The sequence below is a fragment of the Burkholderia stagnalis genome (assembly GCF_039848545.1).
Classification (GTDB): domain Bacteria; phylum Pseudomonadota; class Gammaproteobacteria; order Burkholderiales; family Burkholderiaceae; genus Burkholderia; species Burkholderia stagnalis.
This window is the reverse complement of record NZ_CP156686.1, coordinates 230,685-344,315: the sequence shown is the minus strand read 5'-3', so window position 1 is coordinate 344,315 and position 113,631 is coordinate 230,685. Positions and strand designations below refer to the sequence as shown.

101 protein-coding genes and 2 pseudogenes (2 of these 103 running past the window's edge) are annotated in these 113,631 nt (G+C 68.0%); 37 read left to right on the top strand and 66 right to left on the bottom strand.

Features of this window, described 5'->3' with window-relative positions:
* The 7 genes from ABFO07_RS18365 to ABFO07_RS18335 all read right to left on the bottom strand — a co-directional run.
* Nucleotides 1-376, bottom strand: partial view of an ABC transporter substrate-binding protein gene (locus tag ABFO07_RS18365; RefSeq protein ID WP_059801679.1) — the 5' end (the start) only. Its footprint begins 554 nt before the window's first position; the window shows 376 of its 930 coding nt (coding positions 1-376); it begins with the start codon at nt 374-376; the stop codon falls past the left edge of the window.
* Nucleotides 377-464: 88 nt separating this feature from the next.
* The gene (locus tag ABFO07_RS18360; protein ID WP_347469381.1) at nt 465-1,508 is read right to left on the bottom strand and encodes an ABC transporter permease; all 1,044 of its coding nucleotides are present in this window, start codon (nt 1,506-1,508) and stop codon (nt 465-467) included.
* 29 nt (nt 1,509-1,537) lie between these two features.
* A complete protein-coding gene (locus ABFO07_RS18355) occupies nt 1,538-3,097 on the bottom strand; it encodes a sugar ABC transporter ATP-binding protein (RefSeq protein WP_059986052.1) in 1,560 nt (519 codons plus the stop codon).
* 32 nt (nt 3,098-3,129) lie between these two features.
* On the bottom strand, nt 3,130-3,906 hold the full coding sequence (locus tag ABFO07_RS18350; RefSeq protein WP_060013989.1) for an SDR family oxidoreductase: 777 nt from the start codon (nt 3,904-3,906) through the stop codon (nt 3,130-3,132).
* A gap of 43 nt (nt 3,907-3,949) precedes the next feature.
* Entirely contained in the window at nt 3,950-5,227 is a 1,278-nt protein-coding gene (locus ABFO07_RS18345) for an L-fuconate dehydratase (RefSeq protein WP_060013988.1), read from the bottom strand.
* A 23-nt stretch (nt 5,228-5,250) separates the two neighbouring features.
* The gene (locus tag ABFO07_RS18340) at nt 5,251-6,093 is read right to left on the bottom strand and encodes a fumarylacetoacetate hydrolase family protein (RefSeq protein WP_124490885.1); all 843 of its coding nucleotides are present in this window, start codon (nt 6,091-6,093) and stop codon (nt 5,251-5,253) included.
* Between the two features lie 40 nt (nt 6,094-6,133).
* On the bottom strand, nt 6,134-6,904 hold the full coding sequence (locus ABFO07_RS18335) for an SDR family oxidoreductase (RefSeq protein ID WP_059884783.1): 771 nt from the start codon (nt 6,902-6,904) through the stop codon (nt 6,134-6,136).
* Nucleotides 6,905-7,442: 538 nt separating this feature from the next.
* On the opposite strand from ABFO07_RS18335, the gene ABFO07_RS18330 reads away from it, so the two are divergent.
* Both ABFO07_RS18330 and ABFO07_RS18325 read left to right on the top strand, forming a co-directional pair.
* Nucleotides 7,443-7,733 (top strand): DUF3331 domain-containing protein, encoded by a 291-nt coding sequence (locus ABFO07_RS18330; RefSeq protein ID WP_059562354.1) that lies wholly within the window; start codon nt 7,443-7,445, stop codon nt 7,731-7,733.
* A 326-nt stretch (nt 7,734-8,059) separates the two neighbouring features.
* The gene (locus ABFO07_RS18325) at nt 8,060-8,365 is read left to right on the top strand and encodes a DUF4148 domain-containing protein (RefSeq protein ID WP_059562350.1); all 306 of its coding nucleotides are present in this window, start codon (nt 8,060-8,062) and stop codon (nt 8,363-8,365) included.
* 159 nt (nt 8,366-8,524) lie between these two features.
* Here the strand turns inward: ABFO07_RS18325 and ABFO07_RS18320 are convergent, their stop codons facing one another.
* The 12 genes from ABFO07_RS18320 to ABFO07_RS18265 all read right to left on the bottom strand — a co-directional run bounded on the left by ABFO07_RS18320 (nt 8,525) and on the right by ABFO07_RS18265 (nt 18,403).
* The gene (locus ABFO07_RS18320) at nt 8,525-9,715 is read right to left on the bottom strand and encodes a TauD/TfdA family dioxygenase (protein ID WP_347469380.1); all 1,191 of its coding nucleotides are present in this window, start codon (nt 9,713-9,715) and stop codon (nt 8,525-8,527) included.
* Between the two features lie 13 nt (nt 9,716-9,728).
* Complete coding sequence (locus tag ABFO07_RS18315; RefSeq protein ID WP_347469379.1) at nt 9,729-10,664, bottom strand: alpha/beta hydrolase; 936 nt, start codon at nt 10,662-10,664, stop codon at nt 9,729-9,731.
* Between the two features lie 15 nt (nt 10,665-10,679).
* On the bottom strand, nt 10,680-11,168 hold the full coding sequence (locus tag ABFO07_RS18310) for a thioesterase family protein (RefSeq protein WP_059562341.1): 489 nt from the start codon (nt 11,166-11,168) through the stop codon (nt 10,680-10,682).
* Between the two features lie 3 nt (nt 11,169-11,171).
* Nucleotides 11,172-12,137, bottom strand: coding sequence for an L-carnitine dehydrogenase (locus tag ABFO07_RS18305; protein ID WP_059884675.1), 966 nt, complete (start codon nt 12,135-12,137; stop codon nt 11,172-11,174).
* Between the two features lie 87 nt (nt 12,138-12,224).
* On the bottom strand, nt 12,225-13,154 hold the full coding sequence (locus ABFO07_RS18300; protein ID WP_059562334.1) for a 3-keto-5-aminohexanoate cleavage protein: 930 nt from the start codon (nt 13,152-13,154) through the stop codon (nt 12,225-12,227).
* 70 nt (nt 13,155-13,224) lie between these two features.
* Nucleotides 13,225-14,178, bottom strand: a complete 954-nt coding sequence (locus tag ABFO07_RS18295; RefSeq protein ID WP_124490888.1) for a choline ABC transporter substrate-binding protein — start codon at nt 14,176-14,178, stop codon at nt 13,225-13,227.
* A 297-nt stretch (nt 14,179-14,475) separates the two neighbouring features.
* A complete protein-coding gene (locus ABFO07_RS18290; RefSeq protein ID WP_376697936.1) occupies nt 14,476-14,916 on the bottom strand; it encodes a c-type cytochrome in 441 nt (146 codons plus the stop codon).
* Nucleotides 14,917-14,996: 80 nt separating this feature from the next.
* Nucleotides 14,997-15,497 carry a c-type cytochrome gene (locus ABFO07_RS18285; RefSeq protein ID WP_347469378.1) on the bottom strand — a complete coding sequence of 167 codons (501 nt, stop codon included), beginning with the start codon at nt 15,495-15,497 and terminating at the stop codon, nt 14,997-14,999.
* The gene (locus ABFO07_RS18280) at nt 15,494-16,024 is read right to left on the bottom strand and encodes a methylamine dehydrogenase light chain (protein ID WP_059986036.1); all 531 of its coding nucleotides are present in this window, start codon (nt 16,022-16,024) and stop codon (nt 15,494-15,496) included. The genes ABFO07_RS18285 and ABFO07_RS18280 overlap by 4 nt, the downstream gene beginning before the upstream one ends.
* A 36-nt stretch (nt 16,025-16,060) precedes the next feature.
* Complete coding sequence (gene mauD / locus ABFO07_RS18275; RefSeq protein WP_347469661.1) at nt 16,061-16,687, bottom strand: methylamine dehydrogenase accessory protein MauD; 627 nt, start codon at nt 16,685-16,687, stop codon at nt 16,061-16,063.
* Nucleotides 16,684-17,238 carry a MauE/DoxX family redox-associated membrane protein gene (locus ABFO07_RS18270; RefSeq protein WP_347469377.1) on the bottom strand — a complete coding sequence of 185 codons (555 nt, stop codon included), beginning with the start codon at nt 17,236-17,238 and terminating at the stop codon, nt 16,684-16,686. Before ABFO07_RS18270 ends, mauD begins: the two co-directional genes overlap by 4 nt.
* Nucleotides 17,239-17,245: 7 nt before the next feature.
* Nucleotides 17,246-18,403, bottom strand: coding sequence for an amine dehydrogenase large subunit (locus tag ABFO07_RS18265; protein WP_347469376.1), 1,158 nt, complete (start codon nt 18,401-18,403; stop codon nt 17,246-17,248).
* A 220-nt stretch (nt 18,404-18,623) separates the two neighbouring features.
* Between ABFO07_RS18265 and ABFO07_RS18260 the strand changes: the two genes are divergently transcribed.
* The 5 genes from ABFO07_RS18260 (at nt 18,624) to ABFO07_RS18240 (ending at nt 24,714) form a co-directional block, all read left to right on the top strand.
* Nucleotides 18,624-19,586, top strand: a complete 963-nt coding sequence (locus ABFO07_RS18260) for a helix-turn-helix domain-containing protein (protein WP_059907535.1) — start codon at nt 18,624-18,626, stop codon at nt 19,584-19,586.
* Nucleotides 19,587-19,673: 87 nt separating this feature from the next.
* A complete protein-coding gene (locus ABFO07_RS18255; protein WP_059801703.1) occupies nt 19,674-20,618 on the top strand; it encodes a GlxA family transcriptional regulator in 945 nt (314 codons plus the stop codon).
* A gap of 519 nt (nt 20,619-21,137) precedes the next feature.
* Nucleotides 21,138-22,853, top strand: coding sequence for a peptidase (locus ABFO07_RS18250; RefSeq protein ID WP_322234318.1), 1,716 nt, complete (start codon nt 21,138-21,140; stop codon nt 22,851-22,853).
* A gap of 78 nt (nt 22,854-22,931) precedes the next feature.
* On the top strand, nt 22,932-24,179 hold the full coding sequence (locus ABFO07_RS18245; RefSeq protein ID WP_322234321.1) for a M28 family metallopeptidase: 1,248 nt from the start codon (nt 22,932-22,934) through the stop codon (nt 24,177-24,179).
* A 172-nt stretch (nt 24,180-24,351) separates the two neighbouring features.
* Nucleotides 24,352-24,714 carry a YbjQ family protein gene (locus tag ABFO07_RS18240; RefSeq protein ID WP_059562319.1) on the top strand — a complete coding sequence of 121 codons (363 nt, stop codon included), beginning with the start codon at nt 24,352-24,354 and terminating at the stop codon, nt 24,712-24,714.
* Nucleotides 24,715-24,735: 21 nt separating this feature from the next.
* On the opposite strand, the gene ABFO07_RS18235 is transcribed toward ABFO07_RS18240, so the two are convergent.
* From ABFO07_RS18235 to ABFO07_RS18215, 5 genes are all read right to left on the bottom strand, one after another.
* Nucleotides 24,736-25,422 carry a PepSY-associated TM helix domain-containing protein gene (locus ABFO07_RS18235; protein ID WP_409071635.1) on the bottom strand — a complete coding sequence of 229 codons (687 nt, stop codon included), beginning with the start codon at nt 25,420-25,422 and terminating at the stop codon, nt 24,736-24,738.
* A complete protein-coding gene (locus tag ABFO07_RS18230) occupies nt 25,419-26,102 on the bottom strand; it encodes a Fe2+-dependent dioxygenase (protein WP_059907533.1) in 684 nt (227 codons plus the stop codon). Before ABFO07_RS18230 ends, ABFO07_RS18235 begins: the two co-directional genes overlap by 4 nt.
* A 32-nt stretch (nt 26,103-26,134) precedes the next feature.
* The gene (locus ABFO07_RS18225; RefSeq protein ID WP_322234325.1) at nt 26,135-28,327 is read right to left on the bottom strand and encodes a TonB-dependent receptor; all 2,193 of its coding nucleotides are present in this window, start codon (nt 28,325-28,327) and stop codon (nt 26,135-26,137) included.
* A gap of 464 nt (nt 28,328-28,791) precedes the next feature.
* The gene (locus ABFO07_RS18220; RefSeq protein WP_059958876.1) at nt 28,792-30,042 is read right to left on the bottom strand and encodes an MFS transporter; all 1,251 of its coding nucleotides are present in this window, start codon (nt 30,040-30,042) and stop codon (nt 28,792-28,794) included.
* Nucleotides 30,043-30,191: 149 nt separating this feature from the next.
* A complete protein-coding gene (locus ABFO07_RS18215; protein WP_059986024.1) occupies nt 30,192-31,058 on the bottom strand; it encodes a LysR substrate-binding domain-containing protein in 867 nt (288 codons plus the stop codon).
* A gap of 134 nt (nt 31,059-31,192) precedes the next feature.
* Here ABFO07_RS18215 and ABFO07_RS18210 point away from each other — a divergent pair, with 134 nt between their 5' ends.
* Nucleotides 31,193-31,825, top strand: a complete 633-nt coding sequence (locus tag ABFO07_RS18210) for an FMN-dependent NADH-azoreductase (RefSeq protein WP_322234330.1) — start codon at nt 31,193-31,195, stop codon at nt 31,823-31,825.
* Nucleotides 31,826-31,850: 25 nt separating this feature from the next.
* Here ABFO07_RS18210 and ABFO07_RS18205 read toward each other — a convergent pair whose 3' ends face one another.
* Nucleotides 31,851-32,678 carry an alpha/beta hydrolase gene (locus ABFO07_RS18205; RefSeq protein WP_322234333.1) on the bottom strand — a complete coding sequence of 276 codons (828 nt, stop codon included), beginning with the start codon at nt 32,676-32,678 and terminating at the stop codon, nt 31,851-31,853.
* A 390-nt stretch (nt 32,679-33,068) separates the two neighbouring features.
* Between ABFO07_RS18205 and ABFO07_RS18200 the strand changes: the two genes are divergently transcribed.
* Complete coding sequence (locus tag ABFO07_RS18200) at nt 33,069-34,058, top strand: helix-turn-helix transcriptional regulator (RefSeq protein ID WP_060148666.1); 990 nt, start codon at nt 33,069-33,071, stop codon at nt 34,056-34,058.
* Here ABFO07_RS18200 and ABFO07_RS18195 read toward each other — a convergent pair.
* Nucleotides 34,043-34,275: pseudogene (locus tag ABFO07_RS18195) on the bottom strand (cytosine permease); the annotation flags it as partial. The gene ABFO07_RS18200 and the pseudogene ABFO07_RS18195 overlap by 16 nt on opposite strands.
* A gap of 115 nt (nt 34,276-34,390) precedes the next feature.
* On the opposite strand from ABFO07_RS18195, the gene ABFO07_RS18190 reads away from it, so the two are divergent.
* Complete coding sequence (locus tag ABFO07_RS18190) at nt 34,391-35,338, top strand: GlxA family transcriptional regulator (RefSeq protein ID WP_059986015.1); 948 nt, start codon at nt 34,391-34,393, stop codon at nt 35,336-35,338.
* An 88-nt stretch (nt 35,339-35,426) separates the two neighbouring features.
* Here the strand turns inward: ABFO07_RS18190 and ABFO07_RS18185 are convergent, their stop codons facing one another.
* From ABFO07_RS18185 to betC, 6 genes are all read right to left on the bottom strand, one after another.
* Entirely contained in the window at nt 35,427-35,909 is a 483-nt protein-coding gene (locus ABFO07_RS18185) for a YybH family protein (RefSeq protein WP_059907528.1), read from the bottom strand.
* Nucleotides 35,910-36,035: 126 nt separating this feature from the next.
* Nucleotides 36,036-36,890 (bottom strand): DJ-1/PfpI family protein, encoded by an 855-nt coding sequence (locus tag ABFO07_RS18180; protein WP_059986012.1) that lies wholly within the window; start codon nt 36,888-36,890, stop codon nt 36,036-36,038.
* Nucleotides 36,891-37,046: 156 nt separating this feature from the next.
* A complete protein-coding gene (locus ABFO07_RS18175) occupies nt 37,047-37,793 on the bottom strand; it encodes an SDR family oxidoreductase (RefSeq protein WP_060148669.1) in 747 nt (248 codons plus the stop codon).
* A gap of 316 nt (nt 37,794-38,109) precedes the next feature.
* Nucleotides 38,110-39,249, bottom strand: coding sequence for a porin (locus ABFO07_RS18170; RefSeq protein WP_059801721.1), 1,140 nt, complete (start codon nt 39,247-39,249; stop codon nt 38,110-38,112).
* A gap of 245 nt (nt 39,250-39,494) precedes the next feature.
* Nucleotides 39,495-40,451: a choline ABC transporter substrate-binding protein gene (choX, locus tag ABFO07_RS18165; RefSeq protein ID WP_347469375.1), complete on the bottom strand. Its 957-nt coding sequence runs from the start codon at nt 40,449-40,451 to the stop codon at nt 39,495-39,497.
* 25 nt (nt 40,452-40,476) lie between these two features.
* A complete protein-coding gene (betC, locus tag ABFO07_RS18160; protein WP_059801723.1) occupies nt 40,477-42,018 on the bottom strand; it encodes a choline-sulfatase in 1,542 nt (513 codons plus the stop codon).
* 205 nt (nt 42,019-42,223) lie between these two features.
* On the opposite strand from betC, the gene ABFO07_RS18155 reads away from it, so the two are divergent.
* Both ABFO07_RS18155 and purU read left to right on the top strand, forming a co-directional pair.
* A complete protein-coding gene (locus ABFO07_RS18155; RefSeq protein ID WP_175038319.1) occupies nt 42,224-43,156 on the top strand; it encodes a choline sulfate utilization transcriptional regulator in 933 nt (310 codons plus the stop codon).
* 135 nt (nt 43,157-43,291) lie between these two features.
* Nucleotides 43,292-44,161, top strand: coding sequence for a formyltetrahydrofolate deformylase (purU, locus tag ABFO07_RS18150; RefSeq protein ID WP_059562288.1), 870 nt, complete (start codon nt 43,292-43,294; stop codon nt 44,159-44,161).
* Nucleotides 44,162-44,536: 375 nt separating this feature from the next.
* On the opposite strand, the gene ABFO07_RS18145 is transcribed toward purU, so the two are convergent.
* Nucleotides 44,537-45,859 carry an MFS transporter gene (locus ABFO07_RS18145; protein ID WP_059921658.1) on the bottom strand — a complete coding sequence of 441 codons (1,323 nt, stop codon included), beginning with the start codon at nt 45,857-45,859 and terminating at the stop codon, nt 44,537-44,539.
* 280 nt (nt 45,860-46,139) lie between these two features.
* Here ABFO07_RS18145 and ABFO07_RS18140 point away from each other — a divergent pair, with 280 nt between their 5' ends.
* From ABFO07_RS18140 to ABFO07_RS18120, 5 genes are all read left to right on the top strand, one after another.
* Nucleotides 46,140-46,883 carry an IclR family transcriptional regulator gene (locus ABFO07_RS18140; protein ID WP_059801728.1) on the top strand — a complete coding sequence of 248 codons (744 nt, stop codon included), beginning with the start codon at nt 46,140-46,142 and terminating at the stop codon, nt 46,881-46,883.
* A 192-nt stretch (nt 46,884-47,075) separates the two neighbouring features.
* On the top strand, nt 47,076-48,128 hold the full coding sequence (locus ABFO07_RS18135) for a cyclase family protein (protein ID WP_059884638.1): 1,053 nt from the start codon (nt 47,076-47,078) through the stop codon (nt 48,126-48,128).
* A 47-nt stretch (nt 48,129-48,175) separates the two neighbouring features.
* A complete protein-coding gene (locus ABFO07_RS18130; RefSeq protein ID WP_059801732.1) occupies nt 48,176-48,877 on the top strand; it encodes an SDR family oxidoreductase in 702 nt (233 codons plus the stop codon).
* A gap of 2 nt (nt 48,878-48,879) precedes the next feature.
* Nucleotides 48,880-49,890 carry a 3-hydroxyacyl-CoA dehydrogenase gene (locus ABFO07_RS18125; protein WP_347469374.1) on the top strand — a complete coding sequence of 337 codons (1,011 nt, stop codon included), beginning with the start codon at nt 48,880-48,882 and terminating at the stop codon, nt 49,888-49,890.
* 73 nt (nt 49,891-49,963) lie between these two features.
* Complete coding sequence (locus ABFO07_RS18120) at nt 49,964-51,292, top strand: short-chain fatty acid transporter (protein WP_059884637.1); 1,329 nt, start codon at nt 49,964-49,966, stop codon at nt 51,290-51,292.
* An 82-nt stretch (nt 51,293-51,374) separates the two neighbouring features.
* On the opposite strand, the gene ABFO07_RS18115 is transcribed toward ABFO07_RS18120, so the two are convergent.
* Genes ABFO07_RS18115 through ABFO07_RS18090 form a run of 6 tightly spaced genes read right to left on the bottom strand, consistent with a single transcriptional unit; the run spans nt 51,375 to nt 57,528 of the window.
* Entirely contained in the window at nt 51,375-52,031 is a 657-nt protein-coding gene (locus ABFO07_RS18115; protein WP_347469373.1) for a nucleoside/nucleotide kinase family protein, read from the bottom strand.
* On the bottom strand, nt 52,028-52,921 hold the full coding sequence (locus ABFO07_RS18110) for a sugar phosphate isomerase/epimerase family protein (RefSeq protein ID WP_060148672.1): 894 nt from the start codon (nt 52,919-52,921) through the stop codon (nt 52,028-52,030). The genes ABFO07_RS18115 and ABFO07_RS18110 overlap by 4 nt, the downstream gene beginning before the upstream one ends.
* Nucleotides 52,918-53,976, bottom strand: a complete 1,059-nt coding sequence (locus ABFO07_RS18105; RefSeq protein WP_059801740.1) for an ABC transporter permease — start codon at nt 53,974-53,976, stop codon at nt 52,918-52,920. The genes ABFO07_RS18110 and ABFO07_RS18105 overlap by 4 nt, the downstream gene beginning before the upstream one ends.
* Entirely contained in the window at nt 53,973-54,977 is a 1,005-nt protein-coding gene (locus ABFO07_RS18100) for an ABC transporter permease (RefSeq protein ID WP_060351834.1), read from the bottom strand. The genes ABFO07_RS18105 and ABFO07_RS18100 overlap by 4 nt, the downstream gene beginning before the upstream one ends.
* 1 nt (nt 54,978) lies before the next feature.
* Complete coding sequence (locus tag ABFO07_RS18095) at nt 54,979-56,481, bottom strand: sugar ABC transporter ATP-binding protein (RefSeq protein ID WP_060351817.1); 1,503 nt, start codon at nt 56,479-56,481, stop codon at nt 54,979-54,981.
* Between the two features lie 54 nt (nt 56,482-56,535).
* Entirely contained in the window at nt 56,536-57,528 is a 993-nt protein-coding gene (locus ABFO07_RS18090; RefSeq protein WP_430733070.1) for a substrate-binding domain-containing protein, read from the bottom strand.
* 209 nt (nt 57,529-57,737) lie between these two features.
* Here ABFO07_RS18090 and ABFO07_RS18085 point away from each other — a divergent pair, with 209 nt between their 5' ends.
* Nucleotides 57,738-58,811: a LacI family DNA-binding transcriptional regulator gene (locus tag ABFO07_RS18085; RefSeq protein ID WP_059921662.1), complete on the top strand. Its 1,074-nt coding sequence runs from the start codon at nt 57,738-57,740 to the stop codon at nt 58,809-58,811.
* 113 nt (nt 58,812-58,924) lie between these two features.
* On the opposite strand, the gene ABFO07_RS18080 is transcribed toward ABFO07_RS18085, so the two are convergent.
* From ABFO07_RS18080 to ABFO07_RS18030, 11 genes are all read right to left on the bottom strand, one after another.
* Entirely contained in the window at nt 58,925-60,580 is a 1,656-nt protein-coding gene (locus ABFO07_RS18080) for an APC family permease (protein ID WP_059801747.1), read from the bottom strand.
* Nucleotides 60,581-60,747: 167 nt separating this feature from the next.
* On the bottom strand, nt 60,748-61,611 hold the full coding sequence (locus ABFO07_RS18075; protein ID WP_059801749.1) for a glycine betaine ABC transporter substrate-binding protein: 864 nt from the start codon (nt 61,609-61,611) through the stop codon (nt 60,748-60,750).
* 120 nt (nt 61,612-61,731) lie between these two features.
* Nucleotides 61,732-62,883: a hybrid-cluster NAD(P)-dependent oxidoreductase gene (locus ABFO07_RS18070; RefSeq protein ID WP_059801751.1), complete on the bottom strand. Its 1,152-nt coding sequence runs from the start codon at nt 62,881-62,883 to the stop codon at nt 61,732-61,734.
* A 113-nt stretch (nt 62,884-62,996) separates the two neighbouring features.
* Nucleotides 62,997-64,238, bottom strand: coding sequence for an aromatic ring-hydroxylating oxygenase subunit alpha (locus ABFO07_RS18065; RefSeq protein ID WP_059562276.1), 1,242 nt, complete (start codon nt 64,236-64,238; stop codon nt 62,997-62,999).
* A 53-nt stretch (nt 64,239-64,291) separates the two neighbouring features.
* A complete protein-coding gene (locus tag ABFO07_RS18060; RefSeq protein WP_059907518.1) occupies nt 64,292-65,077 on the bottom strand; it encodes a drug:proton antiporter in 786 nt (261 codons plus the stop codon).
* Nucleotides 65,074-66,243 (bottom strand): electron transfer flavoprotein subunit alpha/FixB family protein, encoded by a 1,170-nt coding sequence (locus ABFO07_RS18055; protein ID WP_124490897.1) that lies wholly within the window; start codon nt 66,241-66,243, stop codon nt 65,074-65,076. Before ABFO07_RS18055 ends, ABFO07_RS18060 begins: the two co-directional genes overlap by 4 nt.
* Nucleotides 66,244-66,251: 8 nt before the next feature.
* The gene (locus tag ABFO07_RS18050; protein ID WP_060028130.1) at nt 66,252-68,177 is read right to left on the bottom strand and encodes a (Fe-S)-binding protein; all 1,926 of its coding nucleotides are present in this window, start codon (nt 68,175-68,177) and stop codon (nt 66,252-66,254) included.
* Nucleotides 68,178-68,181: 4 nt separating this feature from the next.
* Nucleotides 68,182-70,245, bottom strand: coding sequence for an NADH:flavin oxidoreductase (locus ABFO07_RS18045; protein ID WP_059801757.1), 2,064 nt, complete (start codon nt 70,243-70,245; stop codon nt 68,182-68,184).
* A 60-nt stretch (nt 70,246-70,305) separates the two neighbouring features.
* Nucleotides 70,306-70,839, bottom strand: coding sequence for a DUF5943 domain-containing protein (locus ABFO07_RS18040; protein WP_059562263.1), 534 nt, complete (start codon nt 70,837-70,839; stop codon nt 70,306-70,308).
* A 141-nt stretch (nt 70,840-70,980) separates the two neighbouring features.
* On the bottom strand, nt 70,981-71,952 hold the full coding sequence (locus ABFO07_RS18035; RefSeq protein ID WP_059562261.1) for a dipeptidase: 972 nt from the start codon (nt 71,950-71,952) through the stop codon (nt 70,981-70,983).
* Nucleotides 71,953-71,985: 33 nt separating this feature from the next.
* Entirely contained in the window at nt 71,986-73,260 is a 1,275-nt protein-coding gene (locus ABFO07_RS18030) for a serine hydroxymethyltransferase (protein WP_059562259.1), read from the bottom strand.
* A gap of 446 nt (nt 73,261-73,706) precedes the next feature.
* Here ABFO07_RS18030 and ABFO07_RS18025 point away from each other — a divergent pair, with 446 nt between their 5' ends.
* Entirely contained in the window at nt 73,707-74,729 is a 1,023-nt protein-coding gene (locus ABFO07_RS18025; protein WP_059562256.1) for a GlxA family transcriptional regulator, read from the top strand.
* Between the two features lie 63 nt (nt 74,730-74,792).
* Here ABFO07_RS18025 and ABFO07_RS18020 read toward each other — a convergent pair whose 3' ends face one another.
* Nucleotides 74,793-76,205: a discoidin domain-containing protein gene (locus tag ABFO07_RS18020; RefSeq protein WP_059562253.1), complete on the bottom strand. Its 1,413-nt coding sequence runs from the start codon at nt 76,203-76,205 to the stop codon at nt 74,793-74,795.
* Between the two features lie 272 nt (nt 76,206-76,477).
* On the opposite strand from ABFO07_RS18020, the gene ABFO07_RS18015 reads away from it, so the two are divergent.
* The 3 genes from ABFO07_RS18015 (at nt 76,478) to ABFO07_RS18005 (ending at nt 80,031) form a co-directional block, all read left to right on the top strand.
* Nucleotides 76,478-77,902: a PLP-dependent aminotransferase family protein gene (locus ABFO07_RS18015; RefSeq protein WP_060148677.1), complete on the top strand. Its 1,425-nt coding sequence runs from the start codon at nt 76,478-76,480 to the stop codon at nt 77,900-77,902.
* A gap of 181 nt (nt 77,903-78,083) precedes the next feature.
* Complete coding sequence (locus ABFO07_RS18010; RefSeq protein ID WP_059801766.1) at nt 78,084-79,106, top strand: class I fructose-bisphosphate aldolase; 1,023 nt, start codon at nt 78,084-78,086, stop codon at nt 79,104-79,106.
* A gap of 55 nt (nt 79,107-79,161) precedes the next feature.
* The gene (locus tag ABFO07_RS18005) at nt 79,162-80,031 is read left to right on the top strand and encodes a hypothetical protein (RefSeq protein WP_347469372.1); all 870 of its coding nucleotides are present in this window, start codon (nt 79,162-79,164) and stop codon (nt 80,029-80,031) included.
* Between the two features lie 93 nt (nt 80,032-80,124).
* Here the strand turns inward: ABFO07_RS18005 and fdhA are convergent, their stop codons facing one another.
* The 8 genes from fdhA to ABFO07_RS17965 all read right to left on the bottom strand — a co-directional run bounded on the left by fdhA (nt 80,125) and on the right by ABFO07_RS17965 (nt 89,867).
* The gene (gene fdhA / locus ABFO07_RS18000) at nt 80,125-81,321 is read right to left on the bottom strand and encodes a formaldehyde dehydrogenase, glutathione-independent (RefSeq protein WP_059562241.1); all 1,197 of its coding nucleotides are present in this window, start codon (nt 81,319-81,321) and stop codon (nt 80,125-80,127) included.
* A 178-nt stretch (nt 81,322-81,499) separates the two neighbouring features.
* On the bottom strand, nt 81,500-82,690 hold the full coding sequence (locus ABFO07_RS17995; protein ID WP_347469371.1) for an efflux RND transporter periplasmic adaptor subunit: 1,191 nt from the start codon (nt 82,688-82,690) through the stop codon (nt 81,500-81,502).
* Entirely contained in the window at nt 82,690-84,477 is a 1,788-nt protein-coding gene (locus tag ABFO07_RS17990; protein ID WP_347469370.1) for an efflux transporter outer membrane subunit, read from the bottom strand. The genes ABFO07_RS17995 and ABFO07_RS17990 overlap by 1 nt, the downstream gene beginning before the upstream one ends.
* A gap of 20 nt (nt 84,478-84,497) precedes the next feature.
* Nucleotides 84,498-85,427: a glycosyltransferase family 2 protein gene (locus ABFO07_RS17985; protein ID WP_347469369.1), complete on the bottom strand. Its 930-nt coding sequence runs from the start codon at nt 85,425-85,427 to the stop codon at nt 84,498-84,500.
* 18 nt (nt 85,428-85,445) lie between these two features.
* Nucleotides 85,446-87,035 (bottom strand): DHA2 family efflux MFS transporter permease subunit, encoded by a 1,590-nt coding sequence (locus ABFO07_RS17980; protein WP_059884614.1) that lies wholly within the window; start codon nt 87,033-87,035, stop codon nt 85,446-85,448.
* Entirely contained in the window at nt 87,032-88,321 is a 1,290-nt protein-coding gene (locus tag ABFO07_RS17975; RefSeq protein WP_347469368.1) for a glycosyltransferase, read from the bottom strand. The genes ABFO07_RS17980 and ABFO07_RS17975 overlap by 4 nt, the downstream gene beginning before the upstream one ends.
* A gap of 17 nt (nt 88,322-88,338) precedes the next feature.
* On the bottom strand, nt 88,339-88,908 hold the full coding sequence (locus ABFO07_RS17970) for a methyltransferase family protein (protein WP_059801776.1): 570 nt from the start codon (nt 88,906-88,908) through the stop codon (nt 88,339-88,341).
* Nucleotides 88,909-88,964: 56 nt separating this feature from the next.
* On the bottom strand, nt 88,965-89,867 hold the full coding sequence (locus ABFO07_RS17965; RefSeq protein ID WP_059884611.1) for an alpha/beta fold hydrolase: 903 nt from the start codon (nt 89,865-89,867) through the stop codon (nt 88,965-88,967).
* A 734-nt stretch (nt 89,868-90,601) separates the two neighbouring features.
* On the opposite strand from ABFO07_RS17965, the gene betI reads away from it, so the two are divergent.
* The 3 genes from betI to betA are packed head-to-tail and all read left to right on the top strand — an operon-like array spanning nt 90,602 to nt 94,411.
* The gene (betI, locus tag ABFO07_RS17960; protein ID WP_059562192.1) at nt 90,602-91,186 is read left to right on the top strand and encodes a transcriptional regulator BetI; all 585 of its coding nucleotides are present in this window, start codon (nt 90,602-90,604) and stop codon (nt 91,184-91,186) included.
* A gap of 32 nt (nt 91,187-91,218) precedes the next feature.
* Nucleotides 91,219-92,688 carry a betaine-aldehyde dehydrogenase gene (betB, locus tag ABFO07_RS17955; protein WP_347469367.1) on the top strand — a complete coding sequence of 490 codons (1,470 nt, stop codon included), beginning with the start codon at nt 91,219-91,221 and terminating at the stop codon, nt 92,686-92,688.
* Between the two features lie 22 nt (nt 92,689-92,710).
* On the top strand, nt 92,711-94,411 hold the full coding sequence (gene betA / locus ABFO07_RS17950; RefSeq protein WP_059958804.1) for a choline dehydrogenase: 1,701 nt from the start codon (nt 92,711-92,713) through the stop codon (nt 94,409-94,411).
* Between the two features lie 155 nt (nt 94,412-94,566).
* Here the strand turns inward: betA and ABFO07_RS17945 are convergent, their stop codons facing one another.
* Entirely contained in the window at nt 94,567-95,835 is a 1,269-nt protein-coding gene (locus ABFO07_RS17945) for an IS256 family transposase (protein ID WP_347469366.1), read from the bottom strand.
* Between the two features lie 387 nt (nt 95,836-96,222).
* Here ABFO07_RS17945 and ABFO07_RS17940 point away from each other — a divergent pair, with 387 nt between their 5' ends.
* The 3 genes from ABFO07_RS17940 (at nt 96,223) to ABFO07_RS17930 (ending at nt 99,513) form a co-directional block, all read left to right on the top strand.
* Nucleotides 96,223-97,182 carry an ABC transporter ATP-binding protein gene (locus ABFO07_RS17940; RefSeq protein WP_059562178.1) on the top strand — a complete coding sequence of 320 codons (960 nt, stop codon included), beginning with the start codon at nt 96,223-96,225 and terminating at the stop codon, nt 97,180-97,182.
* Nucleotides 97,179-97,940, top strand: coding sequence for an ABC transporter permease (locus ABFO07_RS17935; protein ID WP_059562175.1), 762 nt, complete (start codon nt 97,179-97,181; stop codon nt 97,938-97,940). The genes ABFO07_RS17940 and ABFO07_RS17935 overlap by 4 nt, the downstream gene beginning before the upstream one ends.
* A 145-nt stretch (nt 97,941-98,085) precedes the next feature.
* Nucleotides 98,086-99,513, top strand: a complete 1,428-nt coding sequence (locus ABFO07_RS17930) for an MFS transporter (RefSeq protein ID WP_059562172.1) — start codon at nt 98,086-98,088, stop codon at nt 99,511-99,513.
* A 112-nt stretch (nt 99,514-99,625) separates the two neighbouring features.
* Here ABFO07_RS17930 and ABFO07_RS17925 read toward each other — a convergent pair whose 3' ends face one another.
* A complete protein-coding gene (locus tag ABFO07_RS17925; protein ID WP_059801535.1) occupies nt 99,626-101,161 on the bottom strand; it encodes a methyl-accepting chemotaxis protein in 1,536 nt (511 codons plus the stop codon).
* Nucleotides 101,162-101,432: 271 nt separating this feature from the next.
* On the opposite strand from ABFO07_RS17925, the gene ABFO07_RS17920 reads away from it, so the two are divergent.
* Nucleotides 101,433-101,867: a YciI family protein gene (locus tag ABFO07_RS17920; RefSeq protein ID WP_059992670.1), complete on the top strand. Its 435-nt coding sequence runs from the start codon at nt 101,433-101,435 to the stop codon at nt 101,865-101,867.
* A 41-nt stretch (nt 101,868-101,908) separates the two neighbouring features.
* Here ABFO07_RS17920 and ABFO07_RS17915 read toward each other — a convergent pair whose 3' ends face one another.
* Together ABFO07_RS17915 and ABFO07_RS17910 are read right to left on the bottom strand one after the other, a co-directional pair.
* Nucleotides 101,909-102,601 (bottom strand): hypothetical protein, encoded by a 693-nt coding sequence (locus tag ABFO07_RS17915; RefSeq protein ID WP_059801538.1) that lies wholly within the window; start codon nt 102,599-102,601, stop codon nt 101,909-101,911.
* Nucleotides 102,602-102,779: 178 nt separating this feature from the next.
* Entirely contained in the window at nt 102,780-103,688 is a 909-nt protein-coding gene (locus ABFO07_RS17910) for a LysR family transcriptional regulator (protein ID WP_059801540.1), read from the bottom strand.
* Between the two features lie 141 nt (nt 103,689-103,829).
* On the opposite strand from ABFO07_RS17910, the gene metE reads away from it, so the two are divergent.
* From metE to ABFO07_RS17890, 4 genes and pseudogenes are all read left to right on the top strand, one after another.
* Nucleotides 103,830-106,124 (top strand): 5-methyltetrahydropteroyltriglutamate--homocysteine S-methyltransferase, encoded by a 2,295-nt coding sequence (gene metE / locus ABFO07_RS17905; protein ID WP_124491266.1) that lies wholly within the window; start codon nt 103,830-103,832, stop codon nt 106,122-106,124.
* Between the two features lie 108 nt (nt 106,125-106,232).
* Nucleotides 106,233-107,054, top strand: coding sequence for a DinB family protein (locus tag ABFO07_RS17900; RefSeq protein ID WP_347469365.1), 822 nt, complete (start codon nt 106,233-106,235; stop codon nt 107,052-107,054).
* A pseudogene (locus ABFO07_RS17895) lies at nt 107,051-107,257 on the top strand (alpha/beta fold hydrolase); the annotation flags it as partial. The gene ABFO07_RS17900 and the pseudogene ABFO07_RS17895, both read left to right, overlap by 4 nt.
* 137 nt (nt 107,258-107,394) lie before the next feature.
* Entirely contained in the window at nt 107,395-108,306 is a 912-nt protein-coding gene (locus ABFO07_RS17890) for an alpha/beta hydrolase (protein WP_059986543.1), read from the top strand.
* Between the two features lie 91 nt (nt 108,307-108,397).
* Here ABFO07_RS17890 and ABFO07_RS17885 read toward each other — a convergent pair whose 3' ends face one another.
* Together ABFO07_RS17885 and ABFO07_RS17880 are read right to left on the bottom strand one after the other, a co-directional pair.
* Nucleotides 108,398-108,628, bottom strand: coding sequence for a hypothetical protein (locus ABFO07_RS17885; protein ID WP_059801546.1), 231 nt, complete (start codon nt 108,626-108,628; stop codon nt 108,398-108,400).
* A gap of 191 nt (nt 108,629-108,819) precedes the next feature.
* Nucleotides 108,820-109,725: a hypothetical protein gene (locus ABFO07_RS17880; protein WP_059562145.1), complete on the bottom strand. Its 906-nt coding sequence runs from the start codon at nt 109,723-109,725 to the stop codon at nt 108,820-108,822.
* Nucleotides 109,726-109,804: 79 nt separating this feature from the next.
* On the opposite strand from ABFO07_RS17880, the gene ABFO07_RS17875 reads away from it, so the two are divergent.
* The 4 genes from ABFO07_RS17875 to ABFO07_RS17860 all read left to right on the top strand — a co-directional run bounded on the left by ABFO07_RS17875 (nt 109,805) and on the right by ABFO07_RS17860 (nt 112,203).
* On the top strand, nt 109,805-110,143 hold the full coding sequence (locus tag ABFO07_RS17875; RefSeq protein ID WP_059884769.1) for a helix-turn-helix domain-containing protein: 339 nt from the start codon (nt 109,805-109,807) through the stop codon (nt 110,141-110,143).
* Between the two features lie 414 nt (nt 110,144-110,557).
* Complete coding sequence (locus ABFO07_RS17870) at nt 110,558-110,761, top strand: hypothetical protein (RefSeq protein ID WP_059884596.1); 204 nt, start codon at nt 110,558-110,560, stop codon at nt 110,759-110,761.
* Nucleotides 110,762-110,819: 58 nt separating this feature from the next.
* Nucleotides 110,820-111,221: an OsmC family protein gene (locus ABFO07_RS17865; protein ID WP_059884594.1), complete on the top strand. Its 402-nt coding sequence runs from the start codon at nt 110,820-110,822 to the stop codon at nt 111,219-111,221.
* Nucleotides 111,222-111,282: 61 nt separating this feature from the next.
* On the top strand, nt 111,283-112,203 hold the full coding sequence (locus tag ABFO07_RS17860; protein WP_347469364.1) for a pirin family protein: 921 nt from the start codon (nt 111,283-111,285) through the stop codon (nt 112,201-112,203).
* A gap of 12 nt (nt 112,204-112,215) precedes the next feature.
* Here ABFO07_RS17860 and pbpC read toward each other — a convergent pair whose 3' ends face one another.
* A protein-coding gene (pbpC, locus tag ABFO07_RS17855; protein ID WP_347469363.1) for a penicillin-binding protein 1C crosses the window boundary here: on the bottom strand, nt 112,216-113,631 show its 3' portion. Its footprint extends 1,005 nt past the window's final position; only the last 1,416 of its 2,421 coding nucleotides appear in the window; its start codon lies off the right edge, out of view; the stop codon is at nt 112,216-112,218.

Below are 113,631 nucleotides of genomic sequence, written 5' to 3'. Positions count from 1 at the left end.
CCGCGGTCGTCACCGGGATATCGCTGTCGACGCCGGAGTCGAACGCGACCACCGGGATCTTCTCCGCCTGCGCCTTCTTCAGGAGCGGCAGCGCGGCCTTGCTGTCGAGCGCCGCGAAGCCGAGCGCGGCCGGCTTCTTCGCGATCGCCGCCGACAGCATGTCGATCTGCTTGTCGATCATCGCCTCGGTTTCCGGGCCTTCGAACGTGACCTTCACGCGATAGTCCTTCGCCGCCTGCAGCGCGCCCGATTTCACGGCCTGCCAGAACTGGTGCTGGAAGCCCTTCGACACCAGTGGGATATAGGCCTCCTGCGCGTGCGCGCCGAATGCGAGCGACAAGCCGAATGCGATGCCGAGCAACCTGTTCCTGATCACTTCGTGTCTCCTTGTTGTATCGACCGAGATCGACCGAGGCGCCCGCCCCACCGGCGGCGGACCGGAAAAAACCCTTCTGCACGCCGCTTCAGCGGCGGCGCCGGCGCAGGATGTCCAAATACACGGCGAGGATGATGATCACGCCGGTCACGACCGTCTGCCATTCCTGCGCGACCGACATGATGCGCAGGCCGTTGGTCAGCACGCTCATGATGAACGCGCCGATGATGGTGCCGAGAATGCTGCCGGCGCCGCCCGACAGCGACGTGCCGCCGATCACCACCGCCGCGATCGCGTCGAGCTCGTAGCCCTGCCCGAGCGCGGGCTGCGCGGAGTTCAGGCGCGACGCGATCAGCAGGCCCGCGATCCCGCACACGGTGCCGCTGAACGTATAGACGCCGATCTTCCACGCATCGACGTTCACGCCCGACAGCCGCAGCGCTTCCTCGTTGCTGCCGAGCGCAAACGTGTAGCGGCCGAAGATCGTCCGGTTCAGCACGACCGACGCGCCGATCGCGACGAGGAACAGGATCAGCACCGCATTCGGAATCGGCAGCGCCGGGATCAGGCTGCCGACCAGCGAATCCTGCGCGATCGCGGTGAAGCCCGGCGTGTCGTTGAAGTAGATCGGGCGCGTGCCCGAGATCACCAGCGACAGCCCTTTGAGCAGCATCATCATGCCGAGCGTCGCGATGAACGGCGGCACCTTCATCTTCGCGATCACGACGCCCGACACGCAGCCGGACAGCGCGCCGAAGCCGAGCGCGGCCGCGATGCCGGCCGGCAGCGGCAGGCCCCACTTCGTCAGCACGACGCCCGCCATCACCGCGCAGAACGTCATCAGCGTGCCGACCGACAAGTCGATGCCCGACGTGATGATCACGTACGTGCACGCAACCGCGAGCACGCCGTTGACGGCGGTCGCCTGCAGGATGCTGACGAGGTTGTCGACGTCGACAAAGTTCGGCGACGCGACGCTGAAGAACGCGAGCAGCAGCAGCAGGCTCGCGAACGCCAGCAGCTTCTGCCGCGCGGCCGGCTTGAAGAAGCGCGCGCGCAGGCCGGATGCGCCGGCCGGCGTGTCGCCGGCAGCCAGCTGCGTGGACGAGGCGGGATGCGTGTCGTGGGGCATGGTGGTCGATGGGCGTCGGAGTCGGGGCATCAGCGCGCAACGGACGATTCGCGCCGGGTGGCGAGCTGCATGATCGTTTCCTGGGTGGCCTCGGCCGCGCTCAGTTCGCCGGTGACGCGGCCTTCGCACATCACGAGGATGCGGTGGCTCATGCGCAGCACTTCGGGCAGCTCGGACGAGATCATAACGATCGCCTTGCCGGCGGCCGCGAGCGCGTCGAGCAGCGTGTAGATCTCGCTCTTCGCGCCGACGTCGATGCCGCGGGTCGGCTCGTCGAAGAACAGGATGTCGCAGTCGCGCAGCAGCCACTTCGCGATCACGATCTTCTGCTGGTTGCCGCCCGACAGCAGCCGCGCGGGCTGCGCGACCGACGGCGTGCGGATCGCGAGCCGGCGCACGTACGCCTGCGCGGTGTCGCGCATCGCGCGCGCGTCGAGCAGCCCGCCGCGGCGCGCGAAGCGGCGCAGGCTCGACAGCGCGATGTTGTTCTGCACGTCCATGCCGAGCGCCAGCCCGAAATGCTTGCGGTCCTCGGACAGATAGCCGATGCCGTGCGCGACCGCGTCGGCCGGCGTGCGGATCGTCACCGTCGCGCCATGCACGCGGATCTCGCCCGCGTCGAGCGGATCGGCGCCGAAGATCGCGCGCGCGACCTCGGTGCGGCCCGCGCCCATCAGCCCGGCGAAACCGAGGATCTCGCCGCGCCGCAGCGTGAAGCCGACATCGCGGATCGCGCGGCCGCGCGACAGGCCGCGCACGTCGAGCACGACGTCGTTGGCCGACGTGTCGGGCGGCGTGCGGCGCTGCGTGTCGAGCGCGCGGCCGACCATCATCGTGATGATCGATTCCATCGACGTGCCGGCCATCGGCACGGTCGCGACGGTCTTGCCGTCGCGCATCACCGTCACGCGGTCGGCGATGCGCCGCAGCTCGTCCATCTTGTGCGAGATATAGACGATGCCGACGCCGTGCGCGCGCAGGTCGCCGATGATGCGAAACAGTTCGGCGATCTCGGCGTCGTTCAGCGCGGCGGTCGGCTCGTCCATGATCAGCACGCGCGAGTCGAACGACAGCGCCTTCGCGATCTCCACCATCTGCTGGCGCGCGACCGTCAGCCGCCCGACCGGCGTGCGCGGGTCGAGGTCGAGCCGCATCCGCGCGAAGATCGCGGCCGCGTCGCGGTTCAGGCGCGCTTCGTCGATGAATACGCCGAGCCGGCCGCGCGGCTCGCGGCCGATGAAGATGTTCTGCGCGACGCTCAGGTGATTCATCAGGTTCAGTTCCTGATGAATGATGCCGATGCCAAGCGCCTGCGCCGCGCGCGGGTCGGCGACCTCCACCGCGCGGCCGTCCAGCAGGATCTCGCCGCCATCCTTCCGGTACACGCCGGCAAGGATCTTCATCAGCGTCGACTTGCCCGCGCCGTTCTCGCCCATCAGCGCATGCACCTCGCCCGCAAGCAGGTCGAAGCGGCAATCGTCGAGCGCCTGCACGCCGGGGAAGCGCTTGCTGACGCCGCGCAGCGCGATCAGCGGCGCGTGCGCGGGTGTGTCGTGCGTCACGCGCAGCGGGTTCGGGTCGGGTTGCATGGGGTGAGGTCCGGTGTCGGGCATCGCGCGCGTCAGCCGAGCGCGCGGTCGAGATGCGTATAGCCGCCGTCGACGAACAGCCATTGCCCGGTCGTGTGCGACGCGCGCACGGACAGCAGGAACACGGCGGTATCGGCGATCTCCTCGGCGGTCGTGAAGCGCCTGCCGAGCGGAATCTTGCCGGCGATCCCGGCCAGCTTCGCGTCGGGATCGTCGAAGCCGGCGATCCAGTCACGGTACAGCGGCGTCATCACTTCGGCCGGAACCACCGCGTTCACGCGTACGCCGTCGTCGCGCAGCGCGACCGCCCATTCGCGGGTCAGCGCGAGCTGCGCGCCCTTCGCCGCGCCATAGCCGCTCGTGTTGCCCTGCCCGGTCACGGCTGTCTTCGACGACACGTTGACGATCGCGCCGCGCGCCGCCTTCAGGTGCGGCACGCAGTAGTGCGCCATCACGTAGTAGTGGATCAGGTTGCGCTCCAGCGACGCGACGAACGCGTCGCGCCCCGCATCGAGGCCGACGCCGTCGTTGACGCCCGCGTTGTTCACGAGGCCGTCGAGCCGGCCGAAGCGCGCGACTGTCTGCGCGACCGCGTCGCGGCACTGCGCGTCGTCGCGCAGTTCGACCGGAAAAAACGCGGCGTGCGACTGCCGCTGCAACAGCGCTTGCCAAAACGCATCGTCCGGCGCATCGCGCGCGACGATCACGGGAATCGCGCCTTCGCCGGCGAGCCGCATCGAGATCGCGGCGCCGATGCCCGACGCCCCGCCGGTCACGATCACGACCTTCTGTTGCAGTTCCAGGTCCACGTTGCGTCTCCGTCGTTGTCTTTGTCGTTTCGCTTGCGCCGCGTCAGCCGCGGAAGCGATACCGCTCCAGCGATTCGCGCTTCATCTCGATCGAGAAGCCGGGCGCGTCCGGCGGCAGATAGGCCGCGCCGCGCACCACGCACGGCGTGACGAAATGCTCGTGCAGATGATCGACGTACTCGGTCACGCGCCCTTCCTTCGTGCCGGATATGCACACGTAGTCGATCATCGACAGGTGCTGCACGTATTCGCACAGCCCGACGCCGCCCGCATGCGGGCACACCGGCAGCCCGTATTTCGCGGCCAGCAGCATCACGCCGAGAATCTCGTTGACGCCGCCGAGCCGGCACGCGTCGATCTGCACGACGTCGATCGCGCCGCGCGCGATGAACTGCTTGAACATCACGCGGTTCTGGCACATCTCGCCGGTCGCGACCTGCACGGGCGCGATCGCGTCGCGGATCTTGCGATGGCCCTCGATGTCGTCGGGGCTCGTCGGCTCCTCGATGAACCACGGCCGCGCGAACGCGAGCTCGCGCACCCAGTCGATCGCCTCGTCCACTTCCCACACCTGGTTCGCGTCGATCATCAGCTTGCGGTCGGGGCCGATCACCTCGCGCGCGATCGTCACGCGGCGGATGTCGTCCTCGAGGTTCGCGCCGACCTTCAGCTTCACATGGTCGAACCCCGCATCGACCGCTTGCTGGCACAGGCGGCGCAACTTGTCGTCGCTGTAGCCGAGCCAGCCCGCCGACGTCGTGTAGCACGGGTAGCCGTCCCGCTCGAGCGTCGCGATGCGCTCGGCCTTGCCCGGCGCCTGGCGCCGCAGGATCGCGAGCGCGTCGTCCTCGGTCAGGCAGTCGCGCAGGTAGCGGAAGTCGATCGCCCGCACCAGCTCCTCCGGCGACAGCCCCGCGACGAGCCGCCACAGCGGCTGGCCTTCCGCCTTCGCCCACAGATCCCACACCGCGTTGACCACCGCGCCGGTCGCGAGATGGATCGCGCCCTTGTCGGGCCCGATCCAGCGCAGTTGGCTGTCCGACGTCATGTGCCGCCAGAAGCGCCCCATGTCCGCGCGGATCCAGTCGAGGTCCAGCCCGACGACGAGATGCCGCATCGCGTCGATCGCCGCGCAGCAGATCTCGTTGCCGCGCCCGATCGTGAACGTGAGCCCGTGGCCCGCGAGGCCGTCGCGATCGGTGTCGAGCACCACGTAGGCGGCCGAGTAGTCGGGGTCCGGGTTCATCGCGTCGGAGCCGTCGAGCTGGCGCGAGGTCGGAAAGCGCACGTCGACGACGCGCATCGATCGAATGATAGGCATGACGAACCGTCCGATAAAGGAAATCAGCCCTGCACGGTGCGCTGGCGCTGCTCGCCGAGCCCCGTGATGCCGAGCGACATCACCTGCCCGGCGCGCAGGTAGACGGGCGGCTTCTGCCCGAGGCCGACGCCCGGCGGCGTGCCGGTCGAGATCACGTCGCCCGGCTGCAGGCTCATGAAGCGGCTCAGGTAGCTGACGAGGAACGGCACGCGGAAGATCATCGTCGCGGTCGTGCCGTCCTGATAGCGGCGGCCGTCGACGTCGAGCCACAGCCGCAGCGCGTGCGGATCGGGCACCTCGTCGGCCGTCACGAGCCACGGCCCGAGCGGGCCGAACGTGTCGCAGCCCTTGCCCTTGTCCCACGTGCCGCCGCGCTCGAGCTGGTACGCGCGCTCCGACACGTCGTTCACCACGCAGTAGCCCGCGACATGCGACAGCGCGTCGGCCTCGTCGATGTAGCGGCCGCCCCGGCCGATCACGACGCCGAGCTCGACTTCCCAGTCGGTCTTCTCCGCGCCGCGCGGAATCTCGACGTCGTCGTTCGGCCCGGCGATTGCGCTCGTCCATTTGCCGAACACGACCGGCTCCTTCGGCACTTCCATGCCGGATTCGGCTGCGTGGTCGGAGTAGTTGAGCCCGATGCAGATGAACTTGCCGACCCCGCCGACACACGCGCCAAGGCGCGGCGCGCCGTCGACGCGCGGCAGCGTCGCCGGGTCGATGCCGGCGACGCGCGCGAGCGACGCGGGCGCGAGCGCATCGCCGGCGATGTCGTCGATCACGCCGGACAGGTCGCGGATGTGGCCCTGCGCATCGAGCAGGCCGGGTTTTTCGTGGTGTTTCTCGCCGTATCTCAGCAGTTTCATGGGAGCGGGGCGTGTTGGAGAGGAGAAGGGGGACACCCGGTCAGTTCGACCAGCCGCCGTCGATCAGGTGGATCGCGCCGGTCGTGAACGACGCTTCGTCGGAGGCCAGGTACAGCGCGAGCGCGGCCACCTCGTCGGCGCTGCCGATGCGGCCCATCGGCTGGCGCGCGACGAACGCCTGGCGCACGGTGTCGGCCGGCACCTGCCGCACGCGCGCCTGCTCCGCGATGCGCGCCGCCAGCGACGGCGACTCGATCGTGCCCGGGCAGATCGCGTTGCAGCGGATGCGCTGCTCGACGAAATCGGCGGCCACCGCCTTCGTCAGCCCGATCACCGCCGCCTTGGTCGCGCCGTACGCGCAGCGGTTCGGCACGCCCTTCACGCTCGACGCGGCCGACGCCATGTTGACGATCGACCCGCCGCCGGCCGCGATCATCGCGGGCAGCAGCGCGCGGATCAGCCGGACCATCGACGTCACGTTCAATTGCCACGAGAACGTCCACGCGTCGTCGTCGCAGTCGAGGATCGTGCCGTGGTGCACGTAGCCCGCGCAGTTGAACAGCACGTCGAACGCGGGCTCGGCCGCCGCCAGCGCCGCGATGTCGTGCGCGCTCGTCACGTCGAGCCGGCGCGTCGCCAGCGTGCCGCCCGGCGCGACGGTCTCCGTCTCGGCCGCGAGCCGCGCGAGCGCCGCGTCGTCGATATCTGTCGCCAGCACCTGTGCGCCTTCGCGCACGAACCGCAGCGCGGTCGCGCGGCCGATGCCCTGCCCCGCCGCCGTGACCAGCGCACGCTTGCCCTGCAATCTCATCAGCACCGCTCCTGTGGAGGCCGGCTTGACACCGGCTAATTGGCACAAAGGACTAAAGGTCCAATCAATCATAGGCAGCGCCCCGGGATTTGTCACGGAAATGAGATTCAGTGTTTTCCCGGCCGTCAACCTGACAGAACCGCCATCTTCGCGTCAGCGTGCCAACCGGTCGGCCGCGCGATCATGTGCATGCCGGGTCGCGCCCCCAACACGGCGCCACGCGACTCCGCCCGCCGATGCAGGTCGCGGGCACTCCGTCCCGCGCGGCGCTGCACCGTGCCTGAGCGAGCAGGCGCGGCGGCGCACCCGGCTTCCCGCCCCGGACGCCCGTCCGGGGCGCTTTTGCCGCTGGATTGCCAAGAAAATAAGCCTGGATTGTTTCTAAATCGGCAAAAGGTAATTTGAGCGAAGCAGGATGTTTTTTCCCGTCACAGACGCTTACATTTAGCGCTCCACCACCGGAAACCGCTACGGAATCGACTTCGCGCAGTTGCAACCACTGCCCAGGCCGATATCGCACGCGCTTTAGGAACGGCCAATGAAGTCCTCCAAATCCTTGCCTGTGCTCGATCCTGCCGACGTCCACGTCGAAATCCTCGAACGTTCCGATACGCTGCTCGTCGTCCGCTGGGTCGAACCGGGCCGCTGTCACTACGGCGAACAGCGCTGGCGCCGCCGCTTCGCGCAGCGCACGGGCACCTGCGCGCTGTCGCGCCAGGTGATCCAGCGCGGCGACGAGGTGTTCCGCCCCGCCGAGCGCCCGGCCCCCGCGAACGCCGCCGCGATGATCTCCGCCGCCGAAGTGCTCGCGCTGGCCGGCGGCAAGTAAGCCGTCGCCACGGCGGCGCTGCCGTGGGAAACGTCGGAAGCCGCGACGGGCGTGCGTTTCCTCGAGCCGGAGCCGCGCCCCCCGGGCCGGGCCGCGCGGCACCGCGGCGGCGACGCCCGATGTCTGGTGAAGATTTGTCGCACTTATTTACAACATGCGCAATGAAAGCCCGTTGAAAGACTGTTGAGGGCGCTTATTTTTGCAACCGGGTAAATGATCTTTAGCGGAAATCGGCGTTTACCCTGTACATCTCCGTGACTAAGATTTAGCCAATCGCTTAAGACAAGGCGTCGAGAGCGAAGCCCAATAAAACATCGGAGGTCACCATGAAATCGCTCGTTTATGCAGTCGTTGCCGCTACCGCCCTGTCCGCTTCGTTCGGCGCGTTCGCGCAAAGCACCGTGAGCCGCGCGCAAGTGCGCGACGAGCTGGTCCAGCTCGAGAAGGCCGGCTACAAGCCGAGCGAGTCGAGCCCGTACTATCCGCAAGACATCCAGGCTGCCGAAGCGCGCGTGCATGGTGCCGACAGCAGCGGCTACGGCGCGCAAGCCGCGCCGGTCGTCCGCGCAGGCAGCCCGGCTGCCGCCGCGACCACGTCGAACCCGCGCGACTCGATCTTCTTCGGTCAGTAAGCGCATCGCCGAGGCCCAGCGCCTCGCGCGACAGCAGTCAGGACGAGCCCGTCGGACGGGCTCGTCCTTTTTTGTGAACGGCATACCTCCGCCGCCCCGCAAGGGACGGCTTCGCCCGGGCGCTGCGCGTCCGGGCGCTTTTTCGCCGATGCGAACCGGTCATGCGGGCGCAGCCGTGCGCGACAGCACCCGCCAGCGCGACAACAGCTCGTCGCGATCGACGTAACAGCCCTGCAAGTGCCGACGCCCGGTGGACGGATCGAACTCGGTGCGCGCGTGCAGCACGCGCCGGTTGTCGAACGCCCACATGTCGCCGGCGCGCAGCCGCCGCTGCACGCGAAACCGCGGTTCGCGCGCGAGCGCGAGAAAGCGCCGGTACGCACGATAGATCGCCGGCATCGACGCGGCCGGCGCGTCGAGCGGCCCGCGCAGGAAATTCGCGTGGCGCACCTCGATCACGTCGCCGCGCGCATTCAGCCCGATCACCGGCGCGGCGCAGCGATAGTCGCTGGCCGCGCTCTTGTTCCAGAACTCGAACGGCGTCGTCGCGAGCTGCGCGAAATCGTCCGGGGATTCGGCGCGCAACGCATCGGCGAGCGCAAAGCCGTCGATGAAGATGCTGTCGCCGCCCGTCGCGTCGTTCGCGAGGCAGTGCAGGAACTGCACGCCGGGCTGCAGTTCGCGGGTCGGCAAGTCGGTGTGCGGCGGCAGGTTGATGGACGTGTACGCATTGCTGTCCGGGCGCGGCTTCGACTCGACGTCGAACAGCACGCCGAAATTGCTCTCGCGGATCAGCCCGACCCGGCGCGCGACGCCGTCCACTCGCCCGCGCTCCGGCGGCACCCCTTCGACCAGCGTCAACCCGGTGCGGCGCAGCGCGGCGAGCCACGCGAGCAGCGCCGCGTCGTCGTGCATCACGTCGCGCCATGCGAACACCGCGAGCGCCTCGGGATCGTCGCCGCGCCACACGTAATGGCCATGCGCGGCGTGGCGCTCCGCGCGCGACATGTCGTCGTACGCGTGCGCGCGCAGCCAGCCGGGCGACCACGCGCTGCGGTGGCCGTCGCGCCATTCGACCTGGAGCGCGCCGTCGCGATCCACCTGCACACTGCGCACCGCGAGCGCGGCGGGCGCGTCGACGATCTCGAACACCTGCTCGCGCGTCTGCGCATGCACGCAGCGCGCGCACGGACAGGTGTCGCGCAGCCAGTCGAAGTGAAACGGCGAACGGCGGCCGTCGCTCCACGTCACGTCCAGCACGCCGTCGCCGGCCGTCGCGGCCGCGATCGTCACGTCGGTGGAAAACGTCCGCCAGTCCTCGATACGCAATTGCCCTGCTGCAGCCTGCATCGTTGCCTCCCGTTCACGAACGCTGCGCGCCCGGCGCGCGCAGGAACTCACTGACGATCCGGTGCATCCGCGCCGCCTGCGGGCTCGTGTCGAGCGCGCGCCAGCAGCCGTGCACCAGCCCCTCACCCATCCAGTGATGCGCCGCGCCGCCGGCCGCGCGAATCCGCGCGACGTAGGCCCGCGCATCGTCGCGCAGCGGATCGTGCTCCGCGCCGATCGCGAGCACCGGCGGCAAGCCGTCGAAGCGTGCTGCATCGAGCGGCGCGGGCGCCCGCGGCGGCCGGTCGCCCCAGTACAGCGCGCGATAGCGATAGACATCGTCGAGCGTCAGCATCGGCGCGTGCGCTTCGGTATCGCGCGCCGGCGCCTGCGGCTCGAAGCCGAGCATCGGATAGACGAGCGCGATGCCGTCGATGCCGCCCTCGCCCGCATCGCGCAGCGCGGTTGCGACGGCCGCCGCGAGCATCCCGCCCGCGCTGTCGCCCGCCAGCGTCAGCGGCCGTGCGCACGGCCCGAACGGCAGCCGCGCCGCGAGCGCGGCGCGCGTCGCGGCCATGCAGTCGTCGAGCGCGGCGGGCGCCGGATGCTCGGGCGCCAGCCGGTAATCGACCGCGATCACCTCGAGCCCCGTATCGGCCGCGAGACGCGCGGTAATCAGCGCATGGCTGTCGAGCGAACCGACGACGAAGCCGCCGCCATGGAAGAACAGCACCGTGCCGCATGGCGCGGCATGCGCGGGCCGGTAACGGCGCAGCGCGATCACGCGGCCGTCCGGCGCGCGCAGCGCGGCATCCTGCTGCACGATGCCCGGCGGCAATCCTGCGGGCGTCCATGCAGCCGCGAAACGGTCGTAGATGCGGCGCTGTTCCGCCGGCGCGCGCACCGCCGCGTCGGCCGGATACCACGCGCCGACCGCCGCGACGAACGCCGCGATTTCCGGTTCGAGCATCGTTCGCGCGCCGCGCTACCGGCGTGACGGCAAACCGATCACGCGCCCCGCGTAGGCGGGCGGCGCCGCGTCGCGCTGCAGCGCATGCAGCGCGGCAACCCGTTCGGCGACGTCCGCATCGAACGGCGCCGATTTCGGCCCGTCGCGCGTATCGACGTGCAGCAGCATCTGCTCGCTCGCCGATACCGCGCCGTCGTGCCCGTCGGCGAACAGTTCGAGATACAGGTGCAGGCGCTTCGCGTCGTGCGCGAGCACGCGCGCATCGACGCGCACGCGCGTGCCCTCCTTGATCTCGTGCAGATAGTTGACGTGCGCCTCGAGCGTATAGACCGAGCGCCCCCGCTCGCGGCGCGCCGCGTCGTCGAGGCCGATGCGATCCAGCAGCGCATCGGTCGCGAAGCTGAAGATCAGCAGGTAGAACGCATCGCGCAAATGCCCGTTGTAGTCGACCCATTCGGGCCGCACGACGTCGCGGTATATCGTCAGCGGCGTATCGCCTGTCATCGCTCAATCCTCGAATTGCATGCCATGCCGCGCCTTCACCGCGGCGATCGCGCGCTGCACCTCGATGATGCACTCGTCGCGGTAGCGTTCGAGTTCCTTGATGCTGCGCGCGCCCCGTTGCTCGGCCGTGCCGTCGACGACGCGATCGATCAGTGCATCGGTCAGCTTCGGCGCGACGAGCTTCGTCCACGGCAGTTCGAGCGCGGGGCCGAACTGCCGCATGAAGTGTCGCATGCCCGCATCGCCGCCCGCGAGCGTGTAGGTCAGGAAGGTGCCCATGAACGACCAGCGGATGCCCGCGCCGAAGCGGATCGCATCGTCGATCTCGCCGGTCGTCGCGACGCCCTCGTCGACGAGGTGCAGCGCCTCGCGCCACAGCGCCTCGAGCAGCCGGTCCGCGATGAAGCCCGGCACTTCCTTGCGCACGTGCAGCGGCCGCATGCCGAGCCCGCGATAGATCCGCATCGCCGCTTCCACCGCTTCGGGCGCGGTTTGCGCGCCGCCGAGCACCTCGACGAGCGGCAGCAGGTACACCGGATTGAACGGATGGCCTACCACGCAGCGCTCGGGGTGCACCGCGCGTGCGTAGAAATCCGTCGGCAAGAGGCCCGACGTCGACGATGCGATGATCGCGTCCGGCTTTGCCGCGCGGCTGATCTGCTCGTGCAGCTCGAGCTTCAGCGCTTCGCGCTCGGGCGCGCTTTCCTGGATGAAATCGGCGTCGGCGACGCATTCGTCGATCGTCGCGACGAAGCGCAGCCGCGCGGGGTCGGCGCCCGGCGCAAGGCCGACGCGCTCCAGCGCGGGCCACGCGTTCGCGACGTTCGCGCGCAGTTGCTGTTCCGCGCCGAGCGCGGGATCCCAAACGACCACGTCGAGACCGTGGGCCAGCGCGCGGGCAACCCAGCCGCTGCCGATCACGCCGGTGCCGATCGCGGCGAACGTCTTGATGTCGGTAATCACTGCCATGACAAACGCATCCTTCAAATCGGGGAAATCGGGTGGCAACCGTGCGCGCACGGCCGCCTCGATGCACTGCGATGCCGCTTCAGCGCTTCACGCGAACTCGGCCACCGCGCGGCGTTCGAGCAGCCGCTCGCCGCGCGCCGGCAGGCCGAGCTTGCGGCGCCCTTCGGCGGGCGTCAGCACGCGGCCGCCGAGGCGCTCGACGATTTCGCGCGCGCGCTCGACCAGCGTGCCGTTCGACGCGGGCACGCCGCGGTCGAGCCACAGGTTGTCCTCGAGGCCGACCCGCACGTGGCCGCCGAGCAGCATCGCCTGCGCGACCATCGGCATCTGCATCCGGCCGATGCCGAAGCCGGCCCAGTGCGCGCCCGGCGGCAGGTTGTCGACCATCGCCTTCATCGTGCCGGTGTCGGCCGGCGCGCCCCACGGAATGCCGAGGCACAGCTGGAACAGCGGCGGATCGTCGAGCAGGCCTTCCTTCAGCAATTGCTTCGCGAACCACAGGTGCCCGGTGTCGAAGATCTCCAGCTCGGGCTTCACGCCGAGCGCCTGGATGCGCTTCGCGCCGGCGCGCAGCTGCGCGGGCGTCGACACGTAGATGTAGTCGCCGTCGCCGAAATTCAGCGTGCCGCAGTCGAGCGTGCAGATCTCCGGCAGCAGTTCCTCGACGTGCGCGAGCCGCGTGAGCCCGCCGACCAGATCGGTGCCCTTGCCGAAGCGCATCGGGTCCTCGCCGGGGCCGATCTCGAGATCGCCGCCCATGCCGGCCGTCAGGTTGATGATCACGTCGACGTCGGCCGAGCGGATCCGGTCGACCACCTCGCGATACAGGTTCGGGTCGCGGCTGCCGCGCCCCGTCTGCGGATCGCGCACGTGGCAGTGCGCGACCGTCGCGCCCGCCTTCGCCGCCTCGATCGCGGCGGCCGCGATCTCCTTCGGCGTCACCGGAATCGCCGGGTGCTTGCCGACCGTATCGCCCGCGCCGGTCACGGCGCAGGTCACGATGACTTCGTGGTTCATGCTGGTTGCCTCGTTGGTTTCGGGTTGCTTCTTGGATCGTCGGCGCGCGCCATGACGGCGCGCGGGGCCGTCACAGGCCGAGATAGGCCTTCACCGCCGGCAGGCCGTCCTTGCCGTCGTACGTCTTCACGCCCGCGAGCCACGGATCGAGCACTTGCGGGTTCTTCTTCAGGTACGCCTTCGCTGCTTCGGCCGGCTTGGTCTTGTTCATCACCGACTGCATCAGCTGGTTCTCGAGCTGCGTCGAGAAGCGCAGGTTCGTCACGAGCTTGCCGGCGTTCGGGCAGCGCGCGATGAAGTCGGGCGCGGTCAGCGTGTAGACGCGCGCCTCGCCGTAGTTCGGCCCGAACGCCGCGTCGCCGCCGGACAGGTAGTTCATGCTGATCTGGATGTTCATCGGATGCGGCTCCCACCCGAGAAACACGACCCACTTCTTGTCGCGGATCGCGCGTTCCACGGTGACGAGCATCCCGGCCTCGCTCGACTCGACGAGCTTGAAGCCGCCGAGCCCGTACTGGTTCGTGTCGATCATCTTCTGGATCGTCGCGTTCGCGCTGCTGCCCGGCTCGATCCCGTAGATCTTGCCGTCGAGCTCCGCGCGGTGCTTCGCGATGTCCTCGAAGGTCTTCAGGCCCGCCTGGTATGCGTAGCTCGGCACCGCGAGGGTCGCCTTCGCGCCGGACAGGTTCGGCGGCTCGACGACGTTGATCGACTTGCTGTCGAGGAACGGCTGCAGCTGCTTCTGCTGCACGGGCCACCAGTAGCCGAGCGACACGTCGAGCTGCTTGCTCTTGAGCCCCGCGAACGAGATCGGCACCGACGCGATCGTCGTGGTCGGCTTGTAGCCGAGCGCCTCGAACACCGTCGACGCCATCGCGGTGGTCGACGTGATGTCGGTCCAGCCGATGTCCGCGAAACGCACGATGCGGCAGCTTGCCGGATCCGCATCGGCGAGCGCCGCCGTCGACCACGCACCCGCCGCCAGCATGGCCGCGCCCAGCGCGGCGATCGTTCTCGACTTCATGGTTTCCTCCCGGTTCGACTCAGTGAGCAGCGGGTGTGCGGGATGCGTCCCGGCCTGCATCGTGGACTCAAAAGTAACGAGCCATATTCGCGCAAAGGCGACCGCCGGCGACATTTTCTTGACTGGATGCGACTATGCGGAAAAACCACTAGGTCGCGTAGAGGCCTTGTCAGGCGGGCTTTTCAGATGGATTCAGGAGGATGGACGCTTGTCCCGGTGCGTCGCCGGGGCACATCTGAAGGGGGATCGATGGGGCGCAGTCGACGCGCCCGATGGACAAGGTGCCCCCAACGAGGGTCAGTAGCGATCCGCGACGCCGTGGATCCCGCGTGCCTGCAGCGCGCGCACCAGGCCGGCGCGCACCGTCGCGACGTCGGAGAGCGCCGGGCGGCGGCGCGCGGCGACTTCGGCGGCCGTATATGGCCGGAAATCGCGCGGCAGCGCATCGCGGTTCATCGTCGTGAGAATCCAGTTGAGCACGTCGGCAAGCGCCTGGTCCGACAACGCCGAGTTCGACGCGCCGGGCACCCGCATCACGTAGTCGCGGCCTTCCGGCAGATGCGTGAAGTAGCCGAGCGAGTTCGACAACGGCGGCACCTTGCCCGCAATGCCGCCACCCGTCGCCGTGTGGCAGCCCATGCAGTTGAGCACCCAGTGCTGCCGCGCGAGCGCCGCATCGGCGCTGCCTTCCGCTCGCGCCGGCGACGGCACGGCGCAGATCGCGGCCCATGTCAGCACCAGCGCGGCGGCCCGTCGGCGCGCTGCTGCGGCGCGCGGCCGATGCGCGCAATCGCGCGCATGACACACGCGATCGGCATTCACAGCCCGAGCCCCTTCGTGACGACCGCGCGCTGCGCATGCACGGCCGCGCCGTCCGTCGCCTGCGGGCGCGCCGCGCGGATCTCGTCGGCCGTAAACGGCTTTGCCGCGCCATGCTTCGCGTTCAGGTCGAACACGACGTAGTTCAGCACTTGCGCGAGATCCTCGTCGCTCGTGCCCGCGAACGACGGCATCTTGAAGTTGTAGGTCTTGTCGCGCACCTTGATCTCGCCGAACATGCCGCTCAGCAGCGTCGCCACGAGCTGCGCGCGCCCCTGCGCGAGCGTCGCGTACTTGCCCGGATACTCGGTGAGCGGCGGCGCGAGCCCGTCCTGGCCGCGGCCGCCCGCCTGATGGCACACCGCGCATTGCGCGTCGAACAGGCCCTTGCCGGCGGCGTAACGCGCGCCCTGCTGTGCGTGGCCGATACCCGGCATCGTCAACGATGCGGCCGCCGCCACGCAGGCGGCCAGAACCTTTCCAGCGTGCTTCCCTTTCATTGCTTCGCCGCTCCAAGAAGAACCGAAACCGAACAGTGGTAATTCGCGTTGCCGTTCGCCATGCACCAGTTGATGTCGTTGTTGAGCGACAGCTTGTACAGCGGCTTCTCGCGTTCGTTGCGATTGCAGAAGCACTTGCCGCACGACGTCTTGCCGCAGCAATCGTTGTACGACACGATGTAGTCCGTGCCGTCGTGCGGATTGCGGCAGGTGCCGATCCACGTGATCGGCGACGGCGTCGTGCCGGGCGGGCAGCTGCTCGACGTGCCGCCGCAGCAGCTGCACAGCCAGCCGTCGATCGCGCAGTATTTCCAGTAGTCGCAGCTCATCGGATCGTCGCCGGCCCCGGCCGCGGCCGATGCCCCCGATGCGGCATCGGCCGCATACGCGGTGCGGTCGACGGGCAACAGCGGCAGCAGCGACGTGCCGAGCAAGACCTTGCCGAGCGTCGCCATCGCGCTGCGCCGCGAGCTGCGTTGCGCGACGCTGCGCGCCGAGCGCTCGAACCATGAATCAAACACACCCATGTCGTTGTTCTCCACTGAGATTGAAAGAGGCGCGCGTCACACGTGCTGCGCGTGGCCATCGTGGCGAGCGCTGCCGTGCACGAACGCCTGGAGCGACTCGACGCCGCGCTCCTTCGCCTCGAACAGGCTTTCGAGGTGCTCGCGCGTGTTGACGAGGCCCTTTGCGCGCACCGCGCCGGTTTCGTCGAGCAGCACCGCATACGGCAGCTTGCCGATCTGGTACGCGAGGCCGAGCTCCTGCGACAGCAGGTACGGGAAGCGGCCGAGGTCGTGCTTGCGCGCGAAGCGGGTGTGCTCGTCGAGCTCGCCGTCGCTCGCGAGCACGATGTTCACGGGCGTCGCTTCGCTCGCCTGCAGCGACGGCAGCAGCGGCAGCAGCTTCTTGCAGACCGGGCACGTCGGCGACAGGAAGAACAGCAGCGTGGCCTTGCCCGACGCGTCGATGCCGCCGACCTTCACCGGCGTGCCGCGTATGTCGGCCAGCTCGAACACCGGCGCGATCGACCCGACCGCCGGGCCCTTGTCGATCATCAGCGCGCCGGCCGGCATGATGCGTTCGTACAGGATGCCGACCTGGCGAACCATCGCGAAACAGATCGCGCCGAGCGCGAGCACGGCGATCCACAGCAAGGCGGTAGAAACGGTGAGAGCGGTTTGCATCAGGAATTCCTCAGGTGGGAAAGGCGCGGCACGTTGGCCAGCAGCACGTCGGCGGTGAGCAGCGTGCAGACGATCAGCAGCACGGCGAAGAACAGCGTCAGGTAGTCGAACCACACGACCGCGCGGGCGGCCGGCTCGGCGAACGCGGTCGCGGCCAGCGCCGCGAGCAGCAGCGCGCGCGCGACGTGGAACCCGCCGATGCCGCGCGGCGCGTCCGGCCGCATCGCGGCAAAACCCGAGCAGCCGCAATCGATGTCGGTATGGCCGCGCAGGATGTTGATCGCGAGCGCGGCGGCGAACGCGAGCAGCAGCGCGACCAGCACGCCCGCGCCGATCGTGCGCGTATCGGGAAACAGCAGCGCCGCGGCGCCGAACGCTTCGGCGAGCGGCAGCGCGAACGCCGCGGGCGCGGTCAGCGCGTCGGGCAGCAGGCGGTAGCCGCCGAGCGCGTCGCGGAACGCGGCAGGCCGCCGCATCTTGGCGGCCGCGCCGAGCAGCACGACGATGGCCATGCCGGCCTGCGCGCCCGTGGCGAGTACAGGATCGATCGTCATCACGGCCTCACGGGTTGACGAGCAGCGACGACGTGCTGCCGACCTGCTTCTCGACGTGCAGCAGCCTGCCCGTCAGCGCATCCATCACGACCAGGTCGGACGTCGGCGTCAGCCCGTAGAACAGCGGCTTGTCGTCCGCGCTGACCTGGATCGACAGGAGCGGATCGATTTTCTGCTGCGCGAGATCCCAGCGCGCGACGCGCTGCTTCGTCTGCAGGTCGACCACCCAAACTTGCGTACCGGGTTCCTTGTGCGAGCCCTCCCCGCCCTTGTGCATCGCCACGTAATAGCGGTGCAGCTTCGCGTTCACGGCCGTCTGCTGCATGCCGCCCGGGCGCCAGCCCTCGGCGCGCTCGGCGTCCGTCAGCAGCGACCACGGCCCGCCGAACACGGCCTTGTCACCGCGGAAATCGGCGCTGCGCACGCTCCCGCCGAACGTCGTGAACAGATAGCCGCCCTGGTACGGCGACGCGTTGACGAAGGCCGGATCGCGATCCACGTCGATGAACGCGTCCGACATCGTGCGCTTCGCTTCGCGGCCCTTCGCATCGAGCATGACGGTGAGCGCCTTGCCGCTTTCGCACAGCGACGTGAAGCGGTCGTTCGCCGACGGATACGCGAGCACGCACGCGGCCATGTCGATCTCCGGCAGCACCTTGCGCGTCGCCACGTCGATCACCGTCATCGACGCGGCCGGCGTGATGTTCGCGACATACAGCCGCCTGCCGTCCGCGCTGAACGCCGTGTTGTACGGCGACGGCACGTGCTGCGCATGCTTCGGCGGAATCGCGATCTCGCCCGTGTGAGCAAGCGTCGTGTTGTCGGTGAGCTCGACCACATCGGTGCGCGTGCCGTGCGAGCCGCGCGAGAAATAGGTCGTCGCCACGTAGCTCGTCCGGTGATCGGGCGAGATCGCCAGGCCCGGGCCGAACCCGCCGTCGATCTGGCCGAGCAGCTTCTTCGCGTCGGCGTCGTACACGTGGATGCGCCCGTCGGTCATCGACGGCATCGACATGTCGACGATGAACACCTCGTGCGGATGCCACGGCGGCATCTTCTTCACGACCAGCTCTTCCGGCTTCTCGATTGCGTGCGCGGCGCCGCTCCAGGCCGCCGCGCATGACAGCGCCGCCGCGATCACAGCGGTGCGTCGCCTTGTCTTCATGTCGCCTCCAGTAGGGATTCACGTTGTGTGCGGCGACTGTAGATCGACAAAAAATTCGGCCAGCACCGAGACCGGCAACGCGTTCGTGCCGATTCGGGATATTGGCAATCCTGCTGAAAGGGACACCGCGCCGAGCCGCCCGGATTAACCCTCGCCCACCTTGCGCCGACCGTGCGGCCGGTTTACGCTTGCGCGGTCTGATCGAGGCGCCGGAGGCTCTGTGTTCGTGCATCACCAGTCATTCGACGACGCGGACCAGCACGCCAACGCGCTGCGGGGCTGGGAGCAGCGCTACGACCAGATCGGCTCGGGCGCGTATCGCAGCGTGGTCAAGCAGGTCGCGCTGGATGGCGTCCAGCTGTTCCAGGAAGCCGCGAACGTTCGCGTGCACCAGCGCGGGCACCTGCCGCCCGGGCAAACCGTGTTCGGCATCCCGCTCACCGGCGCGGGCGCCTTCGCGTTCGGCGGCGCGCGCATCGAGCACGGCGCGATCGTGATGACGCGCGGCGGCACGCCGTTCGAACTGCATTGCCCCGGCGACATGTCGCTGATCTGCGTCGTCGTCGATGCCGAGCTCGCACTGCACATCTCCGACGCGGCCAGCGTCAAGCTCGACGACCGCCTGTTCCGGCACGGCGTCGTCGGCATGCCGAATGCCGCCTGCGTGCGGGCCGGCCTGCAGATCGCGACGCTGCTCGAACGCGTGCTCGCGTCGCCCGCCGCCTTCGACGCCCCGCACACGCAGCAGGCGCTGCGCGGCGAGGTGGGCGACGTGCTCGCCGAACTGCTCGCCTACCGGGTGCCCGCGCCGGCGAACCGGCTCACGCACGCATGCCGCGCCGACATCGTGCGCCGCGTGCACGACTACGTGATCGATCATCCCGAGGAGCCCGTCGACATCCAGCGCCTGTGCGCGCAACTGCGCGTCAGCCGGCGCACGATGCAGAACAGCTTCCAGTCCGTCGTGCAGACCGGCCCGTTGAGCTACATGCGCTCGCTGCGCCTGGCGCAGGTCAGGCGGCTGCTGCTCGACCGGCGGCAGGCCGACCTGCCGATCAGCGACGCGGCCGCGCAATGGGGCTTCATCCATCTCGGCCATTTCGCGAACGCATACAAGGCACAGTTCGGCGAGCTGCCGTCGGCGACCGCGCGCCGCGCGGCGCATCACGCCAAAACCCGCTGAGGCCGCGGCAAAACCCGTCATAATCCGCAGCGGGCTGCCCGGCCCTCGCGCCGCCCGACGTTCATGGCCACCCCGCTCCCCACTCCGATGCCCGAGGATTTCCATTTCCTGCTGATGCCCGGCTTCTCCGCACTCGGCTTCATGTCCGCGGTGGAGCCGCTGCGCGTGGCAAACCGCTTTCGCAGCGAGCTGTACCGCTGGCACGTGCTCAGCGCGGACGGCGCGCCGGTGGCCGCGAGCAACGGCATCCCGGTCGCCGCGCAGGCCGCGTACGCGGACGTCGAGCGCGTCGGCACGGTGTTCGTCGTCGCGGGCTTCGACCCGCTCGTCTGCTATACGCGCGCGCTCGCCGACTGGCTGCGGCGCCAGAACCGGCACGGCGCGACGCTCGGCGGCATCGACACCGGCAGCTTCGTGCTCGCCGAAGCCGGGCTGTTCGACCCGTCGCACCCGCTCACGCTGCATTGGGAGGCGCTCGCCGCGTTCCGCGAGCGCTATCCGGACCTGAAGGCCACCCAGGAACTGTTCGAGATCGGCGAGCGGCGCATCACCTGCGCGGGCGGCACCGCGTCGATCGACATGATGCTCGACCTGATCGGGCGGCGGCACGGCGCGGATCTCGCGGCCGCGATCTCCGAGCAGTTCGTCGTCAGCCGGATCCGCCAGCGTTCCGACAGCCAGCGGCTCGAAATCGCCGCGCGCTACGGCGTGCACAACCGCAAGCTGATCCAGGTGATCGGCACGATGCAGCGCCACATGGAGAACCCGCTCGGCCCCGACGCGCTCGCCGGCGAAGTCGCGATCACGCGCCGCCAGCTCGAGCGCCTGTTCAGCGCGACGCTGAACGACACGCCGACGCGCTTCTACCTGAACCTGCGGCTCGACCGCGCGCGCGAACTGCTGCAGCAGACCGACATGAGCATCACGTCGGTGTGCGTCGCGTGCGGCTTCGAGTCGCCGTCGCATTTTTCGCGCACCTATCGTGCGCGTTTCGGCACGAGCCCGCGCAGCGATCGCCGCGTGCTGCGCTGATGCGCTGATGCGCTCGCGCAAACCATCAGGCTTGCGCACAAAATCGCGGAATATTGCGTATTCCGGCAACAACCGCCGCTGCTCGCTGAACAATTCCGCCAATTACTCGACGAATCGAAGCAGCCTTCGAAAATAAATTGCAATTTCGTCGAAAATGTTCTGTAACATATCCCAAAATTAGATAGGCAGCCTAAGTAGACGAGAATCCGGGCCGACATGCGTCGAGCCCGCCTGCTGCCGATTGGTCATTGATCCGAGGGGTATGACATGACGATGTTCGATACGCCGTCGCCGCACCCGCCTGCCGTCCGCTTCTCCCCGTCTTCCGCCACCCGGCGGCGCGCCTTCGCGCCATCGCCGGGCTGTTTCATTTCGACCTGACGTTTAGGGTTCCTGAGTCTCACGCAGCACCTCAATGCGCACTGACGCGCCGGCTTGCGCAAGCCGGCGCGCGGGCCATGTCGTACCTGCGTTCCGCGAGGGCGCGGGCTTCCCCAACCGTTGAAGAAAGGATCTCGTATGCAGACATCACGCAAGGCATTGCCGTTGGCATTGAGCATCGCACTGGGTTTCGGCATCGCATGCGGCGCGGCGGCGGCCGATCACAAGAACGGCGACCCGCAGGCGTCGAGCCTGCGCGAAAGCCTGACGCGCGGCGTCGCGCCGCCGGCCGCGAAGTCGGATTCGGCCACCGGCCAGTATCGTTCGGACGGCGTCGCGGTCACGCTGTACAACCCGGCCTACCACACCAAGCAGGCCGCCGCGACGCCGGCCGACACCGCGCGCGGCTTCGTCACGTCGCAGGCCACGCAGCTCGGGCTCGACGCGGCCGCGCTCGCGAGCCTGGTGGTCGCGTCGGAGCGCAAGGATCCCGACTTCACCGTCGTGCGCTTCGAGCAGCGGGCGGGCGGCCTGCCGGTGTACGGCAGCGAGATCGCGGTGACGGTCGCGAAGGGCGGCCGCATCCTGTACGTCGCCAGCAACACGATCGGCGGCGCCGTCGTGAAGGCCCGCAAGACGCAGGCCGTCGACCAGCAGCAGGCGCTCGACCGCGCACGCGCGTATCTCGGCGTGAGCGGCTTCACGAATATCGACGCGAAGCTCGTCGCATTCGTCGATGCCGCCGGCACGCATACCGCGTGGAAGGTGCGCGGCCGGCCGCAGGGCGGCCCGAAGGGCGACTGGGAGCTGCTGATCGACGCGGACAGCGGCGAAGTGCTGCGCGCCGAGGACAAGGCGTTCTACGCGACCGACGGCACGGGCTACGTGTTCCGTCCGGATCCGCTGTCGCCGACGAAAAGCAGCTACGGCAGCACCGGCTACAAGGACAACAGCGATGCGGATTCCACGCAGCTGAGCGCCGCGCGCGTGCGCGTGACGCTGAAGGATCTCGCGCTGTCGGGGTCGAGCTACCGGCTGTCGGGCCCGTACGCGGTGTGCACCGACTTCGACGCGCCGAACGACAACGCGTGCCCGGTGCAGTCGACGCCGACCTTCGAGTTCACGCGGAAGAACCTGTACTTCGAGGCGGTCAACGCGTACTACCACATCGACACGTTCCTGCGCTACGTGAACCAGACGCTCGGCATCAAGGCGACGCCGTACCAGTACGCGGGCGGCGTGCAGTACGACCCGCACGGCGAATCCGGCGCCGACAACTCGTCGTATTCGTCGGGTAGCGGCAGGCTGACGTTCGGCCAGGGCGGCGTCGACGATGCGGAAGACGCCGATGTGGTGATCCACGAGCTCGGCCACGGCATCCACGACTGGGTGACGAACGGCGGGCTGTCGCAGCAGGAAGGGCTCTCGGAAGGCACCGGCGACTACCTCGCCGCGGCCTACAGCCGCGACTTCAACCAGTGGAGCCCGTCGGACGCGCAGTACAACTGGGTCTTCAACTGGGACGGCCACAACGAGTTCTGGGGCGGGCGCGTGACCAACTGGAACGTCGGCCGCACCTATGCGCAGGCACGCGGCGCCGAGATCCACACGGCCGGCCAGTATTGGGCCTCGTGCAACCTGGTCGCGCGCGACGCGATCGGCGGCGCCGCAATGGACAAGGCGTTCCTGAAGGGGCTGTCGATGACCAACGGCTCGACCAACCAGAAGGCGGCCGCGCAGGCCGTGATCACCGCCGCGTCCACGCTCGGCTACAGCGCCGCGCAAATCACCGCGATCGGCGATGCGTACAACAAGAGCTGCACGTATGGCGTCACGGTTCCGAAGAAGTCGTAATCCCGCAGCAGGCCGGGCCGATCGCACACCCTGCGAGCCGCCCTCTTTTTCGACATCACTACCCTGATGAGATCGAACATGCCTAGTCTGAAACTCAAACACCTGAGCGCCGCGCTATGCGGCACGCTGGTCGCCGCCGCCGCTCACGCGGCACCCGTCTGGATCACGCTCGGCGACAGCGCGCTGCGTCAACTGCAGCGCGTCGACGCCGGCGTGACCGCCGCGTACAGCACCACGGTCGTGGCCGGCAAGACCGACAGCGGCGTAGCGCGCCGCGAAACCGTCCATGTCGTGCAGATCGACGACGCCTCGCTGGGCGAGCTCGCGGCCGCCGTCCACCGCACGCGCGGCCACGGCCCGGGCTTCGTCGTGCACGACTCGTACGACGAGGCGCGCCAGGCGCTGCAGCCGCTGCCGGCCGCGCTGGCCAAGCAGGCCGCCGCCGAGTACCAGGTCGCGAACGTGTCGCAGATCAGCACGTGGATCCAACAACTGCAGGCCAGTAACATCGTCGGCACGATCACGTCGCTGTCCGGCTTCACGAACCGCTACTACACGACGTCGCACGGCGTGGCCGCGTCGGACTGGCTCGCGCTGCAATGGAAGCAGCTGGCGAACGGGCGCGCCGACGTCACCGTCGAACAGTTCGCGCACGCGAGCTGGCCGCAGAAATCGGTGATCCTGACGATCAAGGGCAGCGATGCGTCGGCGGGCACGGTCGTGCTCGGCGGGCATCTCGACTCGACCGTCGGCCGCACGACGGAGAATACCCGCGCGCCCGGCGCGGACGACGACGCGTCCGGCATCGCGAGTCTCACCGAGGCGCTGCGCGTGCTGCTCGCGAACAACTACAAGCCGAAGCGGACCATCAAGTTCATCGGCTACGCGGCCGAGGAAGCCGGCCTGCTCGGCTCGAAGGCGATCGCGAAACAGTTTCGCGCGCAGAACGCGAACGTGGTCGGCGTGCTGCAGCTCGACATGACGAACTACAAGGGCGACGCGAAGGACATCTACCTGATCACCGACTACACGAACGCCGCGCAAAACACCTACCTTTCGAACCTGGCGAGAACCTATCTGCCGGAACTGACGGTCGGCACGTCGCAATGCGGCTACGCGTGCTCGGATCATGCGTCGTGGAACGCGCAGGGCTATCCGGCGTCGCTCCCGTTCGAGGCGGACCAGAACGACAGTCCGTACATCCATACCGTGAACGACACGCTGGCGAACTCGGATCGCCAGGCCAACCACGCGCTGAAGTTCGGCAAGCTGGCGCTTGCGTACGCGGTCGACCTCGGCAACGGCGGCACGACGGCGAAGCCGTGACGGCGCGCCGCTGAGCCGGTTGCCGCCGGCATGCGATACAACGGGCGCGAAGCCAGGTTTGCGCCCGTTTGTACTCGTGTGCGCTCATTTGCGCTCACTTGCATGTCGACGGCGGCATCGGTGCGGCTAAAATCGTCGCTCGATCCTTTCGCGCCACGCGGCGCTATCCGACATGCAAGACACTTCCCGCTCCCTCGACGACCTCACGCCCGACCGCGTGACGACCGCATTCGACCTGCCCGGCCACACGACGGTGCGCGCGCTCGGCGTCGCGCAAGGCATCGTCGTGCGCTCGCGCTCGATCGTCGGCTCGTTCGGCGCGGCGCTGCAGACGCTGTTCGGCGGCAACATCACGCTCTACACGTCGCTGTGCGAAAAAGCCCGCCAGCAGGCGTTCGACAAGATGCTCGCGGACGCGCGCAAGCTCGGCGCGAATGCGGTCGTCGCGATGCGCTACGACTCGACGGAAATCGGCACGGGGGTGACGGAAGTCATCTGCTACGGCACCGCGGTGCGGGTCGGGCACGATCGCTGAGCGTGCAGGCGCCCGCCGCTGTCACGACGCGAGCACGGTGTACACCGTCGCCGCGATCGAGCCGATCACGAGCACCGCGCCGATCGTGCGGCGCTTGTTGAGCCCGGTCCACAGCAGCACGCCCGTCAGCGACAGCAGCACCAGCGCGCCGGCGAGCGTGTCGACCAGCAGCACCCAGCCGATGCTCATGCCGACGCCCTTGTGCAGGTTCGTCAGCCACGCGAGCGCGGAATTGTCGGTCCGCTTCAGCGCGACATGGTCGCCGCCGACCCAGTAGTCGACCGCCACGCTTTCGGCCGGCGACGCGAACGTCATCTGCCAGTGTTCGGGCTGCACGGTCTCGCGGTCGCCCCACGCGACCGGATGCTCGGGTTCCTTCTGCACGCGGCCCATCCGGGCGGGCAGCCGGAGATCAGGCTGTGCGCGCAACCATTCGGCGAGCGCGCGCGGCGACTCGGGCGCGGGCTGCGGCACGCGCAGCCGGAGCGTCGACACCCGCGGCGCGCCGGTCGCGATGCGCAGCGGCTCCGCGCGATGATTCAGCACGAAGCCCGTGACGCCGAACAGCAAGCCGAGCGCGGCGCCCCACAGGCCGACCCAGCCGTGCACCTTGCGCAGCCACTTGATGAAGGTGCCGCGCCGCGCGCGCGAGCCGGCTTGCGCGCGCGATGCGTCCGCGCCGGTTTCGATCAGATCGGCCACGCTCACGTTTCACTCCAGAGTCGCAAAAGATTGTGGTAGCAGCCGACGAGGCTGCGGCGCGCCTGCGCATCGGCGTCGCTCGCGTTGAGCCGCTGGATCGCGGTATCCATGTCGAACAGCAGCGCGCGCTGCGCGTCGCTGCGCACGAGGCTCTGCACCCAGAAGAAGCTCGCGACGCGCACGCCGCGCGTCACCGGCGTGACCTGGTGCAGGCTCGTCGCCGGGTAGACGACCATGTCGCCCGCCGGCAGCTTCACCTGCTGCACGCCGTATGCGTCCTCGATCACGAGTTCGCCGCCGTCGTACGCGTCGGGCTCGGACAGGAACAGCGTGCAGGACACGTCGGTGCGCAGCTTCACGCCGTTCGGCAGCACCCGCACCGCGCCGTCCACGTGGCTGCCGAACGTCATCCCGCCTTCGTAGCGGTTGAACAGCGGCGGGTAGACCTGGTTCGGCAGCGCGGCGCTGATGAACAGCGGATGGCGCTCGAGCGCCGCGAGGATCACGTCGCCGAGCTCGCGCGCGAGCGGCGAATGCTCGGCGATCTGCTGGTTGCGCTTGACCGGCGCGCCCGAATAGCCGGCCGTCGCGCGGCCGTCGACCCACGCGTCGCCCGCGCCGTCGAGCCGCGCACGTAGCGTCCGCACCTGCTCGTGCGTCAATACGTTCGGAATGTGTACAAGCATCGTGCCTGCCCTTTCGTGATGTCGCGCGCCGCTCAGAACCGGTAGTCGGCGGTGGCGAGGAACGTGCGGCCGATGCCCGGCACCGCGCGGCCGCCGTCCGACTGGATCAGCGCGTCATAGTAGTGCTTGTTGGTCGCGTTCAGCAGGTTCAGCCGCACGTCCCACTGCTTCGCGTGATAGGCGGCCGTCGCGTCCCAGCGCGTGTAGCCGCCCACCTGCACGTAGTTGGTGTTCGCCGCGTAGCGCCCCGACATGTAGGTCGGGCCGCCGCCGATCTCCCAGTGCGGCGTGAACGCATAGGTCGTCCACAGCGTGAACGTGTTGCGCGGCGTGTTCGCGGGCGTCTTGCCCTGCGTGCCGTCGCGCGCCTGCAGGATCGTGCCGTCCATGTACGTATAGCTGCCGTACACGAGCCACTTGTCCGTGATGCGGCCCGACACGCCGGCCTGGAAGCCGCGCACGCGGATGTCGCCCTCGAGCAGGTATTCGCCCGTCGAGGTCTGCGTGCGCGCGTTGCTCTTCTCCTGCTGGAACAGCGCCGACGTGACCGACAGGTTGCCGTTCAGCAGGTCCCACTTGCTGCCCACTTCGAACGACTTCGAATGCTCGGGCGCGAGGTTCTGCGTGTTGTTCGTCACCGTCAGCGATTCGAGCGACGGGTTGAACGACGTGCCGTACGAGAAGTAGTACGACTGCCAGTCCGCCGGCTGGTAGATCAGGCCGGCACGCACGCTCGTGAAGAAGTTCGTCTGCGCCGCGTAGCCCGGCGCGCTGACCGTGTTGCCGATGTGCGCCTGGAAGCGATCCCAGCGCAGGCCGCCGACGACCTTCCATTCCTTGCCGATCGACACGGTGTCGTTCACGTAGCCGGCCAGCGTCGTCGCGCCCGATTCGGCGTGGTTGCCGGCCGTCTGCTTCGCGTTCGACGTCGACGACAGGTACGCGGGATCGATCAGCGACACGATCGGCAGGTTGCTGCGCGTGTATGCCTGGTTCGTGTAGCTGTCGTGGCCGAACTCGACGCCCGCGACGATGTCGTGCTTCACGCTGCCCGCGTCGAAGTGGTACTGCACCATCGTGTCGTTGTAGATCGCGTGGTTCTGGATCACGCGGTCGTGGCTCACGAGCTTCACGTACAGCGCGGACGGCGGCAGCGACGTGTAGTTGCCGTTCGCGAGCGCCGTGCTCGACGCGAGCGGCCCGGTCAATACCGAGCCGGGCGCGGTTTCGCGGGCGTCCGTCATCGAGTGCGAGAACTGCGTGCGGTTGCTGATCTTCAGCGAATCGTTGATCTTGTGGTCGATGCGCGCGGTGACGGTTTGCAGGTCCTGGATCGTGCGGTCGTCGGTCAGCCCGTAGAACGTGTGCTTCGACACCGGCGCCGGATGCCCGTTGAGCGCGAGCACGCCATAGTCGGGCATGTCGTAGTTGTGCTGGATCAGCGCGGACAGCGTCACTTCGGTCGGCGTGCCGATGCCGAAGCGCAGCTCCGGCGCGACGCCGTAGTCCTTGTTCTTCATCACGTCGCGCGTCGAGCCGAGCGACTGGCCGAACGCGTTGATCCGGAACGCGGACGTCGCGCCGAGCGGCCGGTTCAGGTCGACGCTCGTGCGATAGCGGTCGTCGGTGCCGAGCGTGGTCGACACTTCGGCCGACGGCTTCAGGTTCGCCTTCTTCGTCACCTGGTTGATCACGCCGCCCGTCGAGCCGCGCCCGAACAGCATCGACGACGGGCCGTACAGCACTTCGACCGCATCGAGGTCGAACGTGTCGCGGTAGTACTGGTTGCGGTCGCGGAAGCCGTCGAGATAGATGTCGTTCTGCGCGGTGAAGCCGCGCAGGTTGATGTTGTTGCCGATCTGCCCGCCTTCCGCGCCGCCGATCGTGATGCCCGGCGCGTTGCGCAGCACGTCCTGGAACGACGTGAGCCCCTGCGACTCCATCAGCGACTTGTTGATCACCGTGACCGACTGCGGGATGTCGCGCAGCGCGGTGGGCGTCTTCGCGCCGACGCTCGCGCGATCGGCCTGGAAATCCTGCGTCACGGCCTGCCCCGACACCGCGATCGTCGGCAGCGTATCCGGCGCGGCGGCGGCGGCCGCGGCGGCATCGGCACGCGCGGCTGACGACGACGATGCGGGCACGCCCTGCGCGAGCGCAGGCGAAGCAAAAGGCACGACAAAGGCCAGCGCGAGCGCACTCGCGAGCGGAGTCCTGTTCAACATGGGGTTCCAATCCGGAAAAGCGGCCCGGGCACGCGCGCGCTGTGGCGGGTTGCCGGCATGGGCCCGATGGCTGGCTGGCCGCCGGCGATCAGGCACGGCTGGCGGCGTCGAGCTGGCTACGGTTGACGATGAATCGACGCATCGATTCGTGAAATGAGAATCGCTATCATTCCATGTATTTCTTTACGTTTCAATTGGTGACAGCACAGCCGGCCATTAGAAAGACATTTCAGAAAATTACAGAAAGCACGATGTAATTATTTGAATAGATTCTGTAATTTCATATGTGAATTCATCGGATCAATGACTCGTCAAAGCCTTTTCCGGCAAGGGTTTTGTGGAAACATCCGATGAATATCCATCGGATGCAATTAATCAGACAATAAAGCTGCGGCCAATAATCAGACGATTATTGGCCGCATTGAATTGAAAAGAAATCGCATTGCCTCGAAAGGCATTTGAAATTATCGATCACGCTCCAGCGACGTCATGTTCGTGAGCTGCGGAAACAGCCGCATCCACGCGAGCGCGACGAGAATCGTCGCCGCGCCGCCGACGACGATCGCCCCCGGCGCGCCCCACCACGCGGCCGTTACGCCCGACTCGAATTCGCCGAGCTGGTTCGACGTGCCGATGAACAGCGCGTTGACCGCGCTCACGCGCCCGAGCATCTCGCCCGGCGTGCGCAGTTGCACGAGCGACAGCCGCACGACGACGCTGATCACGTCCGACGCGCCGAGCACCACGAGCGCGACGAGCGACAGCATGAAGTGCCGCGACAGGCCGAACACGATCGTCGCGATGCCGAACGCGATCACGCCGCCGAACATCGCGCGCCCGGGACGGCCGCGCAGCGGAAAGCGCGCGAGCCACAGCGTGCCCGCGAGCGCGCCGAACGCCGGCGCCGCGCGCAGCGCGCCGAGCCCCCATGGCCCGACCTGCAGGATGTCGCGTGCATAGATCGGCAGCAGCGCGGTCGCGCCGCCGAACAGCACCGCGAACAGGTCGAGCGACAGCGCGCCGAGTATCGCGGGCTCGCGCCGGATGAACGCGATGCCGGAGAACACCGAGCGCAGCGTGACCGGTTCGCGCGCGGGCGGCGCGCTGCGCAGCGGGATCGTGCCGCTCATCAGCGCGGCCAGCGCGAACGCCGCGACGCTGGCGCCAAACGCGACAGGCGCGCCGAGCCCGTACAGCAAGCCGCCGCACGCGGGGCCGAGGATCTGCGCGGCCTGGTTCGCGGAAGTCGACAGCGCGGTCGCGCGCGGCAGGTCGCCGCGCGGCACGACCGCCGGCAGCAGCGACGACACCGATGGCGATTCGAACGCACGCGCGGTGCCGACGATCATCGCGAGCGCGTAGACGCCCGGCGCGGTCAGCCAGCCGCTTGCGCTGCCGAGCAGGAACGCGCCGGCCACGCAGGCCTCGACCGTCTGGCAGAGCATCGCGATGCGCCGCCGGTCGTAGCGATCGGCCACCTGGCCGACCACCAGCGTCAGCGCGAACATCGGCACGAACTGCGCGAGGCCGACGAGCCCCAGCGCGAACGCGCTGTGCGTGAGCGCATACACGTGCCAGCCGATCGCGACCGACAGGATCTGGAACCCGAGCGACGACATCACGCGGGTGCCCCAGAAGCGCTGGAACGGAACGTGGCGAAACAGATTCGGCGGGGGCTCGGCCGGGCTGCCGGCGTCGGGTAACGGACGGGTCATCGGGGTGTGGGCGGCGGCGCGAACATCGGGCGGGGTGAAGGAGCCCGGCGCGCGGCAGCGTCGTCGCGCGGCCGGGTCGCGGTCAAGCGGCGATGATAGGACAAATGCGGGATATCGGCCGGCAGCGCGCGCGCCCCGACCGGCTGCGTTCAGCCGCCGAGCGGCCGCTGGTCGAACGCGTCGCGAATCGCCTGCGCGAGCTCACGCACCGCCGCCGCGCCGGCATCGTGCATCAGCACGTACTCGATGGGCGGCAGCGGCGGCAGGCCGTCGGCCGGCGTCAATTCCCGCAGGCCGTCGTCGATCGCGCTGCGCGGCAGCGGCGTCACCGCGAGGCCTGCGCGCGCCGCCGCCTTCACGCCCGCGACGCTCGGGCTCACGCACGCGATGCGCGACGCGACCTCGGCGCGGGCCAGCGCCGTCAACGCCGCCGCGCGGAACGGGCACGGCTCGGGAATGCACGCGAGCGGCAGCGCACCGTCCGGCACCGGCTCATGCCGCGCGAACGCCCACGCGAGCGGCTCGCCGCCGAGGCTCAGGCCGCGGTCGTCGTGCTCGCAGCGGCTGCCGATCACCAGATCGAAGCGGCCCGCGTCGAACGCGTCGACCAGGTTCCCCGGCACGTCGACGACGAGTTCGAGCGCCAGCCCGCGATGGCGCGCGCCGAAACGCCGCAGGATGTCCGGCAGCCAGCCGCACGCGAAATCGTCCGACGCGCCGATGCGCAACGGCCCCGCCGCGTCGACGCCCGGGCCGCCCAGGCACGCGCGGGCCTCGTCGCTGAGGTTCAGCATCGCGCGCGCATAGCCGAGCAGCAGCGTGCCCTGCTCGGTCAGCGACACGGTGCGCGTATTGCGCATCAGCAGCGCGCAGCCGGTCTGCTCCTCGAGCCGCGCGACCTGCGCGCTGACCGCCGACTGGCTCAGGTGCAGCCGGCGCCCCGCGCCGGTGAAACTGCGCGCGTCCGCAACCGCGACGAACGTATGGAGCAATGCGGTATCGAGGGGTCCGCTCATTCATCACCAAATCGGGTAAGTGAAACGAATTAATATCATTTCCGGATAATACGCCGACCCACTACCCTTGTGCCTGTCGACGCGCGCCCCCGCTCGCGCCGCACCCTCTCCCTCTTGTGACAGGAATTGCCGACATGGCCCGACTGCTCTATATCGAAAGCTCGCCGCGCAAGCGCGATTCGGCTTCCATCGACATCTGCCGCGCGTTTCTCGATGCGTACCGCGACGCCCATCCCGCCGATACCGTCGACACGCTCGACGTGTGGAATCTCGACCTGCCCGAATTCGACGGCGACGTGCTGGCCGCCAAGTACGCCGGGCTCGCCGGCACCGCGCTGACGCCGGCCCAGGCGGCGGCGTGGGCGCGCATCGACGCGCTGGCGGCGCGCTTTCATGCGGCCGACAAGCTGCTGTTCGGCATCCCGCTGTGGAATTTCGGCGTGCCGTACAAGCTCAAGCACCTGATCGACGTGATCTCGCAGAAGGACGTGCTGTTCACGTTCGACGGCACGGGTTTCGCGGGCAAGCTCGCCGGCAGGAAGGCGGCCGTCGTCTATGCGCGCGGGCTCGACTACGCGTCGCCGGGATCGTTCACGCCGGCGCGCGAATACGACCTGCAGCGGCCGTATGTCGAGATGTGGCTGAAATTCGTCGGCGTGACCGATGTGCAGGACATCGTGGTCGAGAAGACGCTGTTCGGCGACGACGGGCACGCGGGCCGCGTCGATGCGCTGGAACGCGCGCGTGCGCTGGCGCGCGCGTTCTGACGCGCACGCGACGGCCCGCCCGCGATCACCGGCCCATGATCGCGGACACCGCCTGCAACAGGCGCCCGTCGACGCGCGCGAGATCCTCGAGCACCGAGAAGTGCGTGCAATCCGCCACATGGATCAGTTCGACCGTCTCGCCCGCCGCGGTGCACGCGGCCGCATAGTCGTCGGAATGACGCACGAGCTCGGGCAGCTCCGCGCCGCCGACCGCGACGACGGTCGGCGCGCCCTTGCCGACATGCCGCAGCGGGCTGAACGCATCGATCTCCGCCGCCGACAGCTTCAGCTTGTCGTCGAGCCACGACAGGGAGATCGGCTCCAGATCGACGAGCGCGCTGATCGGCAGCGCGGCCGTCACGGCCCGATGGGCGCGGTACTGCGCCGTCAGGTGGCCGCCCGCCGAATGGCCGCTCAGCACCAGCGGCCGGCCTGCGGTGCGAACGCCGTCGGGGCCGTCCGCCAGATGGTCGAGCAGCCGGCCGATCTCGCCGACGATCTGCGTCATCGACGCGTCAGGCGCCAGCGTGTACTCGGCCAGCACGACGTCGAACCCATGCGCGAGCGGCCCGCTCGCGATGAACGCAAAGTCTTCCTTCGCACAGTTCTGCCAGTAGCCACCGTGGATGAAGACGAACGTCGGCGCATCCTGCTTGCCGCATGAGAAGTGGTCGTAGCGCTCGCGCGGACGCTCGCCGTAGCGCAGGTCGCGCCGGCACGACGCGCTGGCGTAAAGCGCGGCGCCGCGCGCCTGGAAATCCGCGAGTACCGCGGGAAAATCGGCAGCGGCCGCGACGTTGTTGTATGCGGCGTCGAGTGTCGTGCGGTCCATGCCGCGATAGAGCGTAGTCATGTTCAAGTCCTGTCGATAGGTGTTCATATCCAACGGCCGGAACGCGAGCCACCGCGAACCGGGTTCGTGTCAGTCTCGCCTGCGCCGGCCGCGCTGTCGGCCGCCGCCCGGTTGATCTCGCCGAACGCGTGGAACGTCGCCGTCCGGGCCGTTCGGCCTCACGAACCGCCCGTCGTCGATGCACACCGTATAATTTCCGCCCAGTGAGGGTTTCACGGCTCCGACTCGCTCCGTTCAGCGTTCGACAGGCGTCCATGATTCCCGGAGTGCGCGCGCGCGGCTATCGTTGCGACGCCATCCGCATCGAAAACGCGCCATTTTTCGACGGCGCATCCGCCCCCGCTTCCACCAGGAGGGACGACCATGAACGACTTGCTTTCCCGATCCGGCATGCGATCGCTGCCCTTCCCGCCGCTGCTGTCCGCAAGCGACCTGCCCCGCAGCGCGATGCTGTTCGAGACCGACGACCTGGAGCATGCCCGCCAGGAAGTCAGCCGGATCTACCGCCCGTATCGTTTCACGGCCGCACCGCGCCGCGCGATGCCGGCCACCATGTTCAATCTCGGCGGCGACGGCGTCGCGCTCTCATGGTTCGCGTACGGCACGGAGATCGCCATCCGCCCCGAGGTCCTCGGCCATTTCGTGCTGGTGCTCACCACGCTCGCCGGGCATTCGGACATCCGCAGCGGCAACGTGGCGCACGCAGGCGGCCAAGGCTCGACGGTGCTCGTCGCATCGAACGAGCAATCGACATTCCGCTACAGCGAGGACAACGTGCAGATGGGCGTGCGCATCGACGCCCGCCGCATCGCCGAACTGTGGCGCCGCCTGTCCGGGCGCGAGCCGCCGCACGCGCTGCCGTCGTGCACGCTGCTCGACGCGCGCAGCCGCGAACGCTGGCTCGCGTCGGTGCAGACGCTGCGGCTGCTGCTGCATCCCGATACGCCGCCCGCGCTGAGAGCGATGCAGCTGCCGCTCGCGGAAGAATTGCTGATCATGAACCTGATCGGCGAACGGCTCGACGACACCGGCACGGCCACCGTCGCCCCCGCCTGCGTGAAGCGCGCCGTCGCGTTCATCGACGCGCACGCGGGGCAGCCGCTGACGCTCTCCGAGATCGCGGCCGCCGCGCACTGCAGCGTGCGCACGCTGCAGCGCGCGTTCCATCAATGGCGCGACATCGGCACGATGCGCTACCTGAAGGACGTGCGTCTGCAGCGCGTGAGAACGGCACTGCAGGAAGCGGACGCCAGCGCATCGATCACCGAGATCGCGACGCGCTGGGGCTTCGTCCATCTCGGCCAGTTCGCGGCCGACTATCGAAAGGCGTTCGGCGAGCGGCCGTCCGACACGCGCGCGAAGCGTCATGCATCCGCGTGACGTGCAATATCGGCGCTCGCGTGCATGCGCCGGCACGCGCCATTGCGCGACGCCAGCCAGCAATACAGCGGTGACGTCGGCAGCAGCCCGATGATCCACGGCAGATCGGCGCCGCCGAGATACTTCGGCACCGGCCCGCGTACATCGGCGTGTTCGTGAAAGAGAGCTGTACCGCGATGCCGATCGCGCAGGCGATCAGCGCCTGAGGATCGAAACGGCAGACTGTCGGCGACCGCTCATAGCGCGACATTTCAGCGCAGTGGCCAAACGGCTCAATTCGAGGTTTTTCCGTAAAATGCGCCTTTATCGGAGCTTCAGATAACGCGTTCGTCATGCATCGAATTGGACTCTTCGTCTGCCATGGGCACGATGTTCTTGATCTCGGTGGACCACTTTCGGCCTTCAACCAAGTGGCGACAGCCGCTGGCCATACCCCCTATGAGCTTCATGTCATTTCGCATGCTGGAGGCCCGGTTCTCGGCAATACAGGCCTTCCGATCGAGACGAAGCCGATCGGGAGGCGCACGTTCGACACCGTTGTTTTCGTGGGCGGCGATATCGATCCGATGCAGGCATCGGAGAACATTGCCGCTGCCAGGAAACTGAGCGCCAAAGCCTTGCGGGTGGCAAGCGTGTGTACCGGGGCATTCCTGCTTGCGGAAACCGGCTTGCTGGACGGCCGCAAGGCAACGACGCACTGGCGATACGCGGCTCAATTGCAGTCGCGCTTCCCGCTCACCAAGGTCGAGGGCGATAGCATCTACATAGCGGACGGCCGCATTTGGACGTCGGCGGGCATCGCCTCCGGAATCGACCTGGCGCTCGCCATGATTGAAAGAGACATGGGCCCCGAAATTGCGCGTGCTGTCTCCAGGCTTCTGGTCGTTCCGTATCGTCGACCAGGCGGTCAATCGCAATTCTCTGCGATGTCGCAAATGGAGCCGGAATCGGATCGTATCCGCATCGCGCTGAATTTTGCGAGGGAACATCTGGCCGAAGCGCTACCGGTCGAACGGCTCGCCGATGCGGCGAGTTTAAGTCCGCGACAATTTGGACGAGCATTTCGTCGAGAAACCGGTGAAACGCCCGCGAAGGCGGTTGAGCGTTTGCGAGTCGAAGCTGCGCGGCTGCGCCTGCAGGACGGCAGCGAACCCATCGAACAGATTGCGCTGGCCGTGGGATTCACGGATCCGGAGCGGATGCGGCGGGCGTTCGTCAAATTGCACGGACACCCGCCGCAATCGATCCGGCGCCAGAGCAGATTGAACGGCAAGCGCTGATCGACAGACGCCCCCTCCCCCTTGGTCCGCGTCTGCCTAACGGCTTACCGGCGCTTTCGTTACGTGATTATCGACGTCTGATCGGGCCTCAACGGCCGTCAGATTTTGGTGACGCGTAATCATTCCACATGTCTCGATGCAGCTTCCAGGCACCGCCCTGCTTCAGGAAGACAAGGATCTGCTTGCCGCGGTATTTGAGCTTTCCATCGTGGTCACGGATTTCCGCATCCGAAACCTCCGTCACGGTGTGATCATCACCGTAGAACTCGTAATTGCTGAACGACACGGTATTGGGCGCTGCTCCGGCATATCCGTTGGTGAAGTACGCGGCGATCGCGCCGCGCCCCGTCACTTTGTCACCGCCGGGCGGCAAGAGTGTGCCGTCGTTGGTATAGAGGCGGCCTATCGCCTCGTAGTCCCCTCGCCCAAAGGCATCTGCCCATCGCGCGTTCTCGGCTTTGATGGCCGCGCCGAACTGGTGCTCCAAACCGCCGGCAGTTGCCGGCGCCGCAACGGCGAAAAGGGAAACGCAGACTGCAAGCGCAGCCGTACGAAAACGGATCTGTTGCATCGTATGACTTCCGATCGTGACTTGAATTGAAGAGGGCTGCACGGTTGTGCAGGTGGGACATGCAACGTCAGGCGGGGCCCTGGTCATGGCCTGCGCGTGGCCTCGCCGACATTGCCTGCAAGCTTTTCAGCGAACGCCCGGGATTCGTGCGAGACCTCTGGATGCGCCGGGCAATTCTTTGTCGACCATCGCGATGACCTCTGCACGCGCATCTCTGGGATGCCCGGAATGGAACGGCGGAGCGGGATCGTATTCGATCGCGAGTTGTGTGAATTCCGCGGCCTGTTGGCCGCGCAGCTTCGCCGCGACGCGAAGTGCGAAGTCGATGCCCGCCGTCACGCCACCGCCGCTCATGAACCGGCCGTGGTCGTCTTCCACGAAGCGATCCGGAACGGCGATGGCGCCATATTCGGACAGCTTGTTGACGAACGCCCAATGACAGGCGCTTCGCTTGCCTTTGAGAACGCCCGTTGCGGCGAGCACGAGCGATCCGTTGCAAACCGACGTAATGTGTTTGGCGCTTTCAGCCAGACGCCGGATTTGAGCCTGATACGCCGGGCGCATCGGCACCGACAGATCGGAGCCGCCGGGAACCAGGATCAGGTCGGTTTTCTCAATATCGGCCAACCGTTCGGTCTTGCCATAGACGACCCCGAATTCGAGCGTCACGTTGCCCCCGTCGAGGCTCGCGTAGCGAACGTTCGTATTCGGTAGCCGGTGAAAAATCTCGCTGGGGCCAGCGAAATCGAGCAGCGTGCCGCCATCGTAATTCACGATCAGGATATTGAGGGGATCGCTCGGAGCCAGTTCCGCCTTGCCGTCTGCCTGCGCAAAAACGGGTGCGGCGCGGCCAAGCAAGGCTCCGCCGCCCATGACGGCGCCGAGCGTGGCGACGCTTCCAAACTTGAGAACATCGCGGCGGGAACGGCCTGCTTTGGTGAGTTTCTCGCCAGTGGCGTTGTTTTGGCTATGGTCGGTCAAGTTAATCTCTCCTTGCACTTGGGCCCCTCTGCAAGCGCAACCAGATTGGCCAGATGGAAAACACCACGCCGAACAGCGTGGCGGACATGAGATCGAGATGTGGATGAGCCGGGATGACGTGCAGGGCTCTGGAATCGGGAATCGGGAATCGCAGGCTTAAAGCTGCGAGGCGCCGCCATCGACGATCAGTTCGGTGCCGACGACGTAGGAGGATTCGTCGCTGGCGAGATAGAGTGCCGCGTAGGCAACGTCCTCGGCCTTGCCCATGTAGCCCACCGGAATGGCTTCGGCGAACTCGGCCTTACGGTCGCGAACCCATTCGTCGGGCATGCCCCACTTGGTGATCAGGGGCGTGTTCATCGCACCGGGCGCGATCGCGTTGAAGCGGATTTTCCGGCCGAGAAACTCGTAGGACCAGCTACGGGCCAGCGAACGCACGGCGGCCTTCGCGGCCGCAGTCAACGAGATGCCATGCTTGCCGGTCTGCGCGACGAACGATGTATTGAGAATGACCGAGGCGCCCTCCCGCAAGTCCGGCAGCACCGCCTGAAGCGTGAACACCACGCCCTTGACGTTGACGTCCATGATCTCGTTATAGAGTTCGTCGTCGATGTCGTCGACTGCGGACGGGAAAGCCCAGCCGGCGTTGGCGAATAAGACATCCAGGCCGCCGAACTTCTCCTTGACCTGCGCGGCGATCGCTCGCATGTCCTTGATCGAACGTACGTCGCCCTTGAGAACGAGCGCATTCTCGCCAAGCTCGGCCTTCACACGCTCGAACACGGCGTCATCGCGACCGGTGACCATCACTCGGGCGCCTTCTGCAATGAACAGCCTGGCGGTTGCGAGACCGATGCCGCTGGTGCCACCCGTGATCAAAACTGACTTGTTCTTGAGCCTCATCTTCCATTCCTTTCCAGGTCGTGATTGATCAGGCCGAACGTTCGGAACGCAATCGCGTTCGTGAACTGCTCCCTGCCCGATCTTCCACGCGAAGTATGGAACTCGAAGCGAATGGCTAAAAGGTCGTATATCCCTCGAAAAGCGCCAACTAACCCGAACGAGTGACTAACGCGCCTCGGCCTTGAGTGGCCGCATCGCACAAGCGGGGCGGACAGCGACATCCACGGAGTTCTTCGAACAAGCAAAAAAAAAGCGCGAACCTAGGTTCGCGCCAAAGAGAGACCTCGCTGAAGATGGAGTGCCGCGTCCCGCCCCCTCAGAACGAGTGCCGCATGCCGATCCGCACGTCGGCCTGGGTCTGCGTGGTGGACGGCGTGAAGCTGTAGCCGATCACCGCATCGACGCCCTTCGACGCGCGCAGGTAATCGCCGGAGATGTAGACGTCGGTGCGCTTCGACAGCAGGTAATGGAGGCCTGCGGTGCCCATGTTCCAGTGGTGGCCTTCGAAGCGCGTGTGCTGGTAGCCCGCGATCAGGCTGAGCGCCGGCGTGAACTGGTACAGGCCGCCGCCTTCGTACGACTGCATGTGCGACGAGTTGCCGAAGCCCTTGATCGTCGTGTACGAGTAGTTCGCGTCCAGCGTCAGCTTGCCGATCGTATAGCTCGTGCCGACGCCGAACGTGCCCTGGCTGTCGACGTTCATCGGCGTGTTCGCGAACAGGTCGGTGCGCGCGCCGGTCGCCGGATCGACAGTGACGGTCTGCTGGCCGAGGAACGTGTGCGTGCCGATCATCGCGTACGGGTCGAACGCGTAGATGCCGTGCGGGTTGTTCAGGCGCGTGTACGCGGCGCCGATCGAGAAGTCGCCCTTCGTGAAGCTCGCGCCCGCGCTCCATGCGCTGTCGCGGTGGAAGTTGCCCGCGACGTTGCCGAACGAGTACATCGCGCCGAACTTGAAGCCGTTCAGATCGTTCGACAGGAACTTCACCGAGTTCGGCAGGCGGTCGCCGTTGAAGCGGTCGAAGTCGCCCTGGTGGATCGCGTAGCCGCTGCCCCAGGCCGAGATGTTGTAGATCGACACCAGTTCGTTCGTGATGTCGAGCTGGTTACCGAACGACAGCGTGCCCCAGTCGTTCTGCAGTCCGACGTAGGCCTGGCGGCCGAATTCGGCGCCGCCGAAGTTCAGCGCGCCGGTGCCGAGGCGGAAGCCGCTTTCGAGCACGAACACCGCCTTCAGCCCGCCGCCCAGATCCTCGGTGCCCTTCAGGCCGAACCGGTTGCCATACGCGACGCCGTCGTCGAACTTGAACACGTGCGCGCCGCCCGTGTTGTTCACCCATGTCACGCCCGCATCGAGAATCCCGTACAGCGTCACGCTGCTCTGCGCGTGACCGATGGCGGGAACGCACGCCGCGCATGCAAGCGCGGCTGCCACGGCAAATTTCGATTGCTTCATCGTCGACCACCCTCCCTGACCCGTTTGATGGAAAGAATCGCCGGCTGCACGCGCAGCGTCGCGCGCCGGCCGATTCGTATTCAGTACACCCGATGGCCTCGGTATTTCACTTTTCGCAATAGCGCAGCCATTGCCGAAAAATACAAACCCATATTTCGGCTCACCCGTCTGAACGCGACATCGAATGGTCGCGATGCGACGGGTCGGGAAAACACGGATGGGTGGCGACGGCGGAGGCCTGCGCGTCAGCGGCCGTCGAGCGCGGCCCGCACGGCCGGCAGCCCCGGCGCGCCGTCGGCCGTCGTCACGCCGTCGAGCCAGCCGGCGACGAGCGCCGGATCGGCCTTCAGCACGCGTTGCGCAGCCAGCGCGGGCGGGGTCTTGTGGTCGAGCATGTCGGCGATCATCCGGTTCTCGATGCCGACCGTGAACGTCATCTGCCGGAACAGCCGCACAAGGTTCGCGCACTGGCCGGCGAAGCCCGCGCGGGCGACCGTGTTGACCGTCGCGCCGCCGTAGTCGGGCCCGAAGTACGCGTCGCCGCCGGACAGGTAGGTCAGCCGGAACTTCGTGTTCATCAGATGCGGCTCCCACGCGAGAAAAACCACCCAGCGCCGGTCGCGCACCGCGCGCTCGACCTGGGTCAGCATCCCCGTCTCGCTCGATTCGACGAGCGACCAGTTCGCCGGGCCGAGCGCATGATCGGCCAGCAGCCGCTTGATGTTCTGGTTCGCCGGCGCGCCGGGCTCGATCCCGTAGATCCTGCCGCCGAAGCGGTCGGCAAAGCGTTCGAGGTCCGCGAACGACCGCACGCCCGCGGCCGCGACGTAGTCGGGCACCGCGAGCGTGAACTTGGCGCCGCTCAGGTTCGCGTGCAGCACGTCGATCGACCGCTCGTCGACGAACGGCTTCATCAGCGGCCCCTGCGCGGGCATCCAGTTGCCGAGGAACACGTCGACCTGCCCTTTCTTGAGCCCCTGGTAGGTGATCGGCACCGACAGGTTCGACACGTCCTGCCGGTAGCCGAGCGCCTTCAGCACGACGCCTGCCATCGCGTTGGTCGCGTCGATGTCGGTCCAGCCCGGCCCCGCCATCCGCACGTCGCGGCACGTCTGCGGTTCCGCCGCGTGCGCCGCCGTGATGCAGAAGGCGGCGCACGCGGCGCCGATGAGGCTTGCTGCTGCATTGCCCGCTCGTTTCATCGTTTGCTCCATCGTCAGGGTAGGTTCAGGCCGGGCGCGGCACGCGCGGAAAGCGCGCCATCGCCTCGAGCGCGTCGAGTTCGAGGTGATTGCGCATGTAGCGCTGGCTCGCGTCGGCAAACGGCTGCCAGTCCCACGCGTGGATGCGCCCGCGCGTGGTCGCCGCGAAATGAAAGCGCCGCCGCCGCTGGCTCGCGAGCACGTCCTGATGCAGCGCGGGCAGGTTCCAGCGCTGCGCTGCTTCCGCGCGGAACGCGGCGAGCACGCCGGCCGCGTGCGGCGCATCGGCGAGGTTCTCCAGCTCGCGCGGGTCGTCTCTCAGGTTGTAGAGCTGGTCGGGGTCGGCCGGGCAATGCACGTATTTCCAGTCGCCGCGGCGGATCATCACGATCGGCGCGATCGCGCCCTCGGCCAGGTATTCGCCAAACGCGACGTCGTGCGCGGGCGCACCGCGCAAGTGCGGCACGAGGCTCGCGCCGTCGACCGGATCGGGCCAGCCGCCGGCCGGCGTGCCGCCGGCAAGCTCGACGAGCGTCGGCAGCAGGTCGACGTGCGACACGGGCCCCGCCACGCGCGCCGCGTCGAAGCGGCCCGGCGCATGGACGATCAGCGGCACGCGGCAGCCGCCTTCGAAGAACGTCATCTTGTACCAGAGGCCGCGTTCGCCGAGCATGTCGCCGTGGTCCGACGTGACGATCACGATCGTGTCGTCCGCGAAGCCGCTTTCCTCGAGTGCCGCGAGCACGCGGCCGAACTGCGCGTCGACGTAGGAGGTCGCACCGTAGTACGCATGGCGCGCATTGCGAACCTGCGCGTCGGTCGGCGGCGTGCGGTCGGTTTCGCAGACGGCGCGCAGCCGCCGCGAATGCGGATCGCTGCTGCCGAGCCCGGCGGGCACGGCCGGCATGTCGATTTCGTCGTGGCGGTACAAGTCCCAGTATTCGCGCGAGATCGCGTACGGATCGTGCGGATGCGTGAGCGACACGACCATGCAGAACGGCCGCGCATCCAGCCCCGCCGCCCGCGCGCGCGCGAGGTCGAACAGCTTCTGCCGCGCGGCGAACGCGACCTCGTCGTCGAAGTCGAGCTGATTGGTGCGCACGCACGGGCCGGCGTCGAGCACCGAACTCATGTTGTGATACCAGCTCGGCCGCTCCGCTGGGCGCGCCCAGTCGGGCACCCAGCCGAAATCGGCCGGATAGATGTCGGTCGTCAGCCGCTCCTCGAAGCCGTGCAGCTGGTCGGGGCCGCAGAAATGCATCTTGCCGGACAGCACCGTGCGGTAGCCGGCCGCGCGCAGGTAGTGCGCGAAGGTCAGCGTTTGCGCCGGCAATTCGGCGGCGTTATCGTAGGCGCCGATCGCCGACGGCAGCTTGCCCGTCATCAGCGAGAAGCGCGACGGCGCGCACAGCGGGCTCGCGCAATACGCGGCATCGAACACGACGCCTTGCGCGGCGAGCCGGTCGAGCGTCGGCGTGCGCGCGATGCGGTTGCCGTAGGCGGGCAGCGCGAACGGCGTGAGCTGGTCGGCCATCAGGATCAGGATGTGGGGTGTCGGGTTCGTCATCGGCGGTCGGGAAAGAAAACGGGTCGCGTCGGGATCGCGCGCGACGCTTCGGCAGCCACTTGTCTGCTGAAACGGCGACGCTCGGCCGATATCGCGCGGAAGCCCGCGAAACCTCGCTAGAATCGCCGGACGCCCCGCGTGCCGCGTCGCGCGCACGGTTGCACTATTGCCCGCCGTATCCCGCCCGGGAAGGCGTTCGGCCCTTATGGGCCCATTAGAGAGGCTTATGTCGAAACCCGATTCGCTCCCGTCGATGCAGGCGCTGCGCGCGTTCGAATCGGCCGCGCGGCTCGCGAGCTTCACGGCCGCCGCGCGCGAGCTCGGCTCGACGCAGCCGGCCGTCAGCCAGCAGGTGTTCCAGCTCGAGGCGGAGCTCGGCGTGCCGCTGTTCGAGCGCAGCCCGCGCGGCGTGACGCTGACCGACGACGGCAAGCGCCTGTACGAAGCGGTGCGCGCGAGCCTCGACACGCTGCGCGCCGCCACCGCCGCGCTGCGCGCGCGGCGCGAGCACGGCACGCTCACGCTCGTCACCGACGTCGGCTTCGCGACCTACTGGCTGATGCCGCGCCTCGCGGGCCTGAAGCGCGTGATGCCGGGCGTCGACGTGCGGGTCGTCACGTCGCAGGATGTCGACGTGCAGCGCGACCAGGCGGACATCGCGATCCTGTTCGGCGACGGCCACTGGCCGTCATGCACGGCCGCGCGGCTGTTTCCCGAGACAGTCGCGCCGGTCTGCTCGCCGGCGTTCCGGGCCGCGCATCCGCAGGTCGCGCAGCCGCGCGACCTCGCCGGGCTGCCGCTGCTGCACGTGCAGCCGACGCGTCCGGAGCGCTGGCTCTCGTGGCGCGGCTGGTTCGACGCGCACGGGCTCGCCGCGCCGGCCGCCGCGCACGGCGTGACCTTCAACAGCTATGCGCTGGTGATCCACGCGGCACTGCTCGGCGAAGGCGTCGCGCTCGGCTGGACGCCGCTCGTCGACGAACTGCTCGCGTCCGGCCAGCTCGTGACGCTCGTCGATGCGCCGGTCGTCACGTCGCGCGGCTATTTCCTCGTACGGCCGCCGGCGCGGCCCGAGCCGGACGCGGTGCCGGTGTTCCGGCGCTGGCTGCTGGACGCGTGCGCCGCCCGCTCCGGGTAAACCACCCCGGGCGCACTGACGCGCCGATACCAGCCACACGGCGGGTAAGTTCTATCCGCTCCGAATCTGGCCTGATTTACTTCAGCATCGTGCTTTGCCGCTCACGGCAAGACGTTTATCGACCAGAGGAGCCCCATGAGCGACGCCCAACGCCCCGAACAATTCGTCCTGACGCTGTCGTGCCCGAGCGCGGCCGGCCAGGTCGCCGCCGTCGTCGGCTTTCTCGACCGGCATCGCTGCTACGTCGACGCGCTGAACGTGTTCGACGACGACCTGAGCAACCGCTTCTTCGTGCGCTGCGTGTTCCACCCGACCGACGAAACGCTGCACATCGATGCGCTGCGGCACGAATTCGCGCCGATCGCCGCCGGCTTCGACATGCAGTGGGCGATCCACGACGTCAACGCGCGGCCGAAGGTGCTGATCATGGTGTCGAAGCTCGAGCACTGCCTTGCCGACCTGCTGTTCCGCTGGCGGATGGGCGAGCTGAAGATGGACATCGTCGGCATCGTGTCGAACCATCCGGATTTCGAACCGCTCGCCGCACAGCACGGGCTGCCGTTCCGTCACTTCCCGATCACCGCGGAAACCAAGGCGCAGCAGGAAGCGCAGTGGCTCGACGTGTTCGAGACGAGCGGCGCCGAGCTCGTGATTCTCGCGCGCTACATGCAGGTGTTGTCGAAGGAAACGAGCGCGAAGCTCGCGAACCGCGCGATCAACATCCACCATTCGTTCCTGCCCGGCTTCAAGGGCGCGAAGCCGTACCACCAGGCGCACGCGCGCGGCGTGAAGCTGATCGGCGCAACCGCGCACTTCGTCACCGACGATCTCGACGAAGGCCCGATCATCGAGCAGGTGGTCGAGCGCGTCGATCACGCGCATCGCCCGGAACAGCTGCTCGCGGCCGGGCGTGACGTCGAGTGCATCACGCTCGCGCGCGCGGTGAAGGCGTTCATCGAGCGGCGCGTGTTCCTGAACGGGGATCGGACGGTGGTGTTTCCGTAAGCGGCCGGTTCAAGCATGCGGCCCGGTGCGCCCGAAGCCGTTCCAGCCGACCAGGGCCTGTTCACGCTGATAACGGGCTTGCGCTGGCCCCCGGAAGGGCCGATCGCAAGGAATGCGACGGAGCGAATACTCGACGTATTCGCGAGGCGCATGACGCAGCGATCGGCCCTTCTGGGGGCCAGCCCCACGAATGACTTTTTCAAATCAGCGGAACGTGCCTTTCCGCCCGCATTGCCGCGTCGTTCGTCGTTGCAATAGCAACGGCTATTGCGCCTCCTCTCTCCTTGCCCTGCGGGCGGAAAGGCACGTTCGCAAGCCCGTTATCAGCGTGAACAGGCCACTAGAGCGCACCCGAATTTCAAGCGCGCTTCGGGATCAGGTCTGCGCCGTCACCGCGCGCGGCTCGCTCGTCGCGCCTTCGCACTGAATGCGCGAGACCAGCATCAGCGCGCATGCCAGCGTAATGAGCACATGCACGATGCCCAGTGCGACCACCGACAGAATGCTGCCGGTGGCGCTCAGGAGGAACTGGCCGAGAATCGGCGTCGTGCCCGCGAACACCATGCCGCAGATCTGGTACGCGAGCGAGATGCCCGTGTAGCGCACCTGCGCCGGGAAGGCCTTCGCGAGCATGCCGGCCATTGCCGCGTAATACAGCGAGTGCGGAATCGACGCGAGCGCCATGCCGAACATCGCCAATTTGGTCGAGCCCGTGGCGATCAGCGTGAACATGATCGGCAGGGCCACGATCTCGGGCACGAGCATGTAGACGACCGCCTTCCTGAGATCGAGCTTCGTGGCGAGCACGGCGCCGAACGGCTGCACGATCAACTGCACCACGATCGCGAACGTGATCACGCCGAGGAATTGCGTGCGGTCGAAGCCGATCGACGTCACCGCCCACGAAAGCGCGAACGTCGTCTTGAAGTAGGTCGCCGAGAGCGCGATCACGCAGGCGCCCACGCCAATTGCGACCAGCGCCTTGTGGTGGCGCAGCACTTCGCCGATCGGCAGCTTCACGACCTTGTTCTCCGCCTGCAGCGCCTTCATGGCCGGCGACTCGTCCACGCTCATGCGAATGAACATGCCCACTGCCACCAGCAGCGCCGACATCAGGAACGGCACACGCCATCCCCACGTCATGAACTGGTGGTCCGGCAGCGTCGAGACGGCGAGAAACGCCACGGTCGCGAGCAGATTGCCGGCGGGCGAACCTTGCTGCGCGAACGCCGAATAGAAAATCTCCTTGCCCTTGGGCGCATGCTCCGACGAGAGCACCACCGCGCCGCCCCACTCCCCGCCCATCGCGATGCCCTGCAGCAGGCGCAGGAAAACGAGCAGCACCGGCGCGATCACGCCCGCCTGGCCGTAAGTGGGCAACAGGCCCATCGCCGTGGTGCAGAAGCCCATCAGCATCAGCGTGATGATGAGCGTTTTCTTGCGGCCCACCTTGTCTCCCAGGTGGCCGAACACGATGCCGCCGATCGGGCGCGCGAGGAAGCCGACCCAGAACGACGCGAACGACGCGAGCACGCCGACCGCAGGCGAGGTCGTGGGGAAAAACAACTTGCCGAGCACGAGCGCCGCCGCCGTGCTGTACGCGTAAAAGTCGTACCACTCGATCGTTGTGCCAACGAACGAGGCGATGCCGGCCTTGCGGGCCTGGCGATGCTGGGTGTCGAGCGTGGAAGCTTCCAAGGTATGTCTCCGGATATCGATTTCGACCGCCTTGCTTCTCATGAGAAACAGGCCCCTTCGGCACATGCAGACGGCCGCGCAAATTGTTCATTCTTAGAACATCATTTCTCTTATCGAACAATCGCCGAAGCGTGCGAAATATGCGGCGCTCGCTTTACGGCGTCAATCAAGGGACAACCCGAAGTCGCGTCGAACCCGGTCAACGCGGCCGCGCGTGCGACGCCGGTGTTTACCCGTAAGCGTATTGCCAAATTTCTATCGATATGGCGATAATGTTCTCATGGATGTGAAAACTGCAGTGCGCGTCTTCGACGTGATCAACCTCTTTGCCGAAGTCCGGCAACCGATGATCTACAGCGAGATAGCGCGTCGAACCGAGATTCCGCTGTCGAGCTGCCACGCGCTGTTGCAGACGATGGTGGCCAAGGGCTACCTGTACGCGCCGGGCGTGAAGGCGGGCTATTACCCCACGCAGCGCCTGCTGCACGTCGCGCGCGACATCTGCAGCGAAGACCCGCTGACGCTGATGTTCCAGCCGCTGCTTTCCGCGCTGCGCGATGCGACCGGCGAGACGACGGCCCTCGCCACGCTGGCAGGCAACCGCGTCGTCTATCTCGACGTCGTGGAGTCGCGCCAGAAGATCCGCTACAGCGACGAGCCGGGCGGCTTCATGTCCGTCGCGAGCGCGGCCGGCAAGGCGCTGCTCGGCGCGCTGGCGCCCGCGGCGCGACGCAAGCTGCTCGACAGCTGCGAACCGCTGGCGGTCGCGCCGGGCGGCTCGTTCGTGGACCGCGCAACGTTCGAGCGCGACATCGAACAGGGCGTGGCCGACGGCTGGCATCGCTCGACGGGCGAAAGCGTCGAAGACGTGGCCGGCCTCGCGCGCGGGTTCCTGATTCATGGCGAGGCATTCGCGCTCGTCATCGGCGCGCCCAAGGCGCGTCTCCTGAAGCACGAGCAGCATGCCGTGAAGGCGCTGCTCGAGGTGTATGCGCAAATCCCGCCCTCGCTGCTGGCCGCCTGACGGCTCGCGCGCAACGTCCGGCGGGGCACGAAGCGAATCGGCCCGGCAGGCAGCGGCATAACGGAACGGTCACGGAACGGATCGCCGGCGTGACGCATCGCCGGGCCGGAGGCGGAGGCGGAGGCGGAGGCGGAGGCGGAGGCGGAGGCGGAGGCGGAGGCGGAGGCGGAGGCGGAGGCGGAGGAAGACAGCATGCGTTGGAAGAACCGGCCGAAAGGCTCGAACTGGGGCGACTTCGGTCCCGACGATCAGTTGGGCCGCCCCAACCTCATCGGCGCGGAGCAGGTGCTCAAGGGTGCGCGCGAAATTCGTGCGGGCCTGAGCTTCACGCTGTCGCTGCCGCTCGACTTTCCCGGCGGGAACACGCTCAACGCGCGCCGCCATCCGCCCGTGCTGCGCCCCACGTTCCGCGATGACCTCCCCTACGTGAACTTCCCGTTCGCGCGCAGCGAGCCGAGCGCCACCGATGTGGTCAGCGACGACCAGGTGCTGCTCTCGCTGCAATATTCGACGCAATGGGATGCGCTCGCGCACGTGGGTGCGCGCTTCGACGCCGACGGCGACGGTGTGGCCGAAAGCGTCTATTACAACGGCTATCGCGCGAACCAGGACATTGTCGGTCCGATGGAATACCGCGCGGAAACCGGCTTCGCGCCGCAAGCCTGCGGCGGCGCGCACAGCCGCGCGGACGTGCTCGGCATCGAGAACCTGGCGGTGAAAGGCATGCAGGGACGCGGCGTGCTGGTCGATTTCGCCGCGCATTTCGGGCGCGAATGCCGCACGGTCGGCTACGACGACCTCATGACGGTGATGCAGGCGGACAACGTCGAGGTCGAGCGCGGCGACATGCTCGTACTGCGCACCGGCTTCGCCGAAATGGTGCTGGAAATGAATCGCCAGCCGGACGAGGCCGTGCTGGCGAGCCATTGCAGCGCGCTCGACGGCCGCGATGAGCGCCTCCTGCAGTGGATCACCGACACGGGCATTGCCGCACTCGCCGCGGACAACTACGCGGTCGAGCGCTACCCGGCGCGCGAACCCGCCACGCCGGGCGAACATCCGCTGCTGCCGCTGCATCATCACTGCCTCTTCAAGCTGGGCCTGCCGCTTGGCGAGCTGTGGTACCTGCGTGACCTCGCCGCATGGCTGCGCGAGCACAAGCGTTCGCGCTTCATGCTCACCGCGCCGCCGCTGCGGCTGCCGGGTGCGATGGGCTCGCCCGTCACGCCGGTCGCCACCGTCTGAGTTCAGTCCGCATTCCTGCGCCGCGCAATCAACATCGGGTTCCCGACATGGCTAAAGAACGAGTCTTGATCACCGGCGGCGCCGCCGGCATTGGCGCCGCGTGTGCCGCGCGCTGCGAGGCGGACGGATACGAAGCGGTGGTGATCGACCGCGTGGGCGACGGCATCGTCGCCGACCTGTCCGACACGCAGGCAACGGCGGCCGCGCTCGAGCGTGCGCTCGCGGGCGGCCCGATCACGCGCCTCGTCAACAACGTGGGCGTCGTGCTCCCTGCCGACGCCGAGCACCAGACGCTCGACGAGCTCGAGCGCGCGTGGGCGCTCAACGTGCGTTGCGCGCAGCAGTGCATGCAAGCGCTTCTGCCCGGCATGAAGGCCGCCGGTTTTGGGCGCATCGTCAACATGTCTTCGCGCGCCGCGCTCGGCAAGGAGCTGCGCACCGCGTACTCGGCCACGAAGGCGGCGCTCATCGGCATGACGCGCGTCTGGGCACTGGAGCTCGGCGGATTCGGCGTGACCGCGAACGCCATCGGCCCGGGCCCCATCCGCACCGAGCTCTTCGACCGCGCCAACCCGCCCGGCGCGGCGCGCACCCGGGCCATCATCGACGCGGTGCCCGTCAAGCGCGTGGGCACGCCCGATGACGTCGCGCACGCGGCCTCGTATCTGCTCGACGCGCGCAGCGGCTTCGTCACGGGTCAGGTGCTGTACGTATGCGGCGGTATGACGGTCGGCGTCGCGGGAGTCTGACGATGCAGGCCATCGACCACCTGGAAGCGGACTCACGCAGCAAGCAAGCCGGGCCGCAGCCCGCGAGCCGGCGTGCGGGCATTGTCGGCGCGGGCAGCATCGGCGTGGCGTTCGCCGTCGTGTTCGCGCGCGCGGGCTGGCGCGTGCGCCTGTTCGATCCCGACGAAGCGCGGCGCGCCGCGGCGCCCGCCGAGATCGCGTTGCGTCTGGCCGATCTCGCGCATTTCGCGCTGATCGACGAAAGCGCGATGCAAATCGCCGAGCGCGTCGACGTGGTCGATACGCTCGAAGCCGCCGCGGCCGATGCCGATCTGGTACAGGAATGCGCGCCCGAGCGCGCCGAGCTCAAGCGAGGTCTCTTCGCGCAACTCGACCGTGCCGCGCCCCCGCACGCGATTCTCGCGAGCGCGTCGTCGTTTCTGTCGGCATCGGAGTTCGTCGATGCAGCCTTGCCGGGCCACGCGCGCTGCCTCGTCGCGCATCCGGGCAATCCGCCCTATCTGGTGCCCGTGATCGAGATCGTGCCCGCCCCCTTCACCTCCGCGGACGCCACCGCGCGCGCCGTCGCGCTCTACGGCGAAGCGGGCCTCATGCCCGTACAGGTGAACAAGGAAGTGGCCGGCTTCATCTTCAACCGCCTGCAAGGCGCGGTGCTGCGCGAAGCGTATTGCCTGGTGCGCGACAACGTGGCATCGGTCGACGATATCGACACGGTGATGCGCGAAGGACTCGCGCCGCGCTGGTCGGTGATCGGACCGTTCGAGACCGTCGACCTGAACACGCGCGGCGGCATCGCCTCGCATGCGCAGAAGATGGGACCGTCCTACGAACGCATGGGCGCCGAGCGCGGCCAGCATGATCCGTGGACGCCCGAGCTCGTCGCGCGGGTGGCGGCCGCGCGCCGTGCGGCGCTGCCGCTCGATCAATGGGACGCGCGCGTGACGTGGCGCGACCGCCAGCTCATGCATCTCGCGCGGCACCGCAAGTTCGCCGCGCCCGCTGACGACGACTGACTCGCGTATTCGCGGCCCGCTCCTTGCACGACGTGCCGCCCCATAACGATTACGATTCGACGGAGACGACACCATGCAAAGAATTACCGCATTCTTCACCGAGTTGATGCGCCGGTACTTGCCCGATCCGTTCGTCTTCGCGATCGGCCTCACGTTGCTCACGATGGCGCTGGCCGTGGTCGTGCAGGGCCAGGCCGTGACCGCGCTCGCCACGAGCTGGGGCAAGGGCTTCTGGGCGCTGCTCGCCTTCACGACGCAGATGGCCGTGATTCTCGCGATGGGCTACGTGCTCGCCACCGCGCCGCTCACCGACCGCTTTCTGGATCGCCTCGTCTCGCAGGTGAACTCGCCGCGCATGGCCATCGTCGCCGCGACGCTGGTGGGCGGCATCGGCAGCTGGCTGAACTGGGGCTTCGGGCTCGTGGTGGGCGGCATCGTCGCGCGCAAGCTCGCGTTGCGCGTGAAGGGCGTGCACTACCCGCTCATCATCGCGTCGGCGTACAGCGGTTTCACGCTCTATGGGCTCGGCCTTTCCGCCAGCATCCCCGTGCTGATTTCGACGAAGGGGCATCCGCTCGAAGCGCAGATGGGCGTCATACCGCTGTCCGAGACGATCTTCTCGCCCGCCATGCTCGTGACGAGCCTCGTGACCATCATCACGCTGCCGATCCTGAACGCGTGGCTGCATCCCGGTGCCGGGCAGCCGGTGAAGGAGATCGACCGCGCGCTCGAAGCCGCGCCCAAATCCGCCCTGCCCGTGCTCGATCTCGACGAAAGCGGCACGCTCGCCGCCCGCCTGAACAACAGCCGCCTGCTGAGCTATGCAATCGGCGCAATCGGCATGGGCTACGTCGCGTTGCACTTCGTGCGGGGCGGCTCGATCGACCTGAACCTCATCAACTTCTTCATCCTGTTCCTCGGCATCCTGCTGCTCGGCACGCCGATCCGCTATGTCGAGAAGCTCAACGAGGGCATCCGCACGATCAGCGGCATCATCCTGCAGTATCCGTTCTATGCCGGCATCATGGCGATCATGGCGTCGTCGGGGCTCGTCGATACCTTGTCCGCGGCCTTCGTCAAGGTCGCGACGCCCGCCACGCTGCCGTTCTGGGGCTTGATCAGCTCGTTCGTCATCAACTTCTTCGCCCCCTCGGGCGGCGGCCACTGGGTCATCCAGGGGCCGTTCATGATCGAAGCGGCGAAGACAATCGGCGCATCCGTCGGCCACACCTCCACCGCCGTGATGCTCGGCAACGCATGGAACGATCTGGTGCAGCCGTTCTGGATCCTGCCGGCGCTTGCGCTTTCCAGGCTCAAGCTCAGGGACATCATGGGCTATACGGTGATCATGATGTTCTGGATCGGCATCGTCTATTCGGTGGCGATCCTCGCCTGGGGCTGAGACGAGCGTTCTCGAAACCGAGGTGCGCCCTCGTCTGCCGGAGCATCTTCAGGCGCACCGAGCAACATGCTCGACCCGGCCTCTACCCCGCATCCCGCACGACGAAATCCGCAGGTGCGCGCCGCGACAACACCAGATCGACGTTGATGAGATCGTTCCCGTCGAGCTTCGCGCGCACGCCGGCCTCGTCCATCCCGAGTTCGCGCCACCGCGCAGCGAGACGCGCGGCGAGCACCGGGCGTGGTACATCGAGCATCACGGTCACGTCGAAGCAGCGCCGCGGCGCGGCCCATGCGGGATCGTCGAACAGCAGGTAGTTGCCCTCGACCAGCACGAGCCGAACCGAAGCGGCAATGATCTCGGCGCCCGCCCGCGCGATTTCCAGCGAACGGTCGAAGACGGGCACCGCGACAGGCTTGCCGTCGTCCGCGCGCAGCCTGTCGAGCATCGCCGCAAGGCCGTCGACGTCGAACGTATGCGGCGCGCCCTTGCGCGCGCGATGGCCGCGCGCGCCCAGCACCCGGTCGTCGTAATGAAAGCCGTCCATGCCAAGCACGGCCGCCGTCTGCGGTTCGCCCCGGTTGAGTTCGTCGCAAAGCCGTCGTGCGAACGTGCTCTTGCCTGCGCCGGGCGGGCCGGCGATCGCGACGATCCTGCGTGCCGCGTTCCGCTCGCCGCGCAGATGATCGGCGAGGCCGGCGAGATCGACGGACAGTTCGACGCGCGTCGCGCCGCTCATGGCAGGCGGCTCCGTTCCGCCTGCTTCAGCGCTTCCTGCGCGGACTTGAGCTGCACGCGCGTGTACATCAGCGCGTGGGACGCGAGGTCGCGGCTGTCTTCCCACAGGTTGCGCCAGATCGCGAGGATGCCTTCGAGCGGCTGCCCGACCACGCGCGACGAGAAGCTCTCGAACGTGATCGGCCCTTGGTAGCCGCTGAACACCAGCGCGCGAAACACTTCCGTGAAATCGATGCTGCCCGAGCCGAGATAGCCGCGATGGGAATCGCCGATGTGGAAGTAGCCGAGATGGTCGCCCGTAGCGCGAATCGCCGACGTCACGTCGGATTCCTCGATGTTCATGTGATACGTGTCGAGATGCACCTTCACGTTCGGCATGTCGATCCGCGTGCACAGCTCGACGCCTTGCGACGCGGTGTTCAGCACGTTCGATTCGTACCGGTTGACCACTTCGAGCCCGAGCGTGATCCCGCTCGCGGCGGCCGTTTCCGCGACCTGCCCCAGGATGTCCACGGACATCGCGACGCCGGCGGCCGTGGTCGGCTCCGCATACTTCCGGAATGCCGAATACAGGATCCCGCACACGTGCGTCGCGCCGCAATCGCGCGCGACGCGCAGCGCGGCCTCCAGCTTGCGCTTGCCGCGCGCCGCCTTCGCCGCGTCGCCGCTCGCGATGTCGGACTCGGCGTCGAGCCCGAGCGAAAAGGTGATCCCGATGCCGTGCTTCTCCAGTTCCCGCCGCGTGAAGCCGGCGTCGATCGACTCCGGGTCGAGCGCCGCCACCTCGATGAAATCGAAGCCCGTCTCGGCCGTGTTCGCGATCGCCCGCGCGCATTCGTCGTGGCTCCACCCTGCTTCCCACACCAGTGCGTGTACGCCAAGCTTGTTCATTCACCCTCCTTTTGACGATGGCGTCCCGGGCCGCTGAACGCGGCGCCCGCCGCGCGCGCACGAACCAGGGACTGGAAAACGCCGCGCGCCCATATCCAGCGCACGAGCATCACGGCCAGCAGGAACGCCCCCCACAGCGCGGTGGCGAGGTGCTGGCTGGCGCCGAGCAGATTGAGGCCGGACGCGATCACCTGCAGGATCACGAGCGCAATCACGACGGGCGCGACGCGCCCGAAGCCGCCGAACGGGTCGACGCGCCCCAGGAAGCACGCGAGCACGGAGATCAGCAGGAACGCCTCGCCGTGACCGACGCGCACCGAATTGAAGCGCGCGAGCATCACGACGCCGGCCACGCCGCACATCAGGCCCGACAGCATGTAGATGCGCGTGATCGCGCGCGCCGTCGCGATGCCCGAATAGCGCGTCGCCTCGACGTTCGAGCCGATCATCCGCGTGACGAAGCCGAGCCGCGAGTGCGTCATCACCACGTGCCAGAGCAGCGCGCAGCCCGCGAAGATCCACAACGGCACCGGAATGCCGAGCCACAGCCCGTTGCCCATCGCGCGCACGACCGGCGGAAATCCCGACAGGTCGCCGCCGCGCGTCAGGAACTCGCCGAGCCCGCGCAGGAAGATCATCGCCGACAGCGACACCAGGATCGGGCTCGCGCCCGTGTGCGCGATGATCGCGCCGATCAGCCAGCCGGCCGCCGCGCCCGTGGCGAGCGCGGCGGCGACGCCCGCCAGCACCACGCCGGCGCCCGCGTCGGCGCCGCCGTGCGACTGGATCACCCAGGCCATCGCCAGCCCGGCGATGTTCGCGGTGAAGGTCACCGCGAGATTGAAGCCGCCGGAGATCAGCGGCATCAGCATCGCGAGCGTGAAGAGGCCGAGCTCCGGCAACTGGAACGCGATCGACACGAAGGTGCTGCCGGACAGGAACCGGTCCGACGCCGCGCTCATCGCGACGACGACGACGGCCAGGAAGCCGAGCAGGCCGGCGACGTCGGCCTGGACGAGCGGCGCGCGGACGCGCGGCGGCGTGACGTTGTTCATGAGGACACCTCGTTGCGTGACGATGCGAAGCGCGCGCCGACGAGCCGCGCAACCCCGTCGCTCGACAGCGTGATGGCGACGAGGATCACCGCGCCGACGATCATCTTGAACGCGTAAGGGGAAATGCCGAGCAGGTTCAGCCCGTTCGCGGTGATCGACACCAGCAGGATGCCGAGCACCGTGCCCAGCACCGTGCCGCGTCCGCCGCCGAGCCGCGCGCCGCCGAGCACGACCGCGGCGAGCACGTCGAGCTCGCGGCCGACCAGCGCGTTGGGCACGACCTCCTGCACCGTGTGCGCCTGCATCAGCCCGGCGATGCCGGCCATCATCCCGAGCCAGCCGAACGCGAGGTAATGCATCGCGGCGAGATCGATGCCGACGCGACGCGCGGCCTCCGGGTTGTCGCCCATCGCGTAGAGCTGGCGGCCGATCGTCGTGCGCCGCAGCAGGAACCACGTCGCGACCACCGCCGCGAACATCACCGCGACGGGCAGCGCGAGATCGGCGACGCCGCCCGGCGATGCGATCCGCAGCAGCGACACGCGCGCCGTCCACCAGTCCGGCAGGTCGTAGATCGACACGCCGCCCGTCACGAACATCAGCCCGCCGAAAAAGAGGTTGAAGGTCGCGATCGTCGCGACGATCGACACGATGCGGAACCGGTAGATGATCGTCGCGTTGAGCGCGCCGAGCAGCACGCCGAACGCCACCGAAAGCGCGAAGCCGAGCGCCCAGCTGCCGCCGCCCAGCCGCATCACGCTCAGCGCGGTCAGGTACTGCACCACCGATGCGCCGACCGCGAACGAAATGTCGATGCCGCCCGCGATCAGCACGATCAGCAACCCGACCGCGAAGATGATGTTGACCGCGCTCTGGTTCAGCAGGTCGAACAGGTTGGACAGCGTCAGGAACGTCGACGTCGAGAGTCCGAGGCCGACGGCCATCATCGCGATAACGGCGATCAGCACCGCCTCAACCGTCCCGATGCCGGTTTTGCGCAGGTCAGGCATGGACGTCTCGCTCGATCTGTTCGATGGGCGTGCCGCGCGGCACGTACTCGGCGACGATGCGTCCCGCCCGCATGTGCAGGATCCGGTCCGCGTTGAAATAGACTTCGGGGATCTCGTCGGAAATCAGCAGGATCGCCATCCCCGTTTCGGCGAGCCGGTGGATGATCGCGAAGATGCCGGCGCGCGCGCCCACGTCGACGCCGACCGTCGGCGAATCCAGGATCAGCAGCTTCGGGCGCGTCGCGAGCCATTTCGCGAGCACAATGCGCTGCTGGTTCCCGCCCGACAGCGTCGACACCGCGTCGCCGGGCCGGCCGATCTTCACCGCGAGGCGGTCGATCCAGTCGCGAATCAGCGCATCGCGCTTGCGCGACGCAATCAGCCGCGTGGCGCCGAGCAGATCGTCGAGTACCGCGATCACCGCGTTGTCGCCGATCGACTGCGCCTGCACGAGGCCGAGTTGCAGACGGTCCTCCGACACGTATGCGATGCCGGCGCGGATCGCCTCGCGATTCGAGCGGATCGACAGCCGTCGCCCGTCAACGCGGATCTCGCCGGCATGCGGGCGCGTGATGCCGAACAGCGACAGCGCGAGCTCGGTGCGCCCGGCGCCCAGCCGCCCCGTCACGCCGACGATTTCACCGCGCCTCACGCGCAGCGACACCGCGTCGTATTCGCCGCGCCGGCACAGGCGGTCGACGCGCAGCACGTCCGGCGCGGCGGACAGATCGGTCGAGCGCACCGCGTAATCGAACGTGCGGCCCGTCATCAATTCGGTGAGCCGGGTCTGCGTCATCCCTTCGGTCGGATACGTGCCGACGTGGCGGCCATCGCGCATCACGGTCACGCGGCTGCACACGTCGAGCACCTCGGCCAGCCGATGGCTGACGAACACGACCGCGATGCCGTCCGACGACAGCCGGCGCACGATCGCGAGCAGCGCGTCCGTCTCCGCGTGGCTCAGCGACGCGGTCGGCTCGTCCATGAACACCACGCGCGCATCGGCGACGAGCGCGCGCGCGATCGCGACCACCTGCCGCTGCGCGATCGACAGCGCGCGCACCGGGCGGCCGAGGTCCAGCGCGACGCCGAGCCGCTCGAGAATCCGGCGCGCCGCCGCGTTCATCTTCCCGTAGTCGACGAGGCGCGGCCACGCGCCGAGGTTGCGCTCGAACGCGATGTTCTCGGCGACGGTCATTTCCGGGAACAGCGCGAGGTCCTGCCAGATCACCTGGATGCCGAGCGCGCGCGCACGGGCCGGATCGAGCTGCGCGACGGGCCGGCCGTCGAACCGCAGCACCGCGCCCGGCTCGGGCTGGTAGACGCCGCTGACGATCTTGATCAGCGTGCTCTTGCCACAGCCGTTTTCGCCGGCGAGGCACAGCACCTCGCCGGGCATCACGTCGAACTTCACCTGCTGCAGCGCGCGCACGCCGCCGAACGTCTTCGACACGTTGTCGAGCTCGAGCAGTGCGGGCGAAGGGGCTGGAATCATGGCGATGCGTCTCCGGTGCGATCGGGATCAACAGGGAAGCCGGGCGCGCGCCGCTCAGAGCCCCTGCTTCGCGAGTGCGTCGACCGTCTTCTCGTTGAGATCGACGAGCTGGTTGACGATCAGGTTGTGCCCGTCCGGATGCACGACGCCGAGGCCCGGGATCGCCGTGCCGTCCTTGATCGGCTGCCCCTTCGCGACCATCGTGCCGAGCGTGACGAACACTTCGCCGGCCTGTTCGGGGTTCCACATGTAGCCGCCCGTCAGCACGCCGTCGCGCACGAGCCGGCGGCCCTGGCCCGGCGAGAACGGGCCGAGCACGACGAGCTTGCCCTTCGCCTGCCGCTCCGCGACCGCGCGCGCCGCGCCGATCGGGCCCTGGCTGCCGAACGCGAGGATCGCCTTCAGGTTCGGATGCGCGCGCATCAGGTCGAGCGCCGTCTTGCGCGACGCGTCGACATCCTCGGCGACGCCGTAGCGGTCGCCCACCAGCTTCATGTCCGGATGGTTGGCCTTCAGATACGCGATCGCCGCATCGGCCCACGCGTTGTGCAGCGGCACCGTCAGCGAGCCGACGAACACCGCGTATTCGCCCTTGCCGCCGACCGCGCTCGCCAGCTTCTTCGCATACGCTTCGCCGAAGCCCTGCGCGGACGCCAGCTCGAAATTCCAGTCCGCGTTCTTCTGCTTCGGCGATTCGTGCGTGATGACCTTGATGCCCGCCGCGCGCGCGCGTTGCAGCACGGGCTCGAGCACCTCGGCGTCGTTCGGCACCACGCCGATCACGTCGACGTGCTGCGCGATCAGGTCCTCGATCGCGCGCACCTGCAGCGCCGGATCGGCGCTCGTCGGCCCGACCATGAACGCCTTCACGCCGAGCTGCTCGGCGCGCTTCTTGATGCCCGCATCCATCGCGTTGAACCACGGAATCCCGCCGATCTTCACGACGACTCCGATCACGGGCTTGTCGGGCGACGCCCACGCCAGGCTGCTTGCCAGCACGCACGCGACCACGCCCGCGCACATCGTTCGCACGAAGTTGATTGACATGTCTCCTCCATTGGATGGCGACCGCCTTCGCCGGACCCGGCATGACAGCGGTTTCGGCCGTTGCTGAATCCATTCAGCAGCAACGTTCGCGTATGCTGAATCCATTTAGCGTCGACGTGAAGCACAGGAAAACCCTGATAATGGAATCCGTGGCCGATCGACTACCGTCGGCATCAGACAAAATCAGTACACGAGGGGAGCAGAGGCAGATGGCCCGCACGAACACCGGACGCAAGTCCACGATTTACGACATCGCGAAGGCGACCGGCTCGTCGACGTCCGCGGTGAGCATGGTGCTGAACGGCACGTGGGAGCGATACCGGATCAAGGAGGAAACCGCGCGGCGCATTCTCGACAGCGCGCAGGCGCTCGGCTACCAGGTCAACCTGAGTGCACGCGGGCTGCGGCTGTCGCGCTCGGGGCTGGCCGGCATGATCATCCCCCACTACCGCAACCGCTTTTTCGCGGGACTCGCGGAAACGTTCGAAGACGAAGCGCGGCGCCGCGGCCTGTGCCCGATCGTCGTCGGCACGCAGCGCGATCCGGCCGTCGAGCTGCACGTCACGCAGACGCTGCTGTCGCAGCGGGTCGAATGGCTGTTCGTCACCGGCGTGCGCAACCCGACGCCGCTCAACGCACTGTGCGCGGAGGCTGGCGTGCCGTCGATCAACCTCGACCTGCCCGGCGAAGGCGCGCCGTCGGTCGTGTCGGACAACCGCGGCGGCGCGCGTGCGCTGACCGACGTGCTGCTCGACAAGATGCTCGCGCGCGGCGATGCGCCGGACGAATTGATCCTGCTCGGCGGCTTCGCCGGCGAATACGCGACGGACATGCGGATCGCCGGATTTCGCGACGCGTTCGAGGCGCGGCGGCTGAAGCAGCCGTCGCCGCATGCGATCGAATGTTGCGGCTACGGCCCGACGGCCGCGCGGCAGGCGCTCGCGCGGCGCTACGAGACGCTCGGCCGGCTCCCGGCCGGCATGCTGATCAACTCGCTGACCGTGCTGGAAGGGCTCGTCCAGTTCGCGTCGGAATTGCCGTGGGACATCTGGCAGCGCGCGGCGGTCGGGTGCTTCGACTGGGACCCGTTCGCCGCACGCCTGCCGTTCGACGTGACGATGCTGCGTCAGGACGTACAGCGGATGATCGCGGAAGCGTTCGCGCTGCTCGACGCGGGCACTGCGGGTGATACGGCGGGCCATCAGGTCGTGATGGTGCCGACGCGCTTCATGCGCACGCTCGGCGACGATGCGCGGACGGCGGATGACGAGGGCGCGAGCTGAACGATGCGGCGTGGCATTGTTGTGCACGGCAAGCAGGTGTTCGCCGATTCGTCGCGCCGGGCCCGTGTGCGGTTTCCGGGTCCGGCGCGAGAATCGCTACGCCTGCCGCGCGCTTACTTCACCCACGCAAGGTAATACGACAGCCAGATCGTCAGCGCGGCCCCGACCAGCGCCGCATACGGCGCGAGATTGAGCCACACGCTGCGCTTCGGCACCTCGAGCTCCATGTCGTGCTGCATCTGCTCGGGGAAGCGGCCGCGATCCTGCCAGTAGTGGCGGTAGAGGAACACCGGCACGATCAGCAGCATCGCGATCAGCCCGTTGCGCAGCGTGCCCTCGCCCTGCAGGTTCGCGCCCGCGCCGACGTACACGAGGTTCGCGTAGCCGCACAGCGAGCCGGCGACGAGAAGCCACGTCGGGCAGCGGAACGGCCGCTCCCAGTTGCCGCGGTCCATCCGGTGAATCCAGCCGGACTGCAGGTTCAGGAATACGAACAACATGTAGCAGACGTTCGAGATCGACAGCACCGTCATGTAGTCCGACATCATCAGCAGCACGAGGTTGAAGCCGAGATCGGTCCACATCGCGCGCGTGGGCGAGCCGTGCTCGTTCACGTGCGACAGGTACTTCGGCAGCCAGCCGTCCACCGACGCCTGGTACAGCGTGCGCGACGAGCCCATCATCGACGTCATCACGATCAGCAGGATCGACAGCATCAGCATCACGACGACCGCGTTCGCGACCCACGCGCCGCCGCCGACGATCTTCGCCATCGCGGCCGCCACGCCGGTGCCGTCGCCGATCGCCGGATCGAGCATCGCCTGCGTGCCGAGCGCGCCCTGGAACGCCATCGGCACGAGCGTCATCACGACCAGGCACAGCGCGCCCGACCAGAAGATCGCCTTCGCGGTGTCGCGGCGCGGATCGCGGAATTCGCGCGTGTAGCAGACGGCCGTTTCGAAACCGTACGACGCCCAGCCCGCCATGAACATCGCGCCGAGCGCCATCACGACGCCCTGCCCGTTCCACGAGCCGAACGTGGTCGCGCTCAGGTTGCCTTGCGCGTCATGGCCGAGCGGCAGCAACGGCAGCAGGTTCGACATCGGCACGTCGCCGGTCACGAACGGCACGATGCCGACGATCAGGAGCGGCGTGAGCGACGCGATGCCGAGAATGCGCTGCGTGCGCGCGGCCTTCGACGCACCGCTGTGCTGCAGCTTGAACGTGATGAGAAGCAGGATCGTCGCGATGATGAACGTCGCGTTGATCCGCAGGGACAGGCCCGGCTTGATGAAGCTCAGGTCTGCTATCTTGAGCTGCCAGTGCAGCACCGCCGCATCGGCGGGAAAGAGGCTCGTCAGCGCATAGCTCGCCGCGAGACCGCACCCGAGTGCGAGCATCGGCGACCACGCGAGCCAGTTGCACCACACGGATACCGGGGCAATCAGTTTGCTGTAGCGCACCCAGCCGATCGCGCCGTACACCGACGCACCGCCCGATTTATGGGGAAACAGCCCGGAAATTTCCGCATAAGTCGCGCTTTGGATCAGCCCCATCGTGATCGCGGCGATCCAGATCGCCCACGCAGGCTGGCCGATCGTCGCGCATACGCCGCCGATCGTGAACAGCACGCCTGCCGGCACGCCGCTCGTTACCCAGAATGCGTCCTTCCACGTCAGGCCACGATGCAGCGTGTGGCCTGTCGAATCATGTGAGATGGTTGCCTCAACACCACTGGTGCTATTCGCACGCAGTCCTGCCTGACTCATCCAAATCCTCCTGTGATGACTCCGCACAAGTGGCGCAGTGTAACAACTTTTGCGCGTTTTTGCAGAATCGGAAAAATAATTCCGGGATGTGACGCCGGTTCCGCTTAAATGATTCGGAATCCTGCTCGTCACTCCCGGATATCGTTTTTATGATTTCGTGAGACGAATTACTGCGCGCCTTCCGTCCATGCATTCACGCGGTCCGCATGGGCTGCGATCCACGCATCGGCGGCGGCGTCCGGCTTCGATCCGTTCTGGATCGCCAGCATCACGCTGTCGATCTCGCCCGGCTTCCACTGGAATTTCTTCAGGAATGCGACCACCGGCTTCGCCTTCGTTTCGAGGCCAGGATTCGCGACGCTGTCGACGTGCTCCGCACCGCCGAACACCTTCTTCGGATCCTCGAGGAAGCGCAGCTTCCACTTCGCGAACATCCAGTGCGGCGCCCAGCCCGTGACGATCACCGGCTTGCTCGCATTGACCGAACGCGCCAGTTCCGCCGTCATCGCGCTGCCCGAGCTCGGCATCAGCGAGTAGCCGAGGCCGTAGTTCTTGATTGCCTCGTCGGTCTTGCGCATCACGCCGGCACCGGCGTCGATCCCGACGATGCGGCCGCCGAAGTCGGCCTTCTCGGCGTTCAGGTCGTCGATGCTCTTCGCCTTCACGTAGGCCGGCACGATCAGGCCGATCTTTGCGTCGTTGAAGTTCGCGCCGAGATCGACCACCTTGGTCTTGTACTGATCCCAGTACGAGCCGTGCGTGACCGGCAGCCATGCGGACAACGTCGCGTCGAGGTCGCCGCGCGCGACGCCCTGCCACATCACGCCGGCCGCGACCGGCACGAGCTGCACCTGGTAGCCGAGCTTCTTCTCGATGATGCGCGCGGCGACGTTCGACGTCGCGACGCTGTCGTCCCAGCCTTCGACATAACCGATCTTCAGCGTGGGCTTCGTGTCGGCGAGCGCCGATGCGCTCAACGCCACCATTGCCGACAGCGCGCCGGTCCACAGCAGTTTTCCGAACAACTTCATGGTCGATCTCCTTTGAATCGGGCGCGAATGCCCCCATGCCTCTCTAGGTTCTTCAACCACAATTCCGCGGTATCGTTGTTTTCCGACGCGCGCTTGCCCAGCCGCGACGTCGGCGGCTACTTACTTGTCGATCACGAGATCCGAGAGCGGCTTGCTGCAGCAGAGCAGCACCATCCCCTGGTCGATCTCGCGCTGGCGAATCCCGCCGTTGTGCTTCATCTCGACCTGCCCGGACACGAGCTTCACCTTGCAGGTGCCGCACATGCCCTGCGTGCACGACGCGGGCAACCGCACGCCCGACTGGCGTGCCGCGTCCAGCACGTGCTGCTCGGAGCCGCACGCGATCTCGCGGTTGCTCTTCGCGAAGCTGACGGTGAACTGCGTCGTCGCCGCGCCGCCGTCGCCGTTCGTGGCGGGTGCAAGATCGGCGGCCAGCTCGGCGCTCGCCGTCTCGGCAAGCGTCTCGAACGAGAAGCTCTCCTCGTGATACTGCTTGCGGTCGAACCCGGCTTCGTCGAGCAGGTCGCGCACGGCCTTCATGTAGGGCGCCGGGCCGCACGTGAAGATCTCGCGCTCCATGAAATCCGGCGCGATCAGCTTCAGCAGCGGCAGCGTCAGGAAGCCCGTGACGCCCGGCCAGTTGGTGCGCGCGCCGACGCGCTCGACGACGAACGACGCACGGAAGTTCGTGTGGTTCGACGCGATCAGGTCGAGTTCGCGCGCGAAGATGATGTCGTCCGGCGTGCGTGCGCTGTGCACGAACACGATGTCGCGATCCTCGGCGAGATCGTGATGCGCGCGGCTCATCGACATCAGCGGCGTGACGCCCGAGCCCGCGGAAAGAAACAGGTACTTGCGCGCCGGATGCCGCGCGCAGGTGAACTCGCCGGCCGGGCCGAGCACGCGGATCGGCGCGCCCGGCTGCAGGTTGTCGTGCAGCCAGTTCGACACCTTGCCGCCCGGCACGCGCTTGACCGTGATCGAGATCGTGTGCGGCCGCGCGGGCGACGACGAAATCGTGTAGCAGCGGTTGATCGTCTCGCCGTCGATGTCGAGCTCGAGCGTGATGAACTGCCCCGGCTCGAACGAGAACGCACGGCCCTGCGGCGAACGGAAGAAGAAGCTCTTCACGTCGTGCGTTTCCTGCCGCACGTGGCAGCACACCAGCGTTTCCTCGACGTCGCTCGTCCAGCGCTCGGGGAGCGCGTTCCAGAACGCCGGGCGCGTCACCCGGCTGTCGGCCGGCTCGAAATTCGCCGCATCTCGCATCATGTCAGCCTCCGCCGGGCCGCCCCAAGGAGGCTGACCGCCCCCTCGGGGGGCAGTGAACGCAGTGAGCGTGGGGGTTGTTTCATCAGTGACTCCGCTTGTTCGCCTGCTATGTGCTATTCGCCGGTGTGCTCGGCGAGCCGGCCGATGTACCAGGCCGAGAACTTTTCGACGAGACCTTCCGTGTACGGCGAGTACGGGCCCGGCTCGTACGCGCTGCTGTTCGCGCCGCGCTGCGAGAACTCGACGAGCGCGCGGTCCTGGTCGTTGGTCGCGTTCCACACGGCCGTGAGGTTCTTCACGTCGTAGTCGATGCCTTCCTTCGCATCCTTGTGCACGAGCCACTTGGTGCGCACGAGCGTCTTGCCGGCCGACAGCGGGATCACCGAGAACGTCACGATGTGGTCGCTCATGAAGTGATGCCACGAGTTCGGCTGGGTCCAGAAGGACAGGCCGCCGAGGTCCGCCTGGCGGAATTCGCCGAGCAGCTTCTTCGACGCGACCTTCGCGTCGAGCGTCTGCGATTCGCCGCTGCGGTCGAGCGGCAGGCGCTGCGTGCGGAAGCCCGTCACGTCGGCCAGCTTCTCGATCTCGACCGACGGCAGGCCCATCTCGGCCCATTCCTTGCCGCGCCGCACGCAGGTTTCCGCGAACGCGTCCATGCCCTCGGCGTTGGCCTCTGAGCGTTGGTAGCCGAAACCGTATTCGTACAGCGAGATCGTCAGCTCAGGATGGTTCGCGACGCAGTGGTAGCACTCGCGATTGTTCTCCATCGTCAGCTTCCAGTTGCCTTCCTCGATGATGTCGATCTGCGCGGCGATCTTCGTGTTCGGCAGGTCGTGCGGCAGCAGGTACGGCTCCATCGCCGCGCGCAGCTGCGCGAAGTCGGCCGGCGGCTCGTCCGCGAGGCAGATGAAGATCAGGCCCGCGAGGTTCTGCACGTGCACCGATTTCAGGCTGTGCTTGCAGCGGTCGAACTGCTCGCCCATGTGCTCGGCGAACATCAGCTGGCCCGTCAGGTTGTAGGTCCAGCTGTGGTACGGGCACACGATGTTGCCGACCGAGCCTTTGTCCTCGTTGCACAGCCGCGCGCCGCGGTGGCGGCACACGTTGTGGAACGCACGGATCTCCATGTCGTCGTCGCGCACGATCAGGATCGAGTCGTTCCCCAGTTGCACCGTCAGGTAGTCGCCCGGCTCGGGCACGTCGGGCTCGACCGCCACCTGGATCCAGTGCTGTCGGAAAATCGCCTCCATGTCGAGCGCGAAAATGTCCTCGCTCGTGTAGAACGGCGCTTCCAGGCTGTAACCTTCCTTCCGCCGCTCGATCATTGCACGAATGTCTGCCGATACTTTCATCGTTTGCTCCGGATTCCTTGCATCCCAGTGTGGTTGCCGACAGGCATCAAAAATCAGTAGTCGATGAGCTGATGCTCGCGCAAATACGCGAGGATCACTTGTGCTTTTTCGACCGAACTCCCTTCATTTACGACGTTCCCGCCCCGGCTTTCGGTGGTCGTCGCCGACAGCATCCGGGCATGCCCGGAGCGCTTTTCGGCGGCGGCCAGCTTGACCGGTTTGCGCTCGATCGCGCCGACCGTCCAGGCGCCCGCTTCGGTGTCCCGGCCGGGCGACACGCGCACCGGACGCACCGTGCCGGCCTTCAGCCGCGCATACGCATAGCGCGGCTGCGCATTGGCGAGCGGATGCACGGCGACCACCGCCGGCAGCGCCGCATCGACACGCCGGCGCAGCCCTTTCGGCAAAAATTGCCGGACGGACGCGCGGCCCGCGTCGATCGTCACGTCGACGGCCGAGCCGACCAGCGGATAGCCGAGCGCCGCGGCGACCTGATACGGCAGCATTCCGGTGTCGTACGCGCCCTCGGCGCGCGTGCCGGTCAGCACGAGGTCGTAGCCTTCGACGCGCGCGGCGAGCGCGCGCGCGGCATCGTCGCCGTCGCGGCAGGTCAGCACCTCGACCTCGCGTGCGCCGAGCGCCAGGTATTCGGCGAGCGCCGGGGTCAGCGGGTCGCCCGCGTGGATCACGTCGAGCTGCGAGTGATGGCGCTCGGCCAGCGCGCGGCCGATCTCGAGCGCGGCCGCGTCGTTGCGGCTGTAGCGCGGCACGCCGCTGACCGGATGCCGGCCGACCGACACCAGCACCGCGATGCGTTTCAACAGTCGGGGGGCATTCATGCGGCGACTCCTTCCGGTACGTGGTTGCCGACGGCTGCCGGCGATTGCCCGCGCGCCGCGCGCGCGGCCTGCACCTGCTCGATCAGCGCGGCGATCGTCGCCTGCGCGTCGCCCACCACGGTCAGGTTCGCGCGCTTCGCGATCGGCGCGCTGCCGTCGAGGTTCACCGCGATCACGTGGCGACAGTCCTTGATGCCCTGCAGGTGCTGCACCGCGCCCGAGATGCCGAACGCGATGTAGACGCTCGCCTCGACCGTCTTGCCGGTCGCGCCGACCTGCTTGTCGCGCGTGAAATGGCCGTTGTCGACCGCCACGCGGCTCGCGCCGATCGCCGCGCCGAACGCGCCGGCGAGCTGCTCGAACGCGCCGATGTCGGTCACGCCGTTGCCGGCCGACACGATGAAATCGGCTTCCTCGAGCGCGACCCGCGCGGCGTCGAGTTCCTCGAGGCCGAGATCGCGACACGACGCGCCCGCGCCGGACGCCGGGCGGATGAAATCGCCGGCCAGGCGCTCGCCCGCGCCGACGAACGGCAGCTTCGCGTCCACCGCGTTCGGCGCGAGCAGGATCACGTCCGGCAGCGCGCGGGCCGCGAATGCGCGCCGCGCCTGTGCATAGGCGCCGACGTGTTTGGCGTCGATCTCGACGACGTTCGTCGCGACGCTCGCCCCGGCCGCCGCCGCGTAGCGCCGGCCGAGATCGCCGTCGCCCGTCGCGTTGTCGGGCACGAACACGTGCTTCGGCGCAAGCGCGGCGACACATGCCTGCAAGGCCTGCAATTCGCTTTCGGGCGCGAACGTGCGGCGATCGAAGCCGGCGAGTTCCACCAGCTTGTCGACGCCGAGTTCGGCCACGTCGTCCTTCAGTTCGCCGAACGCCAGCAGCGCGACTTCCGTCTGAGCGTCGGCGAGCAGCGCGGCGGCGGCCACCGCCTGGCGCGCATGATCGTCGAGCGCGCCGCGTTCGCTGTGCGCCACCACCAGCAGCACGTGCTTCGGCTCCTGCACCGCGCGGCGCGGCTTCGCGGCGGCTGCCGCGTGGCCGTGCGCGGACCAGTGCGCGGCGCTCGCGTCGGCGCTACCTTCCTCGCCCAGCGTGATGCGCTTCAGGCCCGCCGCCGTGATGATGAACGGCCGGCGCGGATCGATTCGTTTGATCGTATTCATCGATTCACTCACTCCAGCGACGCAGCGACGAGTTCGGCCACGTCGAGCACGTCGGGGCGCGGGCCCACGACGCCTTCGAGCATTGCCGTGCAGTTCGGGCAGCCGACCGCGACCACGTCCGCGCCGATCGCGCGCGCGTCGGCGATGCGGATGTCGGGAATGCGCTGCTTGCCGGGGATGTCGGTCAGCGGCGCGCCGCCTCCGCCGCCGCAGCAGCGGCCGCGCATCCCGTTGCGTTCCATCTCGACCACCTGGATGCCGATCGCCTTCAGCAGCTTGCGCGGCGATTCCGTCTCGCCGTTGTAGCGGCCGAGGTAGCACGGGTCGTGATACGTGGTGCGCTTCTCGCGCAGCGCTTCGACGGCCTTCGGCGCGATCTTGCCGCGCTCGGCGAGTTCGGCGAGATACGTCGTGTGATGCTTGACCGTCACGCGCAGGCCGAGCGCGCGGTATTCGTTGCGCAGGCTGTGCATCACGTGCGGATCGGCGGTCACGATCTGCTTGTACGACAGCGTGGACAGCGTGCCGATCAGGCGCTTCGCGAGCTCCCGGAACGTCGCCTCGTCGCCGAGACGGCGCGCGACGTCGCCCGTATCCGTCTCGTCGCCGCCGAGCACCGCATAGTCGACGCCTGCCTTGTTCAGCACCTTCACGAACGCGCGCAGCGTGCGCTGGTAGCGCATGTCGAACGCGCCTTCGCCCGCGACGAACAGCACGTCGACCGGCTTGCCCGGCTGTGCGACCGGCGCGTTCAGGTCCACCGACCAGTCGTAGCGCGCGGCCGTGTCGTAGCCGCCCATCGTGCCCGTCTCGCGCAGGTTCGCGAGCACTTCCGCGCCCTTGCCGGGCACCGTGCCGTGCACGAGCGTCTGGTTGCGGCGCATGTCGACGATCGCATCGACGTGCTCGATCAGCATCGGGCACTCCTGCACGCACGCGCGGCAGGTCGTGCACGACCACAGCGTCTGCGCTTCGATCAGGCCCGACACGATCGGGCCGTTCGGCTCGCCGCGATGCTGGCCGACCGCGATGCCCGGCGTCGGGCTGCCTGCGTAGGCCGCGTCGCTGCCGCCCGCCATGCCGACCACGAGATCCTGGATCAGCTTCTTCGGGTTCAGCGGCTGGCCGGATGCGAACGCCGGGCACGCGGCTTCGCACTTGCCGCACTGCACGCACGCGTCGAAGCTCAGCAGCTGGTTCCAGCGGAATTCCACGGGCTTCGCGACGCCGTATTCCTGCTGCTCGATGTCGGGCAGCTTCAGCGCGGTCGGCGGCGTGGCGGTGCCGTTGCCGGTGAACGATTCGCGGGTCGCCGCGAAACGCTCCTGGCGCGGATGGAACGCGAGATGCAGCAGGCCCGCGATCGCGTGCTTCATCGGGCCGCCCTTCGCGGCACCGAACGTCATCGCGAACGCGCCGACGCCGATCAGCACCGCGCAGAGCACCGCGAACGCGCCGGACATCGCGCCGGCCGGCACCAGCGTGTACAGCGTGAGGCCGAGCGCGAACGCGCCGAGCAGCCAGGGCAGCGTATTCCACGGGCCTTTCGACAGCCGCGCCGGCACGTTGCGCGCATGGCGGCGGCGCCACACGAACACCGCGCCGACCAGCATCGCGAGCGCCGCAAGGAAGATCAGCTTGTCGAGCCACGGCGAGTAGATCGCGAGGCCGTAGTTGACGAACACCAGCGCCAGCGCGGCGATCGCGCCGCCGGCGGTGGCGACGTGCGTCTTCGCGATGTACGGGTCGCGCGCGACCACGTGGTGCAGGTCGACGAAATAGCGCTTCGGGATCGCGAACAAGTTCGCGACGCCGAACGCGCCGGGCGCGGTGGCGCGGCCGAGACGCCAGTACGACGCGCGCTTCGCGACCGCGAACGCGAGCCCGGCCACCGACAGCCACAGCAATGCGGTAATGAGGAAGGACGGATTCATGGCGTCAGAAATCCTTCACGAGACGCAGCGAGTCGTAGATCGCGCCGTGGACGTTGTGCATCGAGATGCAGTCGCCGACACGGAACAGCAGGAAGCGGCCGTTGCCGAGTTCTTCCGACAGGCACGGCTGCGGCTCGGCCGCGAACAGCGTGTGCGGATCGATCTGGCCGCGGTTCAGCGATTCCGGCTTCAGCTTCCAGTACAGCTCGTCGTTCGGCGACGAACCGTTCTCGATCACCACCTGGTCGACGGCGCGCTCCTCCAGTTCCTCCGTGTACTCGTTGCGCAGCACGGCGATCTTCTTGCCGTCTTCTTCATAGACGCGATCGAGCATCGTGTTCGGCGTGGGGATCACGCCGAACGCATACAGGCGGCGATAGAAGATCGGGAAGGTCGTGCCGCCGCAATCGTCGGCCACCTTCACGTCGGGCGTGACGACCTCGACCTTCGAGCCGCGGCTCGCCATGAAGTCGGCCACGCCCGCGCCCGCATGAGTGCTCACGCCGTCGAACAGCAGCACGTTCTGCTTCGGTTCGACCTTGCCGGTCAGGATGTCCCACGAGCTGACGGCCAGGCCCTCGGCCACGCCCCAGCCCGGCACCTGCCAGGTGAAGCTCGAGCCGCCCGTCGCGAGCACGACGATGTCCGGCTTCTCGGCCATGATCATCTTCTCGTCGGCGGCCACGCCGAGGCGGCGGTCGACGCCCAGGCGCTTGGTTTCCATGTCGAACCAGCGGATGATCCCCGACATCTGCTCGCGCTGCGGCGCCTTCGCGGCGATCATCACCTGCCCGCCCACTTCCGCGTTCTTCTCGAACAGCACGACGTCGTGGCCGCGCAGCTTCGCGACGCGCGCCGCCTCGAGGCCCGCCGGGCCGGCGCCCACCACCACCACCTTGCGCTTCGGGCCGCGCGACTTCTCGATGATGTGCGGCATCGTCGCTTCGCGCGAGGTGGCTGCGTTCTGGATGCAGAGCACGTCGAGGCCGTTGTACTGGCGGTCGATGCAGTAGTTCGCGCCGACGCACTGCTTGATTTCGTCCTCGCGGCCGTCGCGGATCTTGATCACCATGTGCGGATCGGCGATCTGCGCGCGCGTCATGCCGACCAGGTCGATCATGCCGGTGGCGAGCAGGCGCTCGGCCTGGCCCGCATCGCGGATGCTCTGCGCGTGCATCACCGGAATCTTCACGACCGACTTGATGCCGGCCGCGAGGTGCACGAACGGCTCTGGCGGCAGCGCCATCGGCGGCATGCAGTTGGCGATCGTGTTGTGCGTATCCCCGCCGGAACCGACCACGCTCAGGTAGTCGATCAGGCCCGTCTCCGACATCGCCTGCGCGATTTCCTTCAGCGCTTCGTGATCGAGGCCGTCCTCGTGGAATTCGTCGCCGCACATGCGCAGGCCGACGCAGAAATCCTTGCCGACCGCCTCGCGCACCGCCGTCAGCACCTCGATGCCGAAGCGCAGGCGGTTCTCGAGGCTGCCGCCCCATTCGTCGGTGCGATGGTTCGAGCGCTTGCTCCAGAACTGGTCGATCAGGTGCTGGTGCGCCGCCGAGATCTCGATGCCGTCCATGCCGGCAGCCTTCACGCGCTTCGCGGCCGCCGCGAAATCGCCGATGATGCGGCGGATTTCCTCGATCTCGATGATCTTCGCGTTGCCGCGGTGCACCGGCTCGCGCACGCCCGACGGCGACATCAGGTGCGGCCAGTGCTCGCCATGGAACGACGAGCGGCGGCCCATGTGCGTCGCCTGGATCATGATCTTCGCGCCGTGCTTGTGCATCGTGTCGGCCAGGCGCGTGAGCGGGTCGATGATCCTGTCGTTCGACAGGTTCACCGATTTCCACCAGCCCTGCGGGCTGTCGATCGACACGGGGCTCGACCCGCCGCAGATCGCGAGGCCGACGCCACCCTTCGCCTTCTCTTCGTAGTAGCGGATGTAGCGGTCGCCCGGCAGGCCGCCCGGCTCGGCATACACCTCGGCGTGCGCGGTGCTGACGATCCGGTTGCGCAGCGTCAGCTGGTTCAGCTGCATGGGTTTGAACAGGTGGGGATAACGCATCGCAGGCGACCTCTGGCGTTCGTGTGTCTCGTGTTGCGGGTGTTGTTTTGTGTCAGTGCATCAGTGCGTGAGCGGCGACACTTCGAAGACGCAGTGGTCGTGGTGCTCCGCCGCACACTGCACTTCCTTCGAGTACGCGCGCGGTGCGCCCTTGCCTTCCGGCGTCGTGTCGTTCACCCAGTCCATCGCGCCGGCGAACCAGCCCGCGAACATGTAGCAGAGCTTGCCTTCCTTGCCGGGCTGCTGGAGCACGAACGACGAGTGGCGCAGCTCGATCTTCGCGCGCGCGCTCGCCGGGTCGGCCTCGATGATCGAGAACAGGCCCCAGCCGCGCTGCGACAGGCGCTTCAGGTAGTGCTCGAACACGGCCATGCCGGTCAGGCCGTGCAGCTTCGCTTCCTTGTCGCACCAGTGGTACGCGGACTTGTAGCCGGCCTTGTAGAGAATCTCGGCGTAGGCTTCGACACCGAGCGCTTCCTCGACGGCGACATGGTTGTTCGTGAAGAAGTGGCGCGGCACGTACAGCATCGGCAGCGCGTCGGTGGTCCAGACGCCGGTATCGGGATCGACGTTGATCGGCAGTTGCGGTTGCATCGTGGTGACTCCGTGAGGAAAAAAGGCCGCGCGGCTCAGTGCGCAGGCGCGACATCGTCCGCGTGCCCGCGCGGCTTGCGCGGGCACGTCCCGATTTTTCTAATGTTGAATCGCGGGCGGCGGTTCGGTTCGCTGCGGCGCTTACGCGCCCCACACGTCCTTGAACACGCGCACCCAGTTCTCGCCCATGATCTTGCGGATGCGCGACTCCTTCCAGCCGTGGCGTTCCATCGCCGCGGTCAGGTTCGGGAATTCGCCGATCGTGCGGATGCCGTCCGGGTTGATCACCTTGCCGAAGTTGGTCAGCTGGCGATAGCGGCCCTTGTCGTGCGTCAGCATGTCGAAGAATTCCTTCGCGAAATCCTGCGTGAAATCCGTGCCGATGCCGACCGCGTCCTCGCCGATCAGGTTCACGACGTAGTCGATCGCCTCGATGTAGTCGTCGATCGTCGCTTCGATCCCGCGCTTCAGGAACGGCGCGAACATCGTCACGCCGACGAAGCCGCCCGCATCGGCGATCTCCTTCAGCTGCGCGTCGCTCTTGTTGCGCGGATGCTCCTTCAGGCCCGACGGCAGGCAGTGCGAATAGCACACCGGCTTCTTCGAGAACGCGATCGCTTCCGACGACGTGTTGCCGCCCACATGCGACAGGTCGACCATGATGCCGACGCGGTTCATCTCGGTGATCACTTCGCGGCCGAAATCCGACAGCCCGCCGTCACGCTCGTAGCAGCCGGTGCCGACCAGGTTCTGCGTGTTGTAGCAGAGCTGCACGACGCGCACGCCCATGTCGGCGAACGCCTCGATGTAGCCGAGGTTGTCCTCGAACGCATGCGCGTTCTGGAAGCCGAGGATGATCCCCGTCTTGCCTTCCTTCTTCGCGCGGAAGATGTCGTCCGTCGTGCGCACCAGCGTCAGCAGCTCGCCGTTGTCGCGGATCTTCTTCTTCATCACGCCGATGTTGTCGACGGTCTTCGTGAAGTTTTCCCATACCGACACCGTGCAGTTCGCGGCCGTGATGCCGCCCTTGCGCATGTCTTCGAACACCGGCTTCTCGAACTTCGAGATGTTCAGCCCGTCGATGATGATGCTGTCCTGATGCAGCGTGCTCATATCTGCCTCTTGCTCCAGTCGTGTCGGTGTCGATCAGTAAATCGGGAAGCGCTCGCAGAGCGCGAAGATCTCGCGGCGCACGCGCTGTTCGGTCGCGTGGTCGCCTTCCGGGTTCGCGCGCAGCGCGTCGAACACCTCGAGGATCAGGCGGCCGATCTCGCGGAATTCGGCCACGCCGAAGCCGCGCGTCGTGCCGGCCGGCGTGCCGAGGCGGATGCCCGACGTGACGGTGGGCTTCTCGGTGTCGAACGGGATGCCGTTCTTGTTGCAGGTGATGCCCGCGCGCTCCAGCGCCTGCTCGACCGGCGCGCCCTTCAGGCCCTTCGGGCGCAGGTCGACGAGCAGCAGGTGGTTGTCGGTGCCGCCCGTGACGAGGTCGACGCCGCCCGCCTTCAGCACTTCGCCGAGCGCCTGCGCGTTCGCGAGCACGTTGTCGATGTAGGTCTTGAAGTCCGCATGCAGCACTTCGCCGAACGCCACCGCCTTGCCGGCGATCACGTGCATCAGCGGGCCGCCCTGCAGGCCGGGGAACACGGCCGAGTTGATCTTCTTCGCGATCTCCTCGTCGTTGGTCAGCACGAAGCCGCCGCGCGGGCCGCGCAGCGTCTTGTGCGTGGTCGACGTGACGACGTGCGCGTGCTCGACCGGGTTCGCGTGGCGGCCCGCGGCGATCACGCCGGCGATGTGCGCCATGTCGACCATCAGCTTCGCGCCGACGCTGTCGGCGATCGCGCGGAAGCGCGCGAAATCGAGCGCGCGCGGATAGGCGGAGAAGCCGGCGATGATCAGGTTCGGCTTGTGTTCGTGGGCGAGCGCCTCGACCTGGTCGTAGTCGATCCGCATCGTGTCGCGGTTCACGCCGTACTGCACCGCGTTGAACCACTTGCCCGACAGCGCGGGCTTCGCGCCGTGCGTCAGGTGGCCGCCCGCGTCGAGCGACATGCCGAGCACCGTGTCGCCCGGCTTGGCCAGCGCGAGCATCACCGAGCCGTTCGCCTGCGCACCCGAGTGCGGCTGCACGTTCGCATAGCCGGCGTTGAAGATCTGCTTCACGCGCTCGATCGCGAGCGCCTCGACTTCATCGGCGAATTCGCAGCCGCCGTAGTAGCGCTTGCCCGGATACCCTTCCGCGTACTTGTTGGTCAGCACCGAGCCCTGCGCCTCGAGCACGGCGCGCGACACGATGTTTTCCGACGCGATCAGCTCGACCTGCGACTGCTGTCGCTCGAGTTCCTTCAGGATGGCGCTGCGGACCGGCGCGTCGCGCTCGGCGAGGGGCTGCGAGAAGAAAGACTGGGTGTTCGACATAGAGCATCCGTGACGAAGAATTGTGGGGCTGCGATCAACGCGTAAGGCCCGCCGCGCCTGGGTTTCCAGCATGTCCATGGCATGGCTGCCGACGGCTCTATTCTTGTCGTTCGGATTTTCGGTCGATTGATGAATTTAGACGCGTTCTTTGCCTTTTCCGCCATTCGCGTCCGTTTTATACAAGTGACCGATCGTGCTTTTTCGGATCGCCAAGCAACGTCGCCGCAGCGCGCCACTGCCGCGCAGGCACTGCCACGGTGCCGCCGCCGCCCGCGGCGGGTGCAGCCGATCACGGATACGGTGCAGTGCAGCATGGGCGCTCGGCCCAGACAACGTATGGAGCTAGGGTTTAGCCGTATGGCACGCTTGTTGCACTCGCTCACACAATACCGCAGCCCGGTCCGTGCCTCGGGCCGAAAGCTATTAGTAGATTAGGAACGCTCCCCATGTCGCCCGACCGCACAGCGTCGCTGTCCCACTTCGCGTTCATGCCGTTGCCCAACTTCACGATGATTGCATTCACGAATGCGATCGAGGTGCTTCGGATGGCGAATTACCTGAGCGGCCAGCCGCTCTACCGCTGGTCGGTGATCAGCCCGGACGGTGGCCCGGTGACGGCGAGCAACGGCCTGACGGTCGACACGGGCCCCGCGGAATGCGCGGGGCAGCCGGACATCGTGTTCGTCTGCGGCGGCGTCGACGTGCAGCGCGCGACGACGGCCGACCACCTGTCGACGCTGCGCCGCTTCGCGCGCGGGGGCATTCCGCTCGGCAGCCTGTGCACGGGCACCTATGCGCTCGCGAAGTCGGGCCTGCTCGCGGGCTACGCGTGCGCGATCCACTGGGAGAACATGTCCGCGCTGAAGGAGGAGTTTCCGGACACGCGCTTCCTGAAGGAACTGTTCGTGATCGATCGCGACCGCATCACGTGCACGGGCGGCGTCGCGCCGCTCGACATGATGCTGAACCTGATCGCGGCGCGCGTCGGCACCGCACGCGTCACGCAGATCGCCGAGCAGTTCATCGTCGAGCACGTGCGCGACACGAGCGCGCAGCAGCGCATGCCGCTCGTCGCGCGGCTCGGGTCCGCGAACAAGTCGCTGTTCGAAGTGATCTCGCTGATGGAGAACAACATCGAGGAGCCGCTGTCGCGCGAGGAGCTCGCGCGGCTCGCGAACATGTCGCAGCGGCAGCTGCAGCGGCTGTTCCGCGAGCACCTCGGGATGACGCCGACGCATTACTACCTGACGCTGCGGCTGCGCCGCGCGCGCGAGCTGCTGCTGCAGACGGACATGTCGATCATGCACATCACGATGGCGTGCGGGTTCCAGTCCGCATGCCACTTCAGCAAGAGCTACCGCGACGCGTTCGGTGTCGCGCCGACGCGGGAACGGCGCAAGCAGGTGGCGCCGCTCGCGCAGGGGCCCGGCGGCGCGTCGGTCCCGACGCTCGCGATGATGCATGCGTGAGCCCTGCCTCGCGTGACATAAAAAAGCGACCCTCGGGTCGCTTTTTTCATTGCGGGTCGATGCTCACGAACCCCACACCTGCATTTCGTCGAGCGAGTAGCCCCACGGCGTCGCGCGCTTCGTGCCGAGCATCCGCACGTAGCGGCCGCGGCCGTTGAGATTGTTCAGCGCGACGTGGCCGTACGACACGCCGTTGTTCGTCGAGTAGATCGTCGTCCAGTTCGCGTTGTCGTTCGACGTCTGGATCTGGTAGACGAGCGCGCCCGCGTCCCAGTAGAGATCGACGCCGGTGATGGTCTTCACGGCCCCGAGATCCACGGAGATCCATTGCGGATCGACGCCCGTCCCCTCCGGCGAATCCCAGCGCGTGCTGGTGGTATTGCCGTCGAAGGCCTTGTCCGGCGTCAGCGACGCGTTGTAGCTGGCCGACGCGGCAGCGGGGCGCCCTTGCGACAGCAGCCCGGTCTGGCTGGCGGACGGGCCGCCGTAGTAGCTCGCGCCGAGCTTGGCCTTCGTGGTGTCGGCGTTCACGCCGAACTGCGACAGGCTCCAGCGCTGGCCGGTCGTCACGTCGCCGACGTAGAGCTGGTAACCGCCCGCGGTGGTCGACGAGAAGAACAGATAGTTCGTGCCGTTCACCGGTGCCGGGTCGGAGTTGTTGCTGATGCAGTCGTTGAGCGCGAGCTGGTTCGGCGTCGATGCCGGATCGGCGGTCTTCGCATAGATCTGGTCGAGCTGGCTGGTGTCCTTCCAGCGCGCGTAGAACACCATGCCGTCTGCGCGCACGATCGGGTAGTAGGTCTGCAGCCCGGCAGGATGATCGAACGTGGCCGTCGCGCCGGTGGCGATCGTGCGCTTCATCAGGCCCATGTTCGCGCCGGTGCCGGTCGCGTAGTACACGGCGCTCGCGTCCGGCGCGAGAAACGGCATCGAGTATTCGGCGCCGGCCGGCGCGTTCGTCAGGCTCACGACCGACGTGAACACCGGGCCCGCGCTCGTGTACGACAGCGTCGCCTGCTTGACGTCGCCGTTCTGCTTGAACACGAGCGTCTTGCCGTCCGGGCTGAACTTCGGATCTTCGTTGCGGGTTGCGCCCGTGCTGTTCGTCAGGTTGACCGGCGCGTTGTTGGTGCCGAGCTGGACCATGAACACGTTCCACGCGTTGTTGCGGATGCCCATGAACGCGAGCCACTTGCCGTCGGGGCTGATCACGCCGTTCATCGGGTCGGTGATGCCCCACGTGCTCTTGCTCAGCTGCGTCAGCGTGCGCGCCGAGAAGTCGTAAAGGAACAGCTGGCTCGTGCCGTCGCCATACGTGACGTAGCTGTGATAGACGAGCTTGCCGGTCAGCGCCGCCGGAAACGATGCATTGGACTGCGCTGGGGGATTGCTGATGCAGGCCGCTTGCGCAGCGCCGCCGAACAGGTTGAGGGTGATGCCGGCCACAAGGCCCGCGACGAGGGTCTTCGATTTCACGCTGGGGGGTTCCTGGATTGATGGGAGACGCCGGCGGACAAGATCCCGCACACATGCGCAGGACTACGGATCAGCCGCCGGGCAGCGTCGATCCGTATCGATAGGACGTCGGTTGAAAAAAAGCTGGCGAGAGAATGCCCGCAAACCGCGCGCATTAAAAGGATCAGAGCGCGCAAAAAACAAGCGGATCAGAAATTGAGGACGGGATGGCGCGTGACCTGTCGCGTGCTACTCTTTTCCCAGCGAGTCACGGATCGGCCGGGGACACAAGCATGAAGCGTTACGCGGCGCTGGCGAAGACGATCGCGGATTCTATCCGGCGCGGCGATTTAGTGCCAGGTGCACGCATCCCGACCATTCGCGCCGCGAGCCATGCGTACCACGTGAGCCCGACCACCGTGTTCCGTGCGTACTACCTGCTCGAGAGCGAGGGCTTGATCGTCGCGCGGCCGCGCTCCGGTTATTTCGTGTCCGATCTCGGCGGCAAGCGGCTGCGCTCGAACCACGGCCCGCCGCGAAAAACCGCCGCCGCGCGAAACGCCAGCCCGGACGATGCGCTGCGCAGGCTCGTGGATTCCATCAAGCACGAGGACATCGTTCCGCTGGGCTCGGCATTCGCGAGCTATTCGCTGTTCCCGATGAACAGCCTGTGGCGATGCGTAACGTCGGCGGCGCGCAACATGGATCGCACCAAGCTGCTGTCGGGGTTCCCGCCTGGAGACGAAGGGCTGCGCCGCCAGATCGCGCTGCGTTACCTGATCGCGGGCGCGGCGTTGCCGATGGACGAGATCGTGATCACGACCGGCGCGCTGGAAGCGCTGATGCTGAGCCTCGAAGCGCTGACGCACCCGGGCGAAGTGGTCGCGATCGAACGCCCCGCATTCCATGCGGTATTGCAGGCGGTGGAGCGCCTGCATCTGAAGGCCGTCGAAATCCCGGTCGATCCGCGCACCGGGCTCGATCTCGATGCACTCGCGAGCGCGCTCGACACGCATCCGATCCGCGCATGCTGGCTCATGACGTCGTTCCACAACCCGACCGGCGCGACGCTCTCCGACGAGCGCAAGCGCGCGCTGATCGCCCTGCTCGCTGCCCACGAGGTGCCGCTGATCGAGGACGACGTGTTCGGCGAGCTGTACTTCGGCTCGGTGCCGGTGCGTCCGGCGAAGCTGTACGACGATAGCGGGCTCGTGCTGCATTGCGGCTCGTTCTCGAAATGCCTCGCGCCGGGCTTCCGGATCGGCTGGGTCGCGGCCGGGCGCTACGTGCAGCAGATCCGGCACGCGAAATGCGTCGCCGCGCCCGCGGCCGACGTACCCGCGCAACTGGCCATCTCGAACTACCTGCAGGACGGCGGATACGACCGCTTCCTGCGCAAGCTGCGGCGCAATCTTGCCGCGCACCAGGCGCAGATGCTGGCCGCCGTGCGTGCATATTTTCCACAAGGCACGGAAGTCATTGCACCGCGCGGCGGCTATTTCCTGTGGATCGAACTGCCGCCGCGCGTCGATGCGCTGCGCCTGTTCGGCGCCGCGATGGAGAACGGCATCAGCGTCGCGCCCGGGCCGATCTTTTCGGCCTCCGGCGGATTCCGCCGCTACGTGCGCCTCAACTACGGCCGGCCGTGGACGCCCGCCGTCGAACACGCGATGCAGACCCTCGGCGCGCTGGCCGCGCGGCAACGGCATACCCACTAGCCCAGGCACGGAAGATGCCCCCATTCACGTGCCGATCATGCGCGGCACGCGCCTTGCGTTCTCGCCCGTGCGCGACAAAGAATGAAGATCGGAGAGCAGGCGGATGTGACGCGAGCAATCAAGCGAGCAATAAAACGGGCGGCATGCACGGCCGCATGGCGGGTTTCAACGGAGGAATCCCATGAGCACCGAGAGCGCACTCCAGGCGACGATCCAGGCACTCGTTCAGGATGGCAAAGGGCTGCTGGCGGCCGACGAAAGCGGGCCGACCATCGCGAAGCGCTTCAAGACGATCGCGGTCGAATCGACTGAAGAGAACCGCCGCGCATGGCGCAGCCTGTTGCTGTCGACGCCGGGCCTCGGCGAATTCGTCAGCGGCGTGATCCTGTATGAAGAGACGCTCGGGCAATCCGCGGACGACGGCACGCCGTTGCCCGAACTCGCCGCACGCCAGCAGATCGTGCCCGGCATCAAGGTCGATGCGGGCAAGATTCCGCTCGCGCTCGCGCCCGGCGACGAAATCACGCAAGGGCTCGACGGGCTCGCGGCGCGCCTCGACGGCTACCGGCGGCAAGGCGCGCGGTTCGCGAAATGGCGCGCGGTGTACAACGTGTCCGCCACGCTGCCCGGCCGCGCGGCGATCGAGGCGAACGCCGAAGCGCTCGCGCGCTATGCGGCGATCTGCCAGGAAGCCGGCGTCGTGCCGATCGTCGAACCGGAAGTGCTGATGGACGGCGATCATTCGCTCGCACGCTGCGCGCAAGTGACCGACGCCGTGCTGCATGCGGTGTTCGACGCGCTGCATCGGCACAGCGTCGTGCTGGCGCACATGCTGCTCAAGCCGAGCATGGTCGTCGCGGGCAGCACGCACGCGACGCAGCCGGCCCCCGCCGAAGTCGCCGCGGCGACGGTGCGCCTGTTGCGCAGCGTCGTGCCGGCCGAAGTCCCCGGCATCTTCTTCCTGTCCGGCGGGCAGACGCCCGAAGAAGCGACGGCCCATCTCGACGCGATGAATCGCATCGCCGGGCGGCCGTGGCTGCTGAGCTTTTCGTATGGACGCGCGCTGCAGGAGCCGCCGCTGGCCGCGTGGAAGGGACAGGCGGCCAACGTCCGCGCCGCGCAGGATGCGCTGCTGCTGCGTGCACGCCTGAACGGCGCGGCCTGTCGCGGCCAGTACGACGCGGCGATGGAGCGTGCCGCCTGAACGGAGCCGGGCGGATGTCGCCCGGTCGATCGAACATGTCCGGCCTTGTCGAATCATGCAAGTCCTGCCCAACCGGAAAATCGTCGCACGCGACACGCTGACAGGTGTACTGAGCGCGCATGCGCGGTCGCGGCACATCGCGTGCTGCCGCTGCACGCAATGCGGATTCATCGCGTTCCGCGCGCTCGAGCATTGCCCCGCGTGCGGGCGGTGGAACTGGCCGTTCGAGCCGCTGGCCGAGCAGCCGCGGCGTGCGCTTGCCGGCCACCCCATGCGGCCGGTCGATGCATGGGACGCGCGCGTTGCCCGCTTCTTCCACCATGTCGCCGTCAACCAGCCGCGCGCATCGACCGCGCCGATGCTGAGCCTCGTGACGCTCTTCCTGCTGTTCGGCGGCTACGTCGGGCTCGACAGGATGTGCAGGCTCGACCCCGTCTGCCGGACGCAGGACGTATCCGAGGCGCCGGCAATCGCCGGCGACTTGCATGCGCAGGCGGAGCTTGCCGCCCAGTCGGCCGATTTGCCGGTGCTGCCGCCGCCCGTCTATCCGTTTCACGCGACCGACCCGCCTCGTGTCGCGGCCGGCGCAGGCAGCGGACCGGGCGCGGAGGATCGGCTCGCGGGCCGCCCGAAGCAGGACGCACCCCCCGTGCGTGCGCCCACACCCGTGCGCACGCAGAATGCGATCGCCGCACGCGCGCCGGTCAATACGCTTGCCGCGCGCCCATGCGCGCTCCGTAACGAATCCGGTTGCGCGCGAATGCGCGCCGCCGCGCTGCGCACCGCGGAACCGCGCGACAGGCGCGATACGGCTCCGGCGCGTCATGCGCAGAAGACGATACGCCGCGTGAGCGCGCACCCCGAGCCCGCGCGGCGATCCGGATCGCACCGTATCGAACTCGCCCGGCTCTATCGCGGGCACTGAGCGCGCGATTCCCGCACGCACGAATGCATGAATACACGAAGGGCCGGGGCGTATGACCGCCCCGGCCCTCCGATTGCCGCACCGCCGGCCGCGTTACGCCGCCAGCATGCCGTGCGGGTCGATGACGAATTTGCGCGGCGCGCCGCCGTCGAACTTCTTGTAGCCGTCCGGCGCCTGGTCGAGCGAGATCACCGTCACGTTGACGATCTTCGCGATCGGCAGCCGGTCGAACAGGATCGCCTGCATCAGGTTGCGGTTGTACTTCAGCACCGGCGTCTGGCCCGTGAAGAACGAATGCGACTTCGCCCAGCCGAGGCCGAAGCGGATGCTCAGGCTGCCGTGCTGCGCGGCCTTGTCCTTCGCGCCCGGATCATCCGTCACGTACAGGCCCGGGATGCCGATCGCGCCGGCCGGCCGCGTGATTTCCATCAGCGAGTTCAGCACCGTCGCGGGCGCTTCTTCCGCATGCCCGGACGAGCCATGGCCGTGCGCCTCGAAGCCGACGCAGTCGACCGCGCAATCGATCTCGGGCGTGCCGAGGATCTGCGCGATCTGCTCGCCGAGCGTCGCGTCCTTCGACAGGTCGACCGTCTCGAAGCCCATCGCCCTCGCGTGCGCGAGGCGCTCCGCGTTCATGTCGCCGACGATCGTGACCGCCGCGCCGAGCAGGCGCGCCGAGGCGGCCGCCGCCATCCCGACCGGGCCCGCGCCCGCGATGTACACCGTCGAGCCGGGCTTCACCCCCGCGCTCACCGCGCCGTGATAGCCGGTCGGCAAGATGTCCGACAGGCAGGTGAGATCGCGGATCTTCGCCAATGCCTGATCGCGGTCGGGGAACTTCAGCAGGTTGAAGTCCGCGTACGGCACCAGCACGTACTCGGCCTGCCCGCCGATCCAGCCGCCCATGTCGACGTAGCCGTACGCGCCGCCCGCGCGAGACGGGTTCACGTTCAGGCACACGCCCGTCTGCTGCTCCTTGCACATCGGGCAGCGGCCACACGCGACGTTGAACGGCACCGACACGATGTCGCCGAGCTTCAGCGTCTCGACGTCGCGGCCGACCTCGACCACCTCGCCGGTGATCTCGTGGCCGAGCACGAGGCCGACGGGCGCGGTCGTGCGGCCGCGCACCATGTGCTGGTCGGAACCGCAGATGTTCGTGCTGACCACTTTCAGGATCACGCCGTGGCCGATCGCGCGGCCGCTCGGATCGACCATCTTCGGATAATCGATCTTCTGCACCTCGACCTGGCCCGGCCCAAGATAGACGACACCTCGATTGCTGCTCATCGTATTGTCTCCATGTCTCGTTGGATGGCGCTGCGGCCCGCCGGCGGATGAGGCGAGCAGGCAGCGCGCTGTTCGAGAGTAGTCCGGGACGTGGGGGGGCCGATGTGCTAAACGCGACATGGGTTTGATCCGGGCCGACATGGGCGGCCGGCAGGCGGGAAGCGGGAGGCGCGGCCGTTCACCCGCCCTGATTGTCACGAATCACCGCCGCAGCAGCCGCTTCCGCCTCGCTCGCGACCCCGTCATGCACGCGCGTGCTTTGCACCGGCGTCGGCGGCTCGCCGTCGAGCGCATGCCCGCCGCGCTCGTGCGTATCCACCGCCACCCGCATCGACAGCCCGACGCGCAGCGGATGCGCGGCAAGGTCCGCCGGCTCGATCGCGATCACGACCGGCACGCGCTGCACGACCTTGATCCAGTTGCCCGCCGCGTTCTGCGACGGCAGCATCGAGAACGCGCTGCCGGTGCCCGCCGAGAAGCCCTGCACGCGGCCGCGATAGACGACGCGCGTGCCGTAGAGATCCGACACGATCTCGACCGGCTGGCCGACGCGCATGTGCCGGATCTGCCCTTCCTTGAAGTTCGCCTCGATCCACAGCTGCTTCAACTGCACGATCGACATCAGCGGCACGCCCGGCCCGACCTGCTGGCCGACCTGCACCGCGCGCTGGCCGACCGTGCCGTCGACCGGCGCGACGATCGTCGTGCGCTTCAGGTTGCGGTACGCGAGCTTGAACTGCGCGGCCGCCTGCACGACGGCCGGGCTCTCGTCGACCGGCAGCTTGCCACCGAGCGCGCGCGCGGCATCGAGCTGCGCCTGCGCGGCCGCGAGATTCGCCTGCGCGCCGGCCGCCGCCGCACGCGCGCGCGCGAGTTCCTCCGGCGCGACGATCTCGACCGACGCGCCGGAGCGCGCCGCGAGCGCGCGCTGCGCGAGCGACAGGTCCGCGCGCCGCGCGTTCACCGCTTCGACGTACATCGTGTTCGAGATCTTCGCGTTCGCGACCTGCCGCACGGCCTGCTCGAGTTGCGCCTTCGCCTGCGCGAACGCGACCGACGCCTCCGCGTCGTCGAGCCGCACGAGCGTCTGCCCCGCGCGCACCGTGTGCGTGTCGCCCACCAGCACGTCGGTGACGGTGCCCGGCACCTGCGCGGCCACCTGCACGATGCTGCCGGCCACGTACGCGTCGTCGGTGTCCTCGTAGTAGCGGTCGCTGATCAGCCAGTACGCGAGCCACGCGAGCGCGGCCAGCAGCACGACCGCGAAGAACACGGTGAAGCGCTTGCGGCGCGTCGCGCGGCGCGCATCGCCTGCCGGATCGTTCAGCGCCGCCGGCTGCGCGGCAGTATGAAGGTTGTCGTGGTGCATCAGTCGCTTTGCGTAACGATCAGACGATCGTGCTGGAAGACGGGTTTCGCCGCCGGCGTCGGGCTCGCCGATGCCGCGCGCGCGAGAACAGGCGTACCGCGAGGCGCCGCGCCGGGGTCGGTCACGCCGACCATCGACGCACGCGCCGCGTCGTCGCGCCGTGCGGGTGCAGGTGCGACACTCGCCGCACCGGTAGCCGGTGGCCCGGCAACGCGCTCCGGGCGCGCGTCGTTCGACGTACCCGCCGCCGCAGCCCGGCTCGCGGCCGCAGCGGTCGCAGCACCGCGCCTCGCCGCCCCGCTGCGCGCCTGATGCACGGCCGGCGCCTGCGCCACCGTTGCGCCTGCGTCGAACCCGCCGCCCAGCGCGCCGATCAGCGCGACGCGCAGCGTGCGCTGCCGGCCCAGCGTCCCGATCAGTTGCGCACGCTCGTCGATCAGCGTGAGATCCGCGACGTCGACGTCCTTCTGCATCAGCACCCCGCGCCGGTGCCGGTCGGCCGCGATCTGCACGATCTTCTGCGCGGCGTTCACCGCGTCCTGCTGTTGCGCGACGAGCGTCTGCGCGGTCTGCAGCGACGTGACGAGCTGCGCGACCTGCCCGAGCGCGTCGTCGACGGCCTTGTTGTACAGGCCGATCGCAACGTCCGCCTGCGCGACGTCCGCGCCGAGCTTCGCCTTCAGCCGCCCGCGATCGAAGATCGGCAGCGACACCGCCGGGCCGACCGAGCCCGCGAGCGCGTCGCGCTTGAACAGCGACGCGGGCGCCAGCGCGAACACGCCGCCGAGCGCGACGAGGTTCACGTCCGGATAGAACTCCGCGCGCGTCGCGTCGGCGCTCGCATACGCGGCCTCGACGCGCAGCCGCGCGGCGACGATGTCGGGCCGGCGGCCGAGCAGGTCGGCCGGCAGCCGCGCGGGCAGCGGCGCATCGCCGAGCTTGCCGACGCGCGGGCGCTGCAGCGCGAGGCCGCGCTCGGGGCCGCGCCCCGACAGCACGCCGAGCTGCAGCTGCGCGAGCTTGATCTGCTCGTCGTTCAGCGCGATCTGCGCGAGCAGGCGGCTGCGCTTGATCGACGCGTCGCTCGCGTCGTACGCGTTGTCGAGGCCGCGCGCGGTGCGCTCGCGCAGCACCGTCGTCACCCGCTCGCTCACCTTCTGCTTCTGCTGCAGCAGGTCGCGCGCCGCATACGCCTCGTCGAGCCGGCAGTACACGGTGACGATCGCCGTCGACAGCGTGAGCCGCACCTGCTCGGCCTCGACGCGCGCGGCATCGCGCAGCGACATCAGGCTCTTCGTCGCGGCCTTGTTCCTGCCCCACAGGTCGAGCTGGTAAGTGAGCCCGACGAACACCGACGACGGCGACACGACCGGATCGCCGAAGATCTGCACCGGCACCTTGTAGCCGCCCACCGACACGTCGGCGATGTCGCCCGGCTGCGGCATGCGCGCGCGGCTGACCGTCGCGCCGGCGGTGCCGGTCAGCCCGGTCAGCGAATCGAACTGCTGCAGCTGCGCCTGCGCGATCCGCAGCCGCGCCTGCGCGACCTGCAGGCCGGGGTTCTGCTGCAGCGCGTCGGCGATCAGCTGGTCGAGCTGCGGATCCTGGAATTGCGCGACCCAGTCCGGCGCGGGCCATGCGCCGCCGGCGCCCGGGCCCACCGTGTGCGCGAGCGCGTCGTCGGCCGGTGCGCGCAGCGACAGTGAAGGCAGGAATCCTGACGGCGCGCAACCGCCCAGCGCGAACGAAATAACCAGTGAAGCGGCTATCTTGCCGGTTCTCGACATCGAACGTCGCATCGTCGCCCTCACCCTTGCCGCACGCGCGCGGCGAGCCGCGGGCGCGTGCGCTCGAGCGGGCCGAGCCGGCCGAACAGGCCGTCGGCGATGCCGAGCAGGATGCCGCCGAGCTTCGCGCGCTTGTCGCGCTCGACGAGCGCGATCTGCACGATCTGCCACAGCGTCAGCAGGTTCGGCACGATCGCGACCGGGAAGCGCAGCCCGTACTGGATGCCGAGCTGCACGCCGTTGCGCGCGCTGTAATAGCGCCGCTGCCACGGATGATTCATCGACGTCATCTCGAACGGGCCGAACGCGTGGCGCTGCTTCGCGCCGATCCGGTGCGACAGCACCAGCGACGGCACGACATAGAGCGGCACGTTGCGCGCCAGCGCGCGGAAGCTGTATTCGGTGTCGACGTGATCGATCACGAGCGTCTCGTCGAACGGGCCGAGCGTGTCGTAGGCATCGCGCGACACGACGCAGCCCGACGAAATCAGGAACGCGCAGCGCTGCAGCGGCGCGCCCGGCTCGATGCGCAGGCGCCGCAGCGTGATGCCGTTGGTCGACAGCTCGGGCAGGAAGCTGCGCGCGTTCTCGTCGAACACGCGCGGCCCCGCGAGGAACGCGCGGTGCGCGAGCCCCGCGCACACATCGCGCATGGTCGGGAAGAACGCGGCCGGCACCGCCGAATCCTGGTCGAACAGCGCGACCGCATCGACGCGTTCGCGAAACAGCGCCGCGAGCCCCGCGTTGAACGCGCCCGCGATCCCGCCGCGATTGCCGTGATGCAGCAGCGCGATGCCGTCGCGCGCGCAGACGTCGCGCGCCTGCGCGTCGGGCTGCGGCGTATTGTCGACGACGAGCAGTGCGTCGCACGCGCGCCGCAGTGCGCCGAGCGCCGCGAGCTGCGCGTCGGTCGGGTGGTAGAGAATCACGAGCGCGCCGAGTGCCGCCATGTTGCCTCCTACGAGCAATCAATGTCCAAAGGACGCCGCCGCGCCCCGCTTCGGCCGGGTGAGCCACATCATCGCGGCGAGCACGACGCACGTCATGCTCGCCATCCAGAACATGTCGCCCGTCGCCATCATGTATGCCTGCTGCATCACGACGCGGTTCAGCGTCGCCAGCTCGCGCACGCCGTCGATGCCCATCGCGTTGAGCGCGTGCACGAAGCGCTGCGTGTTCGCCGCGGCCTGCGTGACCGACTGCGACACGACGTCGTAGTGATAGGTCGCGCGGTTGTCCCACAGCGTCACGCTCATCGCGGTGCCGAACGCGGCCGACAGCGTGCGCAGGAAGTTCGACAGGCTCGACGCGGCCGCGAGCTTGTCGTCGGGGATGCGCGACAGCGTCGCCGCGGTCAGCGGAATGAAGAAGCACGGCAGCCCGATGCCCTGGATCAGCCCCGGTGCGACGACCTGCGCGAACGTCATGTTCAGCGTGAAGTGCGCGTCCCACGCGAGCACGCCCGCGAACACCAGGAAGCCGAACGTCGCGAGCACGCGCGCGTCGAAGCGGTGCGCATGCAGGCCGACGAGAATCGAGAACACGAGCGCGAGGATGCCGAGCGGCGCGGTCGCAAGCCCCGCATGGAAAGCGTTGTAGCCCATCACCGCCTGCAGCCACAGCGGGAACACCACGCCCACCACCGAGAAGCTCATCATCCCGAGCGAGATGATCAGCACGCAGAACGAGAACGTGCGATCGCGGAACAGGCTCAGCTCGACGACCGGATGCGCCTCGCCCGCTTCCCAGATCAGCAGCGACACGATCGCGAGCGCCGCGACGATCGCGAGCGTGACGATCAGCGGCGAGCCGAACCAGCCCTTGTCGTGGCCGAGGTCGAGCATCGCCTGCAACGCGCCGACGCCGACCACGAGCAGCACGATGCCCGGCACGTCGACCGGGCCGGCCGCGCCGCGCTGCGCGTCGGGCCGCAGCATCGCGGTGCACACCGCGAACGAGAAGATGCCGATCGGCAGGTTGATCAGGAAGATCCACGGCCACGAAAAGCTGTCGATGATCCAGCCGCCCACCACCGGCCCGAAGATCGGCGCGAGCAGCACCGTCATCGCCCACAGCGCGAGCGCGACGGTGCGCTTGTCGGCCGGGAACGCGCGCAGCAGGATCGTCTGCGACAGCGGCACCATCGGCCCCGAGAACAGCCCCTGCAGCGCGCGGCACACGACCAGCACGTGCAGGTCGCGCGCGAGCCCGCACAGCAGCGACGTCAGCGTGAACAGCAGCACCGCGCCGACGAACAGGCGCAGCTCGCCGACGCGGCGCGCGAGCCAGCCGGTGAGCGGCACCGCGATCGCGGCGGCGACCGAATACGAGCTGATCACCCACGTGCCCTGGCTGTTCGACACGCCGAGGCTGCCCGAGATCGCCGGCACCGCGACGTTCGTCACGGTCGAGTCGAGCACCTCGATGAAGGTCGCGAGCGACAGCGCGAACGTCAGCAGCGCGAGGCGCGCGCCGCGCAGCGGCCGCGTGGATGCCTCTGCCGCGGCGGGGCTTGCCGGCGCGGCATGCGCATCACGAAGCGGCGATGCGGTGCTCATGCGCTTGCCACCGCGGCGGCCGGTGCGGAACGCGCGCCCGCGCGCCCCTGCGCCGGCACGAACCGTTCGATGAAATCCGCCGCGCGCGCGCAGCCGTCCGGCGCGGCGGCGAGCGCCGCACGCGCCCGCGCGCCGTGCGCGGCGAACGCGGGATCGTCGAGCACGCGTGCGAGCGCCGCGCCAAGTCGCGCACCATCGACCGGGCCATCGAGCCGCACGCCGCAGCCGCTCGCGGCGACGCGCTGCGCGTTGTCGAACTGGTCGTGCGCGAACGGCGTCACCACCTGCGCAATGCCGGCCTCGTACGCGAGCGCCGCGGTGCCGATGCCGCCGTGATGCACGAGCGCGCGGCAGCGCGGCAGCAGCGTGCGCATCGGCACGAAGCGCCGCACGAGCAGCGATGCGCCGCCCGCCGGCACGTCGCCCGGCGTCAGCAGGATGCCGCGCGCGCCGGTGATGCGCAGCGCCTCGCCCGCCGCGCGTGCATACGCCGCGTGATCGACGCGCGTCGAGCCGGCCGTGAACACGACCGGCGGCGCGCCCGCCGCGAGGAACGCGTCGAGCCCGGCATCGCCCGCAGGTTCGCCGACGTCGTTGAACAGCGGAAAGCCGCTTTGCAGATGATTCGCGGGCCAGTCCGGCTGCGGCCGCGCGAACCAGCCGGGAAACAGGCACAGCACGCCGTCGGTCGAATGCAGCCAGCGGCCGAGCACGCGCCGCGCGGGCGGCAGCCCGAGATCCGCGCGCGCCGCGTTCAGCGCGGGGCCGCACACGCGGTCGAGCGCGGCGCGCTCGATCAGCGTCATCAGCGCGGCCTTGACCGGCAGCGGCCAGCGCGCGGGAATCGTCAGGCGCGGATGCGTCGGCGGCGCATGCGCGGACAGCAGCGTCGACGGCGACACCTGCACCGACACGTACGGCGTGCCGTGCAACTCCTGCATGAAGCGCGCGGAGAAGGCCCACAGCGTGCCGACCAGCACGGTGTCGGCATCGGTCAGCGCGCGCAGCGCGTCGTAATGCGGCCGCAGCACCGGCGCGATCACCTGCCACAGCGTGCGGAACGACGTGCGCGGATCCCACAGCGCGGGGTTCGCCATCGCCGCGTCGTACTCGGCCGCGGTGCCGACCGGCACGAACGCGAAGCCGCAGCGCCGCACGGCTGCCTCGAACGGCGGATGCGTGCAGAACACGACCTGATGGCCGCGCGCCGCGAGCGCGCGCGCGACGCCGAGCAGCGGATGCACGTCGCCCGCCGAGCCGATCGCCGTCACGATCACCTTCGCCATCGCGCGCCTCGCGGGAATCAGTAGAAGCCGGGGATCAGCGCCGCGACTTCGCGGCGGTACTGCGCATAGGCCGGCCCGAAATGGCCGGTCAGCCAGCTCTCCTCGACGCGCACCTTGTACGCGAGCGACGCGAACACCAGCAGCACGCCGAGCACGCCGCGCCACTCGCCGCCGATCAGCGCGGCGCCGGCGAGCGCGAGCAGGCAGCCCGTGTAGATCGGATGCCGCACGAGCGCGTACGGGCCGGTGCGAATCAGTTCGTGATCGGCCTTCAGCGTGACGGACACGCTCCAGTTCGTGCCGAGATGCCGCCGCGCCCACACCGAGAACAGCAGGCCCGCCACCAGCACCGCGAGGCCGCATTGCGCCTGCAGGCCGAAACGATGCCAGTCGGGCGCGAGCGCCTGCCACGTCGGGTCGGGCAGGATGATCAGCGCGCCGCCGACGATCAGCGGAATCGATTGCAGCGTGCGCGAGCGCGACGCCTCCTTGCGCACGGTCGCCTTCACCGCGTTCGACGTGGCGATCCAGTACGCGAGCCACGCGGCCCACGGTACGACGATGGCGATGCTCTGAACGATATTCACGGCTGGCCTGCCTCGGGTGGAGTGGAAATCGGATGCGCGGAGCGGCGCGCGCGGCGTCACGACGACAGTGCGGGCATCGCCGTGGCGAGGCACGCGGCCGGCATGTCGGGCGGCATGCCGAGCAGCGTCGGCGCGGCGTCGCAGAAGAAGCCGAGCAGCTCGGCGCGCGTGCTGTCGCGCTGCGCGCGGCCTTCGATGTCGAGGAAATGGCCGGCGCCGGGGATCGTCGCGAACTGTGCGCGCGGCACGTGCGCGGCGAGCGTGCGGACTTCGGCGGGCGTCGTGTATTCGTCGAGCGCGCCGTTGACGAACTTCAGCTCGCAGCGGATGTTCGAGAACTCGCTCAGGTAGCGTTCGGGCTGCAGCGACAGGATCTGGTCGACGTGGAACGCGACCTGGTCCTGCTCGTCGCGCGGCAGGCGCGTGAGGTAGCGGTAGTTGTACAGCTTCATGATGCGCGGCAAGTAGCGGCCCACGGTGTCGTTGAGCAGCTGCGCGGCCTTCAGGTTCTCGCCGGCGGCGATGTGGTCGCGTGCGCGGGTCACGTAGTCGACCATCGCATCGTTCAGGAACGGCGAGAACGAGCAGATCGCCGCGCGCCGCACGCTCGGGCAGCCGCGCGCGAGCGCGAACAGCGACGCGACGCCGCCCCACGACACCGACACGAGATAGGTGGGCGCAAAGCGCTCGACCAGATGCTGCAGGATCGCCACCTCGTCGTCCTTCGTCAGGATGAAGCAGCCCGGGTTGTGCTGGCGCGACTGCCCCGCGTACGGCAGGTCGAAACAGACCGTGTTCATCCGCTCGCCGAGGTACTGGACGGTCTGCCCGAACGATGCCGTCGTCGCCAGCGCGCCGTTGACGAGGATCGCCGTGTCGAACGCCGGATCGAACACCTGGCGCTCGACGTAAACCTTCAGACCATTCGGCAGCGGAACCACGTGTTTTTCGGTCGGCATCGTCGTTCTCCGGGTGGATGCGGCGGTTCGGCTGAGCGCTTTGCCGCAGGTGCACACGCGCATGCAATGGCGACGCGCCGGCCCGCGGCGCAACCCCCGATCGCGCCACGGCCGGCGCACCGCACCAAATTCGGCGGCGTCGATTATTTCCTGCCAGTGCGGCGCCATACTAATACGCCGAATATTGATCACTCAAGCAGGTTCAAATATCCCCTCTACTCAACCCTGAAATGCCATCGATTCAAATTTTTCGAGCATTTTTTATGGTATGAGCAAAGGTTTGCGAGGGATACGCAATCATTTTTCAATTACCTTTCAATGCACTGAAAACTCGCATTATTTCCATTAATAATCAATGCCTTGCATTCAATACGCTATCTCACGACAGCCTCACCCTCGCATCAATCATCTCCCCCGAACATTCTGAAAATTTCCACACGCCGACGAACATCGGTCACATTTACAATCTTTCGAAGAGGAAATGGAAAAAAATATCGAGGCGGCGGCTTATAAACTTGCCGCTCTCTTTATCCGTTTTAAACAAACTCCATTTTATTTAACTGTCTTTCGGATCCGCTTTTCCGCAGTTGCACATCGCCGCGACCACCCAATCGCACCCCGTTTTCCCTCGCCGTCACCCCTCCGACCCCGCTTTTTTATTGATTGAACGATCAATAAAAAACCGCTAAGCTCACGGCTTCCATCGATCTGCCGTCCGGGCCCAGGGAGTCGCGATGCCGAAAGTCGGAATGCGGGAAGTCCGCCGTGCGCAGTTGATCGACGCGACGCTGCGCTCGATCGACGAAGCCGGCCTGCCCGGCACGACGCTCGCGTCGGTCGCGCAGCGCGCGAACATTTCCACCGGCATCGTCAGCCATTACTTCGGCGACAAGGACGGCCTGCTCGAAGCAACGATGCGCCACGTGCTGCGCGACCTGTGGTCGGCCACCACGCGCCGCCGCGTCGCCGCGCGCAAGGATCCGCGCGCCCGGCTGCGCGCGATCGTCGCCGCGAATTTCGACGACACGCAGATCAGCGCGCCCGTGATGAAGACCTGGCTCGCATTCTGGTCGCAGAGCATGCACGAGCCGGCGCTGAAGCGCCTGCAGCACGTCAACACGCGGCGGCTCTATTCGAACCTGTGCGCGGAATTCGCGAAGGCCGTGCCGCGCGCGAGAGCGCGCGAAGCGGCCAGCGGCCTCGCCGCGCTGATCGACGGCCTGTGGCTGCGCGGCGCGCTCGCCGGCGGCCCGTTCGACACCCGGGCGGCGCTGAAGCTTGCCCACGATTACATCGACCTGCTGCTCGCGTCCGACTGACGCGGCGCGCAATCGCCCTCAAGGAGATCCTCATGTCCGTATTCGGTTTGCAGCGCCTCTACATCGGCGGCGGCTACGTCGACGCCACCAGCGGCAAGACTTTCGACACCTTCGATCCCGCCACCGGCGAACTGCTCGCGCAGGTGCAGCAGGCGAGCGCCGCCGACGTCGACCGCGCGGTCGCATCGGCGCGGGAAGGCCAGCGCGAATGGGCCGCGATGACCGCGATGCAGCGCTCGCGCATCCTGCGCCGCGCGGTCGAGCTGCTGCGCGAGCGCAACGACGAACTCGCGGCGCTGGAAACGCGCGACACCGGCAAGCCGATCGCCGAGACGCTCGCGGTCGACATCGTCACCGGTGCGGACGTGATCGAGTACTACGCGGGCCTCGCGACCGCGATCGAAGGGCTGCAGGTGCCGCTGCGCGCCGAGTCGTTCGTCTACACGCGCCGCGAGCCGCTCGGCGTATGCGCGGGCATCGGCGCATGGAACTACCCGATCCAGATCGCGTGCTGGAAGACGGCCCCTGCGCTCGCGGCCGGCAACGCGATGGTGTTCAAGCCGAGCGAGGTCACGCCGCTGACCGCGCTGAAGCTCGCGGAGATCTACACGGAGGCCGGCGTGCCGGCCGGCGTGTTCAACGTCGTGCAGGGCGACGGCTCGGTCGGCGCGCTGCTCACGGGCCACCCCGACATCGCGAAGGTGTCGTTCACGGGCGGCGTCGAGACGGGCAAGAAGGTGATGTCGCTGGCCGGCGCATCGTCGCTGAAGGAAGTGACGATGGAACTCGGCGGCAAGTCGCCGCTGATCGTGTTCGACGATGCCGACCTCGACCGTGCCGCCGACATCGCGGTAACGGCCAACTTCTTCAGCTCGGGCCAGGTCTGCACGAACGGCACGCGCGTGTTCGTGCACCGCTCGATCAAGGACGCATTCACCGCGCGCGTGCTCGAACGCGTGAAGCGCATCCGCGTCGGCAAGCCGACCGATGCCGACACGAACTTCGGCCCGCTCGTGTCCGCCGCGCAGCTCGACAAGGTGCTCGGCTTCATCGACAGCGGCAAGGCCGAGGGCGCGAAGCTGCTCGTGGGCGGCACGCGCCTCACCGACGGCCATTTCGCGAACGGCCAGTACGTTGCGCCGACCGTGTTCGGCGACTGCCGCGACGACATGAAGATCGTCCGCGAGGAGATCTTCGGGCCGGTGATGAGCATCCTCGAATTCGAATCGGAGGACGAAGTCATCGCGCGCGCGAACGACACGCACTTCGGGCTCGCGGCCGGCGTCGTGACCGAGAACCTGTCGCGCGCGCACCGCACGATCCACCGCCTCGAAGCCGGCATCTGCTGGATCAACACGTGGGGCGAATCGCCGGCCGAAATGCCGGTTGGCGGTTACAAGCAATCCGGTGTCGGACGGGAGAACGGCATCACGACGCTCGAACACTACACTCGGATCAAGTCGGTGCAGGTCGAGCTCGGCCGCTACAACCCGGTGTTTTGAGTCACGAACAAGGAGATCCGTCATGACGACACGCGAATACGACTACATCATCTGCGGCGCAGGCTCCGCGGGCAACGTGCTCGCGACGCGCCTGACGGAAGATCCGGACGTCACCGTGCTGCTGCTCGAAGCGGGCGGCCCCGACTACCGCTTCGACTTCCGCACGCAGATGCCGGCGGCGCTCGCCTACCCGCTGCAGGGCCGCCGCTACAACTGGGCGTACGAGACCGACCCCGAGCCGCACATGAACAACCGCCGGATGGAGTGCGGGCGCGGCAAGGGGCTCGGCGGCTCGTCGCTGATCAACGGGATGTGCTACATCCGCGGCAATGCGCTCGACTACGACAACTGGTCGACGCACAAGGGCCTCGACAACTGGACGTATCTCGACTGCCTGCCGTACTTCAGGAAGGCCGAGACGCGCGACGTGGGCCCGAACGACTACCACGGCGGCGACGGCCCCGTGTCGGTCACGACCAGCAAGCCGGGCGTGAACCCGCTGTTCGAGGCGATGGTCGAGGCCGGCGTGCAGGCCGGCTACCCGCGCACCGACGACCTGAACGGCTACCAGCAGGAAGGCTTCGGCCCGATGGACCGCACCGTGACGCCGCGCGGCCGCCGCGCGAGCACCGCGCGCGGCTACCTCGACCAGGCGCGCGCGCGGCCGAACCTCGAGATCGTCACGCACGCGCTCGCCGATCGCATCCTGTTCGACGGCAAGCGCGCGTCGGGCGTCACCTACCTGCGCGGCAGCGAGCGCGCGACCGCGCATGCGCGCCGCGAAGTGCTCGTGTGCAGCGGCGCGATCGCATCGCCGCAGCTGCTGCAGCGCTCGGGCGTCGGCCCCGGCGCGTGGCTGAAGGAACTGGACATCCCCGTCGTGCTCGACTTGCCGGGCGTCGGCCAGAACCTGCAGGATCACCTGGAGATGTATATCCAGTACCAGTGCAAGGAACCGGTGTCGCTGTACCCGGCGCTGAAGTGGTGGAACCAGCCGAAGATCGGCCTCGAATGGATGCTGAACGGCACGGGCCTCGGCGCGACCAACCACTTCGAGGCGGGCGGCTTCATCCGCACGCGCGACGACGACCTGTGGCCGAACATCCAGTACCACTTCCTGCCGGTCGCGATCAACTACAACGGTTCGAACGCGATCGAGATGCACGGCTTCCAGGCGCACGTCGGCTCGATGCGCTCGCCGAGCCGCGGCCGCGTGAAGCTGCGCTCGCGCGATCCGAACGAGCACCCGAGCATCCTGTTCAACTACATGGCGGAAGCGCTCGACTGGCGCGAGTTCCGCGACGCGATCCGCGCGACGCGCGAGATCATGCGCCAGCCCGCGCTCGACCGCTATCGCGGCCGCGAGCTGAACCCGGGCGCGGACCTGAAGAGCGACAAGGAGCTCGATGATTTCGTGCGTGCCCGCGCGGAGACGGCGTTTCATCCGTCGTGCTCGTGCAAGATGGGTTATGACGACATGGCCGTGGTGGACAACGAAGGCCGCGTGCACGGGCTCGAGGGGCTGCGCGTGGTCGATGCGTCGATCATGCCGATCATCACGACCGGCAACCTGAACGCGCCGACGATCATGATCGCCGAGAAGATCGCGGACAAGATTCGCGGGCGGCAGGCGCTGGCGCGGGTGGATGTGCCTTATTTCGTTGCGAACGGGGCGCCGGCGCGGGATGTCGGGAAGGTGGCTAGGGCGCCGGAGAGGGTTTGACGAGCGCGGGTACGCCGCCAGGTTCTTGTCGTAGCAAACGCCGCTGACAGCCAATGTCGGCGGCGTTTGCGTTTCTGGTCATGCCAATTCGGCACCACACCTTCCCGGCAACGGGACGTGTCAGGAATTTCGTGTGCTGAGGCCGGTTAAAAATCTCAGCTGATGGCGGAGGTGAATCGCTCGCCGAACAGAATGGCGAACTGATTGACTGCTTGCCGCCAAGTGATAGGCGGCATCTTCCAATCCTTTTCGATGTTGCGCAAGGCCAGATACAGCAGTTTGCTGGCTGCTTCGTCGCTCGGGAAGTGGCCGCGATTCTTCACGATCTTGCGCAACTGCATGTGCATGCTCTCGATAGCGTTGGTCGTATATACGATTCGACGCACCTCGGGCGGATAGACGAAGAAGGGGATCACCTGTTCCCATTGGCGCTGCCACATGGCCGCGACGGTAGGGAATTTGCGGCCCCACTCGCTCTGCGCAAAGGCGTCGAGCGCCGTAGCCGCCGCCTCGGCCGTGGCGGCCTGGTAGATCGGCTTGATCGCGGCAGCCAGCGGCTTGCGGTCCTTCCAGCTCGCCAGATTCAGCGAATTGCGGATCAGATGCACGATGCAGGTCTGGATTTGGGCTGCCGGATAGACCGCCTCGATCGCTTCGGGGAAGCCGCGCAAACCGTCGACCACCGCGATCAGGATGTCGTGCAAGCCGCGGTTCTTCAGCTCGTTGAAGACCTTCAGCCAGAACTTGGCGCCTTCGGTTTGCTCGATCCACAAACCCAGCACTTCCTTGCGGCCGTCGGCGCGGATGCCCAACGCCAGATAGACCGCCTTGTTCTTGACCGTGCCTTCGTCACGGATCTTCAACCGCAATGCGTCAAAGTACACGATCGGATACATGGCCTCGAGCGGGCGTTGCTGCCATTGCTCGACGTCGGCCAGCACTTCGTCGGTGACCGTCGAAATCAGGTCGGGCGACACCTGCAGCCCGTACAGTTCCAGCAGATGGCCCTGAATCTCGCGAACGCTCGTGCCGCGCGCATACATGCTGATGACGTGGTCGTCGAAGCCGGGCAGCCGGCGTTGATACTTGCCGACCAATTGCGGCTCGAACGTCGCCTGCCGATCGCGCGGAATATCCAGCTTCAGTTCGCCGTTGGGCGTCAGGACCGTCTTCGGGCTGGTGCCGTTGCGGTGGTTGCCGGCCCTGCCTTGCTCGGTCTCGGCTTCCAGATGGTGGCTCAACTCGGCCGCGAGCATGCGCTCGGCCAGCTGCTTCTTGAGCTGGCCGGCCAGCCCCGATTCGCCCAAGATCGACTCGGCATCCTTGCCCTGAACTTGGGCAAGCAACTGATCGATCAGCTCATCGGGAAACAGCTTCGGTGCCTTCGGGTTCTTGCTCTTCTTGGTCACTGTTGCATCGGTCATAGGACGTTAGTTCCGTTATCGTCTCATGACCTCGACACACTAAAAATCTGACAGGCTCCGGCAACGAAGCCAATCGCCACGGCTCGCCCCACGAAGCACCCTGTTCGCCACGGACTGTAAACGTTCCCCCGCCCTTGAAATCCGGCCCTTCGAGCCGAATCGACCACCGACCGCCCTGCCGATCCGCGTTTGTTCATCCAAACCGACTAATCGGCACGCGATCCACGCGGCTGTTGCGCACCCCGGCAAACCCCGCTCGCCGTTGCTAAGATAGCGATCCCATCGCTTCGACGAACACCCGATGCCACCTGTCCGCCGTACGCCCCGCCCTTCGCGCCCGCGCGCCGCCGCGGCCGCCCCCGCCGTCTTCCCTACCGGACCTCGCCCGTGAGCACGCCCCCGATCCTGTCCGTCTCGAACCTGTCCAAGACCTACGCGTCCGGGTTCCAGGCGCTGAAACACGTCAACCTCGACATCCGCCCGGGCGAGATCTTCGCGCTGCTCGGGCCGAACGGCGCCGGCAAGACGACGCTGATCGGCTCGATCTGCGGGATCGTCACGCCGACCGACGGCCGCGTGACGGTCGGCGGCCACGACATCCGCAGCGCGTACCGCGCGGCCCGCGAACTGATCGGCCTCGTGCCGCAGGAGCTGACCACCGACGCGTTCGAAACCGTGTGGGCCACCGTGTCGTTCAGCCGCGGCCTGTTCGGCAAGGCGCCGAACCCCGCGCACATCGAGAAGACGCTGAAGGCGCTGTCGCTGTGGGACAAGCGCGACAACAAGCTGATGACGCTGTCGGGCGGCATGAAGCGCCGCGTGATGATCGCGAAGGCGCTGTCGCACGAGCCGCGCATCCTGTTCCTCGACGAGCCGACCGCCGGCGTCGACGTCGAACTGCGCCGCGACATGTGGAAACTCGTCGATTCGCTGCGCGAAAGCGGCGTGACGATCGTGCTGACCACGCACTACATCGAGGAAGCCGAGGAAATGGCCGACCGGATCGGCATCATCCTCGGCGGCGAACTCGTGCTCGTCGAGGAAAAGCGCGAGCTGATGCGCAAGCTCGGCAAGAAGCAGCTGACCGTGCAGCTCGACCGCGCGCTCGCGGCCATGCCGCCCGCGCTCGCGCCGTTCGGGCTCGAACTCGCGGACGGCGGCAGCGCGCTCGTCTACACGTACGACTCGCATCGCGACGACGCGAGCATCGCAACGCTGATCAACGCGCTCGGCGCGGCCGGGATCGGCTTCCGCGACCTGCACACCACGCAGAGCTCGCTCGAGGACATCTTCGTCAGCCTGATCGACAACCGCCGCAACGGCGTACACGAGGCAGCCCACCCATGAACTTCCATGCGATCCGCGCGATCTACCGCGCAGAAATGGCCCGCACGCGGCGCACGCTGATGCAGAGCATCATCGCGCCGGTGATCTCGACGTCGCTGTACTTCGTCGTGTTCGGCTCCGCGATCGGCTCGCGCATCAGCGACGTGAACGGCATCGGCTATGGCTCGTTCATCGTGCCGGGCCTCGTGATGCTGTCGCTGCTGTCGCAGAGCATCTCGAACGCGTCGTTCGGCATCTACTTCCCGCGCTTCACGGGCACGATCTACGAGATCCTGTCCGCACCCGTGTCGTACTGGGAAATCGTGATCGCATACGTGGGCGCGGCCGCGTCGAAATCGATGCTGCTCGGGCTGATCATCCTCGCGACGGCCGGGCTGTTCGTGCCGCTGCACATCCTGCATCCGTTCTGGATGGTGCTGTTCCTCGTGCTGACGTCGATCACCTTCAGCCTGTTCGGCTTCGTGATCGGCATCTGGGCCGACAGCTTCGAGAAGCTGCAGCTCGTGCCGCTGCTGATCATCACGCCGCTCACGTTCCTCGGCGGCAGCTTCTATTCGGTCGACATGCTGCCGCCCGCGTGGCGCATCGTCACGCTGTTCAACCCGATCGTCTACCTGATCAGCGGCTTCCGCTGGTCGTTCTACGGGCTCGCCGACGTGCACGTCGGCATCAGCCTCGCCGCCACCTCGCTGTTCCTGATCGTGCTGCTCGCGATCGTCGCGTGGATCTTCCGCACCGGCTACCGGCTGAAGAACTGATGCGCGCACGCGTCGCGGCCGTGACGCATTTGGCCAAGCCCGCGACGCTTTTCCTCCGATGCAGCCAATTGTGGTCGCGTCTACTGAAGAGCAGAGGCCTTGAAGCACCCCGCTTCGAGGCCTTTTCTCTTCCGCAGAGGACGCCATGCCCGCCACCGCCTCCATCACGCGCGCCAGCGCGGCCGCCCGGCTCGAACGTCTGCCGTTCTCCGGGTATCACAAGCTGATCTTCTTCATCATCGCGATCGCGTTCTTCTTCGACTCGGTCGACCTCGGCACGATGACCTTCGTGCTCGGCTCGATCAAGAAGGAGTTCGGGCTATCGACCGCCACGGCCGGGCTGGTGGCGAGCGCGAGCTTCTTCGGGATGGTGCTCGGCGCGGCGGTCGCGGGCCTGCTCGCGGACCGCTTCGGCCGCCGCCCCGTGTTCCAGTGGAGCATGGTGCTGTGGGGCGCGGCGTCGTACCTGTGCTCGACCGCGCAGAGCGTCGACGCATTGATCGTCTATCGCGTGCTGCTCGGCATCGGCATGGGCATGGAGTTTCCGGTCGCGCAGACGCTGCTGTCGGAATTCGTGCCGACCGCGAAGCGCGGCCGCCTGATCGCGCTGATGGACGGCTTCTGGCCGCTCGGCTTCATCACCGCCGGCATCGTGTCGTACTTCGTGCTGCCGCAGTTCGGCTGGCGCACCGTGTTCGCGCTGCTCGCGATTCCGGCCGTGTTCGTGCTGGTGGTGCGCCGGCTCGTGCCGGAATCGCCGCGCTGGCTCGAGCACGCAGGCCGGCTCGGCGAGGCCGACACGGTGATGCGCGAAATCGAGGCGAAGGTGATGCGCTCGGCCGGCGTCGCGACGCTGCCGCCGCCGGCGCGGCTCGCACCGGCCCCGGCGCCGCGCGGCCGCGGCGCGCTGCGCGAAATCTGGAGCGGCGCGTATCGCCGCCGCACGGCGATGGTGTGGCTGCTGTGGTTCTTCGCACTGCTCGGCTTCTACGGGCTCACGTCGTGGCTCGGCGCGCTGCTGCAGCAGGCCGGCTTCGAAGTCACGAAATCGGTGTTCTACACGGTGCTGATCTCGCTCGGCGGCGTGCCGGGCTTCCTGTGCGCGGCGTGGCTCGTCGAGCGCTGGGGGCGCAAGCCGACCTGCATCGCGTCGCTGCTCGGCGGCGGCGCGATGGCGTATGCGTACGGGCAAAGCGCGCTGTACGGCGGCAGCACGACGCTGCTGATCGGCACGGGCCTCGCGATGCAGTTCTTCCTGTTCGGGATGTGGGCGGCGCTGTACACGTACACGCCCGAGCTGTACGGCACCGGCGCGCGCGCGACGGGCTCGGGCTTCGCGTCGGCGATCGGGCGCATCGGGTCGCTGATCGGGCCGTACGTGGTCGGCGTGGTGCTGCCGGTGTTCGGCCAGGGCGGCGTGTTCACGCTCGGCGCGCTGTCGTTCGCGGCGGCGGCGCTCGCGGTGTGGACGCTCGGGATCGAGACGAAGGGCCTCGCGCTGGAGGAACTGGCGTCCGGCGATGAAGCGGGTGACGGCGGGCGCTATGCGCCGGCGGTGGACAAGGTGTCGTGACCCGGCCGACACGCCGTCGGGCAGCGGGCCGGCTGCCGCAGCCACCGGCCCGCGACGAACACCCGGGGCCCCGGCCCCGCCCCCGCTGCACGCCGCGCTTTCGCGGCTGACATCACCCGACGCTGAACACCGACACCGCGGTCCGCAGCCGCGCGGTCTGTTCGTCGAGCGACGACGCGGCGGCCGCGGCCTGCTCGACGAGCGCCGCGTTCTGCTGCGTGACCTCGTCCATCTGCGTGACCGCCTTGCCGACCTGCTCGATGCCGGTGCTCTGCTCGTCGGATGCCGCGGTGATCTCGCCCATGATGCCGGCGACATGGCGGATCGACTGGACGATGGCCGTCATCCGGTCGCCCGCGACGCCGACGAGCTGGCTGCCGTGGCCGACCTTCTCGACCGACGCCTGGATCAGCGACTTGATGTCCTTCGCGGCGGCGGCGCTGCGCTGCGCGAGCGAGCGCACTTCCGACGCGACGACCGCGAACCCGCGCCCGCCTTCGCCGGCGCGCGCCGCCTCGACCGCCGCGTTCAACGCGAGAATGTTGGTCTGGAACGCGATGCTCTCGATCACCGACGTGATGTCGGCGATCTGGTCCGACTGCTGCGCGATCTGCTGCATCGTCGCGACCACTTCCTGCACCGCCTCGCCACCGCGCTCGGTCGCGTCGGCCGCGGTCGAGACGAGCCCGTTGGCCTGCCGCGCATTGTCGGCGTTCTGCTTCACCGTCGCCGTGATCTGCTCCATGCTCGCGGCGGTCTGCTGCAGCGACGCGGCCTGCTCCTCGGTGCGCTGCGACAGGTCGAGATTGCCCCGCGCGATCTCGCCCGTGCCGATCGCGATCGAGTGCGTCGCGGACTGGATTTCAGCGATCATCCCGACGAGCGCCGCCCTCATCTCCGCGAGCGCGGCCAGCAGGCTGCCCGGCGCGGCCTTCGCCGCATCGAGCTGCACGTTCAGGTTGCCGGTCGCGATCGCGCGCGCGATCCGCGTCGCCTGCGCGGGTTCGCCGCCGAGCGTGCGCGTGATGCTGCGCAGGATCGCCCACGCGATTGCGGCCAGGCCGGCCGCGATGCCGAGTGCAATCGCGCCCAGCAGCACCGCGAACTTCGAGAACGCGGCATCGATGTCGTCGTAGAAGAAGCCGGTGCCGATCCACCAGTCCCAGTCCGGGATCGCCACGACACCTTGCAGTTTCGGCTCGGGTTCGCCCTCCGGGGTGCGCTTCACGAGCACGTCGACGAGCGCGAAATGCGATTGCGCCATCCCGGCGCGATACGCGTCGCGGTCGAGCAGACCATCGGGCGTGTGGTTGCCGTTGGCCTTGGTGCCGATGAACTTCGCGTTCGGGTGCACGAGATTGACGCCGTCGGCCGTCGTGACCCAGTAGTAGCTCCGCGTGTTCGTGTTGAGCCGGGAGAGCGCCTCCTTCGCCTGCTGCTGCGCCTGCTCGCGCGTCAGCGCGCCGCTCGTCTGCAACTCGCGGTACGCGTTGACCAGGTGCTCGGCTTTCGTCAACAGAATGACGATTTCCTCGCGGCGGCTGTCGATCAGCGCGGAGCGCAACGTATGCAGCGCCGTCGCGGCCAGCAGCACGACGCCCAGTAGCGCCGCCGCGACGAGCAACAGCAGTTTCGTGGAAAGCCTCATGCGCACGCCTCGATGTGTTAACTATCCGGTACGGATAACGACGTTCGCGACGAAGACTTGAGCGGCGGCACACCCGCGTAAACCCGCAATCCTGAACCCGCCGGGGCTTCGCGCGATCATCCGTGCCCGCGGTCGAACCGACGATCGCGCAAATTCTTCCCGAGCGGATGTCGATTTCCGGCATCCTGATCCGTCGTAGTGTCGGAACCGCCCGCCGACCGCATGCGCCGTCGGCAGGCACCCGCCCTGCCCCTTTCAAGGAGAAACGAAAATGCGCGTGATGGTCATCATCAAGGCGACCAGCGAGTCCGAAGCCGGCCAGATGCCGGATACCGAGCTGCTGACCGCGATGGGCAAGTACAACGAGGAACTGGTGAAGGCGGGCGTGATGCTCGCCGGCGAAGGGTTGCACCCGAGCTCGCGCGGCAAGCGCGTGCGCTTCTCGGGCGCGAACCGCACCGTGACCGACGGGCCGTTCGCGGAAACCAAGGAGCTGATCGCCGGCTTCTGGCTGTGGCAGGTGAAATCGATGGACGAGGCGGTCGAATGGGTGAAGCGCTGCCCGAACCCGATGCACGGCGAATCGGAGATCGAGATCCGGCGCGTGTTCGAACCGGAAGACTTCGGCGCGGAATTCACGCCGGAGCTGCAGGAGCAGGAAGCGCGGCTGCGCGCGGGCATCGAGGCCGCGCAGAAGAAGCACTGACGGCAGCGGCGCGGCACGGGCGCTGCCCGCCGCGCCCGCGCTCACCCGCTGGCCGCCTTGCCGCCGACGCCGGCCTGCAGCCCGCGCGGCCATGGCGAGTGCGGCAGCAGCGCGAAGCTCACGTTCACCTGGCCGCCGAGGCTGGAAATCCGCATCGCGCCGGCGCCGCGGGTGCGGGTCAGGCAGCCGAGGTGGGACGACGCCGTGCCGGCCATGCCGAGCTGGCACGTCCACGCGAGGGTCGCCTCGCGCCGCCCCGCGTCGCTGAAGCCGATCAACCCGCTCCATTCGCTCGGCCCCGCGCTGAGGCCCGGCACGAATTCGGCATGACGAATCCCCATCGGCTGCCAGCGGCAGCGGCCCGGCTCGTAGCGGTCGAGAAAGAAGCGGATTTCGAAATGCGTCTGGCCGGCCGGCAGGCGGACGTTGTCGGTGATGAGCTGCGGCACGTCCGGTGCGCCGGTCACCCGCCCGAGCAAGGTCTGGGACCGGCAGCGCGGCTCGGTGGACGCGAAGTCGATGCCGAGCCACAGCTCGACTTTCGGATCCTTGCTGCCCTGGATGACGAGCACGCGTTGCGGATCGTCCGTCTCCATCGGGCGATCCGACAGCGCGTTGTGCTGTGCCTCGACATGCGCGTCGAAGCGCAGCGGCGGCTCGTCGGCGGACGCCCGGCCGGGGCCTGCGGCGAACCACCCGATGAGCACGAGCACGAGATGAGCGCGCGGTGACATGGCTCCCCCCATTTGGCGGTGCTTCCCCCGACCGGCGTCGTGTGTTGTCCCGGAGCCGCCCGACGCGCACGCCGCGCAGGCGTCGGCCCGGCTTGTGTCGCCGATGATCCATTGTGAGCGGCGGCCGGCGGCGCCGTAAAGCTGGGACGAACCCCTGAGCGGACGCGCGCCGCCTGCGCTATCGCCGCATTTTCGGCGCGAGCTGCGTCGACTCGCGCGCAAGTGCGACGAACGCCGCCAGATAGTCGATCGCGCCATCCGCTTCCCGCGTGCCCAGGAAGATCTGCTTCGCGATCCCGTCGCGGCCGAGCTTGACGGGCGTTACCGGGATCCGGTCCGCGTATTCGTCGGCGAGCCACCGCGGCAGCGCGGCCACGCCGCGCCCGCTCGCCACCATCTGCAGCATGATGTCGGTCGTCTCGATCACCTTGTGGCGCTTCGGCACGACCCCGGCCGGCGTCAGGAACTGGTTGTAGATGTCGAGACGGTCGGTCTCGACCGGGTAGGTGATCAGGATCTCGTCGGTGAGCTGCGCGGGCTCGACGTGCGTGACGCCCGCCAGCCGATGCGTTTCGGCGACCACCAGCACCTGCTCGTAGTCGAACACCGGATCGAAGCGCAGCCCGGGGCGGTTCAGCGGATCGGGGGTGACGAGCACGTCGATGTCGTAGCCGAACAGCGCGCCGATGCCGCCGAACTGGAACCGCTGCTTCACGTCCACGTCGACGTCCGGCCATTGGGCCAGATACGGCGACACCACCTTCAGCAGCCACTGGTAGCACGGGTGGCACTCCATGCCGATGCGCAGCGTGCCGCGCTCGCCGTCGGCGTATTGCTTCATGCGCGCCTCGGCATGCTCGAACTGGGGCAGCAGCCGGTTCGCCAGCGCCAGCAGGTATTGCCCCGCCTGCGTGAGCCGCAGGCTGCGCCCTTCCCGATCCCAGATCGGCGTGCCGAGCTGCTGCTCGATCTTCTTGACGGTATGGCTGAGCGCCGACTGCGTCAGGTACAGCGCGCCCGCCGCCGCCGTCAGCGAGCCCTGCCGCTCGACCTCGCGAATGATGACCAGATGGATCCGTTCCAGCATGTCGGTAACTCGCTTGCCTCGTTCATGAAAAAATCTAATCGATTAATGAAATAATGCCATTTTATTTCATGAGCCGGAAATCCTATCATCGCTGCCATCCCTTTCAACCACCGCTTTCAATCCACCGGAACGGCAGCCCATATGGTCAGCACACACAATCTCGGCTTCCCGCGCATCGGCGCCCAACGCGAACTGAAGTTCGCGCTCGAACGCTACTGGAAGGGCCAATCGTCGCGCGACGAACTCACGGCAGCGGGCGCGCAGCTGCGCCGGCGCCACTGGGCGCACCAGCAAGGGCTCGACCTCGCGCCGGTCGGCGACTTCGCGTTCTACGACCAGGTGCTCGACATGAGCTTCACGCTCGGCAACCTGCCGCAACGCGTGCAGGGCTTTCACGGCGACCCGCTCGACAACTATTTCCGCGTCGCGCGCGGCCGCTCGGCGCAGTCGGGCGACGCGCACGACGCGTGCTGCGGCGGCGTGGCCGCGGGCGAGATGACGAAGTGGTTCGACACGAACTATCACTACATCGTCCCCGAGTTCACCGCGGACACCAACTTCACGCTCGACCCGTCGCGGCTCCTCCAGCAGCTCGGCGAAGCCCACGCGCAGGGCGTGAAGGCCAAGCCGGTGATCATCGGCCCGGTCACGTACCTGTGGCTCGGCAAGGCGAAGGACGATTCGTCGCGCCTCGCGCTGCTGCCGAAGCTGCTGCCGGTGTACGGCGCGCTGCTGGACACGCTGACCGCGCAGGGCGTCGAGTGGGTCCAGATCGACGAGCCGGCGCTCGTCACCGAGCTCGACGACGAATGGCGGCAGGCGTTCCGCACCGCGTACGAATCGCTCGAAACGCGGCGCATCAAGCTGCTGCTCGCCACCTACTTCGGCCCGCTGCGCGAGAATCTCGCGCTCGCGTGCTCGCTGGCGGTCGACGGCCTGCACGTCGACGCGATCCAGGCACGCGACGAAGCCGCGACACTGGCGCGCGAGCTGCCGGCCGAACGCGTGCTGTCGGTCGGCGCGATCAACGGCCGCAACATCTGGAAAACCGACCTGGCCGCGACGCTCGACTGGCTCGAGCCGCTCGCGCAGCGGCTCGGCGAGCGCCTGTGGCTCGCGCCGTCGTGCTCGCTGCTGCACGTGCCGGTCGACCTGTCGAGCGAGCAGCAGCTCGATCCGGAGATCCGTTCGTGGCTCGCGTTCGCGCTGCAGAAGCTCGACGAACTGAAGGTGCTCGCATTCGCGCTGAATCGCGGCCGCGCGTCGGTCGCGGCGGAGCTGGCCGACAACGCGGCCGCGATCGCGAGCCGGCGCGCGTCGCCGCGCGTGCACAACCCGGCCGTCAAGGCCGCGGTCGAGCGCATCACCGCCGCGCTCGGCCGCCGGCAGAGCCCGTATGGCGTGCGCGCGCCGAAGCAGGCCGCACGGCTGAAGCTGCCCGCGTTCCCGACCACCACGATCGGCTCGTTCCCGCAGACCGCCGAGATTCGCCAGGCACGCAGCCGGTTCAAGGCCGGCGCGCTGGACGCGGCCGGCTACAAGGCCGCGATGCAGGCGGAAATCGCGCGCAGCGTGCGCGAGCAGGAAGCGCTGAAGCTCGACGTGCTGGTGCACGGCGAGGCCGAGCGCAACGACATGGTCGAGTATTTCGGCGAGCAGCTCGACGGCTATGCGTTCACGCAGTTCGGCTGGGTGCAGTCGTACGGTTCGCGCTGCGTGAAGCCGCCGCTGCTGTTCGGCGACATCAGCCGCCCGAAGGCGATGACCGTCGAGTGGATCACGTATGCGCAGTCGCTCACGACGAAGCCGATGAAGGGCATGCTGACCGGCCCGGTGACGATCCTGAACTGGTCGTTCGTGCGTGACGACCAGCCGCGTTCGGTGTCGTGCCATCAGCTCGCGCTCGCGATCCGCGACGAGGTGCTCGACCTCGAGCAAGCCGGCGTGCGCGTGATCCAGATCGACGAAGCGGCGCTGCGCGAGGGCCTGCCGCTGCGCCGCGCGCAGTGGAACGACTACCTGCAATGGGCGGTGGAGTCGTTCCGCATCGCCGCGAACGGCGTGCGCGACGACACGCAGATTCACACGCACATGTGCTATTCGGAGTTCAACGACATCATCGCGTCGATCGCCGACATGGATGCCGACGTGATCACGATCGAGACGTCGCGCTCGGATATGGAACTGCTCGATGCGTTCGACGATTTCAAGTATCCGAACGAGATCGGGCCGGGCGTGTACGACATTCACTCGCCGAACATCCCGAGCCAGGCGCACATCGTCGCGCTGATGAAGAAGGCGGCCGAGCGCATTCCGGCGGAGCGCCTGTGGGTGAACCCCGATTGCGGCCTGAAGACGCGGCAGTGGGCGGAAGTGGTGCCGGCGCTGACGAACATGGTCGCCGCTGCCGGCGCGCTGCGCAGCCAGTTGCGGTAACGTGCCGCGAGCGCCCCGCCATTCGGCGAGGGCGCGCCCGAACCGGTGAATTGACGTAGCCCCCTTCATAACGTATCGTTTTGCGACGTTATGAAGGGGCTACCTGCCATGCACTCCCGTTTCGACCGTTTCCGCGCGACGCCGCTCGGCGCGCAGCTCGAAGCCCTGATCGGGCTGCCCGAACGCTATGCCGAATTCGCGGCGCTGTCGCGCGTCGGCGTGGCGGCGATCGGCGCGGTCCAGGACGAGATCGCGCAAAAATTCCCCGAGATCGAGGCCGACACGACCGCGCGCCAGTTCTGCGGCGCGCTGGTCGCCGACGTGATGCGCCGCCGCGGCCACGACGTCGTGCAGGCACGCGGCCGCCTCGGCGGCGCGCTGTTCAGCTATGGCGCCGTGTTCAGCCCGCATCCTCAACTGCTGCCATTTACCGACATCGTCGGCGAACTCGCGCGCATGCCCGCTGCTTTCGCCGCGTTCGCCGCGCGCGTGCCCGCGGCGCTGCGGGCGCGGCGCCCGGCCGGCACGGGCTTTTCGCTGGTCGAACACGCGTGCCACCTGCGCGACCTCGACGCGGTGTTCGCCGCGCGCATCGATGCGGTGCGCACGGCCGACCTGCCGGTGATCGCGTCGGTCGACGGCACCGCGCTCGCCGAGCAGCGCGACTATCTGCATCAGGATTTCGACGCTGCACTCGACGCGTTCCGCGCGGCGCGGCGCGGGCTGTGCGCGACGCTCGCCACGCTGACACCCGCCGAGCTGACGCGCTGCGGCCTGCGCGACGGCATCCGCCGCATGTCGCTCGACGAACTGGTGCGCGAGCTGCTCGATCACGACCGCACCCATTGCCTCGAACTCGACGAACTGCTCGCCGAACTCGGCCTGCCGCCCGCCACCGACACCACCCACCCCACCCCGCCCGCCGCATGAACTTGCCCACGCCCGTCGTCTTCATCCACGGCTTCATCGGCACCTTCGACGTGCCCGGCTGGCACGGCCCGCATCTCGCACCCGACCTGCTCGGCTACGGCGCGCACCGCGCGGCGCCGCCCGACGGCATCACGCTCGCGGCGCAGGTCGAGCAGGTGCGGCAAGCGGTCGATGCGCACTTCGGCGGCGCGCCCGTCGACGTGCCTCGCCTGAACGGGCGCGTTGCGCCGCCCGGCTGACAAACCGTATGCGTCGCCGAAATTTGGCTGAAAGGCGCGGTTGTTAGAGTCATCCCGCATAGGGTTTCCGAGGAGGCCTGCCCTTCAGGCGGACACGACGAATGCGACGATCCCTGAACCTTGCGCGCGCGCTGCCGCTGTTGCTGCTGCTTGCGCTCGCGCGCCCCGCGTGGGCATTCCAGACACGGGTGGTCACGATTCCCAGCGCGACGATGCAACAATCGTTCGCGGCGACCGTCGTGCTGCCCGATGCGTACGTGCGCGGCAACCGTGGCGGCAACGCCGCCGAACGCTTCCCCGCCGTGTACGTTCTGCACGGCTCCGGCGGCGACCATACCGACTGGACCGCCAACACGCGCATCGGCGAGCTGGCCGACCGCTACCACGTGATCCTCGTGATGCCCGACGGCGGCCGCGAAAGCTGGTACCTCGACAGCCCGTTCGAAACGGGCAGCCGCTACGAGACCTTCGTCGGCAAGGAGGTCGTGTCGTACGTCGACGCGCATTTCCGCACCATCGCAACGAAACGCGCGCGCGCGATCACCGGGCTCAGCATGGGCGGCTTCGGCGCGCTGCGCATCGCGCTCGACCGGCCGGACGCGTTCGGCGCGGCCGGCAGCATCAGCGGCGCGGTCGACCCGCGCGCATGCGACGACGAGCCGCGCATCGATCACGTATTCGGCGACCGCACGCGCCATCCGTCGTTCTGGAACCGCAGCGCGATCGTGGAGAGCGCCCTCACGTTCGCGTATGCGCAGATGGACCTGACGATCGATTGCGGGACCGACGACACGCTGGTCGGCTCGAACCGCACGCTGCACGAACGGCTCGTCGCGCTCGGCGTGCCGCACGACTACGCGGAGCGGCCCGGCGGCCACACGTGGGACTACTGGGCGAACGCGATCCGCTATCAGGTGCTGTTCTTCGCGTCGTCGTTCCAGCGCAGCGGCTACGCGTTCCACCCGCACACCGACGTCGCGGGCCGCCCGGGCGCAGCGCCACGCGCAGGCTGACGCCCCCTGCCGCGAATCGCGCGGCATGGTGTCGGCCGCGTTCGCGCGGGCGCTGGCGCCGCCGTCGGCAAGCCGGATAAGAAGGGGGGAATCAGTTGCGCCGGCGGGAATCCGCGTTCACCACGCGGTCGAACACTTCCTGCGCACGCGCCAGCTCGTCGAGCGCGCGATCAAGCCGGGACATCGCCATCGCGTATTCGGCCGGCGACGCCTCGTCGTCGGCTTCGCCGCGCACGGCGCGAAACGCCTCGTCGACGTTGCGCGTCGCTTCGACGAAGCGTTGCGCGGCCTCGGCCTCTCGCGAACAGATGTGGGTGGACATCGACACTTCTCCCTCAGGTTGCCGTATGAAGCAAGCCGGCGCCCAGTGTGCGCGGTGCGCACGGCGACGGGATGACCAACTGCGAACTGCCTGTCAATGCATCGGCCGTCGCGCTGCGCGCTTCGCGCCGATTTTCCCCCTCCACTCGCCGATCCGCCACGACGAGATTGCAACAATGTCCTGCGCGCCGCTTATGCCCGGCCGACCTGCGGATGCGTGAGGCCGCCGAACGCGGCCGGCTCGCCCGGCGACAGGTCGAACAGATCCTGCGTGAAGCCGCGCACATGCTCGGCCGCCGGGCGCTTGCGCAGGCGCGCCGCGTGCGACGGCGCGACGTAGGCGGCCGCGGTTTCGATCGGCGGCACGTCGAACAGGTCGCGCGTGAAGCCGCGCACCTGTTCCGTCGCCGAACGGCCGCGCAGGCGCGTGACCAGCTCGACGAAGCGGTCGAAATCGCCGTCGCGGGTGGCCTTGTTCACATCGGCGAGATCGCGCGCCTTCAGCACGCTCGGCTGCGTGAGCCGCACGAAATACGGCGCCTCCAGCTCGACCGACAGCGCGAGCGGATAGCTCTTGCCCGCCTGCTCCAGCGCGCGCCCCGCACAATCGACGACCACCGCGCCCTGCGCGGCGCCGAGCCGCTTGCCGCTGCTCACGCTGCGCAGCTGATCGGGAAACACGCGCAGGCGCGTGCCGATCGTGAGCGCCGTGGATGACGCGCACACCAGCGCGTAGTGATGCCCGCGCGGCCGCCCCGACGGCAGCGTCGCGCGGCTCGTGATGAAGGTGTGCGGCGGCAGCTGGCGCACCTGGCCGCCCGCATCGACCCACGCATTCCACAGCAGCATCTTCTCGCGCTTGCGCTCGGGCGCACGCGCGCGAGCGGCCACCGGCGAGAACAGCGCGAGCAGCGCACCCGTGCGGTGCGCGGCGATCTGCGCGCTGCTGCCGAGCGGCTGGTTGATGCCCCACAGAAACCGCCCGCCCCCCAGCCGGCGCTCCCATTCCTTGCGGAGCACCACGGCAGGAAGTTCTTCGCCGGACTCGGAACCGATCTTCGTCCAGCAAAACGTTCGGGGGAGGTGTTTCAGTGTCATCGACTTTCTCGGGATGCAGCAGCTTGCCAGCTTCAGCAAGTCATTCAATAGCCGTAACTGTATAGGTATAATGCATCGCATGGAAGCCCCGGATACTGATTTTCCCGTTGATGACCTGTTGCGCCGCTTGATGGCGGATACCCGCTCGTCCAGCGAAATAGCGCGGCTTTCCGGGGTCAGCCAGCCGACCGTGTCACGCCTTCGGCAGTCGAACGGGCGCCGCCTGCGCCGCAGCGCGCCATTCAATAAGCTATGCACTTTCTATGGTGTCGACATGCGTCCGTCGCGGCGCCGCTATAACGAACTGCTGCGCGACGCGATCGTCGACGCGTGGGACGGCTCCGACGAGCACGGGCGCGCGCTGCTGGTCGTGATCCAGGGCTTGAAGGATTTGCAGGGGAAGGCCGACGACGGATGACGCGGCGGGCGGGCGCCGCCGCAAGTGACGAGCGCATAAGAAGCATGCCGAACGGGCGGTGACGATCATGGGTCGTCGCCGCCCGTTTCGTTTTCGCGCGAATGAACGGCGGCATCGAGATGCCCGGCCTCGCCGCCGGCGAGGCGCGCAACCCGGAGAAGTCGCCGCACGCGTGCCGTTCTCCCGGCGAGAACATGGCGTTCTGTCCCAGCCGGCTATGCATCGCGCCGGGGTTCGCACGAGCCACCCGCCGCCGGCCGGCACGCAACCGGCGGCCTCCGCATGACCGACTGTTGCCCAGCCGACGACAGTCCGTTCCGCGCGCGCCGGCTACCGGGCGCCGATACGGCCCTGTAACGTTGCGGTCGTGACGGCGCGGCCACGCACAACCCCACTCCCGAACCGGAAACCCACATGGAATTCATGCTCGACCACGCGATCGACGACGCGGCAACCCAGGACATCTCGCATCAGATCCGGACCGTCGACCCGGATGCCGAGGTTCAGGTCGACCCGGCGAACCGCACGGTCCACGTCGATTCGTGGCTGTTCGCCGAGGAGTTCTTCGTCGCGTTCGACGATGCCGGCTACGCCGTCGTGCGCATCAACGACCGCTGAGCCGCGGCATCCGCCCGCCCCGCTTTCCATCGACGTCATCCTTCATCGGAAATCTCCCATGGCAAATTCGACCGTCGCCGCGCATCTCGGCGCACTCCACTATCGCGTCACGCTGACCGCCGGCGCCCACACCCTGCACAGCGACGTGCCGGAACGGCTCGGCGGCGGCGACAGCGGCCCCGATCCGCACGACCTCCTGCTGTCGGCGCTCGGCGCCTGCACGGCGATCACCGTCGCGATGTATGCGCAGCGCAAGGAATTGCCGCTCGACAGCATCGACGTGCGGCTCGCGATCACCGACGAACGCCCGGGCGCGCCGACGAAGATCGCGCGCGACATCACGCTGAACGGCAACCTGACGGCCGGGCAACGCGACCGGCTGCTGGAAATCGCGAACGCGTGCCCGATTCACCGGCTGCTCACCGGCGACGTCGAGATCGACAGCCGCCTGACCGCGTGACGCGGGCCTTTGCCTTTGATTGCCTTTGCCTTTGATTGCCTTTGACCAGGAGATTCACGACATGGACACCCGCGCCGACACGCCGCAGGCCTCCCCCGCACCCGGCCAGCAGGCCGCCGAACGCTACCCGGCGCGCGCCGCGGAAGTCGGCGCGCTGCCGATCCACCGCGCACTGCCGAACCGCCTGCGCAAAACCGTCGGCGCGTGGTGCTTCCTGGATCACGCGGGGCCCGTCGCAGTGTCCGCCGACACCGGCATGCACGTCGGCCCGCATCCGCACATCGGCCTGCAGACCTTCACGTGGATGATCGAAGGCGAGGTGCTGCATCGCGACAGCCTCGGCTACGAGCAGGTGATCCGGCCCGGCGAGGTCAACCTGATGACCGCCGGCCGCGGCATCGCGCACACCGAGGACACCGTGTCGCCCGACGGGCGCTTTCATGCGGTGCAGTTGTGGATCGCGCTGCCCGATGCGCATCGCGCCCGCGCGCCCGCGTTCGAGAACTACCGGAACCTGCCGGTGCACCGCGACGGCGGCTTCACGATCACCGTGCTGGCCGGCGCCGCGTTCGACCGCGTGTCGCCGGCGCAGGTGTATTCGCCGCTGGTCGGGCTCGACTTCGCGTCGGACGGCGCCGCGCAACTCGCGATGCCGCTCGATCCGGCGTTCGAGTATGCGGTCTACGTGCTGAGCGGCGACGTGACCGTCGACGGCGCGGCGCTCGAACCGGACGTGCTGCTTTATCTCGGCACCGGGCGCGACCGGCTCGACCTGAAGACCGGTGGCGCCGCGAAGTTCATCGTGCTGGGCGGCGCACCGTTCGAGGAAACGCTGCTGATCTGGTGGAACTTCGTCGCGCGCAACCCGGCGGAAATGGTCGCGGCGGCCGACGCGTGGCACGCGCAGCGCGGGTTCGGCGACGTGCCGGGCGCCGCCGCCCCGCGCATGCAGGCGCCCGCGCTGCCGCCGACGTGGAAGTAGGCGCGGCCCGAGCTACTGTTCGAGCCCGACCGCGAGCGGCCGCTGGTCGCTGCGGCCGTGGTCGTCGACCACCCGCACCGTGAAGCTGCCGGCGGTGCCCGGCTGCCAGAACAGCACGTCGCCCGGCGCGCTGCGGCCGACATACGCGTCGTTGACGAACCAGTAGAGCGCATGCGCGCTCGCGTCGGCCGTCGCGTTGAACGCGATGCGCGTGTCGCGCGCGTCCTTCACGCGCATCGCGTAGGTGCTGCCGCGCAGCGGCGACGTGATCCGCGGCGGATCGCCGTCCACCTGCCCCGCGTTCGCGCAATCGGGGTTCTGCGGCGGGTGCCGGCGCGGGATGCCGGCCTTCGCGAACACCTGCTGCAGGTCCGACGGCCAGAACTCGAAGATTTCGGTGTGCGTGCGCTTGCCGTCGTACGGCGGGCACGCGGGCCGGCCAGTCGCGTCGTCGATCACGACAGGCCGGTGCACGGTGCTCACGCGGATCGGCGACGTGCCGGGGATGAACCACGTCCAGCCCTGCTGCGGACACCACTCGTTCGGCAAGTCGCCGCTCGCGAGGCAGATCCGCACGCGCTTCACGCGCGGCGGCGCCGGCCGCGGCGGTTCGGCGAGCGCGCGTTCGGCGCCCAGCGCGTCGACGATCTGGAAGAACAGCGGCGCGGCCGCATCGACGCCGACGAAGGCCGTGTTGCTCGAATTGTCGAAATTGCCGACCCACACGATCAGCACGTACGGCCCGAACACGCCGGCCGTCCACGCGTCGCGGAACGACCATGACGTGCCGGTCTTCCAGTACACCGGCAACTGCACCGGCTGCGCGCCGCTCGTCTCGTCGGGGCGCAGGTGCTGGCGCAGCATGTCCATCGTCATGAAGCTCGCCTCCGCGCTCAGCAGCCGGCGGCCCGGCGCGACCGGTTCGTCCGCGCGCAGCCGCAGCGGCCGGAACACGCCGCCGTTCGCGAGCATCGCGTAGAGGCCGGCCAGATCCTGCATCGTCACCTCGCCGCCGCCGAGCACGAGCGCGAGCCCGTAATGCTGCGCGCTCGCGAGCCGGCGCACGCCGGCGTCCTGCAGGAAGCGGTACAGGTCGGGCTGCCTGAGCTGCGACGCAACCCATACCGCGGGTACGTTGCGGCTGCGGTTCAGCGCATCGGTCGCGGTGATCGGCCCGAGGAAATGGCCGTCGAAATTCTCCGGCGCGTACGGGCCGAACGACGTCGGCACGTCGCGCAGCACCGTCTGCGGATGCAGCACGCCCTGGTCGAAGCCGAGCGCGTAGATGAACGGCTTGAGCGTCGAGCCCGGCGAGCGCCGCGCGAGGGTGCCGTTCACCTGCCCCTGGATCGCGCGGTCGAAGAAGTTCGCGGAGCCGACCAGTGCCTTCACGCCCATGTCGCGCGTGTCGACCAGGATCGCGGCCGC

Excerpts from the sequence above, each read along its gene's own strand:
- ABFO07_RS17975 (WP_347469368.1), bottom strand. The coding sequence starts at position 88,321 with ATGGCGAAGGTGATCGTGACGGCGATCGGCTCGGCGGGCGACGTGCAT.
- ABFO07_RS18185 (WP_059907528.1), bottom strand. The coding sequence starts at position 35,909 with ATGCAACAGATCCGTTTTCGTACGGCTGCGCTTGCAGTCTGCGTTTCC.
- ABFO07_RS18215 (WP_059986024.1), bottom strand. The coding sequence starts at position 31,058 with ATGAGCGGACCCCTCGATACCGCATTGCTCCATACGTTCGTCGCGGTT.
- ABFO07_RS17945 (WP_347469366.1), bottom strand. The coding sequence starts at position 95,835 with ATGACCGATGCAACAGTGACCAAGAAGAGCAAGAACCCGAAGGCACCG.
- ABFO07_RS18065 (WP_059562276.1), bottom strand. The coding sequence starts at position 64,238 with ATGAAAGTATCGGCAGACATTCGTGCAATGATCGAGCGGCGGAAGGAA.
- betC (WP_059801723.1), bottom strand. The coding sequence starts at position 42,018 with ATGACGAACCCGACACCCCACATCCTGATCCTGATGGCCGACCAGCTC.
- ABFO07_RS18225 (WP_322234325.1), bottom strand. The coding sequence starts at position 28,327 with ATGTTGAACAGGACTCCGCTCGCGAGTGCGCTCGCGCTGGCCTTTGTC.
- ABFO07_RS18250 (WP_322234318.1), top strand. The coding sequence starts at position 21,138 with ATGCAGACATCACGCAAGGCATTGCCGTTGGCATTGAGCATCGCACTG.
- ABFO07_RS18300 (WP_059562334.1), bottom strand. The coding sequence starts at position 13,154 with ATGAACCACGAAGTCATCGTGACCTGCGCCGTGACCGGCGCGGGCGAT.
- ABFO07_RS18125 (WP_347469374.1), top strand. The coding sequence starts at position 48,880 with ATGCAGGCCATCGACCACCTGGAAGCGGACTCACGCAGCAAGCAAGCC.
- ABFO07_RS18030 (WP_059562259.1), bottom strand. The coding sequence starts at position 73,260 with ATGTCGAACACCCAGTCTTTCTTCTCGCAGCCCCTCGCCGAGCGCGAC.
- ABFO07_RS17930 (WP_059562172.1), top strand. The coding sequence starts at position 98,086 with ATGCCCGCCACCGCCTCCATCACGCGCGCCAGCGCGGCCGCCCGGCTC.
- ABFO07_RS18010 (WP_059801766.1), top strand. The coding sequence starts at position 78,084 with ATGAGCACCGAGAGCGCACTCCAGGCGACGATCCAGGCACTCGTTCAG.
- ABFO07_RS18355 (WP_059986052.1), bottom strand. The coding sequence starts at position 3,097 with ATGCAACCCGACCCGAACCCGCTGCGCGTGACGCACGACACACCCGCG.
- ABFO07_RS18025 (WP_059562256.1), top strand. The coding sequence starts at position 73,707 with ATGTCGCCCGACCGCACAGCGTCGCTGTCCCACTTCGCGTTCATGCCG.
- ABFO07_RS18120 (WP_059884637.1), top strand. The coding sequence starts at position 49,964 with ATGCAAAGAATTACCGCATTCTTCACCGAGTTGATGCGCCGGTACTTG.
- ABFO07_RS18315 (WP_347469379.1), bottom strand. The coding sequence starts at position 10,664 with ATGCTCGAACCGGAAATCGCGGCGTTCGTCGCGGCGGTCGGCGCGTGG.
- ABFO07_RS17985 (WP_347469369.1), bottom strand. The coding sequence starts at position 85,427 with ATGGCGGCACTCGGCGCGCTCGTGATTCTCTACCACCCGACCGACGCG.
- ABFO07_RS18050 (WP_060028130.1), bottom strand. The coding sequence starts at position 68,177 with ATGAATCCGTCCTTCCTCATTACCGCATTGCTGTGGCTGTCGGTGGCC.
- metE (WP_124491266.1), top strand. The coding sequence starts at position 103,830 with ATGGTCAGCACACACAATCTCGGCTTCCCGCGCATCGGCGCCCAACGC.
- ABFO07_RS18080 (WP_059801747.1), bottom strand. The coding sequence starts at position 60,580 with ATGAGTCAGGCAGGACTGCGTGCGAATAGCACCAGTGGTGTTGAGGCA.
- ABFO07_RS18270 (WP_347469377.1), bottom strand. The coding sequence starts at position 17,238 with ATGACGATCGATCCTGTACTCGCCACGGGCGCGCAGGCCGGCATGGCC.
- ABFO07_RS18045 (WP_059801757.1), bottom strand. The coding sequence starts at position 70,245 with ATGCGTTATCCCCACCTGTTCAAACCCATGCAGCTGAACCAGCTGACG.
- ABFO07_RS18155 (WP_175038319.1), top strand. The coding sequence starts at position 42,224 with ATGGGCCCATTAGAGAGGCTTATGTCGAAACCCGATTCGCTCCCGTCG.
- ABFO07_RS18295 (WP_124490888.1), bottom strand. The coding sequence starts at position 14,178 with ATGAAGTCGAGAACGATCGCCGCGCTGGGCGCGGCCATGCTGGCGGCG.
- ABFO07_RS17900 (WP_347469365.1), top strand. The coding sequence starts at position 106,233 with ATGCACTCCCGTTTCGACCGTTTCCGCGCGACGCCGCTCGGCGCGCAG.
- purU (WP_059562288.1), top strand. The coding sequence starts at position 43,292 with ATGAGCGACGCCCAACGCCCCGAACAATTCGTCCTGACGCTGTCGTGC.
- ABFO07_RS18110 (WP_060148672.1), bottom strand. The coding sequence starts at position 52,921 with ATGAACAAGCTTGGCGTACACGCACTGGTGTGGGAAGCAGGGTGGAGC.
- ABFO07_RS18320 (WP_347469380.1), bottom strand. The coding sequence starts at position 9,715 with ATGCAGGCTGCAGCAGGGCAATTGCGTATCGAGGACTGGCGGACGTTT.
- ABFO07_RS18070 (WP_059801751.1), bottom strand. The coding sequence starts at position 62,883 with ATGATGCGAGATGCGGCGAATTTCGAGCCGGCCGACAGCCGGGTGACG.
- betA (WP_059958804.1), top strand. The coding sequence starts at position 92,711 with ATGACGACACGCGAATACGACTACATCATCTGCGGCGCAGGCTCCGCG.
- ABFO07_RS18040 (WP_059562263.1), bottom strand. The coding sequence starts at position 70,839 with ATGCAACCGCAACTGCCGATCAACGTCGATCCCGATACCGGCGTCTGG.
- ABFO07_RS18330 (WP_059562354.1), top strand. The coding sequence starts at position 7,443 with ATGAAGTCCTCCAAATCCTTGCCTGTGCTCGATCCTGCCGACGTCCAC.
- ABFO07_RS18140 (WP_059801728.1), top strand. The coding sequence starts at position 46,140 with ATGGATGTGAAAACTGCAGTGCGCGTCTTCGACGTGATCAACCTCTTT.
- ABFO07_RS17875 (WP_059884769.1), top strand. The coding sequence starts at position 109,805 with ATGGAAGCCCCGGATACTGATTTTCCCGTTGATGACCTGTTGCGCCGC.
- ABFO07_RS18340 (WP_124490885.1), bottom strand. The coding sequence starts at position 6,093 with ATGAAACTGCTGAGATACGGCGAGAAACACCACGAAAAACCCGGCCTG.
- ABFO07_RS17995 (WP_347469371.1), bottom strand. The coding sequence starts at position 82,690 with ATGCACCACGACAACCTTCATACTGCCGCGCAGCCGGCGGCGCTGAAC.
- fdhA (WP_059562241.1), bottom strand. The coding sequence starts at position 81,321 with ATGAGCAGCAATCGAGGTGTCGTCTATCTTGGGCCGGGCCAGGTCGAG.
- ABFO07_RS18190 (WP_059986015.1), top strand. The coding sequence starts at position 34,391 with ATGCATCGAATTGGACTCTTCGTCTGCCATGGGCACGATGTTCTTGAT.
- ABFO07_RS18170 (WP_059801721.1), bottom strand. The coding sequence starts at position 39,249 with ATGAAGCAATCGAAATTTGCCGTGGCAGCCGCGCTTGCATGCGCGGCG.
- ABFO07_RS17860 (WP_347469364.1), top strand. The coding sequence starts at position 111,283 with ATGGACACCCGCGCCGACACGCCGCAGGCCTCCCCCGCACCCGGCCAG.
- ABFO07_RS18255 (WP_059801703.1), top strand. The coding sequence starts at position 19,674 with ATGCCCGAGGATTTCCATTTCCTGCTGATGCCCGGCTTCTCCGCACTC.
- ABFO07_RS18245 (WP_322234321.1), top strand. The coding sequence starts at position 22,932 with ATGCCTAGTCTGAAACTCAAACACCTGAGCGCCGCGCTATGCGGCACG.
- ABFO07_RS17990 (WP_347469370.1), bottom strand. The coding sequence starts at position 84,477 with ATGTCGAGAACCGGCAAGATAGCCGCTTCACTGGTTATTTCGTTCGCG.
- ABFO07_RS18060 (WP_059907518.1), bottom strand. The coding sequence starts at position 65,077 with ATGAATGCCCCCCGACTGTTGAAACGCATCGCGGTGCTGGTGTCGGTC.
- betB (WP_347469367.1), top strand. The coding sequence starts at position 91,219 with ATGTCCGTATTCGGTTTGCAGCGCCTCTACATCGGCGGCGGCTACGTC.
- ABFO07_RS17885 (WP_059801546.1), bottom strand. The coding sequence starts at position 108,628 with ATGTCCACCCACATCTGTTCGCGAGAGGCCGAGGCCGCGCAACGCTTC.
- ABFO07_RS17865 (WP_059884594.1), top strand. The coding sequence starts at position 110,820 with ATGGCAAATTCGACCGTCGCCGCGCATCTCGGCGCACTCCACTATCGC.
- ABFO07_RS18115 (WP_347469373.1), bottom strand. The coding sequence starts at position 52,031 with ATGAGCGGCGCGACGCGCGTCGAACTGTCCGTCGATCTCGCCGGCCTC.
- ABFO07_RS18230 (WP_059907533.1), bottom strand. The coding sequence starts at position 26,102 with ATGCTTGTACACATTCCGAACGTATTGACGCACGAGCAGGTGCGGACG.
- ABFO07_RS18075 (WP_059801749.1), bottom strand. The coding sequence starts at position 61,611 with ATGAAGTTGTTCGGAAAACTGCTGTGGACCGGCGCGCTGTCGGCAATG.
- ABFO07_RS18240 (WP_059562319.1), top strand. The coding sequence starts at position 24,352 with ATGCAAGACACTTCCCGCTCCCTCGACGACCTCACGCCCGACCGCGTG.
- ABFO07_RS17880 (WP_059562145.1), bottom strand. The coding sequence starts at position 109,725 with ATGACACTGAAACACCTCCCCCGAACGTTTTGCTGGACGAAGATCGGT.
- ABFO07_RS18035 (WP_059562261.1), bottom strand. The coding sequence starts at position 71,952 with ATGAGCACGCTGCATCAGGACAGCATCATCATCGACGGGCTGAACATC.
- ABFO07_RS17910 (WP_059801540.1), bottom strand. The coding sequence starts at position 103,688 with ATGCTGGAACGGATCCATCTGGTCATCATTCGCGAGGTCGAGCGGCAG.
- ABFO07_RS18305 (WP_059884675.1), bottom strand. The coding sequence starts at position 12,137 with ATGGCAGTGATTACCGACATCAAGACGTTCGCCGCGATCGGCACCGGC.
- ABFO07_RS18345 (WP_060013988.1), bottom strand. The coding sequence starts at position 5,227 with ATGCCTATCATTCGATCGATGCGCGTCGTCGACGTGCGCTTTCCGACC.
- ABFO07_RS17965 (WP_059884611.1), bottom strand. The coding sequence starts at position 89,867 with ATGCCGACCGAAAAACACGTGGTTCCGCTGCCGAATGGTCTGAAGGTT.
- ABFO07_RS18280 (WP_059986036.1), bottom strand. The coding sequence starts at position 16,024 with ATGGGTGTGTTTGATTCATGGTTCGAGCGCTCGGCGCGCAGCGTCGCG.
- choX (WP_347469375.1), bottom strand. The coding sequence starts at position 40,451 with ATGAAACGAGCGGGCAATGCAGCAGCAAGCCTCATCGGCGCCGCGTGC.
- ABFO07_RS18085 (WP_059921662.1), top strand. The coding sequence starts at position 57,738 with ATGGCCCGCACGAACACCGGACGCAAGTCCACGATTTACGACATCGCG.
- ABFO07_RS18105 (WP_059801740.1), bottom strand. The coding sequence starts at position 53,976 with ATGAACAACGTCACGCCGCCGCGCGTCCGCGCGCCGCTCGTCCAGGCC.
- ABFO07_RS18360 (WP_347469381.1), bottom strand. The coding sequence starts at position 1,508 with ATGCCCCACGACACGCATCCCGCCTCGTCCACGCAGCTGGCTGCCGGC.
- ABFO07_RS18135 (WP_059884638.1), top strand. The coding sequence starts at position 47,076 with ATGCGTTGGAAGAACCGGCCGAAAGGCTCGAACTGGGGCGACTTCGGT.
- ABFO07_RS17980 (WP_059884614.1), bottom strand. The coding sequence starts at position 87,035 with ATGAGCACCGCATCGCCGCTTCGTGATGCGCATGCCGCGCCGGCAAGC.
- ABFO07_RS18325 (WP_059562350.1), top strand. The coding sequence starts at position 8,060 with ATGAAATCGCTCGTTTATGCAGTCGTTGCCGCTACCGCCCTGTCCGCT.
- ABFO07_RS18005 (WP_347469372.1), top strand. The coding sequence starts at position 79,162 with ATGCAAGTCCTGCCCAACCGGAAAATCGTCGCACGCGACACGCTGACA.
- ABFO07_RS17920 (WP_059992670.1), top strand. The coding sequence starts at position 101,433 with ATGCGCGTGATGGTCATCATCAAGGCGACCAGCGAGTCCGAAGCCGGC.
- ABFO07_RS18130 (WP_059801732.1), top strand. The coding sequence starts at position 48,176 with ATGGCTAAAGAACGAGTCTTGATCACCGGCGGCGCCGCCGGCATTGGC.
- ABFO07_RS18210 (WP_322234330.1), top strand. The coding sequence starts at position 31,193 with ATGGCCCGACTGCTCTATATCGAAAGCTCGCCGCGCAAGCGCGATTCG.
- ABFO07_RS17870 (WP_059884596.1), top strand. The coding sequence starts at position 110,558 with ATGGAATTCATGCTCGACCACGCGATCGACGACGCGGCAACCCAGGAC.
- ABFO07_RS18175 (WP_060148669.1), bottom strand. The coding sequence starts at position 37,793 with ATGAGGCTCAAGAACAAGTCAGTTTTGATCACGGGTGGCACCAGCGGC.
- ABFO07_RS18090 (WP_430733070.1), bottom strand. The coding sequence starts at position 57,528 with ATGTCAATCAACTTCGTGCGAACGATGTGCGCGGGCGTGGTCGCGTGC.
- ABFO07_RS18015 (WP_060148677.1), top strand. The coding sequence starts at position 76,478 with ATGAAGCGTTACGCGGCGCTGGCGAAGACGATCGCGGATTCTATCCGG.
- ABFO07_RS17935 (WP_059562175.1), top strand. The coding sequence starts at position 97,179 with ATGAACTTCCATGCGATCCGCGCGATCTACCGCGCAGAAATGGCCCGC.
- ABFO07_RS17925 (WP_059801535.1), bottom strand. The coding sequence starts at position 101,161 with ATGAGGCTTTCCACGAAACTGCTGTTGCTCGTCGCGGCGGCGCTACTG.
- ABFO07_RS18220 (WP_059958876.1), bottom strand. The coding sequence starts at position 30,042 with ATGACCCGTCCGTTACCCGACGCCGGCAGCCCGGCCGAGCCCCCGCCG.
- ABFO07_RS17915 (WP_059801538.1), bottom strand. The coding sequence starts at position 102,601 with ATGTCACCGCGCGCTCATCTCGTGCTCGTGCTCATCGGGTGGTTCGCC.
- ABFO07_RS18200 (WP_060148666.1), top strand. The coding sequence starts at position 33,069 with ATGCGATCGCTGCCCTTCCCGCCGCTGCTGTCCGCAAGCGACCTGCCC.
- ABFO07_RS18095 (WP_060351817.1), bottom strand. The coding sequence starts at position 56,481 with ATGATTCCAGCCCCTTCGCCCGCACTGCTCGAGCTCGACAACGTGTCG.
- betI (WP_059562192.1), top strand. The coding sequence starts at position 90,602 with ATGCCGAAAGTCGGAATGCGGGAAGTCCGCCGTGCGCAGTTGATCGAC.
- ABFO07_RS17890 (WP_059986543.1), top strand. The coding sequence starts at position 107,395 with ATGCGACGATCCCTGAACCTTGCGCGCGCGCTGCCGCTGTTGCTGCTG.
- ABFO07_RS18055 (WP_124490897.1), bottom strand. The coding sequence starts at position 66,243 with ATGAATACGATCAAACGAATCGATCCGCGCCGGCCGTTCATCATCACG.
- ABFO07_RS18265 (WP_347469376.1), bottom strand. The coding sequence starts at position 18,403 with ATGAAGACAAGGCGACGCACCGCTGTGATCGCGGCGGCGCTGTCATGC.
- ABFO07_RS18335 (WP_059884783.1), bottom strand. The coding sequence starts at position 6,904 with ATGAGATTGCAGGGCAAGCGTGCGCTGGTCACGGCGGCGGGGCAGGGC.
- ABFO07_RS18205 (WP_322234333.1), bottom strand. The coding sequence starts at position 32,678 with ATGACTACGCTCTATCGCGGCATGGACCGCACGACACTCGACGCCGCA.
- ABFO07_RS18285 (WP_347469378.1), bottom strand. The coding sequence starts at position 15,497 with ATGAAAGGGAAGCACGCTGGAAAGGTTCTGGCCGCCTGCGTGGCGGCG.
- ABFO07_RS18310 (WP_059562341.1), bottom strand. The coding sequence starts at position 11,168 with ATGACAGGCGATACGCCGCTGACGATATACCGCGACGTCGTGCGGCCC.